This is a genomic window from Pseudomonas sp. NGC7 (genome assembly GCF_047159675.1).
Taxonomy (GTDB): domain Bacteria; phylum Pseudomonadota; class Gammaproteobacteria; order Pseudomonadales; family Pseudomonadaceae; genus Aquipseudomonas; species Aquipseudomonas kermanshahensis.
Genome location: NZ_BAAFZY010000001.1, coordinates 5,585,033 through 5,698,178 on the forward strand (window position 1 = coordinate 5,585,033; position 113,146 = coordinate 5,698,178).

General features: G+C 62.8%; 98 protein-coding genes, 2 tRNA genes, 2 pseudogenes and 1 riboswitch (2 of these 103 cut by a window edge). Of the genes and pseudogenes, 34 read left to right on the plus strand and 68 right to left on the minus strand.

All coding sequences use genetic code 11. The annotated features are described in order from the left end of the window. Together urtE and ACMCNM_RS24980 are read left to right on the plus strand one after the other, a co-directional pair. A protein-coding gene (gene urtE / locus ACMCNM_RS24975; protein WP_027592568.1) for an urea ABC transporter ATP-binding subunit UrtE crosses the window boundary here: on the plus strand, positions 1 to 73 show its final stretch. Its footprint begins 626 nt before the window's first position; only the last 73 of its 699 coding nucleotides appear in the window; its start codon lies beyond the left edge, outside the window; its stop codon occupies positions 71 to 73. A gap of 31 nt (positions 74 to 104) precedes the next feature. Then, positions 105 to 602: pseudogene (locus tag ACMCNM_RS24980) on the plus strand (N-acetyltransferase family protein); the annotation flags it as partial. Between the two features lie 173 nt (positions 603 to 775). Here ACMCNM_RS24980 and ACMCNM_RS24985 read toward each other — a convergent pair. Together ACMCNM_RS24985 and cbpA are read right to left on the minus strand one after the other, a co-directional pair. Beyond that, positions 776 to 1,081, minus strand: coding sequence for a chaperone modulator CbpM (locus ACMCNM_RS24985; RefSeq protein WP_412765621.1), 306 nt, complete (start codon positions 1,079 to 1,081; stop codon positions 776 to 778). Positions 1,082 to 1,083: 2 nt separating this feature from the next. After that, on the minus strand, positions 1,084 to 2,040 hold the full coding sequence (cbpA, locus tag ACMCNM_RS24990) for a curved DNA-binding protein (RefSeq protein ID WP_027592565.1): 957 nt from the start codon (positions 2,038 to 2,040) through the stop codon (positions 1,084 to 1,086). A 164-nt stretch (positions 2,041 to 2,204) separates the two neighbouring features. Here cbpA and ACMCNM_RS24995 point away from each other — a divergent pair, with 164 nt between their 5' ends. Beyond that, positions 2,205 to 3,476, plus strand: coding sequence for an Hsp70 family protein (locus tag ACMCNM_RS24995; RefSeq protein WP_085272321.1), 1,272 nt, complete (start codon positions 2,205 to 2,207; stop codon positions 3,474 to 3,476). A gap of 127 nt (positions 3,477 to 3,603) precedes the next feature. Here ACMCNM_RS24995 and ACMCNM_RS25000 read toward each other — a convergent pair whose 3' ends face one another. From ACMCNM_RS25000 to ACMCNM_RS25010, 3 genes are all read right to left on the minus strand, one after another. Next, entirely contained in the window at positions 3,604 to 4,611 is a 1,008-nt protein-coding gene (locus tag ACMCNM_RS25000; protein WP_099455422.1) for an AI-2E family transporter, read from the minus strand. A 71-nt stretch (positions 4,612 to 4,682) separates the two neighbouring features. Beyond that, complete coding sequence (locus tag ACMCNM_RS25005) at positions 4,683 to 4,967, minus strand: PsiF family protein (RefSeq protein WP_027592562.1); 285 nt, start codon at positions 4,965 to 4,967, stop codon at positions 4,683 to 4,685. Positions 4,968 to 5,030: 63 nt separating this feature from the next. Continuing rightward, positions 5,031 to 5,819 carry an AraC family transcriptional regulator gene (locus ACMCNM_RS25010; RefSeq protein WP_412765622.1) on the minus strand — a complete coding sequence of 263 codons (789 nt, stop codon included), beginning with the start codon at positions 5,817 to 5,819 and terminating at the stop codon, positions 5,031 to 5,033. Between the two features lie 189 nt (positions 5,820 to 6,008). Between ACMCNM_RS25010 and ACMCNM_RS25015 the strand changes: the two genes are divergently transcribed. Beyond that, positions 6,009 to 6,902 carry a DMT family transporter gene (locus tag ACMCNM_RS25015; RefSeq protein ID WP_186702382.1) on the plus strand — a complete coding sequence of 298 codons (894 nt, stop codon included), beginning with the start codon at positions 6,009 to 6,011 and terminating at the stop codon, positions 6,900 to 6,902. Here the strand turns inward: ACMCNM_RS25015 and ACMCNM_RS25020 are convergent. Further along, on the minus strand, positions 6,883 to 7,773 hold the full coding sequence (locus tag ACMCNM_RS25020; RefSeq protein ID WP_099430567.1) for an esterase/lipase family protein: 891 nt from the start codon (positions 7,771 to 7,773) through the stop codon (positions 6,883 to 6,885). The genes ACMCNM_RS25015 and ACMCNM_RS25020 overlap by 20 nt on opposite strands. Positions 7,774 to 7,896: 123 nt before the next feature. Here ACMCNM_RS25020 and osmE point away from each other — a divergent pair, with 123 nt between their 5' ends. Further along, entirely contained in the window at positions 7,897 to 8,238 is a 342-nt protein-coding gene (gene osmE, locus ACMCNM_RS25025) for an osmotically-inducible lipoprotein OsmE (RefSeq protein ID WP_027592558.1), read from the plus strand. Between the two features lie 48 nt (positions 8,239 to 8,286). After that, the gene (locus ACMCNM_RS25030; RefSeq protein WP_027592557.1) at positions 8,287 to 8,817 is read left to right on the plus strand and encodes a ferritin-like domain-containing protein; all 531 of its coding nucleotides are present in this window, start codon (positions 8,287 to 8,289) and stop codon (positions 8,815 to 8,817) included. A 286-nt stretch (positions 8,818 to 9,103) separates the two neighbouring features. On the opposite strand, the gene ACMCNM_RS25035 is transcribed toward ACMCNM_RS25030, so the two are convergent. Continuing rightward, positions 9,104 to 11,170 carry an AsmA family protein gene (locus ACMCNM_RS25035; protein WP_186702384.1) on the minus strand — a complete coding sequence of 689 codons (2,067 nt, stop codon included), beginning with the start codon at positions 11,168 to 11,170 and terminating at the stop codon, positions 9,104 to 9,106. Positions 11,171 to 11,509: 339 nt separating this feature from the next. Between ACMCNM_RS25035 and ACMCNM_RS25040 the strand changes: the two genes are divergently transcribed. The 4 genes from ACMCNM_RS25040 (at position 11,510) to ACMCNM_RS25055 (ending at position 14,337) form a co-directional block, all read left to right on the plus strand. Next, positions 11,510 to 11,917 (plus strand): phage infection protein, encoded by a 408-nt coding sequence (locus ACMCNM_RS25040; protein ID WP_412765623.1) that lies wholly within the window; start codon positions 11,510 to 11,512, stop codon positions 11,915 to 11,917. 124 nt (positions 11,918 to 12,041) lie between these two features. Beyond that, entirely contained in the window at positions 12,042 to 12,674 is a 633-nt protein-coding gene (locus tag ACMCNM_RS25045; RefSeq protein WP_339550918.1) for a TetR family transcriptional regulator, read from the plus strand. Positions 12,675 to 12,850: 176 nt separating this feature from the next. Next, a complete protein-coding gene (locus ACMCNM_RS25050) occupies positions 12,851 to 13,948 on the plus strand; it encodes an AGE family epimerase/isomerase (RefSeq protein WP_412765624.1) in 1,098 nt (365 codons plus the stop codon). A gap of 74 nt (positions 13,949 to 14,022) precedes the next feature. Next, positions 14,023 to 14,337 (plus strand): hypothetical protein, encoded by a 315-nt coding sequence (locus ACMCNM_RS25055; protein WP_412765625.1) that lies wholly within the window; start codon positions 14,023 to 14,025, stop codon positions 14,335 to 14,337. Here the strand turns inward: ACMCNM_RS25055 and ACMCNM_RS25060 are convergent. The 6 genes from ACMCNM_RS25060 to ACMCNM_RS25085 form a co-directional block, all read right to left on the minus strand. Beyond that, complete coding sequence (locus ACMCNM_RS25060; RefSeq protein WP_186677379.1) at positions 14,292 to 15,059, minus strand: SDR family oxidoreductase; 768 nt, start codon at positions 15,057 to 15,059, stop codon at positions 14,292 to 14,294. The genes ACMCNM_RS25055 and ACMCNM_RS25060 overlap by 46 nt on opposite strands. Before the next feature lie 604 nt (positions 15,060 to 15,663). After that, positions 15,664 to 16,380 carry an ABC transporter ATP-binding protein gene (locus ACMCNM_RS25065; RefSeq protein ID WP_027592551.1) on the minus strand — a complete coding sequence of 239 codons (717 nt, stop codon included), beginning with the start codon at positions 16,378 to 16,380 and terminating at the stop codon, positions 15,664 to 15,666. Continuing rightward, the gene (locus tag ACMCNM_RS25070; RefSeq protein ID WP_027592550.1) at positions 16,377 to 17,252 is read right to left on the minus strand and encodes an ABC transporter ATP-binding protein; all 876 of its coding nucleotides are present in this window, start codon (positions 17,250 to 17,252) and stop codon (positions 16,377 to 16,379) included. Before ACMCNM_RS25070 ends, ACMCNM_RS25065 begins: the two co-directional genes overlap by 4 nt. After that, positions 17,249 to 18,550: a high-affinity branched-chain amino acid ABC transporter permease LivM gene (gene livM / locus ACMCNM_RS25075; protein WP_099430571.1), complete on the minus strand. Its 1,302-nt coding sequence runs from the start codon at positions 18,548 to 18,550 to the stop codon at positions 17,249 to 17,251. The genes ACMCNM_RS25070 and livM overlap by 4 nt, the downstream gene beginning before the upstream one ends. 2 nt (positions 18,551 to 18,552) lie before the next feature. Continuing rightward, positions 18,553 to 19,467, minus strand: a complete 915-nt coding sequence (locus tag ACMCNM_RS25080) for an ABC transporter permease subunit (RefSeq protein ID WP_016489422.1) — start codon at positions 19,465 to 19,467, stop codon at positions 18,553 to 18,555. Positions 19,468 to 19,624: 157 nt separating this feature from the next. Then, a complete protein-coding gene (locus ACMCNM_RS25085) occupies positions 19,625 to 20,761 on the minus strand; it encodes a branched-chain amino acid ABC transporter substrate-binding protein (RefSeq protein ID WP_027592548.1) in 1,137 nt (378 codons plus the stop codon). Positions 20,762 to 21,233: 472 nt separating this feature from the next. Between ACMCNM_RS25085 and pncB the strand changes: the two genes are divergently transcribed. Then, a complete protein-coding gene (gene pncB, locus ACMCNM_RS25090; protein WP_085272316.1) occupies positions 21,234 to 22,439 on the plus strand; it encodes a nicotinate phosphoribosyltransferase in 1,206 nt (401 codons plus the stop codon). A gap of 3 nt (positions 22,440 to 22,442) precedes the next feature. Beyond that, entirely contained in the window at positions 22,443 to 23,270 is an 828-nt protein-coding gene (gene nadE / locus ACMCNM_RS25095) for an ammonia-dependent NAD(+) synthetase (RefSeq protein WP_186702388.1), read from the plus strand. Between the two features lie 119 nt (positions 23,271 to 23,389). On the opposite strand, the gene azu is transcribed toward nadE, so the two are convergent. Continuing rightward, a complete protein-coding gene (azu, locus tag ACMCNM_RS25100) occupies positions 23,390 to 23,836 on the minus strand; it encodes an azurin (RefSeq protein WP_412765626.1) in 447 nt (148 codons plus the stop codon). Between the two features lie 349 nt (positions 23,837 to 24,185). Between azu and ACMCNM_RS25105 the strand changes: the two genes are divergently transcribed. Next, a complete protein-coding gene (locus ACMCNM_RS25105) occupies positions 24,186 to 24,773 on the plus strand; it encodes a TIGR00730 family Rossman fold protein (protein ID WP_085272314.1) in 588 nt (195 codons plus the stop codon). Positions 24,774 to 24,850: 77 nt separating this feature from the next. On the opposite strand, the gene ACMCNM_RS25110 is transcribed toward ACMCNM_RS25105, so the two are convergent. From ACMCNM_RS25110 to rnr, 8 genes are all read right to left on the minus strand, one after another. Beyond that, positions 24,851 to 27,151 (minus strand): YgiQ family radical SAM protein, encoded by a 2,301-nt coding sequence (locus ACMCNM_RS25110; RefSeq protein WP_412765627.1) that lies wholly within the window; start codon positions 27,149 to 27,151, stop codon positions 24,851 to 24,853. A gap of 112 nt (positions 27,152 to 27,263) precedes the next feature. Continuing rightward, entirely contained in the window at positions 27,264 to 28,661 is a 1,398-nt protein-coding gene (gene dnaB, locus ACMCNM_RS25115; protein ID WP_027592542.1) for a replicative DNA helicase, read from the minus strand. A gap of 113 nt (positions 28,662 to 28,774) precedes the next feature. After that, a complete protein-coding gene (gene rplI / locus ACMCNM_RS25120) occupies positions 28,775 to 29,221 on the minus strand; it encodes a 50S ribosomal protein L9 (RefSeq protein WP_012316464.1) in 447 nt (148 codons plus the stop codon). Between the two features lie 20 nt (positions 29,222 to 29,241). Then, positions 29,242 to 30,105, minus strand: coding sequence for a hypothetical protein (locus ACMCNM_RS25125; protein WP_412765628.1), 864 nt, complete (start codon positions 30,103 to 30,105; stop codon positions 29,242 to 29,244). Between the two features lie 33 nt (positions 30,106 to 30,138). Then, the gene (rpsR, locus tag ACMCNM_RS25130; protein WP_003249563.1) at positions 30,139 to 30,369 is read right to left on the minus strand and encodes a 30S ribosomal protein S18; all 231 of its coding nucleotides are present in this window, start codon (positions 30,367 to 30,369) and stop codon (positions 30,139 to 30,141) included. Between the two features lie 28 nt (positions 30,370 to 30,397). Then, on the minus strand, positions 30,398 to 30,823 hold the full coding sequence (gene rpsF, locus ACMCNM_RS25135) for a 30S ribosomal protein S6 (protein ID WP_003249557.1): 426 nt from the start codon (positions 30,821 to 30,823) through the stop codon (positions 30,398 to 30,400). 287 nt (positions 30,824 to 31,110) lie between these two features. Beyond that, positions 31,111 to 31,857, minus strand: coding sequence for a 23S rRNA (guanosine(2251)-2'-O)-methyltransferase RlmB (gene rlmB, locus ACMCNM_RS25140; protein ID WP_027592540.1), 747 nt, complete (start codon positions 31,855 to 31,857; stop codon positions 31,111 to 31,113). Continuing rightward, on the minus strand, positions 31,854 to 34,433 hold the full coding sequence (gene rnr / locus ACMCNM_RS25145; protein WP_085272311.1) for a ribonuclease R: 2,580 nt from the start codon (positions 34,431 to 34,433) through the stop codon (positions 31,854 to 31,856). Before rnr ends, rlmB begins: the two co-directional genes overlap by 4 nt. 275 nt (positions 34,434 to 34,708) lie before the next feature. Between rnr and ACMCNM_RS25150 the strand changes: the two genes are divergently transcribed. The 4 genes from ACMCNM_RS25150 to ACMCNM_RS25165 all read left to right on the plus strand — a co-directional run bounded on the left by ACMCNM_RS25150 (position 34,709) and on the right by ACMCNM_RS25165 (position 37,749). Then, positions 34,709 to 34,795: transfer RNA gene (locus ACMCNM_RS25150), tRNA-Leu, on the plus strand. 88 nt (positions 34,796 to 34,883) lie between these two features. After that, positions 34,884 to 34,970: transfer RNA gene (locus ACMCNM_RS25155), tRNA-Leu, on the plus strand. 200 nt (positions 34,971 to 35,170) lie between these two features. Further along, entirely contained in the window at positions 35,171 to 36,184 is a 1,014-nt protein-coding gene (locus ACMCNM_RS25160) for an extracellular solute-binding protein (protein ID WP_085272310.1), read from the plus strand. Continuing rightward, the gene (locus tag ACMCNM_RS25165) at positions 36,184 to 37,749 is read left to right on the plus strand and encodes an ABC transporter permease (protein WP_027592537.1); all 1,566 of its coding nucleotides are present in this window, start codon (positions 36,184 to 36,186) and stop codon (positions 37,747 to 37,749) included. The genes ACMCNM_RS25160 and ACMCNM_RS25165 overlap by 1 nt, the downstream gene beginning before the upstream one ends. 32 nt (positions 37,750 to 37,781) lie before the next feature. Here the strand turns inward: ACMCNM_RS25165 and ACMCNM_RS25170 are convergent, their stop codons facing one another. From ACMCNM_RS25170 to ACMCNM_RS25230, 13 genes and pseudogenes are all read right to left on the minus strand, one after another. Beyond that, positions 37,782 to 38,666, minus strand: a complete 885-nt coding sequence (locus ACMCNM_RS25170) for a methyl-accepting chemotaxis protein (protein ID WP_412765959.1) — start codon at positions 38,664 to 38,666, stop codon at positions 37,782 to 37,784. A gap of 21 nt (positions 38,667 to 38,687) precedes the next feature. Next, a pseudogene (locus ACMCNM_RS25175) lies at positions 38,688 to 39,380 on the minus strand (methyl-accepting chemotaxis protein); the annotation flags it as partial. A gap of 602 nt (positions 39,381 to 39,982) precedes the next feature. Beyond that, positions 39,983 to 41,275, minus strand: coding sequence for an adenylosuccinate synthase (locus ACMCNM_RS25180; RefSeq protein ID WP_027592535.1), 1,293 nt, complete (start codon positions 41,273 to 41,275; stop codon positions 39,983 to 39,985). Positions 41,276 to 41,331: 56 nt separating this feature from the next. Then, on the minus strand, positions 41,332 to 42,519 hold the full coding sequence (locus ACMCNM_RS25185) for an ATP phosphoribosyltransferase regulatory subunit (protein ID WP_027592534.1): 1,188 nt from the start codon (positions 42,517 to 42,519) through the stop codon (positions 41,332 to 41,334). Positions 42,520 to 42,819: 300 nt separating this feature from the next. Continuing rightward, positions 42,820 to 43,689, minus strand: coding sequence for a protease modulator HflC (hflC, locus tag ACMCNM_RS25190; protein WP_186677364.1), 870 nt, complete (start codon positions 43,687 to 43,689; stop codon positions 42,820 to 42,822). Next, entirely contained in the window at positions 43,689 to 44,870 is a 1,182-nt protein-coding gene (gene hflK / locus ACMCNM_RS25195; protein WP_186677361.1) for an FtsH protease activity modulator HflK, read from the minus strand. The genes hflC and hflK overlap by 1 nt, the downstream gene beginning before the upstream one ends. 96 nt (positions 44,871 to 44,966) lie before the next feature. Next, complete coding sequence (gene hflX / locus ACMCNM_RS25200) at positions 44,967 to 46,268, minus strand: ribosome rescue GTPase HflX (RefSeq protein WP_027592531.1); 1,302 nt, start codon at positions 46,266 to 46,268, stop codon at positions 44,967 to 44,969. A 12-nt stretch (positions 46,269 to 46,280) separates the two neighbouring features. Beyond that, positions 46,281 to 46,541 carry an RNA chaperone Hfq gene (gene hfq, locus ACMCNM_RS25205; protein ID WP_003258160.1) on the minus strand — a complete coding sequence of 87 codons (261 nt, stop codon included), beginning with the start codon at positions 46,539 to 46,541 and terminating at the stop codon, positions 46,281 to 46,283. Positions 46,542 to 46,635: 94 nt separating this feature from the next. Next, positions 46,636 to 47,607: a tRNA (adenosine(37)-N6)-dimethylallyltransferase MiaA gene (gene miaA / locus ACMCNM_RS25210; RefSeq protein ID WP_099430581.1), complete on the minus strand. Its 972-nt coding sequence runs from the start codon at positions 47,605 to 47,607 to the stop codon at positions 46,636 to 46,638. 1 nt (position 47,608) lies between these two features. Continuing rightward, positions 47,609 to 49,507 carry a DNA mismatch repair endonuclease MutL gene (gene mutL / locus ACMCNM_RS25215; protein ID WP_412765629.1) on the minus strand — a complete coding sequence of 633 codons (1,899 nt, stop codon included), beginning with the start codon at positions 49,505 to 49,507 and terminating at the stop codon, positions 47,609 to 47,611. After that, a complete protein-coding gene (locus ACMCNM_RS25220; RefSeq protein WP_027592528.1) occupies positions 49,504 to 50,937 on the minus strand; it encodes an N-acetylmuramoyl-L-alanine amidase in 1,434 nt (477 codons plus the stop codon). Before ACMCNM_RS25220 ends, mutL begins: the two co-directional genes overlap by 4 nt. A 19-nt stretch (positions 50,938 to 50,956) precedes the next feature. Further along, on the minus strand, positions 50,957 to 51,421 hold the full coding sequence (gene tsaE, locus ACMCNM_RS25225) for a tRNA (adenosine(37)-N6)-threonylcarbamoyltransferase complex ATPase subunit type 1 TsaE (protein WP_027592527.1): 465 nt from the start codon (positions 51,419 to 51,421) through the stop codon (positions 50,957 to 50,959). Continuing rightward, positions 51,409 to 52,269, minus strand: a complete 861-nt coding sequence (locus ACMCNM_RS25230; protein ID WP_412765630.1) for an NAD(P)H-hydrate dehydratase — start codon at positions 52,267 to 52,269, stop codon at positions 51,409 to 51,411. The genes tsaE and ACMCNM_RS25230 overlap by 13 nt, the downstream gene beginning before the upstream one ends. Positions 52,270 to 52,333: 64 nt before the next feature. Between ACMCNM_RS25230 and queG the strand changes: the two genes are divergently transcribed. Further along, entirely contained in the window at positions 52,334 to 53,398 is a 1,065-nt protein-coding gene (gene queG / locus ACMCNM_RS25235; RefSeq protein WP_412765631.1) for a tRNA epoxyqueuosine(34) reductase QueG, read from the plus strand. Positions 53,399 to 53,663: 265 nt separating this feature from the next. Here the strand turns inward: queG and ACMCNM_RS25240 are convergent, their stop codons facing one another. Both ACMCNM_RS25240 and orn read right to left on the minus strand, forming a co-directional pair. Beyond that, the gene (locus ACMCNM_RS25240) at positions 53,664 to 54,275 is read right to left on the minus strand and encodes a trimeric intracellular cation channel family protein (RefSeq protein ID WP_027592524.1); all 612 of its coding nucleotides are present in this window, start codon (positions 54,273 to 54,275) and stop codon (positions 53,664 to 53,666) included. A gap of 91 nt (positions 54,276 to 54,366) precedes the next feature. Next, the gene (gene orn / locus ACMCNM_RS25245; protein WP_085272301.1) at positions 54,367 to 54,909 is read right to left on the minus strand and encodes an oligoribonuclease; all 543 of its coding nucleotides are present in this window, start codon (positions 54,907 to 54,909) and stop codon (positions 54,367 to 54,369) included. A 148-nt stretch (positions 54,910 to 55,057) separates the two neighbouring features. On the opposite strand from orn, the gene rsgA reads away from it, so the two are divergent. Together rsgA and ACMCNM_RS25255 are read left to right on the plus strand one after the other, a co-directional pair. After that, positions 55,058 to 56,089, plus strand: a complete 1,032-nt coding sequence (gene rsgA / locus ACMCNM_RS25250) for a small ribosomal subunit biogenesis GTPase RsgA (RefSeq protein WP_099455496.1) — start codon at positions 55,058 to 55,060, stop codon at positions 56,087 to 56,089. Positions 56,090 to 56,211: 122 nt separating this feature from the next. Beyond that, positions 56,212 to 56,691, plus strand: coding sequence for a molecular chaperone Tir (locus ACMCNM_RS25255; protein ID WP_085272300.1), 480 nt, complete (start codon positions 56,212 to 56,214; stop codon positions 56,689 to 56,691). Between the two features lie 32 nt (positions 56,692 to 56,723). On the opposite strand, the gene motB is transcribed toward ACMCNM_RS25255, so the two are convergent. Next, positions 56,724 to 57,752 carry a flagellar motor protein MotB gene (gene motB / locus ACMCNM_RS25260; RefSeq protein ID WP_027592520.1) on the minus strand — a complete coding sequence of 343 codons (1,029 nt, stop codon included), beginning with the start codon at positions 57,750 to 57,752 and terminating at the stop codon, positions 56,724 to 56,726. 3 nt (positions 57,753 to 57,755) lie between these two features. Continuing rightward, on the minus strand, positions 57,756 to 58,607 hold the full coding sequence (gene motA, locus ACMCNM_RS25265) for a flagellar motor stator protein MotA (protein ID WP_027592519.1): 852 nt from the start codon (positions 58,605 to 58,607) through the stop codon (positions 57,756 to 57,758). 131 nt (positions 58,608 to 58,738) lie between these two features. On the opposite strand from motA, the gene ACMCNM_RS25270 reads away from it, so the two are divergent. From ACMCNM_RS25270 to asd, 3 genes are read left to right on the plus strand one after another with little or no spacing between them, the layout of a single operon-like run. Next, entirely contained in the window at positions 58,739 to 60,274 is a 1,536-nt protein-coding gene (locus ACMCNM_RS25270) for an HDOD domain-containing protein (protein ID WP_412765632.1), read from the plus strand. Positions 60,275 to 60,318: 44 nt separating this feature from the next. Then, entirely contained in the window at positions 60,319 to 61,128 is an 810-nt protein-coding gene (locus ACMCNM_RS25275; protein WP_412765633.1) for a rhodanese-like domain-containing protein, read from the plus strand. A 9-nt stretch (positions 61,129 to 61,137) separates the two neighbouring features. Next, positions 61,138 to 62,001 carry an archaetidylserine decarboxylase gene (gene asd, locus ACMCNM_RS25280; protein WP_099430587.1) on the plus strand — a complete coding sequence of 288 codons (864 nt, stop codon included), beginning with the start codon at positions 61,138 to 61,140 and terminating at the stop codon, positions 61,999 to 62,001. 151 nt (positions 62,002 to 62,152) lie between these two features. Here the strand turns inward: asd and serB are convergent, their stop codons facing one another. Continuing rightward, positions 62,153 to 63,367, minus strand: coding sequence for a phosphoserine phosphatase SerB (gene serB / locus ACMCNM_RS25285; protein ID WP_172961381.1), 1,215 nt, complete (start codon positions 63,365 to 63,367; stop codon positions 62,153 to 62,155). 135 nt (positions 63,368 to 63,502) lie between these two features. Here serB and ACMCNM_RS25290 point away from each other — a divergent pair, with 135 nt between their 5' ends. Then, complete coding sequence (locus ACMCNM_RS25290) at positions 63,503 to 64,966, plus strand: AhpA/YtjB family protein (RefSeq protein WP_027592514.1); 1,464 nt, start codon at positions 63,503 to 63,505, stop codon at positions 64,964 to 64,966. Positions 64,967 to 65,126: 160 nt separating this feature from the next. On the opposite strand, the gene ACMCNM_RS25295 is transcribed toward ACMCNM_RS25290, so the two are convergent. From ACMCNM_RS25295 to ACMCNM_RS25335, 9 genes are all read right to left on the minus strand, one after another. Continuing rightward, positions 65,127 to 65,837 carry a membrane integrity-associated transporter subunit PqiC gene (locus ACMCNM_RS25295; protein WP_027592513.1) on the minus strand — a complete coding sequence of 237 codons (711 nt, stop codon included), beginning with the start codon at positions 65,835 to 65,837 and terminating at the stop codon, positions 65,127 to 65,129. Between the two features lie 173 nt (positions 65,838 to 66,010). Beyond that, positions 66,011 to 68,269 (minus strand): DNA topoisomerase IV subunit A, encoded by a 2,259-nt coding sequence (parC, locus tag ACMCNM_RS25300; RefSeq protein ID WP_027592512.1) that lies wholly within the window; start codon positions 68,267 to 68,269, stop codon positions 66,011 to 66,013. Positions 68,270 to 68,279: 10 nt separating this feature from the next. Next, complete coding sequence (locus ACMCNM_RS25305; protein WP_027592511.1) at positions 68,280 to 68,798, minus strand: TIGR02281 family clan AA aspartic protease; 519 nt, start codon at positions 68,796 to 68,798, stop codon at positions 68,280 to 68,282. After that, positions 68,795 to 69,781 (minus strand): esterase-like activity of phytase family protein, encoded by a 987-nt coding sequence (locus ACMCNM_RS25310; protein WP_412765634.1) that lies wholly within the window; start codon positions 69,779 to 69,781, stop codon positions 68,795 to 68,797. Before ACMCNM_RS25310 ends, ACMCNM_RS25305 begins: the two co-directional genes overlap by 4 nt. Further along, positions 69,778 to 71,682: a DNA topoisomerase IV subunit B gene (parE, locus tag ACMCNM_RS25315; protein WP_027592509.1), complete on the minus strand. Its 1,905-nt coding sequence runs from the start codon at positions 71,680 to 71,682 to the stop codon at positions 69,778 to 69,780. Before parE ends, ACMCNM_RS25310 begins: the two co-directional genes overlap by 4 nt. 48 nt (positions 71,683 to 71,730) lie before the next feature. Next, positions 71,731 to 72,339 carry a YqiA/YcfP family alpha/beta fold hydrolase gene (locus tag ACMCNM_RS25320; protein WP_412765635.1) on the minus strand — a complete coding sequence of 203 codons (609 nt, stop codon included), beginning with the start codon at positions 72,337 to 72,339 and terminating at the stop codon, positions 71,731 to 71,733. A 262-nt stretch (positions 72,340 to 72,601) separates the two neighbouring features. Further along, on the minus strand, positions 72,602 to 73,402 hold the full coding sequence (cpdA, locus tag ACMCNM_RS25325) for a 3',5'-cyclic-AMP phosphodiesterase (protein WP_412765636.1): 801 nt from the start codon (positions 73,400 to 73,402) through the stop codon (positions 72,602 to 72,604). Between the two features lie 85 nt (positions 73,403 to 73,487). Further along, positions 73,488 to 73,940: a DUF1249 domain-containing protein gene (locus ACMCNM_RS25330; protein ID WP_027592506.1), complete on the minus strand. Its 453-nt coding sequence runs from the start codon at positions 73,938 to 73,940 to the stop codon at positions 73,488 to 73,490. Continuing rightward, complete coding sequence (locus tag ACMCNM_RS25335; RefSeq protein WP_027592505.1) at positions 73,931 to 74,548, minus strand: NUDIX domain-containing protein; 618 nt, start codon at positions 74,546 to 74,548, stop codon at positions 73,931 to 73,933. Before ACMCNM_RS25335 ends, ACMCNM_RS25330 begins: the two co-directional genes overlap by 10 nt. 185 nt (positions 74,549 to 74,733) lie before the next feature. Between ACMCNM_RS25335 and ACMCNM_RS25340 the strand changes: the two genes are divergently transcribed. Then, positions 74,734 to 75,480: an RsiV family protein gene (locus tag ACMCNM_RS25340; RefSeq protein ID WP_186677333.1), complete on the plus strand. Its 747-nt coding sequence runs from the start codon at positions 74,734 to 74,736 to the stop codon at positions 75,478 to 75,480. Here the strand turns inward: ACMCNM_RS25340 and cytX are convergent. Together cytX and thiC are read right to left on the minus strand one after the other, a co-directional pair. Beyond that, a complete protein-coding gene (cytX, locus tag ACMCNM_RS25345) occupies positions 75,449 to 76,732 on the minus strand; it encodes a putative hydroxymethylpyrimidine transporter CytX (RefSeq protein WP_412765637.1) in 1,284 nt (427 codons plus the stop codon). The two genes, ACMCNM_RS25340 and cytX, sit on opposite strands and share 32 nt — an antisense overlap. Before the next feature lie 146 nt (positions 76,733 to 76,878). Beyond that, the gene (thiC, locus tag ACMCNM_RS25350) at positions 76,879 to 78,759 is read right to left on the minus strand and encodes a phosphomethylpyrimidine synthase ThiC (RefSeq protein WP_412765638.1); all 1,881 of its coding nucleotides are present in this window, start codon (positions 78,757 to 78,759) and stop codon (positions 76,879 to 76,881) included. Positions 78,760 to 78,919: 160 nt separating this feature from the next. Further along, a riboswitch (TPP riboswitch) is annotated at positions 78,920 to 79,026 on the minus strand. Between the two features lie 161 nt (positions 79,027 to 79,187). On the opposite strand from thiC, the gene ACMCNM_RS25355 reads away from it, so the two are divergent. Then, positions 79,188 to 80,624: a TolC family outer membrane protein gene (locus ACMCNM_RS25355; RefSeq protein WP_027592501.1), complete on the plus strand. Its 1,437-nt coding sequence runs from the start codon at positions 79,188 to 79,190 to the stop codon at positions 80,622 to 80,624. Between the two features lie 150 nt (positions 80,625 to 80,774). Here ACMCNM_RS25355 and waaA read toward each other — a convergent pair whose 3' ends face one another. Together waaA and ACMCNM_RS25365 are read right to left on the minus strand one after the other, a co-directional pair. Then, positions 80,775 to 82,046, minus strand: a complete 1,272-nt coding sequence (gene waaA / locus ACMCNM_RS25360) for a lipid IV(A) 3-deoxy-D-manno-octulosonic acid transferase (RefSeq protein WP_412765639.1) — start codon at positions 82,044 to 82,046, stop codon at positions 80,775 to 80,777. 11 nt (positions 82,047 to 82,057) lie between these two features. Continuing rightward, the gene (locus ACMCNM_RS25365) at positions 82,058 to 82,948 is read right to left on the minus strand and encodes a LysR family transcriptional regulator (protein WP_027592499.1); all 891 of its coding nucleotides are present in this window, start codon (positions 82,946 to 82,948) and stop codon (positions 82,058 to 82,060) included. Between the two features lie 85 nt (positions 82,949 to 83,033). Here ACMCNM_RS25365 and ACMCNM_RS25370 point away from each other — a divergent pair, with 85 nt between their 5' ends. From ACMCNM_RS25370 to ACMCNM_RS25385, 4 genes are read left to right on the plus strand one after another with little or no spacing between them, the layout of a single operon-like run. Then, entirely contained in the window at positions 83,034 to 83,366 is a 333-nt protein-coding gene (locus tag ACMCNM_RS25370) for a DMT family transporter (RefSeq protein ID WP_008095055.1), read from the plus strand. A 46-nt stretch (positions 83,367 to 83,412) separates the two neighbouring features. Beyond that, positions 83,413 to 84,588 carry an NAD(P)/FAD-dependent oxidoreductase gene (locus ACMCNM_RS25375; protein WP_027592498.1) on the plus strand — a complete coding sequence of 392 codons (1,176 nt, stop codon included), beginning with the start codon at positions 83,413 to 83,415 and terminating at the stop codon, positions 84,586 to 84,588. Further along, the gene (locus ACMCNM_RS25380; protein WP_085272294.1) at positions 84,585 to 85,397 is read left to right on the plus strand and encodes an aldo/keto reductase; all 813 of its coding nucleotides are present in this window, start codon (positions 84,585 to 84,587) and stop codon (positions 85,395 to 85,397) included. The genes ACMCNM_RS25375 and ACMCNM_RS25380 overlap by 4 nt, the downstream gene beginning before the upstream one ends. 37 nt (positions 85,398 to 85,434) lie before the next feature. Next, positions 85,435 to 86,403, plus strand: coding sequence for a hypothetical protein (locus tag ACMCNM_RS25385; protein WP_027592496.1), 969 nt, complete (start codon positions 85,435 to 85,437; stop codon positions 86,401 to 86,403). A 158-nt stretch (positions 86,404 to 86,561) separates the two neighbouring features. Here the strand turns inward: ACMCNM_RS25385 and hldE are convergent, their stop codons facing one another. The 3 genes from hldE to ACMCNM_RS25400 all read right to left on the minus strand — a co-directional run bounded on the left by hldE (position 86,562) and on the right by ACMCNM_RS25400 (position 91,113). Continuing rightward, positions 86,562 to 87,983 (minus strand): bifunctional D-glycero-beta-D-manno-heptose-7-phosphate kinase/D-glycero-beta-D-manno-heptose 1-phosphate adenylyltransferase HldE, encoded by a 1,422-nt coding sequence (hldE, locus tag ACMCNM_RS25390; protein WP_027592495.1) that lies wholly within the window; start codon positions 87,981 to 87,983, stop codon positions 86,562 to 86,564. A gap of 130 nt (positions 87,984 to 88,113) precedes the next feature. After that, the gene (gene msbA, locus ACMCNM_RS25395) at positions 88,114 to 89,922 is read right to left on the minus strand and encodes a lipid A export permease/ATP-binding protein MsbA (protein WP_186677324.1); all 1,809 of its coding nucleotides are present in this window, start codon (positions 89,920 to 89,922) and stop codon (positions 88,114 to 88,116) included. A gap of 15 nt (positions 89,923 to 89,937) precedes the next feature. Beyond that, positions 89,938 to 91,113, minus strand: a complete 1,176-nt coding sequence (locus ACMCNM_RS25400; RefSeq protein ID WP_186677322.1) for an O-antigen ligase family protein — start codon at positions 91,111 to 91,113, stop codon at positions 89,938 to 89,940. A gap of 100 nt (positions 91,114 to 91,213) precedes the next feature. On the opposite strand from ACMCNM_RS25400, the gene ACMCNM_RS25405 reads away from it, so the two are divergent. Beyond that, the gene (locus ACMCNM_RS25405; protein WP_027592492.1) at positions 91,214 to 91,819 is read left to right on the plus strand and encodes a hypothetical protein; all 606 of its coding nucleotides are present in this window, start codon (positions 91,214 to 91,216) and stop codon (positions 91,817 to 91,819) included. 3 nt (positions 91,820 to 91,822) lie between these two features. Here the strand turns inward: ACMCNM_RS25405 and ACMCNM_RS25410 are convergent, their stop codons facing one another. The 9 genes from ACMCNM_RS25410 to putP form a co-directional block, all read right to left on the minus strand. Next, complete coding sequence (locus ACMCNM_RS25410) at positions 91,823 to 92,914, minus strand: glycosyltransferase (protein ID WP_186702408.1); 1,092 nt, start codon at positions 92,912 to 92,914, stop codon at positions 91,823 to 91,825. 45 nt (positions 92,915 to 92,959) lie between these two features. After that, a complete protein-coding gene (locus ACMCNM_RS25415) occupies positions 92,960 to 93,733 on the minus strand; it encodes a glycosyltransferase family 2 protein (RefSeq protein WP_027592490.1) in 774 nt (257 codons plus the stop codon). A 64-nt stretch (positions 93,734 to 93,797) separates the two neighbouring features. Continuing rightward, complete coding sequence (locus ACMCNM_RS25420; protein ID WP_085272293.1) at positions 93,798 to 94,754, minus strand: glycosyltransferase; 957 nt, start codon at positions 94,752 to 94,754, stop codon at positions 93,798 to 93,800. A 48-nt stretch (positions 94,755 to 94,802) separates the two neighbouring features. After that, on the minus strand, positions 94,803 to 96,206 hold the full coding sequence (locus ACMCNM_RS25425) for a PIG-L deacetylase family protein (RefSeq protein WP_412765960.1): 1,404 nt from the start codon (positions 96,204 to 96,206) through the stop codon (positions 94,803 to 94,805). Beyond that, positions 96,203 to 97,099 carry an antimicrobial resistance protein Mig-14 gene (locus ACMCNM_RS25430; RefSeq protein ID WP_027592487.1) on the minus strand — a complete coding sequence of 299 codons (897 nt, stop codon included), beginning with the start codon at positions 97,097 to 97,099 and terminating at the stop codon, positions 96,203 to 96,205. The genes ACMCNM_RS25425 and ACMCNM_RS25430 overlap by 4 nt, the downstream gene beginning before the upstream one ends. Next, positions 97,099 to 98,229, minus strand: coding sequence for a glycosyltransferase (locus ACMCNM_RS25435; protein WP_412765640.1), 1,131 nt, complete (start codon positions 98,227 to 98,229; stop codon positions 97,099 to 97,101). Before ACMCNM_RS25435 ends, ACMCNM_RS25430 begins: the two co-directional genes overlap by 1 nt. After that, positions 98,213 to 99,970 (minus strand): carbamoyltransferase, encoded by a 1,758-nt coding sequence (locus ACMCNM_RS25440; RefSeq protein ID WP_027592485.1) that lies wholly within the window; start codon positions 99,968 to 99,970, stop codon positions 98,213 to 98,215. The genes ACMCNM_RS25435 and ACMCNM_RS25440 overlap by 17 nt, the downstream gene beginning before the upstream one ends. 237 nt (positions 99,971 to 100,207) lie before the next feature. Continuing rightward, entirely contained in the window at positions 100,208 to 101,044 is an 837-nt protein-coding gene (locus ACMCNM_RS25445) for a 23S rRNA (adenine(2030)-N(6))-methyltransferase RlmJ (protein ID WP_027592484.1), read from the minus strand. Positions 101,045 to 101,150: 106 nt separating this feature from the next. Further along, a complete protein-coding gene (gene putP, locus ACMCNM_RS25450; RefSeq protein WP_027592483.1) occupies positions 101,151 to 102,629 on the minus strand; it encodes a sodium/proline symporter PutP in 1,479 nt (492 codons plus the stop codon). A 356-nt stretch (positions 102,630 to 102,985) separates the two neighbouring features. On the opposite strand from putP, the gene putA reads away from it, so the two are divergent. After that, on the plus strand, positions 102,986 to 106,939 hold the full coding sequence (putA, locus tag ACMCNM_RS25455; RefSeq protein ID WP_027592482.1) for a trifunctional transcriptional regulator/proline dehydrogenase/L-glutamate gamma-semialdehyde dehydrogenase: 3,954 nt from the start codon (positions 102,986 to 102,988) through the stop codon (positions 106,937 to 106,939). A gap of 596 nt (positions 106,940 to 107,535) precedes the next feature. Further along, entirely contained in the window at positions 107,536 to 109,338 is a 1,803-nt protein-coding gene (locus ACMCNM_RS25460; RefSeq protein WP_412765641.1) for an acyl-CoA dehydrogenase, read from the plus strand. Between the two features lie 30 nt (positions 109,339 to 109,368). Here the strand turns inward: ACMCNM_RS25460 and ACMCNM_RS25465 are convergent, their stop codons facing one another. Genes ACMCNM_RS25465 through ACMCNM_RS25475 form a run of 3 tightly spaced genes read right to left on the minus strand, consistent with a single transcriptional unit; the run spans position 109,369 to position 112,271 of the window. Further along, positions 109,369 to 110,304: a DMT family transporter gene (locus ACMCNM_RS25465; protein WP_412765642.1), complete on the minus strand. Its 936-nt coding sequence runs from the start codon at positions 110,302 to 110,304 to the stop codon at positions 109,369 to 109,371. Between the two features lie 2 nt (positions 110,305 to 110,306). Continuing rightward, the gene (locus ACMCNM_RS25470) at positions 110,307 to 111,266 is read right to left on the minus strand and encodes a 2OG-Fe(II) oxygenase (protein ID WP_186702412.1); all 960 of its coding nucleotides are present in this window, start codon (positions 111,264 to 111,266) and stop codon (positions 110,307 to 110,309) included. A 24-nt stretch (positions 111,267 to 111,290) separates the two neighbouring features. Beyond that, a complete protein-coding gene (locus tag ACMCNM_RS25475) occupies positions 111,291 to 112,271 on the minus strand; it encodes a hypothetical protein (RefSeq protein WP_412765643.1) in 981 nt (326 codons plus the stop codon). Between the two features lie 124 nt (positions 112,272 to 112,395). Here ACMCNM_RS25475 and ACMCNM_RS25480 point away from each other — a divergent pair, with 124 nt between their 5' ends. Further along, positions 112,396 to 113,146: the 5' portion of a LysR substrate-binding domain-containing protein gene (locus tag ACMCNM_RS25480; protein ID WP_099455523.1), read on the plus strand. It continues 140 nt past the right edge of the window; the window shows 751 of its 891 coding nt (coding positions 1-751); its start codon is at positions 112,396 to 112,398; its stop codon lies beyond the right edge, outside the window.

Here is a 113,146-nt window from a genome sequence, read left to right on the forward strand (position 1 = left end):
TGGCGAGATCATCCAGCGTGGGCGTGGTGAAAACATGCAAGCCGAGGGTGTACGCGGGCTGGTAACCATTTAATCTGCGCCCATCGACCTTGTGAGACGCTGCAATGAGCCACGAAATCCGCGACGCCTTGCCCGCCGACGTGCCGGGTATCCTCGACATCTACAACGACGCCGTGCGCAACACCACGGCGATCTGGAACGAAACCCCGGTGAACCTGGCCAACCGCCAGGCCTGGTTCGAGGCCAGGGCACAACAGGGCTACCCGATCCTGGTGGCAGTGGATGAGACCGGCGTGCTGGGGTATGCATCGTTCGGCGACTGGCGGCCGTTCGAGGGTTTTCGCCATACCGTCGAGCACTCGGTGTATATCCGTGGCGACCAGCGCGGCAAGGGTTTGGGGCCGGTGTTGATGGCCGCGTTGATCGAGCGTGCGCGGGGCTGTGGCAAGCACGTGATGGTGGCAGCGATCGAAAGTGGCAATGCGGCGTCGGTACGCCTGCATGAGCGGCTGGGGTTCGTGGTGACTGGGCAGATGCCGCAGGTGGGGGTGAAGTTTGGGCGGTGGCTGGACCTGACCTTCATGCAACTGGTGCTGAACCCGGGGGCTGAGCCCGCCCGAGAACCCAGGCCTGATGCGATCCCTGTAGGAGCGGCCTTGTGTCGCGAAAGGGCTGCAAAGCAGCCCCGGCAAACTTGAGATGAAACGAAGATCTGGGGCTGCTTTGCAGCCCTTTCGCGACACAAGGCCGCTCCTACAGTGGCCACCCTAGCGATCTAGAGCTGGATAAACCTGCCCAACCGCTGCTTCAGCATGCTGTTCTCACTGCGCAACTGCTGCACTTCCTGCAGCAGCTCCAGCGCCAGCGCCACGCCTTCCCACTCCAGTTCCAACTCTTGGTGCAGCTTCGCCGCACGCTTGGCCAAAAGCGGCGCCTGATCGTCGAACAACCAATCCTCGGGCGTTCGCCCAGAGGGTTCGACGATGCCGTGTTCGACTATTTCGATCACGTAGTCGGCCGTAATATCGGCCTCCTGGCAGAGGGTGCGCATGTCCAGTTGAACGATCAAGGTGCTGCTCATGATCACTTACTCCATTGTGCCCTCGGGTTGAACGCGGCCTTCTCGGAAAGCTTGGCCCACAGTTCACGGGTAGACTCGTCGGATGCCGTCGGCATCACCACTTTCAGCTGCGCGTAGAGGTTGCCGCGCTCGCCCTGCTTGTTGGCCAGGCCTTTGCCCGGTACCCGCAGGCGTTGGCCGCTCTGGCTGTCGGGGCGGATGGTCAGGTTGATCTTGCCGTCCAGGGTCGGCACCGCCACCTTGGTGCCCAGCGCAGCCTCCCACGGTGCCAATGGCACGGTGATGATCAAGTCATGACCTTCGACATCGAACAGCGGATGCGGTGCCATGCGAATGGTCAGGAACAGGTCGCCATTGGGCCCGCCGCCACTGCCCGGCGCACCCTGGCCCTTGAGGCGAATGCGCTCGCCGTCGGTCACCCCGGCAGGGATCTTGACGTTCAGGGTCTTGGTGGTGAACCCGGTGCGCTGCCCGGCAGCATTGGTTTGCGGCACCTGGAAGCTGATCTGCTTGGACTCCTTGCTCAGGGTCTCCTCAAGGAAAACCGCCAGTTCCAGCTCCACGTCCTGCCCTCGCCTGCCTGCACTGCGCTGTTGCCGGGCGCCACCAAAGGGGTTGCCCCCGCGCGCGCCAAAAATCGAGCTGAAGAAGTCGGAGAAGTCGCCACCTTCGAAACCACCACCAGCACCACCGCCCCGGTTTTCCCAGCCCGGCGGCGCCTGGAACGGCCGGCCATGCTGGCCGCCGTACTTGCGGATTTCGTCGAATTCGGCACGTTTCTGCGCGTCGCCCAGCACTTCGTAGGCCTCGTTGGCCTCTTTGAACTTGTCCTCGGCGTCGCGCTCCTTGCTGACATCGGGGTGATACTTGCGCGCCAGCTTGCGGTACGCGGCCTTGATCGCCTTGTCATCCGCCGTGGGCTCTACGCCAAGTATCTTGTAATAGTCTTTGAAGTCCATCTGTGGATCACCAATGTGAAATTGCGTGTTGCAACTGAAGATAGGGGTCAAGCATAGCCTTTCAAGGCCCACTTGGGATTGCTGCATGGCAGACGACTGGTCTTGATTCTCTTGCCAACTGGCATAAACTGCGCGGCCGTTTTGCCTCCGGAAGCCCTTTTCCCATGTCTGACGTATCCCCGGCCCGCGCCCTGGGCATCGACTTTGGCACCTCTAACTCCACGGTCGGCTGGCACCGCCCTGGTACTGAGTCGCTGATCGCCCTGGAAGACGGCAAGATCACCCTGCCTTCGGTGGTCTTCTTCAACATCGAGGAGCGTCGCCCGGTGTATGGTCGCCTGGCGTTGCACGAATACCTGGAAGGCTACGAAGGCCGCCTGATGCGCTCGCTCAAGAGCCTGCTCGGCTCCAAGCTGATCAAGCACGACACCAGCGTGCTGGGCAGCGCCCTGCCGTTCAAGGACCTGCTGGGCATGTTTATCGGCGAGCTGAAAAAGCGCGCTGAAACCGCCGCCGAGCGCAGCTTCGACCAGGTGGTGCTGGGCCGTCCGGTGTTTTTCGTCGATGAAGACCCGGCCGCCGACCAGGAAGCCGAGGACACCTTGGCCGACGTGGCACGCAAGATCGGCTTCAAGGACGTGTCGTTCCAGTACGAACCGATTGCCGCAGCCTTCGACTACGAGTCGAGCATCAGCCGTGAAGAGCTGGTACTGATCGTCGATATCGGCGGTGGTACCTCCGACTTTACCCTGATCCGCCTGTCGCCCGAGCGCCACCTGGTGGCCGAACGCCAAAGCGACATTCTCGCCACCGGCGGCGTGCACATTGGCGGTACCGACTTCGACAAGCAACTGAGCCTGCAGGGCGTGATGCCGCTGTTCGGCTATGGCAGCCGGATGAAGAGCGGTGCGCTGATGCCGACCAGCTATCACCTCAACCTGGCCACCTGGCACACGATCAACGCCCTGTATTCGCAGAAGTCGCAGCTGGCCCTGGGCAACATGCGCTACGACATCGAAGACACCCTGGGCATCGACCGCCTGTTCAAGCTGATCGAACAGCGCGCCGGCCACTGGCTGGCGATGGAAGTGGAAGCCAGCAAGATCGAGCTGACCGAGCACGACAGCCGCCATATCGACCTGCGCCGGGTAGAGCCGGAGCTGACAGCGGAGCTGACCCGTGCCGTGTTCGAAGCGGCAATCGAAGGCCTGCTGGAGCGCGTGCGCGGCAGCGTCAGCGAGCTGCTGAACAAGGCGGGCGTCAGCGAAGGGCAGGTGGATACCGTCTTCTTCACCGGGGGTTCGAGCGGGATTCCGGCGCTGCGTAACAGCGTGGCGGCGATGCTGCCCAATGCCCGGCATGTGGAAGGCAACATCTTCGGCAGCATTGGTAGCGGGTTGGCGATTGAGGCGCGTAAGCGCTACGGCTCGATCTGATAAACCTCTATAGCCTGCGCTGGCCTCTTCGCGGGGCAAGCCCGCTCCCACAGGGTCACCATTGCCGCTGTGCTGTAGGTAATCCTGTGGGAGCGGGCTTGCCCCGCGAAGAGGCCAGCACAGGAGATCAGACCAGCTCCGCCCGCCGCAGCTCACTCTTCAGGTAGGCATAGTAGATCGGCCCCGCCACCACCCCCGGCAAGCCGAAGGCCGCCTCGAACACCAGCATCGCCAGCAACAGCTCCCACGACTTGGCACTGATCTGCCCGCCGACGATCCGCGCGTTGAGGAAGTACTCGACCTTGTGGATGACGATCAGATAACCCAACGCCGCCAGCGCCACCCAGATCGACAACGACAACCCGACAATGGTGATCAGGGTGTTGGACATCAGGTTGCCGATCACCGGCAGCAGCCCGAGCAGGAACGTCAGCACGATCAGCGTCTTGGTCAGCGGCAGGTGCACACCGAACAGCGGCAGCACCACGGCCAGGAAGATGCCGGTGAAGGTGGTGTTGAGCAGCGAAATCTTGATCTGCGCGAAGACAATGTTGCGAAACGCCTGCACCAGCAGGTTCAGGCGTTCGAACAGCGCTGCCGCCAACGGCTTGCGCCGCGAGATGTCAGGGATGCGCTGCAGGGCAACGATGGCGCCGAGGATCATGCCGATCAGCAAGGTGACGAACATGTGCGCCATGCCCTTGCCCACCAATTGCAGCTCACCCAGGTGGCTCTTGAGCCAGTCACCGATGGCCACTTTGAACTCGGCGGCACTGGCCGGCAGGTAGCCTTCGATGAACGGCGGTAACTGCCCACGGGCCCGCTCGACCAGGGCCATGAACTTGTCCAGCGAAGCCCCGGGGTTTTCTGCCTCGTGCAGCAGGAAGCTGAACGCGCCGGCGATCAGCAGGGTCAGGGTGGTAACCACCAATGTGCCGAGCAGGGCCACGGCCAGCCAACGCGCACGTTGCCCGGCGATCAGCGGCTGCAGCCGTGGCGTCAGCATGTTGACCAGTTCGAACACCAGCAAACCGGCAAGCAGGCTCGGCAGCAACTTCAGGGGCAACGCCAGCAGCAGGCCGGCAAACACGATGATCCAGCTGGCCAGGGTGACCTGGCGGGGGGTGAAAGTCATACAGCCTCAGGGGCAGACAACGGAAAAGACCCGCAGTCTGCCAGCCTTCGTCCTACAGGCATAGGCGCAGGTCATTTCTTCTTCAGGCAGTCGCTCATGAACGCTTTGCGCTCGTCACCCTTGAGTGCCTTGGTGCTGGCGTCGGCGTTGCAGGTCTTCATCTTTTCCTGCTGGGTGGCAGGCACGCTCTTCTTCAGGCAGTTGCTCATGAACGCCTTGCGTTCGTCGCCCTTGAGCGCCTTGGCGGTGGCGTCGGCGTTGCACGAGGTCATTTTTTCCTGTTGCGCGGTGGCGGCGAACCCTTGCGCGCTGAACAACACAGCCAACACCAGCAGTGGCATTTGCAACAGCTTCATGGAGTGGTCTCCCTGTTTCCGCGCCCGATGCGCGGTGGTGCCACTGAGTGTAGACAAGAATTTTTACAGCTCAGCCCGCGACTGGCGCCGGTACTGCTCCGGCGTGCAGTGGGCCTGGCGCTGGAACATGGCGATGAAGGCCGAGCCGCTACTGTAGCCAAGGTCGAAGGCAATGGCCTGAATCGGCAAGCCCGCTTCCAGCGCCTCGATGGCGCGTAAAAAGCGCAGGCGCAGGCGCCATTCACCGAAACTGATGCCCAGTTCGCGAAGAAACTGGCGGGCCAGAGTACGTTCGCTGACATGCACCTGCGCGGCCCAGTCGGCCAGCGGGCGGTTGTCACCCGGGGCGTGGCTCAAGGCGTCGAGCACCTGGCCCAGGCCCTCGCTGCGGGCGAAGGGCAGGTAGCAGGTTTGGGTCGGGGCCAGCAGCAACTGGTCGAGCAGTACCTGCACCAGGCGCTGGTCGCGTTCATCTTGCGCTACCTTCAGGTCACGCCGGGCGAAGTCGCCAAGGATGGCCTTGAGGATGTCGCTGATGACCAGGCTGCACGGTTGTTGCGGCAGGTCGGCGCACAGGCTGCGCGCCAGGTAGACCGAGCGGTAGACGATGGCCTGGGGGTTGTAGCAGCCATGCTCGGTGCCCGGCGGCACCCAGACGGCGTAGTGCGGCGGCGAGAGAAAGCGCTGGCCTTCAACGTCCAGGTGCATGACGCCGTGGGCCGCGTAGTTCAGTTGGCCCCAGGTGTGGCGGTGTGGCGCGCTGTGGGTGTCGGCGCCAAATTCGTCATGGCGGAAGTACACCGGCGCCGGGAGTTGGTCGAAGCCGGGGATGTCGAGGTATTTGCGCCGCATGCTGTCTGCTTCAAAGGGTGGGTTGTCTGGATACAAGTATAGGCTTGCGGACAGACAGCGGATAATAGCGGGCTATCGGGGCCTGATGTGCAGGCCTTCGCGGGCAAGCCCGCTCCTACAGGTACAGCGCTGCCTGCAAACTGCGCGCTGCAAAGCAGGCCCAACCTTGCCAAACCGAGTAACCGCGACATGAACTACACCTTCCCCCTGCTCGCCATCCTCATCTGGGCTGGCAACACCGTCGTCACCAAGCTGTCGGCCGGTGCCATCCACCCTGCCGAGATCGGCTTCTATCGCTGGCTGCTGGCCGGCCTGCTGTTCACCCCCTTCCTGTTACCGGCCGTGTGGCGCAACCGCGCCGCCATCCGCCCGCACCTGGGCAAGGTCTTCGTCCTCGGTGTGCTGGGCATGGCCCTGTACCAGAGCCTGGCGTACTTCGCCGCCAGCATCACCAGCGCCACCAACATGGGCATCATCCTCTCGCTGATGCCGTTGATGTCGCTGGCCCTGTCCATCGCCTGGCTCGGCCAGCGCCTGACCTTCGGCGCCTTGATCGGCGCCCTGGTGTCGTTTTTCGGCGTGCTCGAGGTGGTCTCCGCCGGCCATCCCGGGGCGCTGCTGGAGCAGGGCCTGAACAGCGGCGACCTGCTGATGCTGGTGGCCACCCTGGCCTACGCGCTGTACAGCTTCCTGCTGAAAAAATGGCAATTGCGCCTGCCGCCCTTGCAGCTGCTGTACTTGCAGGTGCTGGTGGCTATCGTCGTGCTGCTGCCGTTGTTCCTGCTGTCGGACAAGACCGGCCTGAACGCCCACAACGTCGGCCTGGTGCTGTACGCCTGCGTGCTGGCTTCGATGATCGCGCCGCTGGTATGGATGCAGGCCGTGCACCGCCTGGGGCCAAGCCGTACCACGCTGTTCTTCAACCTGCTGCCGCTGGTCACCGCGCTGATCGCCGCCGTGGTGCTGGATGAACAACTGGCCCGCTATCACCTGATCGGCGGCCTGCTGACCCTGGCCGGGGTGATCCTTGCCGAACGCTGGACCACACCGGTGCGCCGCCGCGTCATAGCCCCGCAGCTTTGAGCCGGGCGGCGTGTTCGGTGAACAGCCGCACCGGTTCGGCGCCCTTGCCGACTGCCCCCAGCGACTGGTTGACGATGTCCAGGTGATCGAGCGGGTAGTCATCGCCGATCACCTGCCCCAGGTGCGAGCTGAAGCGCCCGACCATGCCGTCGCAATGGCCCTTTTCCTTGACGAAGCTGCGGGCGAACAAGCGGCAGAAGCGGTTGCTGCCGTCAAAGCGGTTTCGCCCTTGGTCAGTCAGGCCAGGCTGCAAGGTGCCTGACCAGGAGTAGTAGCGCACGCCGTTGACCTGCGCGGGCCCTTCACCGCCCCAGGTATCGGGCAGGCCCTGTGGATAAGCCTGGTTGAACAGCGCCACCCCGTCGCTGGTCAGCGACTGGTGCGAGGCGTGCACGTCGATGGGCAGCGGGTCGCGCCGCCAGCCGGTTTCCAGCCACACCAGCAGCACGGCCACGCCATGCAGCACCGCCTTGAGCATGCGCCCTTGGGGTGAATCGCCAGGCGCAGTGCGTTCCAGGTGGTCAGCCAGTTCGGAGCCATGGTTGGGCCCCGCCACCGACGTCACCGAAGCCACCCGGTCGGGCCGTTTGGCGGCCGCATAGCGCGCATCCAAGGCGCCTTGGCTGTGGCCGATAAGGTTGACCTTGGCCGCGCCGCTGCGCTGGCAGATGCCTTCGATGATCGCCAGCAACTGCTCGCCGCGCACTTCGCTGGAATGCAACGGCGATACCTGCACGGCATGCACCTGCGCGCCGCCCTTGCGCAAAGCCGGCACGATCCCGAACCAGTAGGGATAAAGCAGTACCCGCACGAAGCCGAGCATGCCCGGCACCAGCACCACAGGGTATCGCGTAGCCAGTTCCTGCCCCATTGCCCTGCCCCTCTCCGTGGACGACGGCCCACACTACAGCGGCTTCGATGACCATCGCAATCGAACTCCTGGCGCGCCGTGCGGTTCCAAACCAGAACAGACCCTTGAGCAAGGAGCGGGACCATGTACAAGCAGACCCTGGCAATCCTTCTGGCCAGTGCAACCCTGGCCGCCTGCGGCAGCCGCCCGGAAAACCCGGTGGATTACGTCACCTACCGTGACGAACCGTTGGTCAAGCAGGTCGAGCACGGCATGACCATGCAGAAGGTCATTGCCATCGGCGGCAGCCCGTCGAACGTGATCGACCTGCCGCACGGGGGCACCTGCAACGACTACATCCTCAACCGCGACGGCAAGCAGCAGCCCTACTACGTGCGTTTCGACGCCACCGGGCATGTCGACGCCAAGGGCTTCAAGACGTGCAAACAACGACAAGAGGACAGCGACGCCGTCCACGGCGCGTGAGCCTTCGTTACCACTTGACCCCCCGTCCTGATTCGTTTGGAGATAACCATGAGCAACGTTGAACTGACCGATGTGAAAACCCTGCGCGAACGTGCCCGCCAGCACGTGGAGCAAGGCGCGGTGACCGAGGGTTACCACGCCGACCGTACCGAGATCCTGCGCCTGCTCAACGAGTCGCTGGCCACCGAATTGGTCTGCGTGCTGCGTTACAAGCGTCACTACTTCATGGCCAGCGGTATCAAGGCCAGCGTGGCAGCCGAAGAGTTTCTGGAGCATGCCAACCAGGAAGCCGAGCATGCCGACAAGTTGGCCGAGCGGATTGTCCAGCTAGGTGGCGAGCCGGACTTCAACCCGGACAACCTGACCAAGAATTCCCATGCCCAGTACGTGGCAGGTAGCAACTTGAAAGAAATGGTGCTTGAAGACCTGGTGGCCGAGCGAATTGCGATCGACAGCTACCGCGAGATCATTCAGTACATTGGTGATAGCGACCCGACCACGCGCCGTATTTTTGAAGACATCCTGGCGCAGGAAGAAGAGCACGCGGACGATATGTCCGATCTGTTGCAAGGGTTGTAATTGTACGGGGCTGCGTTGCAGCCCATTCGCGGCACAAGGCCGCTCCTACAGGGGAATGCGATCTCCTGTAGGAGCGGCCTTGAACTGGCCTAATGATCCCGGACACCTCTTAAGGGCGATATGATTCGCCCATTCAGGAGGTTCCATGCAAGAGCGTAAGCTACAACAACTACCTGTCGCCAATAGCCATGGAGCAGCAAGCGGCTTGATCACCGTAATCGGTGTCCGGAAAAACTTGACCAGAACACCTTGTGCCGCGAATGGGCCGCAAAGCGGCCCCCTTCACTCATTTCTTGCCTTTCACCTCAGTCGGCGCCTTGCCCGCCCTCATCTGCTGCAACAACGGTGTGCACTGATTAGGCTCATCCCCACTGCTCGGCGCGATCAATGCCAGCAACCCCGCCGCCGGCCCCGCGACCACCCCTAACGCCACCATCCCCGCGCCACGCAACGCCAATGGCACAGCCTGCACCCCGGCACTGGGCTTGGCAAACGGCCCGCGCACGTACAACGGCGAACGCAGCGAGAACAGCCGCAGCCCTTTCGACTCTGGGGTGATTTTCAGGTCAAGCTGCTCGCTGGCAAAGTTCGCCGTGCCGTTGATGTAGATGATCGCGTTCTCGGTATCGAAGATGAACAGGCGTGTCGTCGCCAGCCCATCCTTGATGCCGACATCGGCCGCCGCGCAGTTGATCTGCACGTCCTCGTCACCGAACAACTTGCCAATCACGTAGTTGCCCACGTTCAGCCCGGCGATTTCCATCAGGCTGCGGCTGACCGCACCATCGTTGATCAACATGCGCAAGTCGCCATTGGCCGTGCCCAGCAGTGCCGCCACCGAGTTGCCGCGGCCGGTGATGTCGGCATCGCCGTTCAACTCGCCAAAGCTGGTCTGCATCGGCGCGAAGGTGGGGAACAGTTGCTTGAGCTTGAAGCCCCGCGCAGTCAGCTGTGCCCGGCCCTGCAAAGGGACGCTGCGGCCATCCAGGCGGATCCTGGAAGCCAGGTTGCCGCCGGCTACGCCAAAGCGCAGCGGTGCCATGCGCAGCAGGCCGTCTTCGAGAATCACGTGGGCAGACAGGTCGTTGAACGGCAATTGCTCACTGTGGACGATGCGCTTGCCGGCAAATTCGACGTCGGCGTCCATGGCGCGCCAGCGGTCGGTGCGAAACTCCTCCACCGGCAGCACTTTGCCCGTCGGCTGCTTGCTGGCCCCGCCGCGGGCTTTCTGCTCGGCGTTGGAATCGGCACCGATCAGCGGCGCCAGGTCCTTGAACAACAGCTGGTTGGAGACCAGCTTGCCGGAGAGTTTGGGCCGTGGCTGGCTGGCCACGAAGGCCAGGTCGCCGTGGATGTCGCTGTCGCCGATCTTGCCATTGAACCCTTGGTAATTGAACGTGGCGCCTTGCTCGGCATGCAGGTTGGCGCTGAGGTGGCCGTCGGTGGCATAAGCCGGGGTGTCCGGCAAGGTCACGCCGGTCAACGGGTAGAGGTTGCCCAAGCTATTGCCGGACAAGCGCAGGCGCAGGTCGAGCGCGCCGAGGTTGCGCGGGTCGGTCAGGGTACCGGCAAGCACCACGTGAGTATCCGCAATGCGCACATCGGCCTGCAACGGGAACGGTTGGCTGGCGTCCTGCAGCGCCAGCAGGCCACCGATCTTGCCGGTGCCGGACACTGGCTGGCCCTTGTAGCGGCCTTGGGCCTTGAAGCCAAACGCGTAGTCCTGGGCGCCGCCGGTTTTCTCGGCACGCGCCTTGCCGACGATGTCGCTGAACGGGATCGGCTTGCCCAGCGGGTCGACCTGCACCTTCATGCTGGTCTTCAGGGTCTGGTCATCGAGGCTGACGTTGCCTTGGTCAAAACCGATGGCCCCGATGTCCAACGCCCATTTCGAGGGTTCCGCGTTTTCGTCTTTGGGGCCGAAGTCAAAGGTCCAGTTAGCGCGTCCGTCGGCCAGGCGAGTGAGGCTGGCCGTCGGTTTGGTCAGGTTGATGCGCGGGATGACAATCTGCTGGAACACCAGCGGCAGCGGCGCCAGGCGGAACTCCACCCGCTCGAGGCCAACCATTTTCGGCTCCTTAAGCCAATCGGGGTTGCCCAAGGTCAGGTCCTCGGCAATGAAGTGCGGCCAGGGCACCCACGCGCGCCAACCACCTTCTTCAGGTTCGGTGCGCCACTTCACGGCAAGGTTGCCATTGATCGCGAACGGCCGGTGCAGGGCTTCGGATACCTTCTCGTTGAGCAACGGCTTGACGCGGTTCCAGTCGAAGGTGGCGATTACCACCACCAGTATCGCCACGAGGGTCAACAGGGTGGCAAGGGTCCAGACGAGGATTCTGGCGGGTCGCGTCATTGCGTGATTCTCCTGACGGCATGGCACAAAGCGGGCGCCGATGGCACTCATTAACTCGGACTGATGAAAACCCGCTGGGTTTTATCCGTGGCGCCATGATAGCGAAGTTTTTCCTGGCTTCTTGTTCAGCATTTGCGCTGGGCAAAGGCGTTACCCTGGCCCTAAAGTATGAAGTCAAAAAGCCATCACCCACCTCAAGACACTTGCACTAGAGCCATCAGCAGCCTCTATCAATGCTGTCGATTGTTACCATTATCCTTATGAACTTTTCTCTGGCGCTCCCGGGCGTAGCATTGGCTCCGTACCCACTTTCCAGCCCCCCAGAGGAGCACCGAAATCATGAAACGCCACCTGCTGACCCTGACCCTGTCCCTGCTTGCTGCCAACGCATTCGCCCTGCCGGCCGCTGAACAGCACCTGACCGCCGAATCGCGTTCCAGCGCCGCAGAAATCGCCCAGCCGCTGAAAACCGTTGCCGAAGGTGGTTCGGATCGCTTGATCGAACGCACTGGCCGTGTAGCCGAAGGTGGCTCCGATCGCCTGATCGAACGCACTGGCCGTGTAGCCGAAGGTGGCTCCGATCGCCTGATCGAACGCACTGGCCGGGTTGCCGAAGGTGGCTCCGATCGCCTGATCGAGCGTGCTGGCCAAGTCGCCGAAGGCGGTGCCGACCGTTTGATCGAACGCGCTGGCCGTGTAGCTGAAGGTGGCTCGGATCGCCTGGTTGAACTCAGCCGTGTGAGCTGATCGCCATGGTCGAAAAGAACAACCTGCAGCACATTGCCTGCTCACCTCCAAGCCCGGTCCATTGACCGGGCTTCGTTTTTTTAACTAGAGTGCCCAGCCTCGACCGACATAGAATCCTGCCCCCATGCTGCCGCGCGCCGAACAGAAGCTACAGACCCGCCAGGCCCTGCTCGATGCCGCCTGCCAGCTCATGGAGAGTGGCCGTGGTTTCGGCAGCATCAGCCTGCGCGAAGTGGCGAAAACGGCGGGTATCGTACCGACCGGTTTCTACCGGCATTTCCCCGACATGGACGCACTGGGCCTGGCCCTGGTGGCCGAGGTCGATACCACCTTCCGCCAGACCATCCGCCTGGTGCGCCAGAACGAATTCGAGTTTGGTGGCATTACCGACGCCTCGGTACGCATCTTCCTCGACGTGGTCGCCGCCCACCGCGCCCAGTTCCTGTTCCTGGCTCGTGAGCAATACGGGGGCTCGCAGGCGGTCCGCCAGGCGATTGCCCGCCTGCGCCAGGACATCAGCGACGACCTGGCCACCGACCTGGCACGCATGAAGCGCTGGCAGCACCTGGACGCTGCGGCACTGGCGGTGATGGCCGACCTGGTGGTGAAGACCGTATTCGCCACCCTGCCGGAGCTGATCGACAGCCCCGACGCGGGTTATCCACAGGCCCTGACCGCGCAGGAAAAAATCACCCAGCAGTTGCGCTTCATCTTCGTCGGCGCACGCCATTGGCAAGGCTTGGGTAACCCGGGCTGATCTGTTGGCTACACGGGCCTCTTCGCGGGCAAGCCCGCTCCCACACGAACTGTGTAGCCTCAAAGGCTAGCGCCGCACCTGTGGGAGCGGGCTTGCCCGCGAAGAGGCCCGTGTAAACAACCCAAAACCCCAGTTCTGCTACCATGGCGCACTGCCCGATTGTGACGAGCGCTTTCATGTCCGACCCCCGCCCCACTCCGCCCGAACTGGCCCGCTTCAACCAGCACTTCGCCGAGCGTATCGTGCCGCTGTGGCAAGGCCCGGGCTGGAACGACGAAATGGCCCTGCCCTTCGAAGCCTTGGACGCCCAGCACCGCCCATTGCCCGTGCAACGCTACCGGGCGATGGCCTGCGCTCGCCAGCTGTACCTGTTCAGCAGCCGCATCGAGCAACCCGGCGCGGCAGCGCGAGCGGCGGCGTTGTTCCGTTCGTTGCAGCGGCATTTTCACGATGCCGAGCACGGTGGCTGGTTCTACAGCATCGATGCCGAAGGCAAGCCGCTGGACCGCCGCAAAGACCTCTACACCCATGCGTTCATCGTGTTTGCCTGCGCCCATTACTGGGGCAAGGTTCGCGAGAGCCTGGTGGAGTCTGCACTGAACGCTGCCCTGGAAATCATCAGCGAGCAGTTCGCCCGCGACGACGGCCTGTACGAGGCCAGCCTGGGTGAAGACTGGTCCGACCTGGGCAGCGGCCCGCTGCAGAATCCGCAGATGCACCTGGCCGAAGCGTTCCTGCAGGTGCTTGCCGTGCGTGAGGATGAAGGCGTGCAGCAGGCCCTGCTGCACCTGTGCGAGGCCCTGCAGGCGCAGTTCATCGAACCGCAGCATGGCCTGATGCTGGAAAAGCCAAACGGCGCTGTGGATAACTGGTTCGAACCGGGTCATCAGTTCGAGTGGTTCTACCTACTCGATACCTCGCCCCTGCTACGTGGCACGCCACTGCATGGCTCCATTGCCCGCGCCTTCGAATACGCCGAGCAGTACGGGGTTAAAGATTCGGCCGTGCTGGCGATGCTCGCGGTGGACGGCAAGGTGCTCGACGCCACCCAGCGGATCTGGGCCCAGGCGGAGTACCTGCGGGCGCTGGCGTTGCGGTCGGGGAACGAGGCGAAACTGGCTGCGCAGTTGCAGGCGATGGAGCAGCGATTCCTGCATGACGGCGGCTGGTATGAGTGCCGAGATGGCGAGGGTGCGGTTAGCCGGCATGACATGCCTTCGACTACGCCTTATCACTTGGCGACTTGCCTTCAGGGACTGCAGAATGCCGGATGACCTAGCATTTTTACCAGTATCGACAACCGCAAAGCGTTGATAGATTCAAGGCTCCAGCAACCGGGAGCCTCATCATGGAAAGAACCGCTTTCAAGGGCTTTATTGAAGACCAGATCAAAATAGCCGCCAAGCAGATCACCGACACCAAGATGGCAAATACGCATCACTTTGCCCACGGTAAGCTCAGCTTTCTACTGAGCCTGCACCGTATGGTTGACGGCACTGCAACCCGCGAGGACCGCGGGTTACATGATGCCATCAATGATGTGCTACAGCTGCTGGGCCTGGTTAAGGAAAAAACCACCTACTTCCCTAAGTACCCAAGTAGCAAGCAGCCGAGCGGTCAGCCCTTAACAGACCGATCGATCGAGAACCCCGCCCAGTCCTGACTCACCGGCATCAGCTCCAGGCTGTTGATGTTGATGTGCGCCGGCTGGTTGAGAATCCAGAAGATGGTCTCGGCAATATCCTGCGGCTGGATCGGCTCGGCACCTGCGTAGGTGGCGTCGTACTTGGCCTGGTCGCCACCGAAACGCACCAGCGAGAACTCGCTCTCGCACAGCCCCGGCTCGATGTTGCTGACGCGCACGCCCGTGCCGCGCAGGTCGCAACGCAGGCTCAGCGAGAACTGCCCGACGAACGCCTTGGTGCCGCCATACACGTTGCTGCCCGGGTACGGGTAATTGCCCGCCACCGAGCCGACGTTGAGGATCGACGCGCCACGCCCGTGGGCGATCAACCGAGGCAGCAGCAGGCGCGTGGTGTACATCATGCCCTTGATGTTGGTGTCGACCATGGTTTCCCAGTCGTCCAGGCTGCAGTTCTGCGCCGCATCCACGCCCAGGGCCAGGCCGGCGTTGTTGACCAGGCCACGCAGTTTATCGAACCCAGGCGGCAGGTTGCCGATGGCCGCCTCCATGGCTTTGCGGTCGCGTACATCGAGCACCAGCCCGTGCACCTCGGTCTGGGCTGACAGTTCTGCGCACAGCGCATCCAAGCGCTCCTTGCGGCGACCGGTGAGGATCAGCTTCCAGCCGGCCTGTGCAAAACGTCGGGCGGTGGCCTCGCCGAAACCGGAAGTCGCGCCAGTGATGAATACGGTGGACGTCATGCTGTGTTCCTCGCTGTGGATTATTTTCGGCAGGGTTTGCAGCATGCCTTCGTACCACGCAGGCAGCAAGCCATTGAAGCCATTGGTCAAAAAATGATCATACCTGCAAAAGCCGCGTAGCAGAGGGCTTCGCGCCAGCTATGCGCACGTTATCCACAAGGCTTTCCCCACGGATTGGGGGCAACTTATCGTGCTCGCGGAACCCTTTCAGCGATCCACGGTCGGTGGATATCTCTGAGGTGATGGCGCAAGGCTTTCAACCATGCCGCTTGCAGCGGTCTGTCCAAGGTTTTTGCACAGACTTACCCACAGGTTTTACGAGGCATCGGACGCAGCAGCCTGTGAGTAAAAAACCGTGAAAAATCATCCACAAGGGCAAAGCGATCAAAAAATGATCAACGCCCTACAAGGCATGTAAACAAAGGGCTGTAGCGAGGTGCACCCATGTTTTCCACAGGCGGCTCCACATTAACCGTGGGTAAAACAAGGCTGTGGAAACAATGGCTTGCGAAGGGTTTTTGGAGAGGCTAAAGAAGGCTGTGCGACAAGTTGTCCACATTCGGCTTGAAGCACTGAGGCCGCTGTGCGGCCCCAGTGTGACTACTCAGTGCCCGCCCAAATAGGCGCTGCGCACTTCCTCGTTCACCAACAACTCCTGGCCGGTGCCCGTCATGCGGATCTGCCCATTGACCATCACATACGCCCGGTCCGACAACTTCAGCGCATGGTTGGCATTCTGCTCAACCAGGAAGATGGTCATCCCAGTCTTGGCCAACTCACGCAAGGTGGCGAAGATCTGCTTGACCACAATCGGCGCCAGCCCCAGCGATGGCTCATCGAGCAGCAACAGCTTCGGCCGGCTCATCAGCGCGCGGGCAATGGCGAGCATCTGCTGCTCGCCCCCCGACATGGTCATGGCCCGCTGGGTGCGCCGCTCCTTCAACCGCGGGAACAGCTCGTACATCCGCTCCATGTCCTCCTTGGCGTATTTGTCGCCAATCGGGATGGTGCCCATCATCAGGTTTTCCTCGACGGTCATGTCGGGGAACACCCGCCGCCCCTCAGGTGACTGCGCAATACCGTTGGAAGCGATGTAATGCGACGACTTGCGGGTGATGTCTGTGCCCCGGTAAACGATGTGCCCCGAAGACGCGCGCGGCTGGCCGAAAATCGACATCAGCAAGGTCGATTTGCCGGCACCGTTGGCACCGATCAGGCTCACCGTCTCGCCTTCGTTGATGTGCATCGACACCTTCTTCAGGGCCTGGATCGGCCCGTAGAACACATCCAGCTCCTTCAGCTCGAGAATGGGTGCACTCATACCAGTTCCTCTTCGTCTGCACCCAGGTAGGCGGCAATCACCGTCGGGTTGTTGCGGATTTCCTGTGGCGCGCCTTCGGCGATCACGTTGCCATGGTCAAGCACGACGATATGGTCGGAAATGCTCATGACCATGCCCATGTCGTGTTCGATCAGCACCACGGTGATGTCGTGCTCGTCACGCAGCACGCGGATCATGCCACTGAGCGCCTCGGTTTCCTGCGGGTTGAGGCCGGCAGCCGGTTCGTCCAGGCAGATGATCTTCGGCCGCGTGCACATGGCCCGGGCGATTTCCAGGCGACGCTGCTGGCCATAAGACAACTCACCGGCCAAGCGGTTGGCGCAATCGACCAGGTCGACCACCTCCAGCCAATAGAACGCATGGTCGAGGGCATCGCTCTCGGCCTTGCGGTAGGCCTTGGTGTTGAGCACCCCGGCCAGCAGGTTGCGGTTGACCCACATGTGCTGGGCCACCAACAGGTTCTCCACCACCGACATTTCCTTGAACAGGCGAATGTTCTGGAAGGTCCGGGCGAGGCCGGCGCGGTTCACCAGGTGGGTGCCGCCGAACATCTTGTAGTACAGGCGGTTGGCAAAGCGCGCGGGCGAAACGAAGTCCGTCGCCTGGAAGCGCTCGCCGAGCAACTGGATGACGTTGGTCTGGCTGCCGCGCACGTTCAGTTCGATACGCCCGCCGCTGGCTTTGTAGAAGCCGGTCAGGCAGTTGAACACCGTGGTCTTGCCCGCACCGTTGGGGCCGATCAGCGCGAAGATCTGGTTGCGCCGGACCTTGAGGCTTACGTCACTCAGCGCCTTGATGCCGCCAAACTGCATCATCAGGTTGTCGACCGACAGAATGATATCGTCGTTCATGGCGCCACTCCTTTACGCGGGACCACACCGGTACGGCTGATGCGGATCAGCCCACGCGGTCGCCAGATCATCATCAACACCATCAATACGCCAAACAGCAGCACGCGGTACTCGGAGAAGCTACGCAGCAGCTCTGGCGCAACGGTCAGCACGAACGCTGCGATCACCACACCGACGGTCGAGCCCATGCCACCCAACACGACGATGGCGAGGATCAGCGCCGACTCGAAGAAGGTGAACGACGACGGGTTGACGAAGCCCTGGTACGTGGCGAAGAACACGCCCGCCAGGCCCGCGGTGGAAGCCCCCAGGGTGAACGCCGAAAGCTTGACCAACACGTGGTTCAGGCCCATCGAGCGGCAGGCGATCTCGTCTTCACGCAGGGCTTCCCAGGCGCGGCCGACCGGCATGCGGGTCAACCGGTGCTTGATGTACAGCACTGCCAGCACCACCAGGAACAGCACGGCGTAGATGAACACGAACTTCAGGTTGGCGTTGTAATCGATGCCAAGAAACTCATGGATCGGCACCCCACCGTCCTTGGCCCGGCGGCCGAATTCCAGGCCAAAGAAGGTCGGCGACGGTGCCGGCATGCCGTTCGGGCCACCGGTGAACGACAGCCAGTTGTTCAGCACCAGGCGGATGATCTCGCCAAAGCCCAGGGTCACGATCGCCAGGTAGTCACCGTGCATGCGTAGCACCGGGAAGCCGAGTATGCACCCCGCCAGCGCCGCCGCGATGGCCGCCAGCGGCAGCACGCTCCAAAAGCCCAGGCCCAGGTACTGGTAGCCCAACGCCAGGCCGTAGGCGCCGATGGCGTAGAACGCCACGTAACCCAGGTCGAGCAGGCCCGCCAGGCCGACCACGATGTTCAGGCCAAGGCCCAGCAACACATAGATCAGGCCGAGGATGACCACGGTCAGCAGGTACTTGTTAGCAAAGATTGGGAAGACGATGGCAATCACCACCAGCGCCGGGATGATGTAGCGCAGCCGCGACTTGTAGTCCGGCGCGTTCACATGCACGCCCGAGCCACCGTTGTCGAAGCCTTGGAGCATGCGCCGCCCGGCGCCCGTCTGCAGGTACAGGCTGAGCAGGAAGCGCCCGACCATCACCCCGCCAACCAGCCACGCCACGCGGCGGGGTTCGGCATTGAAGCTGTAGCCGTCGAGCACCACGCCGACGACCGGGCCAAAGACAATGAGCGCCAGCAGGCCGGCGACGAAGGTCTCCAGCAGGCTGCGTTTGAGGTCGAAACCATTGGTTTCGGAAACAGGGGCAGTTTTGGCAGTGGACATGTTCACACCTTAGCCACAAGCGGGCGACCCAGCAGGCCTTGGGGACGGAAGATGAGGATCATCACCAGCAGCGAGAAGCTGAATACGTCCTTGTAGTCGGAGTTGATCAGGCCAGAGAACAGCGACTCGGAGATGCCGAGGATGATGCCGCCAAGCATGGCCCCCGGTAGCGAGCCGATGCCGCCCAATACCGCCGCCGTGAACGCCTTGATGCCGATGATGAAGCCGGCATAGAAGTCGAAGGTGCCGTAGTTCATGGTGATCAGCACACCCGCCAGTGCGGCCATGACTGCACCGATGACGAATACGTAGGAAATCACCCGATCGGTGTTGATGCCCAGGATCGAGGCCATCTTGCGATCTTGCTGCGTGGCGCGGCACATGCGGCCGAGCTTGGTGTACTTGATCACATAGGTAAGCAGGCCCATGCCGACGAATGCGGCAATCAGGATGAAGATCTTGGTGTAGGTCAATTGCACGAAGCCGGTGCCGACTTCTACCCGCAAGGCGCCTTCAAGCAGGGTTGGCACGCCTTGCTGGCGGGCGCCCTGGCTGATCTGTGCATAGTTTTGCAGGATCAGCGAGATGCCGATGGCACTGATCAGCGGTGCCAGACGGGTGGAGTTGCGCAGGGGTTTGTAGGCGATGCGTTCGATGGTGAAGCCATAGACGCCCGTGACGACGACGGTGAACAACAGCGTGCCCAGCATCAGAAGCGGGAACGATTCGACGCCGAAATAGGCCAGCAATGCCAGGCTGATTGCCGCGAGGTACGCGGAAATCATATACACCTCGCCGTGCGCGAAGTTGATCATGCCGATGATGCCATAGACCATTGTGTAGCCGATGGCGATCAGGCCATAGACCGACCCGAGGGTCAGGCCGTTGACCAGTTGCTGCAGAAAAATACCATCCATAACGCAATCTCACCTGATTGAGATTGCACGAGCGCCTACCACGGCGGGCCCTGAATGCAGCGGCCCTCGCAGCGCAGAACTGTGCAGATCTACGGATAAAGACAGGTACCGCGGGGCTGCAGCCCGGGGCAGTAAGCACCCGGGCCGGTAGCCGTTATTATTTTTGTTTTTCCAGCTGGTGGTATTTACCGTCTTTGTCCCACTGGTAGACCACGTAGTCGGAGACGGTCAGGTCGCCCTTGCTGTCCCACTTCTTCTCGCCCATGACGGTCTTGACCGGGTTGGCCTTGAGCCATTTGGCGGCGTCTTCGCCTTTGTTCGACTTGGCACCGTTGAACGCGGCGGCAAGCGCCTGCAACGAGGCATAGGCGTACAGGGTGTAGCCTTCAGGCTCGGTGCCGTTCTTGCGGAACTCTTCCACCACGGCCTTGCTGTCCGGCAGCAGGCGCGGGTCGGCGCCGAAGGTCATGTACACGCCATCGACGTACTGTGCACCACCCGCCGTGGACACCAGTTCGTCGGTGACGATGCCATCATCGGACATGAACTTGACGTCCTTCAGGCCTTGTTCACGCAGTTGGCGTACCAGTGGGCCGGCCTCTGGGTGCAGGCCACCGAAATAGACCACGTCGGCGCCGGTGGAGCGGATCTTGGTGACCACGGCGCTGAAGTCTTTCTCGCCGCGGGTCAGGCCTTCGTACAGCACAGGTTTCACGCCACGCTTCTCGAGCTGCGCCTTGGTGGCATCGGCCAGGCCTTGGCCGTAGGTGTCCTTGTCGTGCAGCACGGCCACCTTCTTGCCTTTGAGCACATCGACGATGTAGTCACCGGCAACGATGCCCTGCTGGTCGTCACGGCCACACATGCGGAACATGGCGGAAAGGCCGCGCTCGGTCACCTGCGGGTTGGTCGAGCCTGGGGTGATGGCGATCACACCGGCTTCGTCGTACACCTCGGAAGCAGGGATGGTGTTGGAGGAGCAGAAATGGCCCACCACGCCTGCCACTTTGTCCTGGTCGACCAGGCGGTTGGCCACGGCCACGGCTTGTTTCGGTTCGCAGGCATCATCGCCCTTCACCAGGACGATCTTCTCGCCGTTAACCCCACCTTCGGCGTTGATCTTGTCGGCTGCCGCCTGGGCACCTTTCATGTACTGCTCGCCAAACGCTGCGTTGGCACCGGTCATCGGGCCTGCGACGCCGATCTTGATGTCGGCCTGAACATACGAAGAAATACCCAGTGCCGTAGCGACGGCCAGAGCCAGGAAACCTTTCTTGTAAAACGTCTGCGACATGAGGTGGTGCTCCTAGAGTTTTTTTTTGGTTGGCACTACAACTTCTCAACCCTGTGCTCAGAGCAAGGGCCGTGCCATTGGTTTTGTATTCCGGGAAATCACACAGCCAGGGCGGCTGGCAGGCGACCGACGGCCTTTTCTTTATTGAGCGTGCAACCGTCTGCCGCGCGGCAGGCGCCACCACACGTACAGACAAGGAGCAACCGTGAAGTGCCATCATTGCAACCCTGGCAAGTGTTTACGTGCAACCGCCCTGTAACAGCCGACGTCACCGAAGTGCACACCGCTGGTGCGCGACTGCTACAGGCAGCACTGTTTCAAGGCTAGCGGGTGCACGGAAAAACACCTCAGTTTTGGCCGTTATGCCGGCCAGATGGGAGCGGGCTTGTCCGCGAATGGGCCGCAGCAGAAACATGAAAATGCAAAAGGCTGGCACAATGGCCGCCATTCGCCGCTTCCGGAGCCACCCTTGATGAGCGAGAGCGCATTCGCCGAGCGCATCGTGCACAACCTGCTCGACACCGACTTCTACAAACTCACCATGATGCAGGGTGTGCTGCACAACTACCCGGACGCCGACGTGGAATGGGAGTTTCGCTGCCGCAACGGCGAAGACCTGCGCCCTTACCTCGGCGAGATCCGCAACCAGCTCGAACTGCTCAGCGACCTGACCTTGGATGAAGGCCAACTGGGCTTTCTGGAACGTATCAGCTTTCTCAAGCCAGACTTCCTGCGGTTTCTGCGCCTGTTCCGCTTCAACCTGCGTTACGTGCGCATCGGCATCGAAAACGATCAACTGTTCCTACGCCTGCGTGGCCCCTGGCTGCACGTGATCCTGTTTGAAGTGCCCTTGTTGGCCATCATCAGCGAAGTGCGCAACCGCCACCTGCACCCGCACATGCGCCTGGCCGAAGCCCGCGACCAGCTGTACCGCAAGTTCGACTGGCTGCGCGCGCATGCCAGTGACGACGAGCTGGCCGACCTGCAAGTGGCCGATTTCGGCACCCGCCGGCGGTTTTCCAGCCGTGTTCAGGAAGAGGTGGTACGGGTGCTGCGTGATGACTTCCCGGCCCGTTTCGTGGGCACCAGCAACGTCGACCTGGCATGGAAACTGGATATTAAGCCGCTGGGCACCATGGCCCACGAATGGATCATGGCTCACCAACAGCTCGGCCCGCGCTTGATCGACAGCCAGAGCGCCGCGCTGGACTGCTGGGTACGCGAGTACCGCGGCCTGCTGGGCATCGCCCTGACCGACTGCATCACCATGGACGCCTTCCTCGGCGATTTCGATTTGTACTTCGCCAAGCTGTTCGACGGCCTGCGCCACGATTCGGGCGAGCCAGTGGCCTGGGCGGAAAAGGCCATCGTCCATTACCAGAAGCTGGGTATCGACCCGATGACCAAGACCCTGGTGTTTTCCGACGGCCTCAACCTGACCCGTTCGCTGGAAATCTTCCGTGCCCTGCGCGGCCGCATCAACGTCAGTTTCGGCATCGGCACCAACCTGACCTGCGACATACCGGGTGTGGCGCCGATGAACATCGTGCTTAAAATGACCGACTGCAATGGCTCGCCGGTGGCGAAAATCTCTGACGAGGCGGCCAAGACCCAGTGCCGCGACGAGAACTTCGTTGCCTACATGCGCCACGTTTTCAAAATCCCCAGCAAGGAGTAACCCATGCAAGCCGTTCAGCGAGAGATTGCCCAAGCGCTCAAGGTGCAGCCACCGTTCGCCGATGCCGCCGCGCTCGACAACGAAGTGGCTCGGCGCGTGGCGTTCATCAAGGAGTGCCTGGCCAATGCCCGGCTCAAAACGCTGGTACTGGGCATCAGTGGCGGTGTCGACTCACTGACCGCTGCCCTGCTTGCCCAGCGCGCGATCAACGAGCTGCGTGCCGAAACCGGCGATAAGGCCTACACCTTCATTGCCGTGCGCTTGCCCTATCAGGTGCAGCATGACGAGCATGACGCCCAGGCGTGCCTTGACGTGATCAAGGCCGATGAAGTGCACACCGTCGACATTGCCCCGGCAGTGAAAGCGTTGGCAGCTGAGGTGGTGGAACTGAAAAACGGCTCGCCGACGCTGGTGGACTTCGTTGTCGGCAACGTCAAGGCACGTACCCGCATGGTCGCCCAATACACCATCGCCGGCGCCCGTGCAGGCCTGGTGATCGGCACTGACCATGCCGCCGAAGCGGTGATGGGCTTCTTTACCAAGTTTGGTGATGGTGCCTGCGACCTGGCCCCGCTGAGCGGGCTGGTGAAAAACCAGGTACGGGCCATTGCGCGCCGCTTTGGTGCGCCGGAATCGCTGGTAGAGAAGGTACCGACAGCCGACCTGGAAGACCTTGAGCCGGGCAAGCCGGACGAAGCGTCACATGGCGTGACGTATCAGCAGATCGATGCGTTCCTGCAGGGGCAGCCGGTTGATCAGGCAGCGTTCGATATCATCGTCGCGACCTACCGCAAGACCCAGCACAAGCGCGAACTGCCGTTCGCCCCCTAAAAGCTTCGCGGGGCAAGCCCGCTCCCACAGATGCCCCGCTAGTCTGAGTTCAGTACGGAATCTGTGGGAGCGGGCTTGCCCCGCGAATGGAGGGCAAAGCCCTCCTCTGCATCAAGTGATTATTTGACGACGACTGTGCCTTTCATCATCGAGATGTGGCCAGGGAACGAGCAGAAGAAACCGTAATCTGTGCCAGCAGCCAGCTTGGACACATCAAAAGTCACCGAGTCTTTTTCGCCCGCGCCAATGATCTTGGTGTGAGCGATGACACGCTCATCACCTTCTTTCAAATAGGACTTTTCGATACCGGCGCTCAGGCCTTCGGTAGCAATCGGCTGCATGTCAGCTGCCTTGCTGATGACAATGTTGTGCCCCATGACATTCTTCGGCAGGTTGCCCGAATGTTCCAGGTTCACGGTGAATTGCTTGCAGCTCTTGTCGATGACGATTTCCTTGGTGTTGAAGGACATCTGGTCGGTCGAGTCGACAGTCACCGAGCACTCGGCTGCGAAGACAGAGGCGCTGGCGAGGGTCAGCAGGGATACCGCTACAGCTTTCGCAAACATCATGAATCTCCTTGGCAGGGTTTTATCAATTGCGAGACTGCCTGAAACCGTTCAGCCCCTTTCTGATATGGGTCAAGGGGGTGTCAAGTGGCCAGCCAGTAGAATTGTTCAATGGATTGTATACAACCAATCTAAGGGCACATCATGCCCTTTTATTGGAGGATGGGACAACCTCTCATTTAGGAGCAATACCAAATGCGCATTTCCAGCTTCATGAACAGCCTGCTTGCCGCCTATGCCCAGGGTGCCACGGGTGCTGTCTGCGAATTCTCCCGGCCGGAATGACACCGGCCTTGGAACGGCCATGCATGCGCCGTACCCTGTCATTCTGAATGATTGGAGATGAGCAATGCGTGTACGTTCCGTGTGTGTCTTCTGCGGCGCCAGCATCGGCGCCAACCCTGCTTACCGTGAAGCGGCCGTCGCCCTGGGCCAGGCCATCGCCCGGCGCGGCCTGACCCTGGTTTATGGTGGCGGCGCTGTCGGCTTGATGGGCATCGTGGCCGATGCTGCCATGGCTGCGGGCGGCGAAGTGGTCGGGATCATCCCGCAAAGCCTGCTGGACGCCGAGGTGGGCCACAAGGGCCTGAGCCGCCTGGAGGTGGTCGATGGCATGCACGCGCGCAAGGCGCGCATGGCCGAACTCAGCGATGCCTTCATCGCGCTGCCGGGTGGGCTGGGTACGCTGGAGGAGTTGTTCGAGGTGTGGACCTGGGGGCAACTGGGCTATCACGCCAAGCCGCTGGGCCTGCTCGATGTGAATGGCTTTTATGAAAAGCTGGGCGGGTTCCTTGACCATATCGTCGAGGAAGGCTTCGTGCGGCCGCAGCATCGGGCGATGTTGCTGCTGGGGCAGCAGGCGGATGCATTGCTGGATGGGATGAGTGAATTCGTCGCGCCGGTAGCGCCGAAGTGGGTCGACAAGCAGCCGGATTGAACTGAAAGGGGCTGCTGCGCTGTACCTGTAGGAGCTGGCTTGCCTGCGATGGGCCGCAAAGCGGCCCCCTTCAACCCTCAGCGCGGAATAACGGGCTGACGCGGCTTCTTACCCTTGCCGCCACCCTTGGCCGCTTCCTTGCGCTCCTTGGCCGCCTGCTGGTTGCGGGCAAATGCCTCGGCCTTGGCCTTCTCACGCTTGTCCCACGGCTTGCTGCCATCGCTGCCACGCGGTGGCAGGCCGGTGTGCTGGGTCAGGATCTTCTGCTCCTTGCCTACCTTGTGGCTGCCAGCCGGCGTCGAGTTCTTGCGGCGGGCGCTCTGGTAGCTGTCGGACTGCGGCTGGTGCAGCGGAATCAGCTGGTGCTTGCCTGGCCCGATCAAATCGGCACGGCCCATGCGCTCCAGCGCCTCACGCAGCATCGGCCAGCCCTTCGGATCGTGATAACGCAAGAACGCCTTGTGCAGACGGCGCTGCTCCTCGCTCTTGACGATCTCTACGCCTTCGCTCTTGTAGGTCACCTTGCGCAGCGGGTTCTTGCCTGAGTGGTACATGGCCGTGGCCGACGCCATGGGCGACGGGTAGAAGGCCTGCACCTGGTCAGCGCGGAAGCCGTTGCCCTTGAGCCACAGGGCCAGGTTCATCATGTCTTCGTCGGTGGTGCCTGGGTGCGCGGCGATGAAGTACGGGATCAGGTACTGCTCCTTGCCCGCCTCTTTCGAGAACTTCTCGAACATGCGCTTGAAGCGGTCATAAGTGCCGATGCCCGGCTTCATCATCTTGTCCAGCGGGCCACGCTCGGTGTGCTCCGGGGCAATCTTCAAGTAGCCGCCCACGTGGTGGGTGACCAGCTCCTTGACGTACTCCGGCGACTCGACCGCCAGGTCGTAACGCAGGCCCGAGGCGATCAGGATCTTCTTCACACCCGGCAAAGCACGCGCCTTGCGGTACAGCTCGATCAACGAGCTGTGGTCGGTGTTGAGGTTTTCACAGATACCCGGGAACACGCACGACGGCTTGCGGCAGTGCTTCTCGATCTCGTGGCTCTTGCAGGCGATGCGGTACATGTTGGCGGTCGGGCCGCCAAGGTCGGAAACCACGCCGGTGAAGCCCGGCACCTTGTCACGCATCTCCTCGATCTCGTTCAGGATCGACTCGTGGGAGCGGTTCTGGATGATGCGACCTTCGTGCTCGGTGATCGAGCAGAAGGTGCAGCCACCGAAGCAGCCACGCATGATGTTCACTGAGAAGCGGATCATCTCGTACGCCGGGATGCGCTCTTTGCCATAGGCCGGGTGCGGAACACGTGCGTAAGGCATGCCAAACACGTAGTCCATTTCTTCGGTGGTCATGGGGATGGGTGGCGGGTTGAACCACACGTCCACTTCGCCATGCTTCTGCACCAGGGCGCGGGCGTTGCCTGGGTTGGTTTCCAGGTGCAGCACGCGGTTGGCGTGGGCATACAGCACCGGGTCGTTACGCACCTTCTCGAACGACGGCAGGCGGATCACCGACTTGTCGCGGGTCATGCCCGGGCTGTCGAGAATCTGCACCACCTTGGCTTCGTTCGGGTCTTCCACGTCACCTTTGGCTTGCTCGATGGCACACGCCTGGGTGTCTTGGGTGTTGACGTAGGGGTTGATGATCTTGTCGACGCGGCCAGGGCGGTCGATGCGGGTGGAGTCGATCTCGAACCAGCCCTGCGGCGTGTCACGGCGCACGAACGCGGTGCCGCGCACGTCGGTGATGTGTTCGATGCTCTCACCCTGGGACAGGCGCTGGGCGACTTCGACAATGGCCCGCTCGGCGTTGCCGTACAGCAGGATGTCGGCGCTGGCGTCGATCAGGATCGAATGGCGGACCTTGTCCTGCCAGTAGTCATAATGGGCGATGCGGCGCAGCGAGGCCTCGATGCCACCGAGTACGATCGGCACGTGCTTGTAGGCTTCCTTGCAACGCTGGCTGTACACCAGGCTGGCGCGGTCCGGGCGCTTGCCGGCCATGCCGCCTGGGGTGTAGGCGTCGTCGGAACGGATCTTCTTGTCCGCGGTGTAGCGGTTGATCATCGAGTCCATGTTGCCGGCCGCGACGCCGAAGAACAGGTTCGGCTCGCCCAGCTTCATGAAGTCGTCTTTGGACTGCCAGTTTGGCTGGGCGATGATGCCCACGCGGAAGCCCTGGGCTTCCAGCAGACGGCCGATGATGGCCATGCCGAACGACGCGTGGTCTACGTAGGCGTCTCCGGTCACGATGATGATGTCGCAGGAATCCCAGCCGAGCTGATCCATCTCCTCCCTGCTCATGGGCAGGAACGGTGCTGGCCCGAAGCATTCGGCCCAGTACTTGGGATAGTCGTAGAGTGGTTTGGCTGCTTGCATGTCAGTGACCGGTTCTGGTGTTCAGGGAAATCGCGGGCGCGGAATATAGCACAAATTTTGATCAAATCCGACGGCAGAGGTCGGATTCATCTGCAATACGCAAACCCTGCGTTTATTCGTCGTCGTCGAAGTTGTACATACCCGGCGCGAGGTTCTCGAAGCGGGTGTACTTGCCGATGAAGGCCAGGCGGATGAAGCCGATGGGGCCGTTACGCTGTTTACCGATGATGATCTCGGCAATGCCCTTGTGCTCGGTTTCCGGGTGATACACCTCGTCGCGGTAGACGAACATGATCACGTCGGCGTCCTGCTCGATTGCACCCGATTCACGCAAGTCGGAGTTCACCGGGCGCTTGTTCGGCCGCTGTTCCAGGGAGCGGTTCAGCTGCGACAGGGCGATGACCGGGCAGTTGAATTCCTTGGCCAGGGCCTTGAGCGAGCGGGAGATCTCGGAAATCTCGTTGGTCCGGTTGTCACCGGCAGAACCCGGGATCTGCATCAGCTGCAGGTAGTCGACCATGATCATGCCAATTTCACCGTGCTCACGCGCCAGGCGACGGGTGCGCGCACGCATTTCCGACGGGCTGATGCCGGCGGTATCGTCGATGAACAGCTTGCGGTCGTTGAGCAGGTTGACCGCCGAGGTCAGGCGCGGCCAGTCGTCGTCGTCCAGCTGGCCGGAACGGACTTTGGTCTGGTCGATGCGGCCGAGGGACGAGAGCATACGCATGATCAGCGATTCGCCTGGCATCTCGAGGGAGAACACCAGCACCGCCTTGTCGCTGCGCAGCACGGCGTTTTCCACCAGGTTCATGGCGAAGGTGGTCTTACCCATCGATGGACGGCCGGCGACGATGATCAGGTCGGCTGCCTGCAAGCCACTGGTCTTCTCGTCCAGGTCGGTATACCCGGTGGAGATACCCGTGATATCGCTGTCGGAGTTGAACAGCGTGTCGATCCGGTCGATGGCCTTGGTCAACAGCTCGTTGACCCCTACCGGGCCACCGGTCTTCGGCCGGGCCTCGGCGATCTGGAAGATCTGCCGCTCGGCGTCGTCGAGGATCTCTTCGGCGTTGCGACCTTGCGGGTTGAACGCGTTGTCGGCGATGTCGGTGCTGATGCTGATCAGCTGACGCAACGTGGCCCGCTCGCGAATGATCGCGGCGTAGGCCTTGATGTTGGCCACCGACGGGGTGTTCTTGGCCAGCTCCGCCAGGTAGGCCAGGCCGCCGACTTGCGACGACACGCCCTCCTTGTCCAACTGCTCGTGCAACGTGACCACATCGAACGGATGGTTCAGGTCGACCAGCTTGTGGATGGCGCGGAAGATCAGGCGGTGGTCATGCCGATAGAAATCGCCATCCGACACCTGATCCAGTACCCGCTCCCAGGCGTTGTTGTCCAGCATCAGGCCACCGAGCACAGCCTGTTCGGCCTCGATGGAATGCGGCGGCACCTTCAGGGATGCGGTTTGCAGGTCAAGCTGTTCGGAGGTGGTGATCTCGTTCATGGCCACGAATAAATTCTGGGGGACGAAAAAGACAAAGGGCACGGCCTGTGAAAGACAGGACCGTGCCCGATGTTAACCGGCTGGGCCGCGTGCGGCCAGCCAGTCAGCGCAGCTTAGGCAGCTACGACGACCACACGTACGGTGGCTTCAACGTCGCTGTGCAGGTGCACGGCTACGTCGTATTCGCCAACCTGACGGATGGTGCCGTTCGGCAGACGAACTTCAGCTTTGGCCACTTCAACGCCAGAGGCGGTCAGGGCGTCAGCGATGTCGTGGGTGCCGATCGAACCGAACAGCTTGCCTTCGTCACCAGCGGTGGCAGTGATGGTCACTTCCAGCTCAGCCAGTTGGGCAGCGCGGCTTTCAGCCGACGATTTACGGTCAGCAGCTGCTTTTTCCAGCTCGGCGCGACGCTCTTCGAACGCAGCCAGGTTGGCGGCGTTGGCAACGGTGGCCTTGCCGAATGGCAGCAGGAAGTTACGGCCGTAACCAGCCTTAACTTTTACTTTGTCGCCCAGGTTGCCCAGGTTAGCGACTTTTTCCAGCAGGATCAGTTCCATTTGGTAAAACCTCTTAACTTTTAACCTTCACCGTTCGCGGAGTCATTCCCCTCAGGGGACTTGCGACCGCGAAAATCAATCAGGCTGTCGACAATGGCCAAAACCACGAGCAACGGATAAATCAGCTGCATGATCAGCGGCAGCGTCACGTACATGCCTACCAGCCAGAAACCGGCCAATCGGCCCTTTGCCACCAGCCCATGCATCAAGGCGATGCCGGCCAGGACGAGCACCAGGCTGGACGCAGAGGCCAGGACGATGAACTGCGGCCCGATGAACGGACCCAGCACCATCATGGCCACCAAAGCCAGCATGGCTACCCGCGGCAACTTCAGGGCGCGAAACTCGCGGCCGAAGCCTCCAGGGTTGTACAACGCAGCCTGCCAATAACGCGCCAGCATCAAAGCCAGCACGCTGAACAGCTGCAGCATCACCGCCGTTGAAGCGACCAGCACAGGGCCGATCAGCTCACCGGGGATCACCGGCTTGCCTTCGATTTGTGGCAGGGCTTGTACAAGCGCCTTGGCCAACACTTCGAAGGTTTCACGCAGTACCGTGTCCAGGATGAGGCTGTAAACCAGCCCCAACACAACACTGAACATCAACACCCGGCTCCAGGAATGCCCGGCACGCAACAAGGCGGCCAGCCCCAGCGTCCCCAACAGCACCAGCAAGGTACTGGGGTCGCCAAAGGCCCAGATGGCCACCGCGGGCAAAAGCCCAAACGCGATGACCGTTGAAGCATCCTTGAACCCGCGCCGCAGAAGCACGAGGCTTCCGGCAGCGGCACTCAACCAGAACAACAGCGGTAACACTGCACTGATGACCACCACCAGGGTGGCCTGCACACGACCGCGCATGATGAAATCAGCTAACGCTCGCATGCTTATCCCTTACTGCTTGTCGACGACCCGGTCTCAGCGGCCGTGGCTGTCGGTGTAGGGCAGCAGGGCCAGGAAGCGGGCGCGCTTGATAGCGGTAGCCAGCTGACGCTGATAACGAGCTTTGGTACCGGTGATACGGCTTGGAACGATCTTGCCGGTTTCGGATACGTAAGCTTTCAGGGTGTTGAGATCTTTGAAGTCGATCTCTTTCACGTCTTCAGCAGTGAAGCGGCAGAATTTACGACGACGGAAGAAACGTGCCATGTAATAGGCTCCTCAAAAGGTCCGTGGATTACTCGTCAGCGTTATCGCTGGAGTCGCTGTCATTGCTGTCATCGCCTTCGGCGGAGTCAGCATGCTCAGGACGCTCACGACGCTCACGGCGCTCGCTGCGGTTCTCTTCTGCCTTCAGCATCTCGGACTGACCGGTTACGGCTTCGTCACGACGGATGACCAGGTTACGGATCACGGCATCGTTGTAGCGGAAGTTGTCTTCCAGCTCGGCCAGGGCCTTGCCGGTGCACTCAACGTTCAGCATCACGTAGTGAGCCTTGTGAACATTGTTGATTGCGTAGGCCAGTTGACGACGGCCCCAGTCTTCCAGGCGGTGGATTTTGCCACCATCTTCTTCGATCAGCTTGGTGTAACGCTCAACCATGCCGCCGACTTGCTCGCTCTGGTCCGGGTGAACCAGAAAGATGATTTCGTAATGACGCATGAATGCTCCTTACGGGTTAGTAGTCTGCCAGAACGCTGGTCAGACAAGGAGTGAATGACACTGTATGTCTTGCCATGGAGGGGAGGCACATGAGCGCCTGCCAGCTCGGCAAGGGGCGCAATTGTAGAGAAGGCGGGGCGGACAAGCAAGGTAATTGGCGATTATTTGAACAGCCAGAAACACGTTAGCCTGCACCGCCCTCTTCGCGGGCAAGCCCGCGCCTACAGAGATCTCACCGAACCCTGTGGGAGCGGGCTTGCCCGCGAAGAGGCCCGCACAGGTATGAATCAGCGCTTGGCTTGACGCTGGCGCACTGCCTCGAACAAGCAAACGCCGGTCGCCACCGAAACGTTCAGGCTGCTGACGCTACCGCCCATCGGCAACTTGACCAGGAAATCGCAATGCTCACGGGTCAGGCGGCGCATGCCTTTGCCTTCTGCCCCCATGATCATCACCAGCGGCCCGGTCAGGTCCTGTTGGTAGATTTCCTGCTCGGCCTCACCGGCCGTGCCGACCACCCACAGGCCACGCTGCTGAAGCTTTTCAAGCGTGCGCGCCAGGTTGGTCACGGCCACCAACGGAATCACTTCCGCAGCACCGCAGGCCACCTTGCGCACCACCGGCGTCAGGGTCGCTGACTTGTCCTTGGGCACCACCACCGCCGTTGCGCCGGCGGCATCGGCGGTGCGCAGGCAGGCGCCGAGGTTGTGCGGGTCGGTGACGCCGTCCAGGACCAGAATCAGCGGTGGCGTTTCGGTGCGCTCGAGCAACTCCTCAAGCATCAACTCACCCCACACCTGGCTCGGGCTGACCTCGGCGACCACACCCTGGTGCACACCTTCGACCCAGGCATCCAACTCGCGGCGTTCGGCCTGGCCGACCGCTACGCGGTTTTCTGCGGCCAGCTCCAGCAGCTTCTGCAGGCGCGGCTCACTGCGCCCTTCCGACAGCCAGACCTGCTTGACCCGCTTGGGGTGGTGCTGCAACAACGCCTGCACGGCGTGTACGCCGTAGATCTTTTCCAGCTGACTCATGACTTGCTCTTGCTCTTGCGGGGCGCACCGGACTTCGGCGGGCCTTTGCGATGCTTGGTCGGCTTGCCGGATGGCTTGCCACCCTTCTCCGACTTGCTGCCGGCACTGCTGCGAGCGTCGGTCATCAACGCCTTCTTCATCTCGCGGCTCTTGCGCACTTCAGCGTTGCGCTGCACGGCATCTTTAGGGAAGTAGGCCTCGGACGCCTCGCTCTTGCGGCTGCGCGGCTTGGGCGTGGCTTTCGCCTCGGTGGCCGGTTGCGGCTGCTCGGGCTTGCCGTCTGCGGACGCCGCGGCGCCGCGCTGCTTGCGACCGATCGGCCCGCTGAGGGTCTTCTCGGAGACTTCGAAGTCGATCTTGCGCTCGTCCAGGTCAACGCGCATGACCTTGACTTCGATCGTGTCGCCCAAGCGGAAGCTGCGCCCGGTACGCTCGCCGGACAGGCGATGATGAACCGGGTCGAAGTGGTAGTAGTCGCCCGGCAGCGCACTGACGTGCACCAGGCCTTCTACGTAGATGTCCGTCAGTTCGACGAACAAGCCGAAACCGGTCACCGCGGTAATCACACCCGGGAAGGTCTCGCCCACACGGTCCTTCATGAACTCGCACTTGAGCCAGTTGACCACATCGCGCGTCGCCTCGTCGGCACGGCGTTCGGTCATCGAGCACTGCTCGCCGAGTTGCTCGAGGGTGTTCTCGTCGTACGGGTAGATACGCGCCTTGGGAATGCTCATGGCGCCAGCACGCTTGACGTGCGGGGTATCCACCTTGGAACGGATGATGCTGCGGATGGCACGGTGCACCAGCAGGTCCGGGTAACGACGAATCGGCGAGGTGAAGTGGGTGTAAGCCTCGTAATTCAGGCCGAAGTGGCCGTTGTTGTCGGTGCTGTAAACCGCCTGGCTCAGCGAGCGCAGCATCACGGTCTGGATCAGGTGGAAGTCTGGGCGCTCGGAAATGCTCGCCAGCAGGGCCTGGTAGTCCTTCGGCGACGGGTCCTTGCCCTTGTGCAACGACAAGCCCAGCTCACCGAGGAAGGCGCGCAGTTTTTCCAGGCGCTCCGGCGGCGGGCCATCGTGCACGCGGTACAGGGCCGGCACGCCGTGCTTCTGCAGGAACTCGGCGGTGGCCACGTTGGCCGCCAGCATGCATTCCTCGATCAGCTTGTGGGCATCGTTGCGCACGGTCGGGCGGATTTCGGCGATCTTGCGTTGATCGCCAAAGATGATGCGGGTTTCTTGGGTCTCGAAGTCGATCGCGCCGCGGGTGTGGCGCGCGTCCAGCAGCACCTTGTAGAGCGCGTAGAGGCTCTTCAGGTCCGGCAGGACTTCCTTGTACTCCTCGCGCAGCGCCTTCCCTTCACGGGTGCGGGCATGCTCGAGCATGCTGCTGACCTTGTTGTAGGTCAGGCGGGCATGGGAGTGGATTACGCCTTCGTAGAACTGGTAGTCGACCATCTGGCCGGCTTTGTTGATGGTCATTTCGCAGACCATGGCCAGGCGATCGACGTGCGGGTTCAGCGAGCACAGGCCGTTGGACAGCTCTTCGGGGAGCATCGGCACCACGCGCTCGGGGAAGTACACCGAGTTGCCACGCTGCTGGGCTTCGACGTCCAGGGCAGAACCCAGGCGCACGTAGCTGGAAACGTCGGCAATCGCCACGTACAGGCGCCAGCCACCGGAGAACAGGCGCAGCTTGCCCAGCGGCTCGCAATACACCGCATCGTCGAAGTCGCGGGCATCTTCGCCGTCGATGGTGACGAAAGGCAGGTGGCGCAGGTCGATGCGCTTTTCCTTGTCCTTCTCTTCCACTTCGGAGCGGAACTTGCGCGCCTCCTTGACCACGTCATCGGGCCAGACGTGCGGAATGTCATAGCTGCGCAGGGCAACGTCGATTTCCATGCCCGGCGCCATGTAGTTGCCGATCACTTCGATCACATCGCCTTGCGGCTGGAAGCGCGGGGTGGGCCAGTGCGTGATCTTGATCTCGACGAACTGGCCAATCTTGGCGCCGCCATTGCGACCGGCGGTCACCAGCACTTCTTGCTGGATCTTCGGGTTGTCCGGCGTCACGTAGCCGATACCGCCCTCTTCGAAGTAACGCCCGACCACGCTTTCATGCGCGCGGGAGATGACTTCTACCAAGACACCTTCACGGCGGCCACGGCGGTCGGTGCCGGACACACGCGCCAGGGCGCGGTCGCCATCGAATACCAGGCGCATCTGCGAAGGGCTGAGGAACAGGTCGTCGCTCTTGTCATCAGGGATGAGGAAGCCAAAACCGTCGCGGTGGCCGGAAATGCGGCCACAGATAAGGTCCAGCTTGTCTACCGGGGCATAGGTGCCACGCCGGGTATAGATAAGCTGGCCGTCGCGCTCCATGGCACGCAGGCGGCGGCGCAGGGCTTCAATCTGGTCTTCCTCGTACAGACCGAATTCTGCCGCCAGCTCCTCGCGGGCGGCCGGCTCGCCACGATCGGCAAGACGCTGGAGGATCAGCTCACGGCTGGGGATAGGGTTGTCGTATTTTTCCGCTTCGCGAGCGGCCTCGGGATCGAGGGATTGCCAATCGGCCATCAGAAGGGGTTCACCTTGGGGTATATAGATAGGAATTCTGGCATAGGCGTATTGAAACCGGAAATGACAGCCTTGGACAGCCCCCCGGCGATGAGCCGAGGAAGGTGTAATAGGGCTGAAGAATCAACAAGTTGAAAATTTTGAAATTTTTTTTGATCAGGGGGTTTACAGCCCTCAGGACCGTCCGTATAGTGCGCACCACAACGACGGACAGACGACGTTGTAGTTGAGATGAAACGCGATGTAAAGCATCATGTGACCTCGACGAAATGTGTGCCCAGGTGGCGGAATTGGTAGACGCGCTGGTTTCAGGTATCAGTGACTTAACGGTCGTGGAAGTTCGAGTCTTCTCCTGGGCACCAAGTATTATCAAGTAATAGATGACCAAGGATCTATTACTACTGTGTGAAAGCGAACGATAGTCGCCTTCATCAGCTGATGTAAAGCTTTGCCCAGGTGGCGGAATTGGTAGACGCGCTGGTTTCAGGTATCAGTGACTTAACGGTCGTGGAAGTTCGAGTCTTCTCCTGGGCACCATATAAAAACCCACTAGCTTGCTAGTGGGTTTTTTCTTGCCTGCGTTTTTTGCCCCACACGCTACGCCCTCCCCTCCGGCCAAAAAAATTCAGCTGCCCGACGATCGTCTGCCCATGAATTTCTTGTCACACGGCCACTTGAGAAACGATTTCGTTTACCATTGTTTCCAAATATGTAGCCGTAAGCGAGGAAGTACCCGCATGACGATCCGTCCGCAACCGCTGATGCGCACCCTGGCCGCCGCTGTATTGAGCCTGGTGATCGGCGCCCCGGCCGCCATGGCAGACGCCCCGGTCACACTGACCATGTACAACGGCCAGCACAAGGAAATCGGCGAGGCCATCGCCAAGGCCTACGAGGCCAAGACTGGCATTCATATCAATATCCGCAAGGGCAGTAGCAACCAGCTGGCCAGCCAGATCATCGAAGAAGGCGAGCGCTCGCCGGCCGACATCATCTATACCGAAGAGTCGCCCCCCCTGAACAACCTGGGTGAGCTGGGCTTGCTGGCAAAAATCGACGACGCCACCTTGAACATGCTGCCCAAGGAATACGTAGCCGCCAACGGCACGTGGATGGGCGTCACCGCGCGCACCCGCGTGGTGGTGTTCAACCCGAAGAAAATCGACGAGAAAGACCTGCCGCAATCGGTCATGGACTTCGCCGACCCTGAATGGGATGGCCGTGTCGGTTTCGTGCCGACCAGTGGCGCCTTCCAGGAACAGGCTGTAGCCATCCTCAAGATGCACGGGCGTGATGCGGCCGAAGAGTGGCTGACCGGCCTGAAGGCTTTCGGCAAGACCTACACCAACAACATGGTCGCCCTGAAGGCTGTGGAAAAAGGCGAAGTCGCCGCCGTGCTGGTGAACAACTACTACTGGTACGCCCTGGAGCGTGAGCGCGGCAAGCTGGACTCCAAGCTGTATTACCTGGCCGACGGCGATGCCGGTGGCCTGGTGACCATCTCCGGCGCCGCTGCGGTCAAGGCCAGCAAGCACCCGAAAGAAGCTCAGGCCCTGCTCAACTGGATGGCCAGCGAAGAAGGCCAGCGTGTGATCACTCAGACCACCGCCGAGTATCCACTGCACAAGGGCATGGTTTCTGACCGTGGCCTGAAGCCTTTTGAAGACCTGCGCCCACCGAAGATCTCCCCGGCCGACCTTGGCAATGCCGAAGAAGCCCTGGAACTTGAACGTGAGGTCGGTCTGCTCTGATGACTGCCGCCCTGTCCGAGCCGGCGCCGGTACGTTTCGTGCCGCGCCGCAAGCGCCCCTCGATCTGGGTGGTGCTGCCTGTGCTGTTCCTGGTGGCGATGAGTTTGCTGCCACTGGCGTATGTCGCCCTCAAAGCCTGGGAAGCAGGCTGGCGAGAAGCCCTGCACCTGCTGTGGCGCCCATTCGTCTGGGGCCTGATGCGCAACACCCTGATGCTGATGTTCGGGGTGACGCTGGTGTGCATGGTGGTCGGCCTGGCCCTGGCCTGGCTGCTCGAACGCAGCAACCTGGCGGGGCGTCGCCTGTGGGGCGTGGTGCTGTGCCTGCCGTTTGCGGTGCCGTCATTCGTCAGCAGCTTCACCTGGGTGTCGCTGAGCTCGGACTTCGAAGGCCTCGGCGGGGCCATTCTGGTCATGGCCTTGTCCAAGTATCCGCTGGTGTTCCTGCCGGTGGCAGCCACCCTGCGCAACGTCGACACCTCGCTTGAAGAGTCGGCGCGTACGCTGGGATGCAGCCGTTGGGGCGTGTTCATCAAGGTGACCCTGCCGCTGCTGTGGCCCTCGATGCTGGGCGGCGCCCTGCTGATTGCCCTGCACATGCTGGTGGAATTTGGCGCACTGTCGATCCTCGGCCTGCAGACCTTCACCACGGCGATCTACCAGCAGTTCGAGCTGGAATTCAGCAACGCCAACGCAGCCATGCTCTCGGCTGTGCTGCTGGCACTGTGCATGATCATGTTGTGGCTGGAACTGCGCGTGCGTGGCAAGGCCCGCCACGTACGCATCGGCCAAGGCGTGGCACGCCGGGCACAGCCTGTGCGCTTGCGCGGCTGGGCGCCCTTGGCGCAGCTGTTCTGCGTGGGCCTGGCGGTACTGGGCAGCGGCATTCCGCTGGCCATGCTCGGTTACTGGCTGAGTGTTGGCTCGTCGGCGGCGTTCCCGGTCGCCGAAATCTCCAAGGCGCTGCTCACCTCGTTGTCGGTGTCGCTTGGCGGCGCAGGGTTCTGTGTGTTGCTGGCATTGCCGATCAGCTTCCTGGTGGTGCGCTACAAGGGCCGCCTGGCGATCTGGGCTGAACGCCTGCCGTACCTGCTGCATGCCCTGCCGGGCCTGGTGATCGCGCTGACGCTGGTGTTCTTCGCGTTGCACTACGTGCCTGCGATGTACCAGACCACTGCCCTGTTGCTGCTGGCCTACGCACTGCTGTTCCTGCCGCTGGCCCAGGCGCCGGTACGCACCGCCTTGAACAAGGCTTCGCCGACGCTCGAAGAGGCTGCCCGCACCCTGGGCGCGAGCAGCTTCACAGCGTTCTGCCGGGTGACCTTGCCGATCATCTTCCCGGCCCTGGCCGCAGCCTTCGCCCTGGTGTTCCTCGATGCCATGAAAGAGCTGACGGCCACACTGCTGCTGAGCCCGACCGGCATGACCACCCTGGCCACTGAGGTCTGGGCGCATACCGCCAACGTCGAGTTCGCGGCGGCAGCGCCTTACGCCGCACTGCTGATCGTGGTTTCGGGGTTGCCGGTGTACCTGCTGACCACACGGATGTACCTCAACAAGGCGTGAGTTGTGTAGGAGCGCCCCCTCAAAGGGGGGCGTTACGCCCTGAACTGCCCCAGGCTGGCCCGCAGCTGCGCTGCCAGGTCATCCAGTACCTTGCTGCTGGCCGTGGTCTGCATCACCACTTCAGCCGAGCGTTCGGCTTGGGCGTGGATGGTCTCCACCCGGCCGCGCACCGCTTGCGCGCCATGCGCCTGCTGTTCGGCCGCGCGGGTAGCCAGCCCGATCGCCGCATGCACTTGCTCGACCGCCGCCTGCACCGACTGCTGGCGGCGCTCGTTCTCGCGCAACACCAACAACCCTTCGCTGGCCTTGAGCCCTGCCTGGCTGATGGTGGCCACAGCTTCTTTAGCGCCTTTCTGCAGCGCAGCAATATGCGCCTGGATATCCCCGGTCGAGCTTTGCGTCTTGCTCGCCAACGCGCGCACTTCATCAGCCACCACGGCAAAGCCGCGCCCCGTCTCGCCAGCACGCGCCGCCTCGATGGCCGCATTCAATGCCAACAGGTTGGTCTGTTCGGCAATGCCGTGGATCACTGTCAGCACCACCTCGATCTGCTCACTCTGCTTGGCCAGCCGTTCGATCACATGCGAGCCGGTCTCCACCTGCCCTGCCAAGCTTTCAATCAGGCCGGCGAGCTGGGTCGAAGTCCGGCTGTTCTCATCTGTAGCCTGGCGAATATCCACCACCTGCTGCAAGGCGGACTGCATGGCATGGCTCTCGGCTTGGGCTTCGTCGGCCATGCTCGACAGGTCACGCAGGCTGGCAGCCACTTCATCGCGCTGCAGCGCAGCAGCGGCGTCAGCACCGGCATTGCGCTGGGCCATGGCGCCAATCTCGACACCCGTACGCTGCGCCACCTCACCGGCCTCGCGGACGATGGGCTGCAACTTGTCGACGAAACGGTTGACCGCCGAGGCCATGTCACCAATCTCGTCGCGACTGTCGAGGGTCACGCGTTTGGTCAGGTCACCCTCACCGGCAGCCAGGTCGTTCAGGGCGGTGATCAACAGGCGCAGCTTGCTGAGCACCCGTCGACCAAGCACCACCGCGACTACCAGCAACACGCCAAGGCCCACCAACACCAGGCCTAGACCAATACGCCAGCGCAGCTCGGCAGCAGCTTCACGCACCGTCTGCGCGGTATTGGCCTGCATCGCGGTGGCACTGCTCTGGGCAGTCTGCAGACGTTCGCGCAGGGTCTTGCCACTGTCGGCAGCGGCGGCCCCGAGGCTGTCACCCACCAGCTGCTCCCCACTGGCGATCAAGGCGGTAAAGCGCTGGTCAAGGGCTGCGAGCTCCTGATCGACGCCGGCCGTGGAAACCCCCATCAACACCTTGCCGATCTCCGCACCATTGGGGTTGATCGACGCTTCGACAAAATACACCGCCGGGTCGCGGCGCGCCGCATCGATCACCTTGTCCAGCGCCCGCTCGCCCTGCCCCTTTTCCATCAACGCCTGGTTGATCGGGTTTTGCCGGTTGAGGTAGCGGGTCAGGTGCTGGCCCTGGGCGTCGTCGTAGACCACGAACAGCACATTGGGGTTGCGCTGAGCGCGACGGGCGAAGTCAGAGAGCACCGGCACATCGTTGTCCCAGATAGCCCGCGGGGCGACCGAAGCCAGCAGTTCGGCCATGTCGTTGGCAGAATCCTTGAGGTTCTTTTCCAGCGTGGTGCGCAGTTGCTGCTGCTCGTTTTGCAGGCGTGTCGACAACCCTGCGCTCAAACGCTGACGAGTGCTGCTGGACAGGCTATCGAGCCCCGAACGCACGTCCTGCCCAGCTTGCTCCAGCTCGTTGGCCAGCTTGCGGCTGTCATTGCCCAAGCGCTCGCCCAGGTCGGCCTCCAAGGCGGTGACCGTGCTTCGGGTCAGCGCAACGGCAACCAGCACCTGCACCAAAAGAGCGATACCAAGGGCAACAAACACAGGCCGCAAAAGGCGGCTTCGTAACAGTGAGAGGATGGCAGACACGGTGTAACCCTCGTGTTTTCTGGCGCCACTATTTTGATGGCATCTACAGAAACTTCTTACAGCAAGGGTTATGCCGGGAACAGCAGGGATATGCGCCAAGGTCTAGCAAGGTGATTGCCTGCACGGGCCTTTTCGCGGGACAAGCCCGCTCCCACAGTGATCTCCACGGACCCTACATCCACTGCAGAGATCCGGTTCAGGCCTACAAATGAAAACGCCGCGGTCCCCTTTCGGGACCGCGGCGTCAGATCAGCCGTAAAAGCGGATCAGGCGAACGGATGACGCAGCACGATGGTCTCGTTGCGGTCCGGGCCGGTGGAGATGATGTCGATCGGCGCGCCGACCAGCTCCTCGATACGCTTGATGTAAGCGCGAGCAGCTTCTGGCAGCGCTTCCAGGGTCTTGGCACCCAGGGTCGACTCGCTCCAACCTGGCATCTCTTCGTACACCGGCTCCAGACCGATGTAGCTGTCGGCGTCGGAAGGGGCGTCGATGACAGCACCGTTCTCGTTCTTGTAGCCAACGCAAATGTTGATGGTTTCCAGGCCGTCCAGTACGTCCAGCTTGGTCAGGCAGATGCCCGAGATGCTGTTGACGTCGATGGCGCGACGCAAGATGACGGCATCGAACCAGCCGCAACGACGGGCACGGCCGGTGGTCGAACCGAACTCGTGGCCACGCTTGGCCAGGGTAGCGCCGGTTTCATCGAACAGTTCGGTCGGGAACGGGCCGGAACCTACGCGCGTGGTGTAGGCCTTGGTGATACCCAGGATGTAGTCCAGGTACATCGGGCCAACGCCGGAACCGGTGGAGATACCGCCGGCAGTGGTGTTGGAGCTGGTGACGTACGGGTAGGTACCGTGGTCGATGTCCAGCAGCGAGCCCTGAGCACCTTCGAACATGATGTCCTTGCCGGCGCGACGCAGGTTATGCAGTTCGGCGGTGACGTCGAGCATCATCGGCTTGAGCTGCTCGGCGTAGGCCATGCACTCGTCCAGGGTCTGCTGGAAGTCGATGGCCGGCTCTTTGTAATAGTTCACCAGCTGGAAGTTGTGGTAGTCCAGCAGCTCACCGAGCTTGGCAGCGAAACGCTCACGGTGGAACAGGTCGCCAACGCGCAGGCCGCGGCGTGCGACTTTGTCTTCGTACGCTGGGCCGATACCACGGCCGGTGGTGCCGATCTTGGCTTCGCCACGGGCTTTCTCGCGGGCCTGGTCCAGGGCCACGTGGTACGACAGGATCAGCGGAGCAGCCGGGCTGATGCGCAGGCGCTCACGCACCGGTACGCCCTTCTCTTCCAGCTTGGTGATTTCACGCATCAGGGCATCTGGAGCAACGACCACGCCGTTGCCGATCAGGCACTGAACGCCTTCACGCAGGATGCCGGACGGAATCAGGTGCAGAACGGTTTTTTCACCGTTGATCACCAGGGTGTGGCCCGCGTTGTGGCCACCCTGGTAGCGCACTACGGCGGCAGCATGTTCGGTCAGCAGATCGACGATCTTGCCTTTGCCCTCATCACCCCATTGGGTGCCCAGGACGACGACATTCTTACCCATTACATTGGTCCTCATTCACGCAAACTTGGTTGCCGGCCTTTTGCCGACGCAGAAACTCAATGGGTCAGCGGCAGTACCTGCCAGCGCCCGTCTTGCTGAATCAATTGCCGATCACAATCCGCCTCGAGAGCAGCACTCAACGGCTGGCCAGGCAAAGCCTGAACCACACGCTGGCCCTCGCTGCGCAACTGGCAGACCTGCTGCCAGAGGGCCGCGTCACCACTGTCGGGCATCCAGATGCCGCCAGTTGGCAATACGACCTCCGCTCGCCCCAGTGTGACCAGGGTCTTCAAATCCGTGGAGAAACCAGTGGCCGGGCGTGCCCGGCCGAAATCAGCGCCGATGTCGTCATAACGGCCGCCCTGGGCGATCGATTGACCTTCTCCCGGCACGAACACGGCGAACACCACGCCGGTGTGGTAGTGGTAGCCACGCAGCTCGCCGAGGTCGAAGTACAACGGCAGGTCTGGGTAGCGCGACGCCAGGCGATCGGCGATCGCCAAAAGGTCGTCCAGCGCCGCCAGCACGCTGGCCGGGGCACGGCCCAGGCGCACGCGGGCTTCGGCCAGCACTTCACGGCCACCGCACAGCTCGACCAGGGCGCGCAGCATGTTGCCCAGGTCTTTCGGCAGGTCGGCGGTCAGTGCCTGTACTTCGTCGACCGACTTGCGCTGCAGGGCGTCGAACAGCTGCTGCTCGACCGCGCCCGACAGGCCAGCGGCACGCGCCAGGCCACGGTAGATGCCGACATGGCCGAGGTCCATGTGCACGTCCGCGACATCCGTCAGTTGCAGCGTGGCGAGCATCAGGCTGATGACTTCGACATCGCTGGTGGGGCTGGCATCGCCGTACAACTCGGCACCGAGCTGGATCGGGCTGCGCGAGGTGGACAGAGCACGCGGCTGAGCATGCAGCACGCTGCCGGCATAGCACAGGCGGCTCGGGCCTTCACGGCGCAAGGTGTGGGCGTCGATACGCGCCACCTGCGGGGTGAAGTCGGCGCGGAAGCCCATCAGGCGACCGGACTGCGGGTCGACCACCTTGAAGGTGCGCTGATCCAGGTCCTGGCCGGCGCCGGTCAACAGCGACTCCAGGTACTCGATATGCGGGGTGACGACCAGTTCGTAGCCCCAACTCTGGAACAGGTCCAACACCTGGCGACGCGCGATCTCGATGCGCGCAGCCTCAGGTGGCAGTACTTCCTCGATGCCATCTGGCAGCAGCCAGCGGTCTACCGTTGCCATTACGCCATTTCCCCTCTGGTCCGGGCGGCCTGCCTGTGGCGAGCCGTCAGTAAAGCAGGTATCGCGCACAGCAGCGGGCAGCACTGATCCCAGCGCAGCCACCGTACCCAATACCCTCGAATTGCCTTGCGCGCTGACCAAACCGTCAACTGGCGGCTTGCCAATCAACCTTGCAGACGCAAAAAAGCCGGGAAATTTCCCGGCTGCCTCATCATACACCCCTTTTCATTCAGGATGCACCCCGCCTGGTGTTTTAGCTGCCAGGCGGGGCGTCGCCCCAATGAAAACGGGCTCAGAGCATCAAGGCTTGCTCTTGTCCAGGAAGCGGAAGAACTCGTTCTTCGGGTCCAGGACCAGCACGTCGCTCTTGCTCGAGAAGCTCTCGCGGTACGCCTGCAGGCTACGGTGGAACGCATAGAAATCAGCGTCCTGGCTGTAGGCCTTGGCGTAGATGGCAGCCGCCTGGGCGTCGCCGTCACCGCGGGTTTCTTCAGCTTCACGGTAGGCTTCGGCCAGCAGTACACGGCGCTGACGATCGGCATCCGCACGGATACCTTCGGCCAGCTCGTTACCTTTGGCACGATGCTCGCGGGCTTCACGCTCACGCTCGGTGCTCATACGATCGAACACGCTGCGGTTGACTTCCTTCGGCAGGTCGATGGCCTTGACGCGCACATCGATGACCTCGATACCCAGCTCTTTGTTAGCCATGCGGTTCAGCGAAGCGGTGATGTCAGCCATCAGCGCGTCACGTTCACCGGAAACCACCTCGTGCAGGGTACGCTTACCGAACTGGTCACGCAGGCCGCTTTCCAGACGACGCGACAGACGCTCATCGGCGATCTGCTTGAGGCCGGAAGTGGCGGTGTAGAAGCGCTCGGCATCCTTGACGCGCCACTTGGCGTAGGCGTCGACCATGACCGCTTTCTTCTCCAGGGTCAGGAACCGCTGGGTCGGCGCATCAAGGGTCATCAGGCGGGCGTCGAACTTGCGCACCTGGTTCACGTAAGGAACCTTCACATGCAGGCCTGGCTGAACATCAGCCTGAACCACACGGCCGAATTGCAGCAGTACGGCACGTTCGGTCTGCGACACGATGTAGAAGCAGTTCCAGGCCACGACGGCCAGCACCACAGCGGCGATCAGGGCGATCAGCGATCTATTGCTCATCAGCGGCTCTCCCTAGTGCGCGGCGGCTGTTGTTGCTGTTGCAGGTCCTGCGCCGCACGCGCGGCCGCATCGTTGGCCGACGCAGATACACCGCTGGCCGGTACGGACGTGTTGCGGCTGCCTTCGACCATCTTGTCCAGTGGCAGGTAGAGCAGGTTGTTCTGCCCGTCCTTGGTAGCCACCATGACCTTGCTCGAGTTGCTGTAGACCTCTTGCATGGTTTCCAGGTACAGACGCTGACGGGTGATGTCCGGCGCCTTGCGATACTCGGTCACCAGCTTGCTGAAGCGGTCTGCCTCACCCTTGGCGCGAGCGATCACTTCATCGCGGTAACCGTTGGCGTCCTCGATGATGCGCTGGGCCTGACCACGGGCTTCTGGCACCACGCCATTGGCGTAGGACTCGGCCTGGTTGCGGGCACGCTGTTCATCTTCGCGCGCACGGATCACGTCGTCGAAGGCTTCCTGCACTTCACGCGGGGCTGCCGCGCTCTGTACGTTGACCTGGGTGACGGTGATACCGGTACGGTAGTTGTCGAGGAAGCGCTGCAGGCGTTCGCGGATATCCACGGCCATCTGCTCACGGCCTTCGGTAAGCACCTGGTCCATGGAGGTGGAACCCACCACATGGCGCAGGGCACTGTCGGTCGCATGCTGCAGGCTCACCTCTGGCTGGTCGACGTTGAGCACGAAGTCCTGCAGGTTGGTGATCTTGTACTGGACGGTCAGCGGTACCTCGACGATGTTCTCGTCTTCGGTCAGCATCTGCCCCTGCTTGGTGTAGGCACGCTCACGCGTGACGTTTTCCATGTACTTGCGATCGATGGGCGGGAAGTAGATGTTCAGGCCGGGACCGACCGTCTCATAGTACTTGCCGAAGCGCAGCACTACGGCCTGCTCCTGCTCGTCGACCACGTACACGGCGCTGTACAGCCAGATGGCAGCCAACACCGCCAGGCCGATGCCCAGCAGGCCGTAGCCGCCACCCTTGCCGACATTGCGGTCACCGCCGCCACGTTTCTTGCCGCTGCCGAACATGCCGTTCAGGCTGTCCTGCAGTTTGCGGAAGGCCTCGTCCAGATCCGGCGGGCCTTTTTTATCGCCACCACCGCCGCCGCCACCACGGCGACCGCCCCAGGGATCCTGATTGTTCGAGTTGCCACCCGGCTCGTTCCAAGCCATAGCGCTCTCCATCTGATAAAGCAAAGACGCGCCCACGGCGCGCCGTCCAATGCTACAGAATGCCTGTCACTGCTGCCCGGCGACCTCGTCGAGCATTTATTGCAAAGTGTGTTGCTCGACAAACATTTGCGGCTCCATGCCTTCGCGGCTGACCAGACGATTCAACTCGACCTTGGGCAGTCGCACGCTCAGCAGGCTGCGCCCTTCTTCATCATGCTCTTCACTCTGCACGGCACCCAGGGCAAAGAATTGCGCGCGCAAGCGGGCAAAACGCTGCTCCAGGCACAGGGTACCGACAAACAGATCATCCCCCAGCAACTCGGCAATCGCCTGGCCAACCAGCTCCAGGCCACGCCCATCGCGTGCCGATACCCAGACCCGCTCCGGCTTGCCATCGGCATCGCGCTGGATCTGCGGCTCGACATCTTCGAGCAGGTCGAGTTTGTTATAGACCTCAAGGATCGGCAAGCCTTCGGCACCGATCTCGCCCAATACCGCCAACACCTGCTCGATCTGCTCCATGCGGTCGGGCTCATGCGCGTCGATCACATGCAGCAGCAGGTCAGAGTTGCTCGACTCTTCGAGCGTAGCCCGAAAAGCCTCGACCAGCTTGTGCGGCAGGTGACGAATGAAGCCGACAGTGTCGGCCAGCACGATCGGCCCAAGGTCGTTCAGCTCGAGCCGGCGCAAGGTCGGGTCGAGGGTGGCGAAGAGCTGGTCGGCGGCGTAGACCTCGGATTGGGTCAGGGCGTTGAACAGGGTGGACTTGCCGGCGTTGGTGTAACCCACCAGCGAAACCGACGGGATATCGGCGCGGCGCCGGCCGCGACGGGCCTGCTCGCGCTGGCTGCGCACCTTCTCAAGGCGTGCCTTGATCTGACGCAGGCGTACCCGCAGCAGGCGGCGGTCGGTTTCAAGCTGTGTTTCACCCGGGCCGCGCAGGCCGATACCGCCTTTTTGCCGCTCAAGGTGAGTCCAGCCGCGTACCAGTCGCGTGCTCATGTGCTCGAGCTGGGCCAGTTCGACCTGCAGCTTGCCTTCATGGGTACGCGCCCGCTGGGCGAAGATATCGAGAATCAGCCCGGTGCGATCAAGCACGCGACACTCGAAGACACGTTCGAGGTTGCGTTCCTGGCTGGGCGTGAGGGTGTGATTGAAAATCACCAGATCGACCTCATCGGCTTTGACTTGGTCGCGTAGTTCTTCGACCTTGCCGCTACCAATCAGGTATTTGGCCGTAGGCTGATGCCGTGTAATGGTCACCAGCGAGACGATGTCCGCCCCGGCCGACAATGCCAACTCCTGAAACTCCTGCGGGTCTTCGCGCGCCTCAGGGTTCTGACCTTCCAAGTGAACGAGCAACGCCCGTTCACCACCACCGTGGCGCTCAAAGAACAATGCAGGCTCCTATCAGGCGTTGCCTGGCTCGCTGTCACCGTGTTCGGAATCGGACGGGCTTGGCAGGCGAACCGGACGCGCAGGAACCACGGTCGAAATAGCGTGCTTGTAGACCATCTGGCTGACAGTGTTCTTCAGCAGCACGACGAACTGGTCAAAAGATTCGATCGAGCCCTGCAGCTTGATCCCGTTGACCAGGTAGATGGAAACCGGAACCTTTTCTTTTCTCAAAGTGTTCAAGTAAGGGTCTTGTAGCGAATGCCCTTTTGACATATGCCGCACTCCTGTAAGGATAAATAATAGAAAATCAAGAAAATCGATAAATTAGGCCGCCCCTTCGCAAGAATAGACGGCAATTAGCAGGGACTCAGCTCAATATGGAGACGCTTCCCAGGTATTTCAAGGTGCGGGACAGATTGTCGCAGGCGAGGCTGTCAAGCCAGTGCACGTCAGACCAACCGCGCAACCAGGTGAACTGCCGCTTGGCCAGCTGGCGAGTGGCAATGATACCGCGTTCTCGCATCTCATTCTCACTAAGCCTGCCGTCGAGGTAGTCCCAGACTTGCCTGTACCCCACTGCCCGTATAGACGGCAACCCGGCGTGCAAGTCACTTCTGGCTCGCAGCGATCGGACCTCGTCGATGAAGCCCTGTTCCAACATCTGCGAAAATCGTAACGCAATTCGCTGATGCAAAATGTGACGATCTGTAGGAGCGATCGCCAAACTCGCGACAGTATAGGGCAAATGTCCGCCAGCGCCTGCGTCTGCGCCGCGACTTTCCGCGAATTGACGCTGGCGATGAGCCGTCATGCTCTCGCCGCTCACCCGGTAAACCTCAAGTGCACGGATCAGCCGCTGGGGGTCATTCGGATGGATGCGCGCCGCCGACTCAGGGTCCACTTCGGCCAACTGGCGGTGCAGCTCGACCAGGCCTAGCGCGCGGGCCTGTGCTTCGAGTTCGGCACGCACGCTGGCGTCGGCCGGCGGCATGTCAGCCAAGCCATCGATCAAGGCCTTGTAATACAGCATGGTGCCACCCACCAGCAGCGGGATCTTGCCCCGTGCGGTGATTTCCGCCATGGCTTGCAAGGCATCGGTGCAAAAGTGCGCGGCAGAATAGCTTTCGGCCGGGTCGAGAATGTCGATCAGCCGGTGCGGGTGCGCTGCCAGCAGTTCCTTGGAAGGCTTGGCGGTACCGATGTCCATGCCACGGTAGACCAGCGCCGAGTCGACACTGATCAACTCGCACGGCAGGACCTTGGTCAGCTCGATGGCAAGGTCAGTCTTGCCAGCCGCCGTCGGGCCCATGAGAAATATCGCTGGGGGCTTGCCGCTCATGTCATCGACCGCGCAGGAAAAGTTTGTCCAGGTCGTCCAGGCCCATTTGGGTCCAGGTCGGTCGGCCGTGGTTGCACTGGCCGCTGCGCTCGGTGTTTTCCATGTCGCGCAGCAGTGCGTTCATTTCGGGGATGGCCAGGCGCCGGTTGGCGCGCACGGCGCCGTGGCAGGCCATGGTGCCGAGCAGTTCGTTGAGGTGCGCCTGAATGCGGTCGCTGGTGCCGTATTCCATCAGGTCGGCTAGCACATCCTGCACCAGGCGGTTGGCCTCGGCTTGCTTGAGCAACGCCGGGATCTGCCGGATCGCCAGGGTCTCGGGGCCCAGCCGTTGCAACTCGAAGCCCAGGCGCTGGAACCATTGGGCGTGCTCTTCGGCACAGTCGGCTTCGCGCTGGCTCAAGGCCAACGACTCAGGCACCAGCAGCGGCTGACCGCTCAGGCCTTCGCTGGCCATGGCCACCTTGAGCCGCTCGTACATGATCCGCTCATGCGCGGCGTGCATGTCCACCAACACCAGGCCGACAGCGTTCTCGGCCAAGATGTAGATGCCCTTGAGCTGAGCCAGGGCATAACCCAGCGGTGGAATGTCACCCTGGCTTTCCGGCAGCGACGAAGGTGCAGCCGCGACATCGCTCAGCGGCTTGTAGAACTCGCGATACACCGCCTGCGACTCAGCCGCCGGCAACGGCTGCGACGGACGCGGGCTGTACTGGGACTGATAGCCCGAGCCACTGCCGCCATTGGAAATCGAGAACTGCGGTGCACGAGGCTGCTCAAGCACCGGCGAGGCCAGGCGCATCTCGCCTTGAGGGCCAAACTCACCGGCCTGCTGGCCACTGGGGCGGACGATGTCGGCAGCCGCCGCGGGCGCAGCCAGTTGATCCTCGGGGCGCACGTCGGCCAGGGCGCGGTGCAAGGTGCCATACAGGAAGTCATGCACCGAACGCCCTTCACGGAAGCGCACTTCGTGCTTGGTCGGGTGCACGTTGACGTCCACGCCGTTGGGCTCGAGTTCGAGGAACAGCACAAAGGTCGGGTGCCGGCCATTGAACAGCACGTCTCGGTACGCCTGGCGCACAGCGTGGGCGACCAGCTTGTCGCGCACTGCCCGGCCATTGACGAAGAAGTACTGCAGGTCGGCCTGGCTCCGCGAGAAGGTCGGCAGCCCCACCCAGCCCCACAAACGCAGGCCGTTGCGCTCGACATCGATGGGCAGCGCTTGCTCCATGAAGCCCGGCCCGCAGATGGCGCCGACGCGCCGCGCACGTGCGGTTTCATCGTGGGCCTCGTGCAGGCTGAGGATGCTCTTGCCGTTATGGCGCAGGTGGAAGCCGACATCGAAGCGGGCCAGGGCCAGGCGACGGATGACTTCCTGCAGGTGATCGAATTCGGTTTTCTCGGCCTTGAGGAATTTGCGCCGGGCCGGGGTATTGAAGAACAGGTCACGCACTTCGACCGAGGTACCCACCGGGTGAGCTGCCGGTTGCACGCGCGGGGTCATGTCGCGGCCTTCGGTCTCGACCTGCCAGGCTTCGCTGGCATTGGCCGTGCGCGACGTCAGGGTCAGGCGCGCCACCGAGCTGATCGAGGCCAGGGCCTCACCGCGGAAACCCAGGCTCAGTACACCCTCGAGGTCTTCCAGTTCACGGATCTTGCTGGTGGCGTGACGGGCCAGCGCCAGCGGCAGGTCATCGGCAGAAATCCCGCCGCCATCGTCGCGTACCCGCAGCAGCTTGACACCACCTTGCTCGACTTCGACATCGATGCGCCGGGCACCGGAGTCGAGGCTGTTTTCCAGCAACTCCTTGGCCACGGAGGCCGGGCGCTCGACCACCTCCCCCGCGGCAATCTGGTTAGCCAGCCGCGGGCTGAGCAGCTGGATGCGTGAACCACCACTCATTGCTGCGAAGCCAGGGTAGTGGCCGGCACGTCCAGACGCTGGCCGACTTTCAGCTCATCGGTCTTGAGGCTGTTAGTGCTGCGCAGGCTGGCCACGCTGACCTGATAGCGCACCGCGAGCATGGCCAGGGTCTCACCTGGGCGCACGGTGTGTTCACGTGGGCCGGCTGCGATCTTGCCGGTGTCGCGCAGCCAGGCAATGTAAGTGCCCGGCGGTGGGTTTTGCTGGAAGAACTGGCGCACGCCGGTATGGATCGAGCGGGCCAGGGCCTGCTGATGGCTGCGGGTAGCCAGCTTGGCGGCTTCGTTGGCGTTGGAGATAAACCCGGTTTCAACGAGAATCGACGGGATATCCGGCGACTTGAGCACCATGAAGCCTGCCTGCTCCACACGCTGCTTGTGCAGCGAGGTGATGCGGCCCATGTTGCCCAGTACCTTCTGGCCCACATTGAGGCTGGAGCTGAGCGTGGCGGTCATCGACAGGTCGAGCAACACGCCCGCGAGCATGCGGTCCTTGTCGTCGAGGCTGACGTTGCCGGCGCCGCCGATCAGGTCGGAGCGGTTTTCCGTGTCGGCCAGCCAGCGTGCGGTCTCGGACGTGGCGCCACGGTCGGACAATGCAAAGACCGAGGCACCAAAGGCGGCCTTGGACGGCGCGGCGTCGGCGTGGATCGAGACGAACAGGTCGGCACCCTTCTTACGGGCGATTTCGGTGCGTTTGCGCAGCGGGATGAAGTAGTCACCGGTGCGGGTCAGCTCGGCGCGGAAGCCTTTCTCGCTGTTGATCTGGCGCTGCAACTCCTGAGCGATCTGCAGGACGATGTCTTTTTCATGCTGGCCGCGCGAGCCGGAAGCGCCCGGGTCCTCGCCGCCGTGGCCGGCGTCGATGGCGACCACGATGTCACGTTTGCCGCTGGGCACCGGTGGCAGCTTGATGGCCGGCTGGGCCGGGCTCACCGGCACCGCAGGCGTGGTCACCGGCGTTTGCACGGGCGTCGGCGGCGGGGGCGGTGTACTGGCAGCGACGGCGTCGGCTTCCTGGTCGTACAGGTCGACCACCAGGCGGTTGCCGTACTGGGCATTGGGCGCCAAGGTGAAGCTCTTGGGCGTGACCGACTTTTTCAGGTCGACCACCACGCGCAGGTCGGTAGGCGTACGCTGGGCCGAACGCACGCTGCTGATCGGCGTGTTGGACGTCGCTACGTTCAACGGCGCGGCCAGGGTCGCACCATTGATGTCGATGACCAGGCGGTCTGGCGCGCTGAGGGTGAAGACGCTGTGCTGCACGGGGCCAGACAGGTCGAAGACCAGCCGCGTGTTGTCCGGCGCGCGCCACAGGCGCATGCTCTTGACTTGAGTGACGGCCAGAGCGTCAACGGTCACCGTTGTCAGCAGCAGCCCAACGATGGCGACCAGTGCGCGTATGCGCATACCTACCCCACTTACAGTTTTAGTGTTTGCCCAGTGCAACGCACCAAGCCTCGCCGCGAGCCCCCTGCGGCGAAAGGTTCAGCGAGCGTCCGCTCGCTTGGGGGCTTATGGTAATGGTCAGGTCAGGCTTTGGCAAAACGCCCGCACCCTTTTGTGGCCACTCGAACAGGCACAGCGCATCGCCCTCGAAGTAGTCACGTATACCCATGTACTCCAGCTCCTCCGGATCGACCAGGCGATACAGGTCGAAATGGAACGCACGCACCTCACCCATCTCGTACGGTTCGACCACGGTAAAGGTCGGGCTCTTGACTGCACCAGTATGGCCCAAGCCACGGATCAGGCCACGTGAGAGCGTGGTCTTGCCCGCCCCCAGGTCACCTTCGAGAAAAATCACGCCATGACCACCGGTCACTTCGGCAAGCCGCGCACCAAACGCGACCATGGCCGCTTCATCGGCCAGAAACAGGGTTAAGCCAGACACGCAGAATGCTCCTCCAACAACTCACGAATGACCGGCGCCAGATCACTGGCTGCCAGGCCTCTACCTTTGATGCCCAGGCGCTCGCCCGCACAAGCATGCAGCCACGCCCCCAAGCAGGCGGCCTCCCAGGCCCCCAAGCCTTGAGCCAGCAGCGCCGCCAGCACGCCGGTCAACACATCGCCCAGGCCGGCGCCGGCCATGGCCGGGTGCCCACGGTCACACCGCGCCAACTGCCCGCTCGGGTCGGCCACCAGGGTACCGGCGCCCTTCAGCACGCAGACGCTGGCATAGCGGCGGGCAAGCTTGCGCGCAGCCCCTGGGCGGTCGGCTTGCACGGCCTCGGTGGAAATCCCCAGCAACCGCGCCGCCTCCCCCGGGTGCGGGGTGAGGATGCTACCGCTGGGCAGGGCCAGGGGCGTGCGCGCCAGCAGGTTCAAGGCATCGGCATCCCAGACCTGCGGTTGCTCAGCGTTGGCCACTGCCGACAACAGGCTACGGCCCCACGCCGCCTGCCCCAACCCCGGGCCGACCACCAGCACCGAGGCACGCTCCAGCACGCCCATCAGCTGATTGGCCGAACTCACGCCCAGGCACATGGCTTCCGGCAGGCGGGCCAGGCATGCGCCGACATGTTCAGGACGCGTCGCCACGCTGACCAACCCGGCACCACAGCGCAGCGCGGCTTCGGCACTCAGTAGCACCGCACCGCCCGTACCGAGGTCGCCGCCAACCACCAGCACATGGCCGAAGTCACTTTTATGGGCATGCGCAGGCCTTGCCGGCAGGTGCGCGACGGTCACGCTGCTGAGCAGTTGCGGGGCATGCGCGGGTTGTTTGGTCTGGGGCATGGGGTCAAAGGCTCCAATGTCTGGCAGAATTATACGCACCTGAGCCCGTATTGCCTGCCCATCCATGTCCGCTTGCACACTTGACCTCCCCGCCCTGGCCCAATCCATCAAGATCTGGGGCCAAGAACTCGGTTTTGCCCATGTCGGCATCGCCGGGGTGGACCTTGGCGAGCACGAAAAGCACCTGCAGCGCTGGCTAGAAGCCGGCTATCAGGGCGAGATGGAATACCTGGCCGCTCACGATGGCAAACGCGCACACCCCGACCAGTTGATCCCCGGCACGGTAAGGGTGGTCTCGCTGCGCATGGATTACTTGCCCGGCGACACGCAGATGGCGCAACGCTTGGCCCAGCCGGAAAAGGCCTACGTATCGCGTTACGCCCTTGGCCGCGACTACCACAAGCTGGTGCGCAAGCGCGTGCAGCACCTGGCCGATCGCATCCAGGAAGCCATCGGCCCGTTTGGCTACCGGGCCTTCGTCGACAGCGCCCCGGTGCTGGAAAAGGCGATTGCCGAGCAAGCCGGGTTGGGCTGGATCGGCAAGAACACCCTGCTGCTCAACCGCAAGGCCGGCAGCTACTTCTTTTTGGCCGAGCTGTTCGTCGACCTGCCGTTGCCGGTTGACGACGCGCACACCAGCGAGCACTGCGGGCGTTGCGAGGCGTGCCTGGACATCTGCCCGACCAAGGCCTTCGTCGGGCCTTATGTGCTGGATGCCCGACGCTGTATTTCCTACCTGACCATCGAACTCAAGGGGGCGATCCCCGTCGAGTTGCGCTCGATGATGGGCAATCGGGTGTTTGGTTGCGACGACTGCCAGATCGTCTGCCCATGGAACCGCTTTGCCCGGCCCACGCAGGAGCAGGACTTCCAGCCACGCCATGGGTTGGAAAATGCCGAGCTGGCCGAGATGTTCTTGTGGGACGAAAAGACCTTCCTGCGCAAGACCGAAGGCGGGCCATTGCGGCGCGCGGGTTATGAGCGCTGGTTGCGCAACCTGGCCGTGGGGTTGGGCAATGCGCCTTCGACGATCCCGGTGATCGAGGCCCTGAAGGCACGCCGCGAGGATGCCTCGGCGCTGGTGCGCGAGCATGTGGAGTGGGCGCTGGCGCGACACAGGCAGGCATAGGCAGTGTTGAGTCTGGCAGGGTTCGCCGTGCGATGTTCAGCGCCTGTGAAATCGAGCGCCGCCCGCGCGGCGCTTCGCGGGGCAAGCCCGCTCCCACATTTATTTTCGGGTTTGTACAACACGATATTGAGGTGGGCACCAAGGGGGCGCGCGCCAATGCCTCAGGAATAACTGGCCCGAAACAAATGTGGGAGCGGGCTTGCCCCGCGAAGCGCCGCGCGGGCGGCGCTCGATCTCATAGGCGCAAAAAGGCTCGAGGCGAATACTACTGCTGGTCGTTGTAGTGGAACTTGGGCATTTCCCAGTGGAACCGGATCGCCAGCAAGCGCAGCAGAAACCCGCCGAACAAGGTCAGCAACATGGCCTGCTCCGCTGGCAACTGGAAGTGCACACAACCTAGATAGAACCACGCCGCCGCGAACGACACACTGGCATACAGCTCGCGACGGAACACCAGCGGGATGTCGTTACAGAAGATATCGCGCAAGATCCCCCCAAATACCCCGGTGATCACGCCGCTGATCGACGCCACCAGCATGCCCTGCCCCATCTCCAGCGCCGTCATGCAACCGATCAAGGTAAAGGCCACCAACCCCAGGGCGTCTAGCACCAGGAACATCGAGCGCAAGCGGCGCATCATGGGGGCGATGAAAATCGTCAGCAGTGCCGCGCAACTGGTCAGCACCAGGTACTCAGGGTGCTTGACCCAGGTCAGCGGGTAATGCCCGAGCAGCACGTCGCGCACCGAGCCGCCACCCAGGGCCGTGACGCAGGCAATCAGCACCACGCCGAACCAGTCCATGCCGCGGCGGCCGGCAGACAACGCGCCGGTCATGGCTTCAGCGGTGATGGCAATGAGGTAGAGCATCAACAACATGGTGCGAGTCCGTGCGAGAAAGGCGCGCAGTCTAACCAGTTGCCCAGGGCACCAAAAGAGGGCACAGACACAATATCTGCGCCCTCACGCTTCACACCTTGATGAAGTGCTCGCGGTAATGGCGCAGTTCGGCAATCGACTCGCGGATATCGTCCAGCGCCAGGTGGGTGCCGCCCTTCTTGAAACTGTCGCGCACATTCGGCGCCCAGCGTGCGGCCAGCTCTTTAAGGGTCGAGACGTCGAGGTTGCGGTAGTGGAAGTAGTTTTCCAGGTTGCGCATGTGGCGATACAGGAACCGGCGGTCCTGGCAGATGCTGTTGCCGCAGATCGGCGACTTGCCCTTGGGCACCCATTGCTCGAGGAAGGCGATGGTCTGGGCCTCGGCCTCGGCCATGCTGACTTTGCTCTCGCGCACACGCTGGGTCAGGCCCGAGCCGCCGTGGGTACGGGTATTCCATTCGTCCATGCGCGCCAGCACTTCGTCACTGTGGTGAATGGCGATCACCGGGCCTTCGGCCAGGGTGTTCAGATCGCTGTCGGTGACAATCGTGGCCATCTCGATGATGACGTCGCTGTCCGGATCCAGGCCGGTCATTTCCAGGTCGATCCAGATCAGGTTCTGTGGGTTTTGCATGCAGGGGCTCCTCGTATAGGCCGTCATAGTAGCCTAGCGAGTGCGGCGGGCGCATGTGCGGCGCACCGTGCAAAGGTAAGCAGAATGGTCGGGCGCCCGGCGTGCTAAACTGCCTGCCGTTTTCAATCTGTCCCAGCACGGAATCTTCATGGCCAAACGCCAGCTCAATCGTCGCCAAAACTGGCGTATCGAAAAAATCCAGAACGAGCGCGCCGCTCGCGCCGCCAAACGCGAGCAGCACACGCTGCAGGAGCTGGAAGGCGGCGACCTGGGGCCAGAGCAACTGGGCCTGGTGATCGCGCACTTTGGCGTGCAGGTCGAAGTCGAGGCCCAGGACGGCGACGTGGCTGGGCAGATCTTCCGCTGCCACCTGCGGGCCAACCTGCCTGCGCTGGTCACCGGCGACCGCGTGGTCTGGCGGGCGGGCAACCAGGGCATCGGCGTTATCGTCGCGCAGATGCCGCGCAGCACCGAGCTGTGCCGGCCAAACAACCACGGCCAGCTCAAGCCGGTGGCGGCCAACGTCGACCTGATCGTGATCGTCTTCGCGCCAGCCCCCGAGCCCCACCCGAACCTGATCGACCGCTACCTGGTAGCCGCCGAACACGCCGGCATCCGCCCGTTGCTGCTGCTGAACAAGGCCGACCTGATCAACGACGAGAACGCCCCGGCGTTGCAGGCGCTGCTCGAGGTCTACCGCGAACTCGGCTACCCGCTGCTGGAGGTTTCGGCCCACCAGGGTGACGGCATGCAACGCCTGCAGCAGATGCTGGACGGGCACATCAGCGTGTTCGTCGGCCAGTCGGGCGTGGGCAAGTCGTCGCTGGTCAACAGCCTGCTGCCCGCTGCCGACACCCGCGTCGGCGACCTGTCCGAATGGTCGGGCCAAGGCACGCACACCACCACCACCGCGCGCCTGTACCATTTCCCCAACGGCGGCGACTTGATCGACTCGCCGGGTATTCGCGAGTTCGGCCTGGGCCATGTCAGCCGCGATGACGTGGAAGGGGGCTTCATCGAGTTCCGCGACCTGTTCGGCACCTGCCGCTTCCGCGACTGCAAGCATGACCGCGAGCCGGGCTGTGCGTTGCTCAAGGCGCTGGACGAAGGCCGGATCAAGCAGCAACGCATGAACAGCTACCGCTCGATCATCGCCAGCCTGCCGGAAGACAGCTACTAACCCGCCTGATTTGTAGGAAATATTACCGGAGCGCGTAAGACCGCTCCGGTTTTAGCGTCATCTATTGCCCCTTCTCCTGCTTTCGCTGATGGTCATGGCTTCTATCAGGGAGGGCAACCGCCATGCCGGTTCTTATCAGCTACCGCCACGAAGAGCGGCTCGACGCGTTCATCCTCAATGAGCGCCTGCTGCTCGAAGGCATCCCCACCCAGCTGGTGCAATACGACAGCGATGGTCAGACCCGCGATGACCTCTATGGCAGTTTCTGCCAGCAGATGAGCGATGCCACCCATTGGGTCGGCGTGTTGCCGGCCAGCGTCGGTGAACAATGGTGGACTGCCTGGCTGCTGGGGGCCGCGGCAATGGGCTGCCGCCGGGTGAGTTTCTATTGCAAAGTGCCAGGCACACTGCCTGAGTGCCTAGGCAGATGGCCGATCATGCGCGAGCGCCCGCACATCGACCTGTTCGTGCGTGCGTATCACGATGAGCGCACGTTCGAGCGGGCCATGTCATTGCCGCCAGGGCGAGGGTTAGGGGCTGACCGGGATAATGCCGACTACTTTCATGCCGACCTCAAGGCCAAGATCCGCCGGGGGTTCTGAATGCATTGGGGCCGCTCTGCGGCCCCAGTCACTTACTGCTCCTTGGCTTCATCCATCTTCAACGTGCCATCCTCGAAGATGTTCAGCTTCTGACGCAGCTCGCGTGGCTGCATCGGCGCTTGCTCAGCGCCCGGCACAGCGGGGGCCGAAGAAGCCCCTGGCGCTGCGCCGGCAGGCGGTGCTGGCTGGGCCGGAGGCGTTTCGGGCGCAGCCTGCTCACCTTCGATGTCACGCTGGGCCTTCTTGGTCAGCACGATGATGTCGATACGCCGATTGACCGGGTTGAACGGGTTCTTGCGGTCGAACAACGACGACGACGCATAACCCACCACCCGGGCCACTTGCCCATCCGGATAGCCCCCGGCAACCAGCGCACGCCGCGCCGCGTTGGCACGGTTGGCCGACAACTCCCAGTTGCCGAACTCACCAGTGCCGGCGAACGGCTTGGCATCGGTGTGGCCGCTGACGCTGATCTTGTTCGGCACCGCCTTGATGGTGTCGGCCATGGCCAGCAGGATGTCTTCGAAATACGGCTGCAAACGCGCACTGCCGAGGTCGAACATCGGCCGGTTCTCGGCATCCATGATCTGGATACGCAAGCCGTCCTGGGTGATCTCGAACAGGATCTGGTCCTTGAACTTCTGCAGTTGCGGGTTTTCTTCGACCTTGTTCTGCAGTTCCTGCAGCAACAGCTCAAGGCGCTCGCGCTCGACCTGTTCGGCCATGGTCTCGACCTGGTCCTTGTTCAGCTGAACCGTGGACTCCTGCGTCGGCTCGGTCTTCACCTCAGGGTTGATGGTCTTTTCCGGCGCCATCTCGGGCGAGCCGCCCAGGTCGATCACGTAGGGCGTGCCACTCTCGGAGAAGCCGATCGGGTCCTGGAAGTAACCGGCAATGGCGATTTTCTGCTCGGGGGTGGCTGTGGATAACAGCCACAGCACCAGGAAAAACGCCATCATCGCCGTGGCGAAGTCGGCAAAGGCGATTTTCCAGGCGCCGCCATGATGGCCGCCGCCGAAGCGCTTGACGCGCTTGATGATGATCGGCTGATTGTTTTCCATGACTCAGCGACCGCGAACCGCTTGTTCCAGCTCGGCAAAACTTGGGCGGTGTTTCGGGTAGAGCACCTTGCGCCCGAACTCCACAGCCAGGGACGGCGGCATGCCCGAGGCCGACGCGACCAGCGAGGCCTTGATCGACTCATAAAGGTTGAGCTCTTCCTTGGCATCGTGCTCGAGGCACTTGGCCAAGGGGCCGAAGAAGCCATAGGCCGCCAAGATACCGAAGAACGTACCGACCAGCGCCGCACCGACGTGCATGCCGATGGCCGCCTGGTCGCCGTCGCCCAGCGAGGCCATGGTCACCACGATACCCAGTACCGCCGCAACGATACCGAAGCCGGGCATGCCGTCGGCAATGCCGGTCACCGCATGGGAGGGGTGTTCGAGCTCTTCCTTCATGCTCAGCAGCTCCATGTCGAACAAGCCTTCGAGCTCGTGCGGGGCCATGTTGCCGGTGGACATGATGCGCAAGTAGTCGCAGACGAACGCCGTCATGCGCTCATCCGCCAGCACGGTGGGGTACTTGGCGAAGATCGGGCTGGCTGCGGCGTCCTCGATATCACTCTCGATGGCCATCATGCCTTCACGACGGCTCTTGTTGAGGATCTCGTACACCAGGCCCAGCACTTCCAGGTAGAAGGCATGGGAGAAGCGCGACCCGAACATCTTCATCGACTTCTTGATGACGTGCATGGTCATGTGGCCAGGGTTGGCCTGCAAGAATGCACCGAAGGCCGCACCGCCGATGATCAGTACTTCGAACGGCTGGATCAGCGCCGCAATCTTGCCGTGGGAGAGCACGTATCCGCCGAGCACGCTCGCGAATACGACGATGATGCCGATAATTTTAGCCATAGGTTCAAAGCACTTGCTGTCGTGGTCGGGGTATGAGACTGGGAGCTTTAAAACTCTTCTTCTACTTATCGGCAGAACTGCGCCAGACTATAGCCACTCAAAGCGAAAAGCCAGTTCGGACTGATGTCAAAATGCCAATTGAAACCAAGGTGCCCGCTCAGCCGCCGCGTACGTTAGAGGCTTGGGTAAAGCTGCTGGAGAGTGTCCGCATCCCCGTGCCGAAGCACAGTCACGACCGGGTAATCGCTGCCATCAATGACAGCCGCCGCTCGCTGCGCGATATCGCCGAACTGATGCAGGACAGCCCGGCATTGGTGCTTTCCGTGCTGCGTGAGGCCAATCACCCGACCAACGCCAGCCAGGCCGAGCCTGCCGAGAGCCTGGAAATCGCCCTTAACCGGCTGGGCCTTGCCCGCACCGAGCAGTTGCTCAAGCGCCTGCCCTCCGTGCCCGTCGAAGAAATCCCGCCAGTGCTCAGCCAGTTCCAGCTGATCAGCCAGCACGCTTCGCAGCAGGCCAGCGGCCTGTTCGCCAGCCGACTGGCACGGCTGTGGCAGGAAATTCACTGGGGCAGCCTGCTGTTCCTGTCACCCCTGTGGCCGCTGGCACTGGCCTACCCCAAGCTGCTCGACACCTGGGAGCTGCGGGTTATCCACAAGGGCGAGGACGCCGCCCAGGTAGAAGAAGAGCTGTTTGGCGTGCGCATCATGGCGCTGTGCCGGACCATGGCGGAATACTGGCGCCTGCCGCAGTGGGTAACCCAGGGTTACCGCCTGCTGCTGGAAGAACGCGAACAACTGGCCCAGGTGCTGAGTATCGCCCGAGACGAAGACCTGCTCAGCCAGCAACACCGCCTGGATGCCGAGCCGGGCCTGCGCCGCTGGTTCAACCAGCCGGCCAACACCGTGCTGCTGGCCAACAACCTTGCGCTGGCGGCGCAGGTGGGCTGGGACAACCCGCACCTGCTGCGTTGGCAGCTGCTGACTGCGCTCTACCTGCAAACCTCGCTGGAAGACGTGCAGCAGCAAGTGCACCAGCAGGCCGCGGCCAGCGCCCGCCGCCACGCCAGGCATGCCCTGTTCCACCCGGCGGAAGCACTGATCTGGCCCTGGCACCAGCGCCGCCCGCACCCGGACATGCTGGCCCCACCGCCGCCCAGTAGCGACGACCTGGCGCGCTGGCGCAAGCTGTGCCAGGACCTGTTGGCCCAGCCCAGCCCGTTCACCAATACCGTGCACCTGGCCACCCAGGCCCGCGAAGCCCTACTGGCCTGCGGCATGCAACGCATCCTGCTGCTGAGCCTGGACAAGGCCAGCGACTACCTGCGCGTGCAACAGACCGCCGGCTTGCCTAAAGAAGCCGGAGCCCTGGCCCTGCAGGTGCCGCAAAACAAACTGCTGCAAAAGCTGATGGCCCAGGCCGGACAGTTGCGCATCACGCCGGAAAACCACAGCCAGTTCTCGGCCCTGCTGCCCGCCCCGCTGCGTGCCCTGTTCCGCAGCGAGCACGTGCTGCTGCGCTCGCTGGCGGTAAACGATCAGGTGCTGATGCTGATGGTGGCCGACCAGGGCTGCCGGCCATTGGCTGATATCAGCGTGCAAGCCTTTGGTAAAACCGCGCAATGCATCGAGCGCGCGCTGTCGGTGTTTGCCAACCGCAAGGGCTGAGCCTTGCGCTACAATCGCCCCTCTTTCCACACTGGAGACCGTGGATGACTGACTTTTCCGGCCTGCCCCTGGTGATCGAAGCCGCAGACCTGCTGCCGCGCCTGGATTCGCCACAGCTGATCCTGGTCGACCTGAGCAGCGCCAACCGCTATGTCAGCGGCCATATCCCCGGCGCACGCTTCGTCGAGGGCAAGCGCACCCAGCTGGGCCAGCCTCCTGCGCCCGGCCTGCTGCCGGCCTTGGGCGATCTGGAAAAACTGTTCAGCGAACTCGGCCACCGCGACGACGCCGTGTATGTGGTGTATGACGATGAAGGCGGCGGCTGGGCCGGGCGCTTCATCTGGTTGCTCGACGTGATCGGCCACAAGGCTTACCACTACCTCAATGGTGGTATCCAGGCCTGGCCGGCCGACACGCTGGTGACCGACGTACCGGCACCGGCCAACACGCCCGTACGCTTGCACGTGCATGTCGAGCCAACCGCCACCCGCGAATACCTGCAAAGCCGCCTGGGCGCCGATGACCTGGTCATCTGGGACGCCCGCGGCCCGCAGGAATACAGCGGCGAGAAGGTTCTGGCGGCCAAAGGCGGTCATATTCCCGGCGCGATCAACTTCGAGTGGACCGCCGGCATGGACCTCAATGACCACCTGCGCATCCGCCAGGACATCGCCGACGTCCTCGAAAAGCTGGGCATCACCCCCGACAAGGAAGTGATCACCCACTGCCAGACCCACCGCCGCTCCGGTTTCACCTACCTGGTGGCCAAATCCCTCGGCTACCCACGCGTCAAGGCCTACGCCGGCTCGTGGAGCGAATGGGGCAACCACCCGGACACGCCTGTAGAAGTCTAAGGAACCTGCATGAAATCCCGTTTGTTCATCATCAGCCAGTACCTGCTGCCGCACCACCTGCTGTCGCGGCTGGCCGGCTGCATTGCCGAGTGCCGTGCACGCTGGTTCAAAAATGCCTTCACCGCCTGGTTTGCCAAGCGCTACCAGGTGAACATGTCCGAGGCCCTGGTCGAAGACCTGAGCGCTTACGAACACTTCAACGCCTTCTTCACCCGTGCCCTGAAGCCCGGCGCCCGTCCGCTGGACGAAACGCCCGGTGCCATCCTGTGCCCGGCCGACGGCGCGGTCAGCCAGCTTGGCCCGATCGAACACGGCCGCATCTTCCAGGCCAAGGGCCACGGCTTCAGCGCGCAAGAGCTGCTGGGCGGCGATCCAGCCATGGCTGCGCCGTTCATGGGCGGTGAGTTTGCCACCATCTACCTGTCGCCGAAGGACTACCACCGTGTGCACATGCCGCTGGCCGGCACCCTGCGCGAGATGGTGTACGTGCCGGGCCGCCTGTTCTCGGTGAACCAGACCACTGCAGAAAACGTCCCCGAGCTGTTTGCCCGTAACGAGCGTGTGGTGTGCCTGTTCGACACCGAGCGTGGGCCGATGGCCGTGGTGCTGGTAGGTGCGATGATCGTCGCCTCGATCGAGACGGTCTGGGCCGGTTTGGTAACCCCGCCCAAGCGTGAGCTGAAGACCTTCCGTTACGACGAAGGCAGCCGCGCGCCGATCCACTTGGAAAAAGGCGCCGAGCTGGGCCGCTTCAAACTGGGTTCGACCGCCATCGTGCTGTTCGGGCCAGAGCAGGTGAAGTGGGCAGAAAGCCTGGGTGCCGGTTCGGCGGTGCGCATGGGGCAGCTACTGGCAGCGCCTGCCGAAGCCTGAGGCCAGCAAGTACACATGCCCCTGTAGGAGCAGCCTTGTGCTGCGAAGAGGCCAGCGAAGACAGCTAAATCTTCGCCGCTTCACCGGCCTCTTCGCAGCGCAAGGCTGCTCCTACAGGGATCAGGGCTGCAAAGCAGCCCCAAAACTCGAATCAGCCGCGCGCGTCGCGGTCACGCAGCCCCAGCAGGTACAGCACACCGTCCAGCCCCAGGGTCGAAATCGCCTGCTTGGCCGATTGACGTACCAGCGGCTTGGCACGGAACGCCACGCCCAGGCCTGCCAACGACAGCATCGGCAGGTCATTGGCACCATCACCCACGGCGATGGTCTGGTCCAGTTGCAAGCCCTCTTCGCTGGCCAACTGCTGCAGCAGCTCAGCCTTGCGCTGCGCATCGACGATAGGTTCAACGGCCACGCCAGTTACCTTGCCGTCGACCACTTCCAGCTCGTTGGCGAACACGTAATCGATGCCCAGGCGCGCCTGCACCTGTCGGGCGAAGTACGTAAAGCCACCCGACAGAATCGCAGTCTTGTAGCCCAGGCGCTTGAGCTCGGCGAACAGGTTCTCGGCACCTTCAGTCAGGCGCAGCGAGGCACCGATCTCATCCAACACGCCCACGTCCAGGCCCTTGAGCAACGCCATGCGCTCTTTGAAGCTGGCGCGGAAGTCCAGCTCGCCGCGCATGGCCCGCTCAGTGATTGCAGCCACTTGCTCGCCGACTCCGGCAGCCTTGGCCAGTTCGTCAATGACCTCGGCCTCGATCAGGGTCGAGTCCATGTCGAACACCGCCAGGCGGCGGTTGCGACGGAACAAGTCGTCCTTCTGGAAGGCGATGTCGATGCTCAACGCTTCAGCCAGGGCGAAGAAGTCTGCACGCAGGGCCTGGGCATCGCTCGGCTCGCCGCGCACGGAAATCTCGACAGCCGCCTTGCCCTTCTCGGTGTCGGCATCCAGGCCCACACGGGCAGACAGTCGCTCGATGCGCTCGATGGTCAGGCCGTACTGGCTGATGACCGCGCTGACCCGTTGCAGCTGCTCTGGGGTAATCTTGCGACTGAGCAGGGTGACGATATGACGCGCCTCACCGTGGCCATCGGCCCAATGCTGGTAATCAGCCTCGGAAATCGGCGTGTAACGTGCCTGCAGATTCAGCTCATGGGCCTTGGCCTGCACGCTTTGCAGCAGGTTGGTGGCCACTTCGTTGTCCGGGATATCGACCAGAATGCCGAACGACAAGGTGCCGTGCATGACCGCCAGGCCGATGTCGAGGATGTTCACACCACCCTGCAGCAGGACGCCGGTGATGGCCGCGGTGAGACCGGGACGGTCTTCACCTGTGATGTTGATCAGGACGATTTCGCGCAAGACCGGACTCCGACTTCGATGAAAAATGCGCATTCTACCGATTTTCCGTGACCATCGGGCGCGAACGATACTTTGCCGAAAAAACCGGGGTCGCTATACTGCCCCTCACTTTTATGCCATTAAGAGCCGAGCGCTGTGAACCGGCCCACCCCCGTCAAGCCAGACAACTTCTTCCTGATGATCTATCGTGCCCTGAGTCAACGTCGCGTCCCTCTGGCGCTGCGCATCGCCTTCACCAACATTTTCCTGGTGGCGCTGGCACTGGTCATCTATGCCTGCGTGATGGGCCTGCAGTTCAAGCAGGCCATGCACGAGCAGGCGGATGCGCTCGGCCAAAGCCTGACCACGCAGACGGCCACGTCGGCCACGGAGCTGTTGGTGTCCAACGACATCCTCAGCCTCAACGTGCTGCTGGGTAACCTGGTGAAAAACCCATTGGTGGCCCATGCGGCGATCTACAGCGTGGACAACCGCATCCTTGCCGAAGCTGGCCAGCGCCCGCGCAACAGCCTGCTGGGCGAGGCCGAAGGCCTGTACCAGACCAAGATCACCTTCCAGGACGTCACCGCCGGGCAGCTGCGCATCAGCCTGGACATGGGCCAGTTCCAGCAGCCGATGCTGATCAGCCTTCAGAGCATGGGCATCCTCGCCGCCATCCTGCTGGCCCTGGCGCTGAGCCTGAGCCTGCGCCAGGCGCGCCATATCACCCTGCCGCTGCTGCAGCTGCGTGTCTGGCTACGCGACCCGCACCCCTACACCCCGGCCACCGACCGTCAGGACGAGATCGGTGACATCGCCCGCCAGTTGCACACTCGCCTGGCCCCGCCGCCGCCGCCAGAGCCAGAGCCAGAAGACGAGGACGACGAAGACACTTTCGAGCACCTGCACGAAGCCCCACCGGCCCCCAAGGCTGCCCCGCGCGCCAAGGTTGTCGCCCAGGCAGACGACGAGGACGATGAAGCCTTCGCCGGGTTGCTCGACAACGAGGACAGCGCCCCGAAGGCGGTGCCGTTCGAGTCTGACGAGCCGCAAAACAGTGCAGTGCTGGCCGTGCAGCTCGGCTCGCAAGAGCAATTGCGCCGCCTGCCGCGCACGCGCCTGACCGAGTTGCTGGAGCGCTACCGCGACTGCCTGGAGCATGCCGCCTCACTGTATGAGGGCGAAACCCACACGCTCAACGACGGCAGTACTCTGGTGCTGTTCCACAGCCGCGACTGTGGCGAGGACTACCTGACCAATGCGATCTGCTGTGGCGAGCTGCTGCGCGCACTGGGCCATGCCTTGCAGATCGAAGTCGCGGACAGCGGCATTACCCTGCAACTGCAGCTGGGCCTGGCCCTGGGTAACGACCTGCACGGGCTGGAGCTGGTCGACCTGCTGATGGCTGAAAAAGCCCAGGATGCCCTGGCACTGTCGCAGCACAGCCGCAACCTGTTGCTGGTGGAGCGTCAGATCAGCGACGACGCACTGATTCGTCAGCGCGCGCGGATCCGCCCGATTGCCAGCCCCGAAGGCGCGTGCTGCGTGGAACGGCTGATGGAGCCTTACCCGTCGATGCTGGAACGGCAACTGGCGCGGATGCACGAGCGTCGAGCCTGATTGTAGGAGCAGCCTTGTGCTGCGAAGGGACCGGCCCTAACAACAGAGATGCATTGCCAGCCCCGGCCTCTTCGCAGCGCAAGGCTGCTCCTACAGCGATCACCTAGCAGATACGAAAAAGCCCGCACATGTGCGGGCTTTTTCGTATCTGGCGGAACCATCAGAACCGATAGACTTCCATATCGGTACGGATCGGCGAAGCCATCGGGATCTTGGATTTCTCCGGCGCCTTCTTCACCTGTACCGGTGCAGCTGGCTTTTTCGGCGCTTCTTCGGCAATGGCAGGCTGATTGGCCAACGGTTTGACCGCCGTGCTCAATTGTTCAGCCAGCTTTTGCAGCAATTGCCCTTGCGCCTGCACCTGCGACGCCTCGCTGCCCTCGTGCTGCTGCTCGAGGTGAACGATGCGGTTGTCGCGCACATGGCCACGACGGTCGAGCAGACGCCATTGGGCATCGAGAATCGCCGGCTGGTCCTTGCCAGAATCCAGGCGGGTAATCGACAGCAAGACTTGCACGTCCGGGCTGAAGCCAGCGGTTGCCGGTGCCAGGACCACGCGCTGGCTGTCCAGGCGCCAGGCCAGCTGGCGAACCAGCAACTGGTCAATGTCCGACGAGAGGCTGCCCGCCCAACGACCGTCGGTCGCCGAACTCAGGCTGCCATCGGCCTGACGCTGCAGGAACGTCTCGCGTTGCAGGTAATCGGCCACCGACACCGGGCCGAGCACCACGGCCATGCCCGCGCTTTGCGACGGCTGGCCAGGATCACCGCTGTCGAGCTGGTACAAGGCAACCGGCTGATGCATGCTGCATCCGCCCAGCCCCAAAAGGCCCGTCATCAACAGCGCAAATGGAAGGCGCAGAAGTTTCATCATCCCATCCAGGCGGTCGCCACAGGCAGACCGCAGTGATACTCATGTAGATTCAATCGGGCACACGGCTACGCCGGCACCGCAGGGGCCATATCATCCGCGAAATAGCTGTCCGACTCCAGCATTTCTGCCTGGAACGGCGCTGAAATTGCCGTTCCAGACATTTCACCGGGTTACGCCGGACCTTCCACCTGCAACCCATCGACACGCTGGAAGCCGCGTGGCAGCTTGCTGCCGCGCCGGCCCCGTTCGCCCTTGTAGTGCTCCAGGTCGTCCGCTTTCAGAGATAGCGTACGCTTGCCGGCTTGCAATACAAGGGTCGCCCCTTCGGCCATCACCGCCAGGTCGGTGACAAATTCTTCACGGCTGGCCACCCGATCACCGGGCACGCCGATGATCTTGTTGCCCTTGCCTTTACCCAGTTGCGGCAAGTCGCTGACCTTGAACACCAGCAGCCGGCCCTCGGTGGTCACCGCTGCCAGCCAATCCTGCTCGCGGTTGGCCACCGGGCGTGGCGTCATCACTTTTGCCCCGTTGGGCAGGCTGAGCAGGCCCTTGCCGGCCTTGTTCTTGGCCTGCAGGTCTTCGCCCTTGACCACGAACCCGTAGCCGGCGTCCGACGCCACCACATACAGGGCGTCATCGTCAGGCAACAGCACACACTCGAAGGTTGCCCCAGGTGGCGGTGTCAGGCGGCCGGTCAGCGGCTCGCCCTGCCCCCGCGCCGACGGCAGGGTATGCGCGGCCACCGAATAGCTGCGGCCCGTAGAGTCGATCAGCACGGCAAACTGGTTGGAGCGCCCGGCAGCGGCGGCCTTGAAGCCATCGCCCGCCTTGTACGAGAGGCCGGTGGCATCGATGTCGTGGCCCTTGGCGCAACGCACCCAGCCCTTTTCCGACAGTACGACGGTGACCGGTTCGGTCGGCATCAGCTCGTTTTCCGACAGCGCCTTGGCCTCGGCACGCTCGACGATTGGCGAACGGCGGTCATCGCCATAGGTTTCGGCGTCCTTGATCAGCTCGGTGCGCACCAGCTTGCGCAGCTTGGCGTCGCTGCCGAGCAAGGCCAGCAGCTTGGCCTGCTCTTTGAGCAGTTCGTCCTGCTCGCCGCGAATCTTCATTTCTTCAAGGCGCGCCAGCTGCCGCAGGCGGGTCTCGAGGATGTAGTCGGCCTGGATTTCAGTCAGTTGGAAGCGGTCGATCAACGCCTGCTTGGGATGCTCCTCGGTGCGGATGATGTGAATCACTTCATCCAGGTTGAGGAAGGCCGTCAACAAGCCCTCAAGCAGGTGCAGGCGACGCTCAACCTTGTCCAGACGGTGTTGCAGCCGGCGACGGACGGTAGTGGTTCGGAACTCCAGCCACTCCAGCAACAGGGCGCGCAGGTTCTTCAGCTGCGGCCGGCCGTCGAGGCCGATGATGTTGACGTTGACCCGGTAGCTGCTTTCCAGGTCGGTGGTGGCGAACAAATGCTGCATCAGTTCGTCGGCATCCACGCGGTTGGAGCGCGGGATGATGACAATGCGGCACGGGTTCTCGTGGTCCGACTCATCACGCAGGTCGGCCACCATCGGCAGCTTCTTGGCCTGCATCTGGGCGGCGATCTGCTCCAGTACCTTGGCCCCGGAGACCTGGTGCGGCAGTGCGGTGACCACCACATCGCCATCTTCGACGCGATAAACGGCGCGCATGCGGATCGAACCGCGGCCGGTTTCGTAGATCTTCAGGATCTCGGCGCGCGGCGTGATGATCTCAGCTTCGGTCGGGTAGTCCGGGCCCTGAATGTGCTCGCACAGTTGCTCGATCGTGGCCTTGGGCTCGTCGAGCAAACGGACGCAGGCACTGGCCACTTCACGCAGGTTATGCGGCGGCACGTCGGTGGCCATGCCCACGGCGATACCGGTGGTGCCGTTGAGCAGGATGTTGGGCAGGCGCGCTGGCAATACCGCGGGCTCCTGCAGGGTACCGTCGAAGTTCGGCACCCAGTCCACGGTGCCTTGGCCCACTTCGTTGAGCAGCACTTCGGCGTAGCGCGACAGCCTTGCTTCGGTGTAACGCATAGCGGCGAACGACTTCGGATCGTCGGGCGCACCCCAGTTGCCCTGGCCATCGACCAGGGTGTAGCGGTAGCTGAACGGCTGCGCCATCAACACCATGGCTTCGTAGCAGGCCGAGTCGCCGTGGGGGTGGAACTTGCCGAGCACGTCGCCGACGGTACGCGCCGACTTCTTGTGCTTGGCATCGGCATCGAGCCCCAACTCGCTCATGGCGTAGACGATGCGTCGCTGCACCGGCTTCAGGCCGTCGCCGATATGCGGCAGGGCCCGGTCCATGATCACGTACATGGAGTAGTTGAGGTAGGCCTGTTCGGTGAAGTCCGCCAGCGAGCGGCGTTCGACGCCGTCGAGGCTGAGTTCCAGTGAGTCGCTCATGCGGGCCTCGTCATTTCAGGTTCTGGCGCAGCAGCATGGTGCCGCCGCGCTGGGTAAATTCAAGTTGTTTCAGGGCGCTCATGCCGAGCAGCACAGTCTGCCCGTCCAGGCCTGGCACCACGGTGGCTCGCACGTCCTGCAGGCGGATATCACCCAGCTGCAGGGTATTCAGCCGCGTGCGGTAGCCTTCGGTGCGGCCGTTTGCGGTGCTGAGCAGCACCGGGCTGCCGCGCGCAAGCGCCAGCGTGTGTGCCAAGGCCTCAGGTATCGCCACGTCGGTCGCCCCGGTGTCGAGCATGAAATGCACGGCCTGGCCATTGATCGCGCCATCCACCACGAAGTGCCCCTGGCCATTGCTCAGCAGGCGCACCTCGATAAAGCCTTCGCCACGTGAAGACTGCACCTGGGCATTAGGGTTGCGCTGGCTGTCTTCCCATTGGCCGAAGAAACGCGTAGCAAGGAACAACGCCGCCGCCCAGGCGACGATCATCAGTAGCTTGCCGGCACGCTTGCCCGGAGCCTGGCTCATGGCTTGGCGCTCCAGCCGCCGGCGGGTGCGTCAAAGCGCCAGACGATCGGGCGTGCCTCGCCATCGGCGCGCACGCCATTGTTGTTGTCCAGGCCAATCCAGGCGCCTTTGGCATCGATTACCAGGGCTTCTGCCAGGCCGTACGGCTGATCGTACCGGCGCGATTCCACCAACGCATCGGCGGCGAACGACCAGCAACGCTCGACCACGCCGCTGTCTGCGTCGCGGCGACAAATGCGGTAGGCGTTACGCTCAAGGGTGTACAGCTTGCCCTCGAACCAGGCCAGGTCGGAAAAATCACGCGACAGCGCCCGTGGGTTGGGCATCTGCGGCGGCTGCATCTCGACGCCAGCCTCGCTCAGCAGCACGCAACTGCGCCCGCAGGTCCACACCGACTGCTGACGCTCGATCGCCACCAACCCCCGGCGCTCGCGCTCGGCGGCCAGCCAGATGCGGTCACCCGCCGGGTTGATCGCCAAGCCTTCGAACAAGGCATTGAAGTTAAGCAGCATGCCACTGGCCCGCGCCTGCCGAACCATGGCCGGGTCGATCTTCAACCAGTCCGGCTCACCCTTGAGCGGGATGCGCAACACGCCAGCATGCGCCTCGCTGACCAGGTAGAGGCTACCGGCCTGGTCACAGGTGATGCCTTCGAAGTCCAGCTCGCCACCGCGCACATAGGACGCCGCCCAGTTGCGCGACTTCAGCCCCCACGGCAAGCCGCTCTCGGGTACGGGCGGCGGGGTGAAGGTCAACGGTTGTGCACGCCACACCGCGTTTTGCTGATCGAAACGATAGACCCGGTCATCGTCACGGTCGGATACACCCCACAACGCACCCCGGCACTGCACCAACCCAGACAAGTTGCCGCCGCGCATACCCTCGACGGGGTATTCGGCAGTCATCTTCAACTGCGGCCAGTCGCCCGCCACACTCGGCAAGGTAACCAGGGCAAGGCAAGCGGCGAGAAACAGCCGAATCAAACCATGACCTCGGCAAGGTTACCTTTGGTTTCCAGCCAGCTCTTGCGGTCGCCGGCGCGCTTCTTGGCCAGCAGTTTGTCCATCAGCTCGCAGGTGGCCTGCACATCGTCCAGCGTCAGCTGCACCAGGCGCCGGGTGTTCGGGTCCATGGTGGTTTCGCGCAGCTGTGGCGGGTTCATTTCACCCAGCCCCTTGAATCGCGTGACTTGCGGCTTGCCGCGCTTCTTCTCGGCTACGAGGCGATCGAGGATGCCGTCGCGTTCGGCTTCGTCCAGGGCGTAGTAAATTTCCTTGCCGAGGTCGATGCGGTACAGCGGCGGCATGGCCACGTAGACATGGCCGGCCTCCACCAGTGGGCGGAAATGCTGCACGAACAGTGCGCACAGCAGCGTGGCAATGTGCAAGCCGTCGGAGTCGGCGTCGGCGAGAATGCAGATTTTGCCGTAGCGCAGCTGCGAGAGGTCGGCAGCACCCGGGTCGACACCGATGGCCACAGCAATGTTGTGCACTTCCTGGCTGGCCAGGACTTCGCCACCGTCCACTTCCCAGGTGTTGAGGATCTTCCCGCGTAGCGGCAGGATCGCCTGGAACTCTTTATCCCGCGCCTGCTTGGCCGATCCACCGGCAGAGTCACCCTCGACCAGGAACAGCTCGGCGCGCATCGGGTCCTGGCCTGCGCAATCCGCCAGTTTGCCCGGCAGCGCCGGGCCTTGGGTGATGCGCTTGCGTTCGACCTTCTTGCTGGCCTTGAGACGACGGCCGGCGTTGCTGATGGCCAGTTCAGCCAGTTGCATGCCCAGCTCGGGGTGGGCGTTGAGCCACAGGCTGAATGCGTCCTTGACCACGCCGGAAACGAAGGCGGCCGCCTCACGGGACGACAGGCGCTCTTTGGTCTGCCCGGAGAACTGCGGCTCCTGCATCTTCATCGACAGCACGAAGGTGATGCGTTCCCAGACGTCTTCGGGCGCCAGCTTGACCCCACGGGGCAGCAAGTTGCGGAACTCGCAGAACTCGCGCATGGCATCCAGCAGGCCTTGGCGCAGGCCGTTGACATGGGTGCCGCCCTGGGCGGTGGGGATCAGGTTGACGTAGCTTTCCTGAACGCTGTCGCCGCCTTCAGGCAGCCACAGCAAGGCCCAGTCCACGGCCTCCTTGTTACCGGCCAGGCTGCCGCAGAACGGCTCGTCGGGCAGACGCAGGTACTCGCTGACCGAGTCGACCAGGTAGGAACGCAGGCCATCTTCGTAGTGCCACTCGACCTTCTCGCCGCTGCCTTTGTCCTCGAAGCTGACCAGCAGGCCCGGGCACAGCACGGCCTTGGCCTTGAGCACGTGCTTGAGGCGGCTGATGGAGAATTTCGGCGAATCGAAGTACTTCGGGTCGGGGCTGAAGTACACGCTGGTGCCGGTGTTGCGCTTGCCGACCGAGCCCACCACTTCCAGTTCGCTGGCCTTGAAGCCATCGGCGAAGGTCATCTGGTACTCGTTGCCGTCACGCTTGACGCGCACGCGCACCTGGGTCGACAGGGCGTTGACCACCGAAATACCCACGCCGTGCAGGCCACCGGAGAACTGGTAGTTCTTGTTGGAGAACTTGCCGCCGGCGTGCAGCTTGGTCAGGATCAGCTCGACCCCGGACACGCCTTCTTCGGGGTGGATGTCCACCGGCATGCCGCGGCCATCGTCGCTGACTTCCAGCGAGTGGTCGGCGTGAAGGATGACCTGCACCGAACGGGCGTGACCGGCCAGGGCTTCGTCGACACTGTTGTCGATGACTTCCTGGGCCAAGTGGTTCGGTCGGCTGGTGTCGGTGTACATGCCCGGTCGCTTGCGGACCGGATCAAGGCCCGAGAGGACTTCGATGGCGTCTGCGTTATAGGCGCTAGCGCTGGGATTGGCCATGGGGTCTCGTCGTCAGTCAGGTGAATGCAAAAGTGCTGGGTACAAAGCTCAGAGCACGGAAAAGTCGAGTGCCGCATAAGCGCCCGGGGCAATCCCGGCAAAGGCCAGCAGTGCCGGCAGGCGCTCGACAAAGCCCTGGAAGCTGTGGTCGCCACCGGCCTGGATGCGCAATGCGCACGCTCGGTAATAGCGCTCGGCGTGGCGATAATCCAAGGTTTCGTCAACGGTCTGCAACCACACTTGGTAGCGGTTGGCATCCTCGGGGGCTGGCACTTCCAGCTCGGCCAGGGCCTGCACGTGATCGTGGGTCAGCTCCCAGGCCTCATCGGTGTAGAGGTTGCGCTGGGTGCCCAGGTAGCCATCGAACAACCGGTGGGGTGCCACCGCTGGGTTGATCAGCAAGGCCTTGAGGCCGTGGCGCTCTGCCAGATAGGTGGCATAGTAGCCGCCGAGCGAACTGCCGACCAGCAAGGGCGCACCCAGTTCGGCGATGGCGCCCTGCAATTGGGCGATGGCCTGGCGTGGGTGATGGTGCAACGCCGGCACACGCAATTGGTCGGACAAGCCCAACTGCTGCATGACTGCCTCGAGCTGGCGCGCCTTCTTGGACAGCGGCGAGCTGTTGAAGCCATGGATATAGAGGATGGAACCCGACATGCTGCCCCCGGAATCTGCGGCTTCGCGCCCTTGTTGCGGGCGCAGGGACGCGCAGTGTAGCGCGTTCGCCGGGTTTTGACGCAGTGAGGGGGATTTCGCAACACTTTCTTCAGGCACTTGCGGGCATTCAAGGGGCGCTTTCCGTGTAGGAGCAGCCTTGTGCTGCGAAGAGGCCGGTGGCAAGAATCAAGATCGGCGTTTTTGCAGCTGGCCTCTTCGCAGCACAAGGCTGCTCCTACAAGAAAGATGTATTGCCTGAACCTCAATACCCCGGGCTGTCGAAGTCCAGCTTCACCTCAAAGTCCCGCGCCCGCTCCACGCCCGTTTCCAACCGCCCGTCGACATGCAAACGCATCCAGCGGTAACCCGGCTGCTCTTCGCTCACCTTGAAGTCCTCACTTTGCGCCGCGAACTGAATGCAGGTCGACGGCGTGGCCATCAAGCGCAACCCCTCGCGCAGTTCATCCCACGTCTGGTGGATATGCCCCCAGAGCAACGCCCGCACCTGTGGATAACGTTCAACGATGGCAAACAACGCCTGGGCATTGCGCAGCCCGATGGGCGCGATCCAGGCGCAGCCGATGTCCACCGGCTGATGGTGGAAGCACACCAGGCAATGGCGCTCACCGGCCTGTTTCAAGGCAGATTCCAGCGCGGCCAGTTGGTCGTCTTCCAGAAAACCGTGGGTAGCACCGTGCACGGCCGTGTTGAGCATGACAACGCGCCATGCGCCAATGTCGGTTACCGCCTGCACCAGCTCCGGCGCCACCTGCGCCATTACCTGCGCCTCGTCATGGTTACCCGGCAACCAGCGAGTGGGCACGGCAAACGGTGCGGTCAGCTCACGGAACGCCTCATAGGAGGCCACGCTGGCATCTTGGGACAGATCGCCGGTGCACAGCAGCAAATCGATGGGCGGCTGCTCGCGGCGCACTTGGGCGACCACATGGCGCAGGCTGTCACGGGTGTTCAGGCCAAGCAGGGTGCCGGCCGGGTCGGCGAACAGGTGGGCATCGGTAAGTTGCACCACATGCACGGGGCGGGTTGGGTCTAGGTGCGGCAACGGCCGTCTCCTCGAACGGATTCAGCACGAATTATGGCTGCGCAACGGTTGTGAGCAAACACCCGAAACCGACGCACATCACATTTCAGCGAACACTTGCCAGTTCATGACCGCAGGCCAGGCAGTGGCTCAGCCATTCGCCGAGGAACAGGTTGAGCTGCGCTTTTTCGTCCGGCTGGTGCATACCCGCATTCGGATAAGGGTAAATGCTGCGCAAGCGCCGGGCATGCTCAGCGCTGACCACCTCGGCCATGCGTGCATCGTGGTACACCTGCACCTCAAGGTGCGGCACCGGCAGCCACGGCAAGCTGTGCTCCTGGCGCACGTGCAGGGTGGTGGTATAAGGGCAGGCCAGCACGACATCGAGCACCAGCACACCGAGCATCTGGTCGCCCTGGGTCATGCCGATGCGACGCGAGCTCTGGGTAGTGCGCATGTCTGGTAACAAACGCATCAGCCGGGCGTAATTGGCCTCGCAGGCTGCTTGCAGCCCGACCAGGTCAACCCGATATCGCTCGCGCAGCAGGTTCACTTCCACATACCTCGAACTTCGTCTCTGTTAAGCGCCAGCCATTGCAGGCCGATGATCGTCGCGGCGTTGCAGATACGGCCATCACGCACGGCCTGCAAGGCATCCTCGAATGACCACACGCGCACGCGAATGTCTTCGCCCTCTTCTTCCAGGCCATGCAGGCCGCCCGCACCTTCGCTGGTGCAGCGCCCCAGAAACAGGTGGACGAATTCGTCACTGCCACCGGGCGATGGGAAGTAGCGGGTCATTGGCCACAAAGCGCTGAACGTAAGCCCGGCCTCTTCTTCTGCCTCGCGGTGTGCGACCTCTTCAGGTTGCTCGTCCTTGTCGATCAGCCCGGCGACCATCTCGATCAGCCAAGGGTTGGCGACCTTGTCGAGGGCACCGACACGAAACTGCTCGATCAGCACCACCTCGTCACGCAGTGGATCGTAGGGCAATACACAAACCGCATCGTGGCGCACGAACAGTTCGCGGCTGATCTCGCGGCCCATGCCCCCGGCGAACAGTTCATGGCGCAGGCGAAGCTTGTCGAGCTTATAAAAGCCCTGGAAGCAATTGGCCCGCTCGATGATCTCGAAGCCCTTGGGCACTGAATTCAACGCGTCTGACATGGAAATCCTCATGACCTCAAATACTGCATCGCGCCATCCTACTCCGCACTTTGGCGCGTTTCACCCCTTTCCGGCAACCGTTCGCGCAGTCGGGACAGCGCGCCTTCTGTCTGTTAGCTTAGTGGCGAACTGACAGTCGCGCCGACGGTCAAAGGCCGACTTTTCCCTGTTCTGCAAGGATCATCATGACACTTGTCAAACTGACTTCCGTGGCTGTGCTGGCACTGGCCCTGGGTGCCTGCCAGAGCCTGTTCACGCCCAATTACCGGGCCCCGCTCGAGGTCAAGCGTGACGCCTGGGAGCACGTCAAACCCGGCTGCAGCGAAAGCGACTGCCCGCTGGTAAACATCGACACCATTCACTTCCCGGCCCAGCCCAAGCTCGACGCCATCGTCGAACAGCGCCTGCTGCAGCTGACCGAAGACAACCAGCACGGCGCCGCGCCAACCACCCTGCAGGCTTATGAGCAGCAGTACCTGGCCAACGCCGACAAGCGCAACAGCAGCTATTTGCAAGCCAAGGTACGCGAACAGCATGACGGGCTGGTGATCATCGAACTGTCCAGCTACCTGGACAGCGGTGGCGCCCATGGCATGCCAGGGCGCGGCTTCATCAACTATTCGCGCAAGCTGGATAAGGTACTGACCCTGCAGGACATGCTGGTGCCCGGCCAGGAAGAGACCTTCTGGAAAACCGTCGAAGAGTCGCACCGCGCGTGGATGATCAGCGTCGGCATGGACAAGGACGCCGACTTCGTCAAGACCTGGCCCTTCAAGCGGTCGCCGCACATCGCCCTGACGTACGGCGCGGTGGTGGTCAAGTATGAGGTCTATGCCATCGCGCCCTACTCCATGGGCCACGTCGAGCTGAAGATCCCCTACCCGCGCCTGAACGGCGTGATCAAGCCCGAGCTGTTTCCCGGCCGCGGCTGAAGCTCAGTAACGCATGCAGCACACCTGCCAGCACTAGCGCCGGCAGGGTTGCGCCCAGGTCCGGTGCTTGCGCGGCAATCAGGTGATACGCCGCCACACCCACGGCCCAGGCCAGCAACGCCTGCCAGTGCAAGCCATCGACCTGTGACGGCAGGCGGCGGTGACGGATCACGTAGTGGTCCATCAGCACCACGCCGAACAGCGGCGCAAATACCGAACCAATCAGCAGCAAGAAGTTTTCGTACTGGGCCAGTGGCGCGAACAGCGCGATCAGGGTGCACAGCACACCAATGGCCAGCGCCAGGTGCTCGACTTTCAGGCGTACCAGCACGCCTGTGGAAACGGCGGCCGAATGAATGTCGGCAAAGGCTTTTTCCGACTCGTCCAGCAGAATCAACAGCAACGGGATACCCAGCCCAGCACCTGCCAGGGCCAGCAGCAAGGCATTGGCTTCGCCGCTGGGGGCAAAGGCCAGGGTGTAAGCGACGCCCAGGCTCATCAGCCAGGTATTGCCGATGAAGTAGCCCAGCACGGTACCGCCGAACACACGCTTGCCGCTGCGGGCGAACCGCGAGTAGTCGGCGATCAGCGGCAACCACGACAGCGGCATGGCGATGACGATGTCGAAGCCCACAGCCAGCGACATCGAGCCGTCACCGGCGCGCTGCCACAGGTCGGCCAGGTCGGCTTTGGCGAACAGGTTCCAGGTCAGCCACAGGCACGCGCCCAACAGCACCCAGATGCCCCACGTGCGCAACACCTTGCGCACGAACGCCAGCGGCCCGCTGACTGCAAGCAGGGTCGCCAGGGCGCCGAAGCACAGGGTCCAAAGCATGGGGCTGTTCCACGCACTGCCTTCACCGAAGGTACGCGCGCCGAGCAGGCTGGCCGCGTCGCGCATGACGATGATCTCGAACGCCCCCCAACCCACCAGCTGCAACAGGTTGAGCACTGCTGGCAAGCGGGCGCCATGGCTGCCCAGGCTGAGCCGCAGGGTGCCCATGGCAGACAGGCCGGTGTCGCTGCCGATGACACCCGCCGCCCCGAGTAACAGCACGCCCACACCGGTGCCAAGGGCGATGGCCAGCACCGCGCTGGCAAGGCCCATGCCTGGGGCGAGCATGGCGCCGACCTGCAGCACCATCAAGCCGATGCCGAGGGAGAACCACAGCGAGAACAGGTCGCCGAAGCCGAAGATGCGTTGGCTGGTGGGGACCGGGTGGTCCGGGGAAAAATGGCTGGGTGATGTCATGTTGGCGCTCGCCGGCAATGTTGTTGGTGTTCTTGGCGAGGACTTCGTCCTCGAATCGCGGCACAAGGCCGCTCCTACAGGGGAATGCGATCTCCTGTGGGAGCGGCCTTGTGCCGCGAAAGGGCCGCAAAGCGGCCCCGGCTTTCTTACACTTTTTTGTACAACTGGCTGCCTTCCTGGCGGAACCGCTCGGCCTGCTCGCGCATGCCTTCTTCAACCGTCACGTCCACGGCTTCGATCTTGGCGGCGTACTCACGCACTTCCTGGGTGATTTTCATCGAGCAGAACTTCGGCCCACACATCGAGCAGAAGTGCGCGACCTTGGCCGATTCCTTGGGCAGGGTTTCGTCGTGGTACGCGCGGGCGGTGTCCGGGTCGAGGCCAAGGTTGAACTGGTCTTCCCAACGGAACTCGAAACGCGCCTTGGACAAGGCGTTGTCACGAATCTGCGCGCCCGGGTGGCCTTTGGCAAGGTCGGCGGCATGGGCGGCGATCTTGTAGGTGATGATGCCGGTCTTGACGTCATCCTTGTTCGGCAGGCCCAGGTGTTCCTTGGGCGTCACGTAGCACAGCATGGCGCACCCGAACCAGCCGATCATCGCCGCGCCGATACCGGAGGTGATGTGGTCGTAACCCGGCGCAATGTCGGTGGTCAGCGGGCCAAGGGTGTAGAACGGCGCCTCGTCGCAGCATTCGAGCTGCTTGTCCATGTTCTCCTTGATCAACTGCATCGGCACATGGCCCGGGCCTTCGATCATGCACTGCACGTCGTGCTTCCAGGCGATCTTGGTCAGCTCGCCGAGGGTTTCCAGCTCACCGAACTGCGCAGCATCGTTGGCGTCGGCAATCGAGCCCGGACGCAGGCCGTCGCCCAGCGAGAAGCTGACGTCGTAGGCCTTCATGATTTCGCAGATTTCGTCGAAGTGGGTGTACAGGAAGTTTTCCTGGTGATGCGCCAGGCACCACTTGGCCATGATCGAACCGCCCCGGCTGACGATGCCGGTAACGCGCTTGGCGGTCAGCGGCACATAGCGCAGCAGCACACCGGCGTGGATGGTGAAGTAGTCCACGCCCTGCTCGGCCTGCTCGATCAGGGTGTCGCGGAACAGCTCCCAGGTCAGGTCTTCAGCGACACCGCCGACTTTTTCCAGGGCCTGGTAGATCGGCACGGTACCGATCGGCACGGGCGAGTTACGGATGATCCACTCGCGGGTTTCATGAATGTGCTTGCCGGTGGACAGGTCCATGACCGTGTCCGAACCCCAGCGAATCCCCCAGGTCAGCTTGGCCACTTCTTCCTCGATCGAGGAGCCCAGGGCGCTGTTGCCGATGTTGCCGTTGATCTTCACCAGGAAGTTGCGGCCGATGATCATCGGCTCCAACTCGGTGTGGTTGATGTTGGCCGGGATGATCGCGCGGCCGCGGGCGATTTCTTCGCGGACGAACTCGGGGGTGATTTCTTTCGGGATGTTGGCGCCGAAGCTGTGGCCCGCGTGCTGCTGGTCAAGCAGGCCGGCGGCGCGGGCTTCCTGCAGCTTCATGTTCTCGCGGATGGCAACGTATTCCATCTCGGCGGTGATGATGCCCTGGCGGGCATAGTGCATCTGCGAGACGTTGACGCCCGCCTTGGCGCGGCGCGGGTTGCGCACGTGGTTGAAGCGCAGCTTGGCCAGCTCTGAATCGTTCAGGCGCTGTTGGCCGAAGTCGGAACTCAAGCCGCCCAGGCGCTCGGTGTCGCCACGCGCGTCGATCCAGGCCGAACGCACGTCGGCCAGGCCTTTGCGCACGTCGATGATGACGTTAGGGTCGGTGTAGGGGCCGGAAGTGTCGTAGACCAGCACCGGGGCGTTGGTCTCGCCGCCGAAATCGGTAGGGGTGTCGTGCAGGCTGATTTCACGCATGGGCACGCGGATGTCCGGGCGGGAGCCTTCGACATAGACCTTGCGCGAACGGGGGAACGGTTGCACGGACTGCTGATCGACTTGTGCCGATTCGCTGAGGTTGATCGTTTTTTCTTGTTTGCTCATCACGGGCTCTCCAGACAGCTTCCTAGCGGATGGAATGTCGGGGAGAACCTGAAAGACGCGGACGCACCCCTTTACGGGTGTGCAGTGCCGGATACATGGGGGTGCCGTAAGCTGCTTGCAGCTGAGACATTCCCGGACCTGGCACAAGAGGCTCCCCGGGAAGGCGAGCAATCTTGTTCCCTACGCAGGCGCTAACCTGATCAGGTTCAACGGGATCCGCAACTTTGCGATCTCAGCCTTTGCTTCAAGGCACCCCGACAAGAACACGCGCAGTCTAGACTGGAGTGGTCGGCAAAGCCAAGCGGGTAAATGCGGGTGATGATGAAAGGCGCACTGGGCGATTGTTGCCGGGGTCGCATGGCACTACACTGGCGCATCGCTCGATACTCAACAGTTCAGTAATTATATTTCGTACAAGGATTGCCTCTATGCTGCGCAAACTCTCACTGGCGATAGCCGTGTCTTGTGCGTCCAACGGAATGGCCTGGGCAGCAGAAATGCCCATGACGGTTAAAACCGACCTGGTCAGCGTCTACCAGGAAGCGGTCGACAACAACGCCGATCTTGCGGCAGCCCGCGCCGATTACGGCGCCCGCCGCGAAGTCGTCCCACAGGCCCGCGCCGGCCTGCTGCCGAACCTGTCGGCGGGTGCCGAGATGATGAACACCCGCACCAAGCTCGACGAGCCGTCCCTCACCGCCAACCGCAGCGGCAACTCCTGGAGCGCCACCCTGGCGCAGCCGGTGTTCCGTGCCGACCGCTGGTTCCAGTTGCAAGCGGCCGAAGCGGTCAACGAACAGGCGGCGCTGGAATTGTCTGCCACTGAGCAGAACCTGATTCTGCAGACCGCGCAAAACTACTTTGCGGTGCTCCGGGCCCAGGACAACCTGGCCGCGACCAAGGCCGAGGAATCCGCCTTCAAGCGCCAGCTCGACCAGTCCAACGAACGTTTCGACGTGGGCCTTTCCGACAAGACCGACGTCTTGCAGTCCCAGGCCAGCTACGACACGGCCCGGGCCAACCGGATCATCGCCGAACGCCAGGTGCAGGATGCCTTCGAGGCGCTGGTGACGTTGACCAACCGCGAGTACTCGTCGATCCAGGGTGTGGTCCACACCTTGCCGATTCAGGTGCCTACGCCCAATGACGCGAAGTCCTGGGTAGAAACCGCCGCCCGCCAGAACCTCAACCTGCTGGCGACCAACTACGCCGTCGATGCCGCCGAAGAAACCCTGCGCCAGCGCAAGGCCGGGCATGCCCCAACCGTGGATGCGGTCGCCAAATACCAGAAAGGCGATAACGACAGCCTGGGCTTCACCAACTCGCCCGCGCAGCCAAACGTGCGTTATGGCAGTGATGTCGAACAGACCAGTATCGGCCTGCAACTGAACATCCCGATCTACAGCGGCGGCCTGACCAGCTCGCAAGTGCGCGAGGCCTACCAGCGCTTGAGCCAGAGCGAGCAACAGCGCGAAAGCCTGCGCCGCCAGGTGGTGGAAAACACCCGCAACCTGCACCGCGCGGTGAACACCGATGTGGAACAGGTGCAGGCACGCAAACAGTCGATCATTTCCAACCAGAGCGCGCTCGAAGCCACCGAAATCGGCTACCAGGTCGGTACCCGCAACATCGTCGACGTGCTCGACGCCCAGCGCCAGCTGTACACCTCGGTGCGTGATTACAACAACAGCCGCTATGACTACATTCTCGACAACCTGAGCCTGAAGCAGGCGGCGGGAACCTTGAGCCCGCAAGACCTGCAAGACCTGGGGCGCTACCTGAAGCCGGACTACAACCCGGACAAGGACTTCCTGCCACCGGACCTGGCGGCGGCGGCGGCGAAGAACTTCGAGCGCAGGCCTTGAGATAGGGGGACACTTCACAGGCCGGGTTGTTTTTGATGGCCCTATCGCTGGCAAGCCAGCTCCCACAGGCTCTTCACTGGCCTCAAGCCATGTGCAGTCCCTGTGGGAGCTGGCTTGCCAGCGATAGGGCCAGGAAAACCAATGCAGGCGTCAGCGAATAAGCGCGCCCAGCCCATCCAGTAAGCGCTGCAGTGCCCCCTGGTTTGCCCGCATCACCACCCTGCCCGCCTCGCCCATGCGCTGGCGATCCTGCGGCAACTCGATCAACCGCCGCACCGCCTCGGCCAGCCCGTCGGCATCTTCGATCTGCTGCAACGCCCCGGCGTCCTTCAGCATCGCGCTGATCTCCAGGAAGTTGAACACATGCGGCCCCATGAGCACCGGCAATGCCAGTGCTGCGGGCTCGAGCGGGTTATGCCCGCCAGTGGCGACCAGGCTGCCGCCGACGAAGGCGATGTCGGCCAGGGCGTAGAGGAACAGCAACTCGCCCATGGTGTCGCCAAGCAGCACGCGGGCCTGGTCATCGACCGGGGTGCCGGCAGAGCGGCGCACGGTGGTGAACTGTTCGCTGCACTGGGCATGCACGGCATCGAACCGCTCGGGGTGGCGTGGTACCAGGATCAGCAACGCATCACCGTGCACCTGCAGCAGCTTCTGATGTGCCTGCAGGATCAGCGCGTCTTCACCTTCATGGGTGCTGGCGGCAATCCATACCGGGCGCTGGCTGGCGCCCCATTGCTCGCGCAGCGCCTTGGCGCGCGGCAGCAACTGGTCATCGACCTTCAGGTCGAACTTGATCGAACCGGTCACCTGCACGCATTCAGGGCGCGCGCCCAGGTCGCGAAAGCGCTGCGCTTCGGTTTCGGTCTGTACCGCGATCAGGTTCATCTCGGCGAGCATCGGCCGGGTCAACGTGGCAAAACGCCCATAACCACGGGCCGAGCGCTCGGACAACCGCGCATTGGCCAGCGCCACCGGAATGCCACGCTTGGCACACTGGTGAATGTGGTTAGGCCACAGTTCGGTTTCCATGATGATGCCCAGCTTCGGCTGCACATGGTCGAGAAAACGCCCAGCCGCCCACGGCAGATCGTAGGGCAGGTAGCAATGCTGCACACGCGGTTCATCGCCGAACATCGCACGAATGCGCTCCGACCCGGTCGGGGTCATGCAGGTAAGCGTGATCGGCAGGCCTGGGTAGGCCTTCAGCAGCGCCCGCACCATGGGCGCGGCGGCAATGCTTTCGCCCACCGACACCGCATGCACCCAGATGCCGCCCTGGCGCATGGGCGGCAGGCCGAAGGCAAAGCGCTCGCCGATGCGCTGGCCGTAGGCCGGTGCCTTGCGCGCCCGCAGGAACAGGCGCAGCGCAACCAGCGGCAGGCCCAGGTGAAACAGCAAGGTATAAAGAGTTCTGTTCATGGCGGCGAAGTTTACCCGATCGCGCGCAGGTGCACCGCAAAGCGCTCGGCCAGCCATTGCGCGGCAGGCCCCAATGGCTCGTCACGGCGCCAAGCCAGTTCTACGACCAGTGCCGGTGGCCGCCACTCGCTGGCGAGCTCGACCATGTGCGCCTGGTAAGTGGGGTACTGCACCACGTGCCGGGGCAACCACGCCCAGCCCAGGCCACGCATCAGCAGCTCGGCCATGGCGTAGAAGCTGTCGGCACGCCAGATCTGCGGGCTGATCGCCTCGCCGCCGGGGTAGCCACTCTGTTGCGGGGCGATCAATAGCTGGCGATGGCGCGCCAACTGCTGGCGGTTGACCTTGGCCTGCTGCGCCAGTGGATGGCCGACTGCGCACACCGTGACCATTTCCACACTGCCCAAGGCACGACGCTCCAGCGATGCCGGCATGCTTTCGTGATGAAAGAACAGGCCAAGGTCGGCACGCCGCTCCACCAGCTTGCGCGCCACATCGCCCTGGGCGCCGCTGGCCAGTTGCACTTCCAGGTACGGGTAACGGCTGGCCAGTTCATCGAGGCTGTCGATCACCGGTTGATAGGGCATGGCCTCGTCCTGGGCGACACGCAGCAGGGCTTCCTGCCCGCGCATCAGGGCCAGCGCACGGCCGTCGAGGCGCTCGCATTGGCGCAGCAGCTCGCGGGCGTCCTCCAACAGCGCGGTACCGTTTTCGGTCAACTTAGGCTGGCGGCCACTGCTGCGGTCGAACAGGGTCACGCCCAGGTCGGCTTCAAGCATGGCGATTGCAGTGCTGATTGCCGACTGCGCCTTGCGCTGCTCACGGGCAACGGCGGAGAACGAGCGCAGCTCGACGACGCGGACGAAGGTCCGCAGTTGGTCGAGGTTCCAGTGTTCCGCCATCAACCTATCTCCCATGGTGATAGGTAATGACTTTACCGCATCCAGGTGGCGTCTAGAATGCCCGACCAGTCACCGGAGAATTGCCATGAACGCCTACACCTACCTCGCTATTGCCATCTGCGCCGAAGTCATCGCCACTGCCTCCATGAAAGCAGTGAAGGGCCTGAGCACGCCGTTGCCATTGCTGTTGATGGTGGTCGGTTATGGCATTGCCTTCTGGATGCTGACCCTGGTGGTGCGCAGCATTCCGGTGGGTATCGCTTATGCCATCTGGTCGGGGCTGGGGATTGTGCTGATCAGTGTGGCAGCGCTGGTGATCTACGGGCAGAAGCTGGATGTGCCGGCAATGCTGGGCATGGCGATGATCGTTGGCGGGGTGGTTGTGATTCAGCTGTTTTCGAAAACTGCCGGGCATTGATGCGGGCTGTATACTTGCCAGCTGTCCCAGTCTTCGAGGTACCGCCATGCCAACCGCCATTTCCACTGACGTGCTGATCGTCGGCGCCGGGGTCGCAGGCCTCTGGCTCAATGCCCGGTTGCGCCGCCAGGGCTATTCGACCGTGCTGGTGGAACGCGCCAGCCTGGGTGGCGAGCAGACCATCAAGTCCCAGGGCATCATCCACGGCGGCACCAAGTACGCCCTGCACGGCGCCCTGACCGGCGCCTCGGAAGCGATCGCCGACATGCCGCGACGCTGGCGCGAGGCCTTGGCGGGCGACGGTGAGCTGCCGCTAGGCAAGACCCGCCTGCTGTCCGACGCGCACTACCTCTGGTCCCCCGGCACCCTGGCCGGCAACCTCACCAGCTTCTTCGCCAGCAAGGCCGTGCGCGGCCGCGTCGATCAGGTCAAGGGTGAGCAACTGCCGCCTGCCCTGCAGGACCGCGACTTCAAGGGCAAGGTCTATCGCCTGGCCGAGCTGGTCATCGACGTGCCTAGCCTGCTGGCCAACCTGGCCGAGCTGGCCGGCGACAGCCTGCTCGCCGGCGAACGCATCGAACCCCTGCGTGATGGCGACGAGCTGGTTGGCCTGCGCGTGGACGACCGTGAAATCCGTGCGCAACGTATCGTGCTCAGCGCCGGCGCTGGCACCGAAGACGTGCTGCACGCCTTGGGCCTGAGCCAGCCGGCCATGCAACGTCGCCCGTTGCACATGGTCATGGCCAAGGGGCCGAACCTCAAGCCACTGTATGCACACTGCCTGGGCGGTGGGCCCAAGCCACGGGTCACCATCACCACCCACCCGGCGGCGGATGGCCAGTGGGTCTGGTACCTCGGCGGCGACCTGGCCGAGGCCGATGGCGTGGCGCGTGAGCCTGCCGCGCAGATTGCCGCAGCGCAAAAGGAAATCGGCAACCTGCTGCCGTGGGTCGACCAAAGCCAGATTCGCTGGGCCACCCTGCGCGTCGACCGTGCCGAACCGGCACAGTCGGGCCTGGTACGCCCGGACAACGCGTTTATTGCCGACCAGCAACGCCTGCTGGTGGGCTGGCCGACCAAGTTGGCGCTGGCCCCGGACTTCAGTGACCGGGTAATCGCCAAGCTTGAGCGCGACGGCATACGCCCCAGTGCCCAAGCCGATCTCTCTGGCCTGCCACGCCCTGCCCTGGGCGTACCTGCTTGGGAGCAATTGCTGCCATGAGCCTGCCGACCCTGCACGATTTCCATCGCCCCCTGGGCAGCACCGGCCTCACGGTTTCGCCCCTGGGCCTGGGCACGGTCAAGTTGGGCCGCGACCAAGGCGTGAAGTACCCGACCGGTTTCACCATCCCCGGCGATGACGAGGCCCGCATGCTGCTGGCCCAGGCGCGCGAACTGGGTATCAACCTGATCGACACCGCCCCGGCCTATGGCCGCAGCGAAGAGCGCCTTGGCCCACTGCTGCGCGGCCAGCGTGATGAGTGGGTGATCGTCAGCAAGGTCGGCGAAGAATTCGACAACGGGCTCTCCCACTTCGACTTCAGCGCCGCCCATACCCGCCGCTCGGTCGAACGCAGCCTGCGCCTGCTGGAAACCGACCACATCGAACTGGTGTTGGTGCATTCCGACGGCAATGACTTGGCCATCCTCGAACAGCAAGAGGTCTACCAGACACTGGCCGCCCTCAAGCAGGAAGGCAAGATCCTCGGCTACGGGCTGTCCGGCAAGACCGTCGCTGGCGGCCTCAAAGCCCTGGAACAGGGCGACTGCGCAATGGTCACCTACAACCTGAACGAGCAGGCAGAACGCCCAGTGCTGGACTACGCTGCCGAGCACGGCAAGGCGATTCTGGTTAAAAAAGCCTTGGCCAGCGGGCACATCTGCCTGGCGCCTGGGGTTGACCCGGTGCAGGCCAGTTTCGAGCTGCTGTTCTCCCACCCGGGGGTCAGCAGTGCTATCGTCGGCACCATCAATCCCTTGCACCTGGCCCATAACGTGGCCACCGTGGCCCGAATTCTGGGCCAGCATTGAGCCGCCCTCGCGGGCGTCCGACAGGAGGAGGAACCTCGTGCCGCGTACGCTGATCCGCAAGAACCCGAGCAACTTCAAGACACTGCCGCTGCATGTCGAGGCAACTGCCGAAGGCCTGGTCTACCAGAGCATCGGCATGCCGCTGAACTTCGCCCAGACCCAACAGCGGCGCAGGGCCATCCAGTTGCCCGACACTCAGCGTTTCGTGGCCGAGCTGGCCAACCTGGGCGTTTCGGTACGCCTGACCCTGCATTGGCAAAACCGTGATTACTGGGTACTGGTGCGCCAGCGGCGCCAGGACCGTGGCGACGTGGTGCTGAAGCTGATTTCAGGCTACGTCCCCGCTCAAGAGCTCAACTTGCCGCTGCACACCGCCGTCCAGGAAGTGGCCGAGGAGTGTTTGCTGGAAACGCCGGAAGGCTGGCTGGGCGGGCGCTTCAACGACACCTGGCTACCGGCGCCCTACGCCGCCGCACTGCACTACCGCGAAGCGCTGCCTTTTGTGCTGACGCCGGAGTCTGGCGCGGCACGGCCGGTGCATTGCGGCAAGCTGATGCTGCTGGAGCGGCCACGGGCTTACGTGCACCTGCCAACCGCCTCGTTGCAGCTGATCTATGACATGCGCCTGCAGGTACCCAAGGACGCCAAAAAGCTCAGCTTGTTCCATGTCGACGAACGCCTGGAAGGTGACCAGTTGGTGGCCCGGCTGAATCGCAAGCGCCCAGACCTGTACCTGATGCCACTGGAAGAAGGCCGACCGTTGGCCGAGCTCTATACGCTGAAAAAGGACGAGCTGGTGCCGGCGAGCACACGCGGGCTTTACCTGGCAGAGAGCTTTGCCCGGCAAGAAGGCTGGGTGGTCACCGATGAGCGGATTCGCTGGCGGGATTGGGTGAAGCAGCAGGGCTTGGTGGAGGCCAAGCCAGGGCGGGCTTCACACCTGCAGCGCTTTGGCGACAAGGCACGGGCGCTGCTAGCGCGGGCGCGGACGTCGCTGAACAAATAAATTCACGCGCGCGCCCTGTAGGAGCAGCCTTGTGCTGCGAAGAGGCCGGTGACAGCACCCTCAATCTATGGTGCTTTCACCGGCCTCTTCGCAGCACAAGGCTGCTCCTACAGGGCGCGCAGTGTGCAAGTACAAGGACCGCGCTGTGCGCAGGCACATCAATGCTTGCGGATTTTCTCGACAATCGCCGTGGTCGAGCTGTTTTCAACCAGCCCGAGCACTTTCACGGTCCCGCCATAGGCCTTGACGATGTCGGCGCCGACCACCTGGTCGATACCATAGTCGCCGCCTTTGACCAGCACATCCGGCTTCACCTGGCTCAGCAGGTTTTCCGGCGTACCTTCCGGGAAGCTGATCACCCAATCCACCGCCCCTAGCCCCGCCAGTACCGCCATGCGGCGGTCGACGCTGTTGATCGGGCGGCCCGGGCCTTTAAGGCGGCTGACCGACGCATCGTCGTTGACCGCGACGATCAGCCGATCGCCCTGGGCCCGCGCCTGCTCCAGGTAGGTGACGTGGCCGGCATGCAGAATATCGAAGCAGCCGTTGGTGAAGACGATTTTCTCGTTGTGCGCACGCGCATCATCAATCGCCAGCAGCAGTTGCTCCAGGCCCAGCACACCGCGCTCGGAACCTTCTTCGCGCTGGATCGCCCGGCGCAGCTCAGGCGCGCTGATTGCCGCCGTGCCCAGTTTGCCCACCACGATGCCCGCAGCCAGATTGGCCAAGGCAACCGCGTGGGGCAGTTCTTCACCGGCCGCGATGGCTGCCGCCAGGGTAGAGATCACGGTATCGCCGGCACCGGTCACATCGAACACTTCACGCGCACGGGCCGGCAAGTGCAATGCGGGTTGGCCGGTACGCAGCAGGGTCATGCCATGCTCGCCACGGGTGACCAGCAAGGCGCCCAGGTCGAGGTCCAGCAGCAGCTGCAGGCCCTTGGCGACCAGCTCCGCCTCATCGGCGCAACGGCCAACGATGGCTTCGAACTCGCTGAGGTTCGGGGTAATCAGGCTGGCACCGCGGTAGATGGAAAAATCCTTGCCCTTGGGGTCGGCCAACACCGGAATGCCCTTGGCGCGTGCAGCCTGGATCAGGCTCTGGTGGTTTTTCAACGCACCTTTGCCGTAGTCGGACAACACCAGCACCTTGACGCCATCGAGCAGGCTGTCGACCTCCGCGCCCAACGACAGCGGGTCGGTGGCGAACGGTTCTTCGAAGTCGATACGCAGCAGTTGCTGGTGGCGGCTCATCACCCGCAACTTGACGATGGTCGGCTGGTGCGCGATGCGTTGGAACACCGAGCGCACGCCTGCAGCTTGCAGGCTGTTGGCCAGGCTGTCGGCGGCCTCGTCCTGGCCGGTAACACCGATCAGCGACGCCGGCGCGCCCAGGGCGGCGATGTTCAAGGCAACGTTGGCCGCGCCGCCGGGGCGATCCTCGATCTGATCGACCTTGACCACCGGGACTGGCGCTTCAGGCGAGATACGCGAAGTACCGCCATGCCAGTAGCGGTCGAGCATGACATCGCCGACCACCAGTACCGGGGCTTGATCGAAACGCGGCATGGACAACTTCATGGGCAACCCATATGAAAATAATGAACAGGGGCAGGATATTAGCACAGGGCAAGCGACGGCTTTATGGCCAGATCGGGCCCTTGAAAATTCCGGTGACAATCGGGGCCGGCGAGGCCCCGATCAACGAGGTTCAGGTGATATCGGCCTTGGCCGGCTCATCCAGGCCCATCGCATGCAGGCGGGCATAATGGCCATTCGCCTCAAGCAGCTCGGCATGGGTACCGCGCTCTACTAAGCGGCCCTGGTCCATCACCAGAATCAGGTCGGCCTTCTCGATGGTCGACAGGCGGTGGGCGATGACCAAGGTGGTCCGCCCTTCCATCACGTGATCCAGTGCGGCCTGGATATGCCGCTCGGACTCGGTATCCAGCGCCGAGGTCGCCTCGTCGAGGATCAGCAGTGGCGCGTCCTTGAGCAATGCACGTGCAATCGCCAGGCGCTGGCGCTGGCCGCCGGACAGCAACACGCCGTTCTCGCCAACCTCGGTATCGAAGCCCTTTGGCAGCTTGTCGACGAACTCCTTGGCATAGGCATCGGCAGCCGCCGCCTCGATGTCCTCGCGCGGTGCACCGGCCAGGTCGCCGTAGGCGATGTTGTTGGCCACCGTGTCGTTGAACAAGGTGACGTGCTGGGTGACCTGGGACACATGGCGACGCAAATTGCGCAGGCGATAGTTCTCGATCTCCTCGCCATCGAGCAAAATCTGCCCTTTGTCGTGGTGATAGAAGCGCGGAATCAACGCCGCCAGGGTCGACTTGCCGCTGCCGGAGCGGCCTACCAAGGCAATCATCTGCCCCGGTTCAGCAACAAAGCTGATATCGCTCAGCACCTCACGGTCGGTGCCGGGGTAGGTGAAGCTGAGGTTACGCACTTCCAGACGGCCTTCTACCTGCGCCTTCTCAAGGGTGCCCGTGTCTACCTCGGGCTCTTCGTCGAGCTGTTCGAAGATGCTTTCTGCGCCGGCGAGGCCCTTCTGGATGGTCGAGCTGACTTCGGACAGCTGGCGGATCGGTTTCGGCAGCAGGCCAGCCGCGGTGATGTAGGCCACCAGGTCACCGGCGGTCGAGTCACCACGGAGGTACAGCACCAGGAACATCAAGGCCGCCATGGCGGTGTAGATCACCAACTGCAGCATCGGCGTGTACAGCGAGCCGGTCTTGGTCATGCGCAGTTGCTTGTCGGTATTGCTTTGGCTCGCGCGGCCAAAACGCTGCTGTTCGTAAGCCTCGCCGCCGAAGCTGCGCACCACGCGATAGCCCTGGATGGTCTCGGACGCAACGTGGGTCACGTCGCCCATGGCCACCTGGATCTTCTTGCTCTGCTTGCGGAATTTCTTGCTGGCAACGCTGACCATCACCGCAATCACCGGCAAGATGGCAACCATCACCAAGGTCAGGTGCCAGTTCATCCAGAGCAGGTAGGCGAACAGGAAGACCACCGTCAGGCCTTCGCGGATCACGACCTTGATCGCGTCGGTCGCGGCGCCGGTGACCATGGTCACGTTGAAGGTGATGCGCGAGATCAGGTGCCCCGAGTTGTGGTTGTCGAAGTAGCGGTTGGGCAACACCAGCAACTTGTTGAACAACTCGACACGCAGGTCATGCACCAGGCACAAGGAAACCTTGGCCAGGAAGTAGTTGCCCAGAAACGAGCCCAACCCCTGCCAGGCCGCGATCAGGATGATCAGCAGCGGCACCGCCTGCAGCAGCTGCAGGTCGCGCAGGTAAGGCACGGTAGGGAACAACACCGCTTGCGGATTGCTCAGGCCATCGACGAAATACTTGAGGATCCCGGCCAGCATCGGCTGGGTCGAGGCGAAGATCACGAAACCGACGATGCTCAGCAGGAAAATGCCGGCATAGGGTTTCACGTAGCTCAGCAGCCGGAAGTAGATCTTCAGGCTGGAGGTATGCTCCGCGGTTCGCGGTGTTTCGGCCATCATCGAGCTCGCTGTTCAGGTTGAACCGGAAATTTTACCACAGGCGTCATTTTCGGCACGCCCCCAAGGCAACATCATGGCCAGGCCGACCGGCAGCCAGCTGATGAACCACTCTGCACGCGGCGTACCGGTAAGGCTGGCGGCATCGAACTGCATGGCCAGGGTCGAGTAAACCCAGAAGCACAGCAGGATCTTGCCGAACAGCGTGCCACGTGCCCGGACAATTTCAGCCAGGGTGTACAGCCACACGGCCACCCACAGCAGCATGCCGGGCAGGCCCATTTCCACGGCAACGTGGGTGAACATGTTGTGGGTATGGTCGAAGTGCAGGCCAACGGCGTTCACATCGTACGCCGCGCCCAGCCCCAGCCCAGTCCAAGGGTGGGCGGCGATCATGTTCAGCACCGCATGGAAAATCTCCGGGCGGTACGATGAGCCGCGCTCGGCGATCAGGCTGAACAGGGTGTAGAAGGCCGCAGCGGTGGCGATCATGGCGAGGATGGCGAACAGCCGGCTGTGGCGGTCGCGGAACCACAGCGGCGCCAGCACCACGGTGATGACCAGGGCCAGCACCGCGCCACGGCTCTGGCTAAGCACCGCGAAGGCCCCCAGGCAGGCCAGCGCCACCAGCCAGGCCAACTGCAGGCCGCGATGACGCGGCGGTTGGTAAAGCAGCAGCAGCGCGGCAGCGCCAATCACATAAGCGCCCAGGATCGGGTGCGAAATCTCGCCGATCCCCCCCAGCCGTACCGGCAGCGGGTTGCCCTGCACACCATAGAAGTTGATGATCGAGATCAGCGCGGCGAGGCCCAGCAAGCCGCTGCCAAACGCCAACAAGTGGCGAATTCGCCGCTGACCACGCTGCGCCAACAGCGGGAATGCCATCAGAAACACCAGGATATAAATCAGCCGCTTGATTTCGCGCCCGGGGTCCTCGGACGGCGACCAGGCCAAACTGATCCCGCTCCAGGCTAGCAACAGCAGCACGCTCGCCCACAAGGCCGGCTGGCGCCGCCAAGCCTCGGCCAGCACCTGCCGGGCAGACCACGCCAACAGCAACGTCGGCAACCACAAGAACAGCACCAGCCCTTGCTGGTACAGCTTATTGCTGGGCGCCAGCGCAATCGCCGCCAAGAACCAGACCAGACCCAATCCTAACCAGGCGCGCGCCCAGTTTTTTTCATACAACATCCTTTCCCCCGATGAATCAAAGACACCATCCATGGTGCTACCGCATTATTTTCGGCATTATTGCCGGTCATTTTGCTCGCCAGACGACAAGGCCCTATTCATGCAATGCTCCCGGCTCACCCAGGTCGAATTCGATCAGCTGACACTAGGCGCACAGGTGCTAGAGGCAGACAGCCATGGCGCCAAAGTCTACCTGCTCGAGAATGGTAATTTCCTCAAGGTTTTTCGTCGCAAGCGACTGATTTCATCTGCGCTGCTGCGCCCCTATTCCCAGCGCTTCGTCGACAACGCCGCGCGCCTGGCGCAATTGGGCATTCCTACCCTCGAGGTGATCAGCCAGCACAAGCTTGACTTGCCCGGCAGAACGGCGGTGCTGTACCGCCCGCTGCCTGGGCGCACGCTGCTGCAGATGTCGCGCGACGCTGACTTCAGCTGGGACACTTACCTGCCGCGGTTGATCGAGTTGATCCGCCAACTGCACCGCAGCGGTGTCTACTTCCGCTCGTTGCACCTGGGAAATGTCGTGGTCACCCCCGACCAGCGCCTGGGCCTGATCGACGTGGCCGACATGCGCTTCCTGCGCCCGCCGCTGTCTGCACGCATGATTCGGCGCAACGTGCAGCACATGGTGAACTACATTCAGCGGGAGAACCTGGGTGACCGGTTCCCTCTCGCCGACTTCGAGGCCGCCCTGCTGGCCCGCTGACACTCAACCGCGCAGCAGGCTTTGCGACCCGTTCTGGAAAGCCTGCCAGGCCTGCTCCGGCGCCAATGCCTGGCGTTGCCGGGCAGCCAGCGCTGTGGCGCCGGGCACGCTGCAGCGCTCTATCGCCGCGGCCCAGGCTGATTGGTCAGCAATTGGCAGGTAGCCACCGGTGTCCAGCAACTGCTCACGGAAGACCAACAGGTCGCTACAGACCACCGGCACATCGGCCATCACCGCCTCTTGCACGACCAACCCCAAGCCTTCTGACCGCGAAGGCACCAGTAGCCAGTCAAACGCGCGGTAGAGCTGCTGTAGGTCTTCACGGTGACCGCACAGGTGCACACGCCCGGCCAGGCCCAACTCGTCGATGCGCGCTTGCAGCACGGCATGCAAGGGGCCTTCCCCGATGATTGCCAGTTGCAGATCAGGCTTGTGGATAGCGGCCTTGGCAAACGCCTCGATCAGCATTTCAAAGCCTTTGCTTTCGACCAGCCGCCCCACTGCACCCAACACCTGCCCATTGCCGGGCTGCAACGCCAGCGCTTGCCGGGCCTGCTCGCGGCTCAACAGCGGCTCGACGAACGCCCGTGGGTCTAGTGCCATGCGCAGGGTTTGTACGGGCCTGCCGAGATCACGTTCAAGGGCTTCGGCAAGCGTATGGGAAACCGCCGCGATGCTCAGGCGCTCGGCGGGCAGCGTACGCAACAAGCGGATGTCACTTGCCGTCAGCCGTGTCTTGCCATGAAACAGCACCTTGGCGCGTACGTTGGGAATCTGCTGCAACAGCGGCAGCACCAGCCGGGCGACGCCGACACCATCGAGCAGCACGACTTCGGCCTGGGCCTCGGCCAGCGCCTTGCGCAGCCGCATGCGCAGCCACGGGCGCAGCAAGCGCCACAGGTGCCGGCCCTTGAGCGCACGCGGTGGCATGTGCCACTCCCGGGTCGAACCGAGCCCACAGCAAAGCCCGCTGCCTAAAAGCAGCCAGTTGCTGATCCTGGCATCGGGGCCCGCATGAGACAGCACCTGTCGATGAACCTTGTGGATGGACATGTACGGCGAACCGCCTGCCCACATCATATTGACGATGTTCATGGGGTTAGCGCCCCTCTCCCGCTCAAGTCAGGTGGGACTGCGACTTCATTGAACAAAAATGGTGATACCCATGCCGATTACGGCACCCGCCACCAGCGTCAATGCCAGCTTTATTCGATCACGTTGACGACGTTTGGCCTTGCGCTCTACTTCTACCGGCAAGGTCACGTGATTACCAAATCCTGTGTGCAATACTGCATCACCCTCCAAGGTGACCGCTGTCAGATTTAACTCTGAATAGCGACGGGAAAGCGCCTTTTCTCCAGCATAGGCGGCAAATGGTGCACAGCGCTGATAATCGCTCAAACGACGCAGGCCGGGGTTGAGCGAAAACGCTTGCCAGTCGGCCTTCTCGGACAGCAACGGATAGCACGGCACGCCCGCGATCACCTGGCGATCGCCCAGGTGGATGTAGGGGCTGTGCACGGCCAGGTCGTGGGCATGGCTGCGCAGCCAGACCTGCAGCAGGTTGGGGCTGACCTCCAGGATGGCCCGGGAATCTTCGACAAAGCCCTGCCGATAAAAATGCCAGTCATCCTCGCAGTGGAAGATGTAGGGCGTCTTGACGTGGCTGTAGGCCAGGTCGATCGACGGCAGCTGGCCCAGTTTTGGCCGGTTGACGAACACCGTGCAGTGCGGTTTCCAGTGCTCCGGCACTGCCCCATGCACGGCCTCGTCACCTGAATCTTCGGTGATGAAGACTTCGCGAATGGGCGCGGTGTTGTAGCGATCGAAACTCTCAAGGGTATCTTTGAGCAGATCGAACCGCCCACAACTTGTCACGACCAGCGTGACGTCACTCTCATTTGAAAAGCGCACCGGACTCCCTCCGCATTGCGACAATCGACTTCCAGCGCCCGCTCCGTAGGCACGAAAGCTCTTTTTAAATACCCAGCTTCAGGCGTAGCCGCTGCCAGGCAGACAACGGCGGATGAGGCCTGAGCGCAGGGCGCATGTGGTCGACGATGCTACGTCCAACTTCACCGAAACTGAAACGGGAAACCGCCAGATGGCGGCCATTTTCTGCAATCCGCTGTGCCAGCGCAGGGTCGGCCCGCAAACGGCCAAGTTTTTCCTGGAGGGTCGGAATGCTGTCGTAGAACACCACGTTGTGCATGTCTTGCAGGCCCAGGGCGCGGTTTTCTTCCTCGCCTTGGTCGAACGCCAGCAACACACAGCCACAGGCCATGGCTTCGAAGTTTTTGATCATGTACTCGCCCATGCCGACGTCGGCACTGACGAAGAAACGAATACGGTTGAGCGTGTTGCAGTAGTCCTCACCCGACTTGGTACGGGTCACTACCAGGTTCTCGACCCGCCCCAGCTCGTCCAGCAGCGCCTTGCGCCCACTGTAGGCAACGCTGTTGGTGCTGCCCACGAACGCCAGTTCGATGTCGCGCTCACGCCCTTGGTCGGTCAGCAGGTGCTCATCGTAGCCTTTGGGCACGAATACCGCGTCAAAGCCTTCCTGGCGCAGGCGCTCACTGACCATGTAGCCCGAACTGATCACCCGCGCCCACGGCAGCTTGCGGTAATGCGCGCTGAACTTGCCGGTGTACTTGCAGGGGATGTAGTTCTGGTAGGCGTCGTGCTCGAGGATGACCAGGTTAGGCACCGTCTGGATGAACGCCACCTGGCGGATCTCCTGCTTGAAGCGCAGGAAGAACACGATGCGGTCATAACGCTCCACCTGCACTTCACGCTTGAAGTAGCGGCGCAGGTTACGCTGGTCTTCGCTGGTCAGCCAGCGCAGGTCACATTCGCAGTTGGCCGCGACGCCATCGTACAGGCGGTCGAGAATCGCCCGCTGTTCCTTCTGCACCAGAAATAAGACTTTCATTGCGTTCCTTGGGCGCTCAGCGCCATCGCGGTCAACCAGGGGGCGCGCCTACAACTCACGCCGCCAGAACAGTTCATGTCGGCGCACGGCCTTGCGGAAGAATTCGTTCTCGCCATAGGGCGATGGCCGGCGCCCGGCCAGCCAGCGTTGCAACAGGCGGCGCAGGCGGCGCTTGAACGGCGCCGGGGGCTGTAGGTCGTGCATCATGCCCAGGGCCATGGCCTTGTCGTGTTGGGTCGACAGGCCCAGCACCAGCGCGCACGGCGCCCATGGCTGGTCGGCACTGAGTTGCGGCGGCAACGCCACACCATCGCCACTGTCACCCATCGGCCAGCGGTCGTTGTCATGCAGGTGGTTGGCATAGCACAGCAGCGTTTGCGGCTGCCACTCCAAGCCCTGCAAGGCTTCCAGCACGGCCGCCTGGGCACAGATATGGTCAGGGTGCGGGTCGAGTTGCGGGTGCGGCATGACCAGCACTTCGGGCTTGGCCATGGCCAGCAACGCGCGCAGGTCGGCCAACAGGTTGTGCCAGGTCGGCGCACCATCACTGTCGGCGGGCAGCGCGAATGGGTTGAACTGGCGGAACGGGCGGATATCGGCCATGTCAGCTTCGCGTGAAGCCGCCGGCACATCCGGCGCGGCCTGCATGGCCGGCAGTTGCAGGCAGAAGTAGCCCAACTGCACGCAACGCGATTCCGGCACGCCCGCCCAGCGCGGCACGGCAATGCTGTCCCAGGCACGCAAACGCCCTTTGAGGCGCGCCGCCTCGGCCTTGCCCAGGCCCATCTGTTGATAGTGCTCGGCTTCGATTTCGCCGGCAGTCAGGGTCACCACCCAGGTTTCGTCGGCTTGGCTGTACAGGCCATAAGCTGCTAGCTCAGCGTCATCGGCATGGGGCGCAATGACCATCACGCGACGGCGCTGCAACTCGACGCTGGGGGTTATCCACAGGCGCGGTTCGCCCTGCAGCCGACAATGGCGGCCACGCAGACGCAGCGTACCGGCCTGGAGCGGCGCGGCCAAGCCGGTTAGGTTGAGGAAGCGAACCCCGTCGACACCGCGCTCGAACGCCTGCCGATCCGTCAGCTCATCCGCCAACAGCTCCACCCGCGGGTCGAGAAACCGCCCCAACCAGGTGCTCTTTACCCGCAGCTCCAAGACCAGGGTTTCGTCGCCTTGCAGCGCTGCACCGGCCTTCAACAGGCCGTTCTGCAGGCTGGCCGAGGCTGCACGGGCCTGCTCACCGAAGTTGTAGGCATAGTCCTCGGTGGGCGCGTAGAACAGGTGGTCCGCGAACCAGGCCTCGTGGGCGGCCCACACCAGCGGCAGCAACAACAGCGGCAGCCACCACCAGGTGAATACACCCAGCCCGATCAGCGCGAGCAGGCCTGCAAGCAGGCCCAGGCGCTTGTTGCGCCGGTGGCGCTTGAGCAACTGCTGCTTGCGGCTCACGCCTGGAACACCGGCACGGGGTTGCACCAGCGGTCCTTGTACTCGCGGTCGGCGCGACCGAACGAGAACCGCAGGGGTTTGTTACGCGCCCGGGCGTCTTCCCAGGCCGCCTGGGTATTCAGGAAGCTCAGCACGCTACCGGGGCTGAACGCCTTGGTTTCCGGGTCGACACCGCCATTGACGTACTCGACGCTGATCCACTCGGGCGCCTCGACGCGATACACCAACTGAATCGCGATGGGCTTGTCGTCGAGCAGCAGCACCGAACCGATCAACAGCTCGCGCAAACGCTCGAGCACCTCGTCAATGCGCTCGGCACCGGTGGCCGGAAAGCCCCAGCGACGCTGGAACAGGTCACGGTACATGGCGGCAATCTGGCCGGCGTCAAAGTCACTGATCGGCCGCACCACCCCGCCCGCCTCTTCCAGCAAACGCAACTCGCGGCGCTGGTTGTAGCGAAACTTCTTCGACAGGTCCTCGTGGGCACGGGCCATGGCCAACTGCTCGGTCTGCGCCTTGAGCCCAGTGAAGCGGCCCTGGTTCAGCTCGGACAGGTAACGCGCGGCATGGCGCAGTGGCGCGCCAGCATCGGCGGCGGCCGGCAGGATGATCTCGGCGTTGCCGAGGTCGAACAGGCCTTTCTTGCCCGCACGCTTGAGCACGTCCTTGGACAGCGCCAGGTGGCGCCCCCACGTCGGGATCGCTGCCTTCAGCTCGCCGCCTTGCAGCCACCCCAGGTAGCGCACAGGAATTTGCGCCAGCTCGGCCAACTGCTCGACCACCAGCGGGTGCGTAGCCACGCTGCCGCCAAACCGTGCCCAGGCTTCGGCATACGCGTTGGCGTCGATGACTTGCCAGCCGCGTTCGCGGAAGGCTTGAATATGATTGAGCATCACGCCTGCGCCACCAGGGCACGCACCTGCGGCAACTGCCAGAAGGCCTCGCGCACCGCCGGGTCAGAAAAGCGCTGGTACAGGCGTTGCAGCATGTGCTCGGCGCACGCTTCGCGCTGCTGCTCATCCAGCGTGGCCATGTGCTTCAGGCATTGGGCCAGCTGCCCAGCGTCACCGAGCGGGAACAGCACACCTACACCTTCGACCACTTCACGGGCACCGCCGCAGGCCGTGGCCAGCACTGGTACGCCCGCCACCATGGCTTCAAGCAGGACCATGCCGAACGGCTCGTGGTCCGAACTCAAGGCGAACACATCGAACGCGGTGAAATAACGGCGGGCATCCGGCACCTGGCCGAGGAAGTCCACTTGCCCGGCGATACCCAGCTCGGCAGCCAGTGCCTTGAGCTCGGCTTCCAGGCGGCCTTTGCCCAATATCGCCAGGCGCGCGCCAGCAGGCAGCCCTGGCAGCGCCTGGGCAAAACCGCGCAACAGCGTGGCCTGGTCCTTGTCCGGGTGCAGGCGGCCGACGTTGCCGACGATCCACGCCTGAGGGTCGAGGCCAAGTGCCTCGCGCGCTGCGTCCCGAGGCACCAGTGCCGCCTGCAGGGCCTCGATGTCGATACGGTTGTACAGGGTCTGGATACGTTCAGCCGGCCATGCGGGCAGGCAGCGGCGCATGTCGTCCCGCACCGCGTCGGAAACGCCGAGCAGGCTCAGGCGCTTGCTGAACAGGTTGGCAAACAGCCGCCGCCCTTTGCGCTGATAGTCGCCAAAGGCGTGGTGCACACCGATCACCGGCAGGCCGGTGCCCAACAAGGCGACATAGATCGGCTTGAACCGGTGGGCGATGCAGAAACTGAAATGGCGCTCAGCCGCAATCCGCCGCAAAGCACGGATGGCGCCAAGCTTCAGCCCACGCACGGCCTTGGAGCTGAACTCCAGGAACAGCACCTCGTCCGACGCGCAGCCGGCCGCGACCTGCGGGTCGGCGGCGCCGGTGAGAAACACCGTGGTGACCTGGTAGCCACGCCCCTGAAACAGGCTGGCGTACTGACGGGCACAGTCCAGAAACGGCCCGTCATAGCCATGGCAGAACTGCAGGATGCGCGGTTCAGAGCGGCTGGTCATACGCGGCCGCGCCGTCCTTCACTACCAGGATGTCTTCCATGATCAGGTACTGCAGGTCCGAGCCGAAGAACATGTTCAGCGCATCGGTCGGCGAGCAGATCATCGGTTCACCCCGGCGGTTCAGCGAGGTGTTCAGCGACACGCCGTTGCCGGTCAGGTTTTCCAGCGCCTTCATCATGTCGTAGTAACGCGGGTTGTATTCGCGCTTGAGCACCTGGGCACGCGAAGTGCCGTCCTCGTGGACCACCTCCGGTACGCGGGTTTTCCACTCTTCAGCCACTTCGAAGGTGAAGGTCATGAACGGCGCCGGGTGATCGACCTTGATCATCTGCGGGGCGACGGTGTCGAGCATCGACGGGCAGAAAGGTCTCCAGCGCTCGCGGAACTTGATCTGGTGGTTGATGCGGTCAGCCACGCCTTCGACGCTCGGGCAGCCGATGATCGAACGACCACCCAGGGCGCGCGGGCCGAACTCCATGCGGCCCTGGAACCAGGCCACCGGGTTGCCGTCGACCATGATCTTGGCGATCTGCTCGGGCATGTTGTCGAGCTTGCGCCACTTCGGCTGGTCCGGATGACGGGCACAGGCGGCGATCACGTCCTCGTTGGAGTACGACGGGCCGAGGTAGACGTGTTCCATCTTCTCGACCGGCACGCCGCGGGCATGGGACACATAGGCCGCGGCACCCACCGCAGTACCGGCATCACCGGAAGCAGGCTGAACGAACAGCTCCTTCACATCCGGGCGAGCGATGATCTTCTGGTTGAGCTTGACGTTCAGCGCGCAGCCGCCGGCGAAGGCCAGCTTGCCGGTCTGCTTCAAGGTATCGCCCAGGTAATGGTCGATCATCTGCAGGGCCAGCTTCTCGAACAGCGCCTGCATGCTGGCGGCGTAGTGGATGTACGGCTCGTCGGCGATGTCGCCTTCGCGCTTAGGGCCCAGCCACTCGATCAGCTTCGGCGAGAAGTAGAAACCCTTGCCCTTCTCTTTATAGCGGCGCAAGCCGATGACGTTGGCGTATTCGGTGTTGATCACCAGTTCGCCGTTCTCGAAGCTGGCCAGGCGCGAGAAGTCATATTTGCTGGCGTCGCCGTACGGCGCCATGCCCATGACCTTGAACTCGCCGTCGAGCATTTCGAAACCGAGGAACTCAGTGATCGCGCCATACAGGCCACCCAGGGAGTCCGGGTCGAAGAATTCCTTGATCTTGTGGATCTTGCCGTTTTCGCCATAGCCGAAGAAGGTCGTGGCGTACTCGCCCTTACCGTCGATACCCAGGATCGCGGTCTTTTCCTTGAAACCCGAGCAGTGGTAGGCGCTGGAAGCGTGAGCCAGGTGGTGCTCAACCGGTTCGATCTTGACCTTTTTCGGGTCGAAGCCCAGTTGCTCCAGGCACCAGACGATCTTCTTGCGGTAGCGCTTGTAGCGACGGTTGCCCATCAGGATCGCGTCGAGGGCGCGGTCCGGGGCATACCAGTAGCGCTTGGCATAGTGCCAGCGGGCCTTGCCGAACAGGCTGATCGGGGCGAACGGAATGGCTACCACGTCGACGTCGGATGGCTTGATGCCTGCCTGCTCCAGGCAGAACTTCGCCGACTCGTAGGGCATGCGGTTCTTCGCATGCTTGTCACGCACGAAGCGCTCTTCTTCGGCGGCGGCAATCAGCTTGCCGTCAATGTACAGGGCCGCGGAAGGGTCATGGCTAAGGGCGCCGGACAGGCCAAGAATCGTCAATGCCAAGGGATTAGCCTCTTCTTTCGGTAGAGATGCGCCAACGGCCTCGTGGGCGGATGGCGGCTAAAGGGCGAGATTATAACGCAAACAAGAAGGACACACCGCCCCCTTGTAGGAGCGGCCTTGCGTCGCGAAAGGGCTGCGCAGCGGCCCCAGGTTTTGCAGTGTGGCAGAAATTGCTGGGGCCGCTACGCGCCCCTTTCGCGACGCAAGGCCGCTCCTACAGGGGCTTGCGGTGAATGCTTATTCGGCGATCAGCCAGTCCATCCGGTAGCTGCCCGCCGTCTGCGCCAGCTCTTTGGCGAGCCAGGGCAGCAGTTCCTTCAGCTCTTCCTCCAGCCCCCACGGCGGGTTGGCAATGGCCAGGCCAGAGCCGTTGAGCCCCTGCGGGCTGTCCTGATGGTGCACATACAACTCCACGCGCAGCAACTTGGGCGCGCCAGTGCTGGTGAGGTCCTGATAGAAGCGGGTCAGCGAGCGCTGGTCCTTGATCGGGTACCAGATGGCCGCGACGGTTTGGCGCATGCGGCCGATCGCCTCTTTCATCGAGGTGGTACAGCGTTTGAGCTCATCAGCCTGCTCAAACGGCGGGTCGATCAGCATGATCGCGCGTTTTTCCTGCACCGGCAGCAAGGCGCGCGGCACATGCCAGCCCTCGCCCAGGTGAACGAAGACGCGTGGGTCTTTCTTCATGTTCTCTTTGAGCAGCGGCCCGTCTTCGGGGTGCTTCTCGTTGAGCAGGGCGCGGTCTTGCTGACGCATCAGGCGGCGGGCCAGCTCTGGCGAACCTGGGTAGTAACGCAACTCGCCATCGGCATTGAGGCGTTTGATGATGCGCAGGTAATCGCCTGCCATGGCCGGCAGGTCGTCGCGGTTCCACAACCGGGCAACGCCTTCGAGGTATTCACCGGTGCGGGTCGCCTGGTCGCCCTGCAAGTCATACAGGCCAAGGCCTGCGTGGGTATCGATATAGGCGAACGGCTGCTCCTTGCGCGACATCAGGGCGATGAGGCGGGTCAGCACGATGTGCTTGAGGACGTCGGCGTGGTTGCCGGCGTGGAAGGCGTGACGATAGTTCATGGCAACTCCTGCGGGGGTGGCAAGTTTACCTTGCCTTGCAGGCGGAGTCAGGCCTGGCTGTCGATCGGCGGCGCCTGCTTCGCGGGCGCCGCCTGTTCAACGGGTATTACTTGTCAGCGTGGTACGCCGCATCAGCCGTTTCGAAGCGCTGAACCATCGCCGTCGACGGGCTACCCAGCTTGCTCACCACGACGATGGCGATGCTGGCGAAGAGGAAGCCTGGGATGATTTCGTACAGCCCAAGGGTGTCGAACTGCTTCCACAGGATCACGGTCAACGCACCCACCACGATACCGGCAAGGGCGCCGTTACGGGTCATGCCTTTCCACAGTACCGAGATCAGCACCACCGGACCAAAGGCCGCACCGAAGCCCGCCCAGGCGTAGGCCACCAGGCCCAGCACGCGGTTTTCCGGGTTGGCTGCCATGGCGATGGCAATCAGGGCAACCGCCAACACCATCAGGCGGCCGACCCACACCAGTTCACGCTGCGAAGCACCCTTGCGCAGGAAGGCTTTGTAGAAGTCTTCGGTCAGGGCACTGGAGCACACCAGCAGCTGGCAGCTCAGGGTGCTCATCACCGCCGCCAGGATGGCCGACAGCAACACGCCCGCAATCCATGGGTTGAACAGGATCTTCGCCAGCTCGATGAACACACGCTCGTGGTTCTCGGTCACCGGGCCCGCAAGATCAGGGTTGGCCGAGAAGTAGGCGATGCCGAAGAAGCCCACGGCACAGGTACCGGCCAGGCACAGGATCATCCACGTCATGGAAATGCGACGGGCCTTGGCGATCGACTTGACCGAGTCAGCGGCCATGAAGCGCGCCAGGATGTGCGGCTGGCCGAAGTAGCCCAGACCCCAACCCATCAGCGAGATGATGCCGATGAAAGTTGCACCCTTGAACATGTCGAAGTTGGCCGGGTTCTGCGCTTCGATGGCCAGGAAGGTGGTGTCGAAGCCACCGGTCGAGATCAGCACGATCACCGGGGTGAGGATCAGCGCGAAAATCATCAGCGAAGCCTGCACGGTGTCGGTCCAGCTCACCGCCAGGAAGCCACCGACGAAGGTGTAGGCGATGGTGGCGGCAGCGCCAGCCCACAGCGCCGTCTCGTACGGCATGCCGAAGGTGCTTTCGAACAGACGCGCACCGGCGACGATGCCAGACGCGCAATAGATGGTGAAGAACACCAGGATGACGATGGCCGAGATGATCCGCAGCAGGCCGCTCTGGTCTTCGAAGCGGCTGGAGAAGTAGTCCGGCAGCGTCAAGGCATCACCGTTGTGCTCGGTCTGCACCCGCAGGCGACCCGCAACGAACAGCCAGTTCAGGTAGGCGCCGACGGTCAGGCCGATGGCGATCCAGGCTTCGGAAAGGCCGGAGAAGTAGATGGCGCCCGGCAGGCCCATCAGCAGCCAGCCGCTCATGTCGGAAGCACCGGCAGAGAGCGCAGTGACCACGCTACCCAGGCTTCGACCGCCCAGGATGTAGTCGGAAAGGTTATTGGTGGCGCGATACGCGGCGAAGCCGATCAGTACCATTGCCGCGATATAGACCACAAAGGTGATCGTTAGTGGATTGCCCATGCGTGTGCCCTGGCGTTTGTTGTTATTTCATGCACAACCACAACGTGGCGGTTGCACCCAGGTGGCGAATGCTATGCAACATCGCAAACAGGGTGCAACCCTTTTTCCGTTTCAAGTTGCACCTACTCATGCATTTTCAGTTAAAGCCTCGTTCTTGCTCCTTTTTGGAGCAAAAACGGGATTTTTCAGACTAAATTGCCCCAGAAACAACCTTTAATTAAGTGTAGGAATGTTCGTCGGACGAGTTGCACCTTTTCCGTTAAAAAATCGGGTTGCACCTGGTTGCACCTGAATTGCCCTACAGCTACTCTTTGCGTCAGCTTAGGCCACAACCGTGGCAATAATGAGGATAAGAAATGGCGACGACCACCCTTGGGGTCAAACTCGATGACCCTACCCGTGAGCGACTCAAAGCAGCTGCGCAGTCCATCGACCGCACGCCGCATTGGTTGATCAAGCAAGCGATCTTCAATTACCTGGAGAAGCTCGAGGGTGGTGCCACCCTGACCGAACTCAACGGTCATGCCAGCAACCTGGTCGACGATGCTGGCGAAGTCCAGCCGGACCATGCTCACCAATGCTTCCTCGAATTCGCCGAGAGCATCCTGCCGCAATCGGTACTGCGCTCGGCCATCACCGCCGCTTACCGCCGCCCCGAGCAGGAAGTCATTCCGATGCTGCTGGAGCAGGCTCGCCTGAGCGCACCACTGGCAGAGGCCACCAACAAACTGGCGGCCGGCATCGCCGAAAAACTGCGCAACCAGAAGAGCGCTGGCGGCCGCGCAGGTATCGTCCAGGGCCTGCTGCAAGAGTTCTCGCTGTCGTCCCAGGAAGGCGTGGCACTGATGTGCCTGGCAGAAGCCTTGCTGCGCATCCCAGACAAGGGCACCCGCGATGCGCTGATCCGCGACAAGATCAGCACCGGCAACTGGCAGCCGCACCTGGGCAACAGCCCATCGCTGTTCGTCAACGCCGCCACCTGGGGCCTGCTGCTGACCGGCAAGCTGGTGTCCACCCATAACGAATCCGGCCTCACCTCGTCGCTCACCCGTATCATCGGCAAAAGCGGCGAGCCGATGATCCGCAAGGGCGTCGACATGGCCATGCGCCTGATGGGCGAGCAGTTCGTCACCGGTGAAACCATCGCCGAAGCCCTGGCCAACGCCAGCCGTTTCGAGGCCAAGGGCTTCCGTTATTCCTACGACATGCTCGGTGAAGCCGCACTGACCGAGCACGACGCACAGAAGTACCTGGCATCCTACGAGCAAGCGATCCACTCGATCGGCAAAGCCTCGCATGGCCGCGGCATCTATGAAGGCCCGGGCATCTCGATCAAACTGTCGGCCCTGCACCCGCGCTACAGCCGCGCCCAGTATGAGCGCGTGATGGAAGAGCTGTACCCGCGCCTGCTGTCGCTGACCCTGCTGGCCAAGCAATACGATATCGGCCTAAACATCGACGCCGAAGAAGCCGACCGCCTGGAGCTGTCGCTCGACCTGCTCGAGCGCCTGTGCTTCGAACCCTCGCTGGCAGGCTGGAACGGTATTGGCTTCGTCATCCAGGCCTACCAGAAGCGCTGCCCGTATGTGATCGACTATGTCATCGACCTGGCCAAGCGCAGCCGCCACCGCCTGATGATCCGCCTGGTGAAAGGCGCCTACTGGGACAGCGAAATCAAGCGCGCCCAGGTCGAAGGCCTGGAAGGCTACCCGGTCTACACCCGCAAGGTGTACACCGATGTGTCCTACGTTGCCTGCGCACGCAAACTGCTGGCCGTGCCCGAAGCCATCTACCCGCAGTTCGCCACCCACAACGCCCACACCCTGTCGGCCATCTACCACATCGCCGGCCAAAACTACTACCCCGGCCAGTACGAGTTCCAGTGCCTGCACGGCATGGGTGAGCCGCTGTACGAGCAAGTGGTCGGCAAGATTTCCGACGGCAAGCTGAACCGTCCGTGCCGCGTCTATGCCCCGGTCGGCACCCACGAAACCCTGCTTGCGTACCTGGTTCGCCGCCTGTTGGAAAACGGCGCCAACACCTCGTTCGTCAACCGCATCGCCGACCACTCGATCTCCATCCAGGAACTGGTTGCCGACCCGGTCGCCAGCATCGAGCGCATGGCCACCCAGGAAGGCGGCATCGGCCTGCCACACCCGCGCATCCCGCTGCCGCGTGACCTGTACGGCACTGAGCGGGCCAACTCGGCCGGTATCGACATGGCCAACGAACACCGCTTGGCCTCGCTGTCCTGCGCCATGCTGGCCACTGCCCACAACGACTGGAAAGCCACCCCGCTGCTGGCCTGCGCCGCCAGCGAATCGGCTGCTGTGCCGGTGCTGAACCCAGCGGACCACCGCGATGTAGTCGGCCACGTCCAGGAAGCCACGGTTGCCGACGTCGACAACGCCATCCAGTGCGCCCTCAACGCCGCACCGATCTGGCAGGCCACCCCGCCCGCCGAGCGCGCTGCGATCCTTGAGCGCACCGCCGACCTGATGGAAGCCGAGATCCAGCCGCTGATGGGCCTGCTCATCCGCGAGGCCGGTAAAACCTTCGCCAACGCCATCGCCGAAGTGCGCGAGGCCGTGGACTTCCTGCGCTACTACGCGGTGCAGGCTCGCAACGACTTCAGCAACGACGCCCACCGCCCATTGGGCCCAGTGGTGTGCATCAGCCCGTGGAACTTCCCGCTGGCAATCTTCAGCGGCCAGGTCGCCGCTGCACTCGCCGCGGGCAACCCGGTACTGGCCAAGCCCGCCGAGCAAACCCCGCTGATTGCCGCCCAGGCCGTGCGCCTGCTGCTGGAAGCCGGCATTCCGGAAGGCGTCCTGCAACTGCTGCCAGGCCGCGGCGAGACGGTCGGTGCCGGCCTGGTCGGTGACGAGCGCGTCAAAGGCGTGATGTTCACCGGTTCCACCGAAGTGGCCCGCCTGCTGCAACGTAACGTCGCCGGCCGCCTGGACAACCAGGGCCGCCCGATCCCGCTGATCGCCGAAACCGGCGGCCAGAACGCGATGATCGTCGACTCCTCGGCCCTGACCGAGCAGGTGGTGATCGACGTGGTGTCCTCGGCCTTCGACAGCGCCGGCCAGCGCTGCTCGGCACTGCGCGTGCTGTGCCTGCAGGAAGACTCCGCCGACCGTGTGATCGAGATGCTCAAGGGTGCCATGGCCGAAAGCCGCCTGGGCAACCCGGACCGCCTGGCCGTGGACATCGGCCCGGTGATCGACGCCGAAGCCAAGGCCGGCATCGAGAAGCACATCCAGGGCATGCGTGAAAAAGGCCGTTCGGTCTACCAGGTTGCCATCGCCGATGCGGCCGAGGTCAAACGCGGCACCTTCGTCATGCCAACCCTGATCGAGCTGGACAGCTTCGACGAACTCAAGCGCGAGATCTTCGGCCCAGTGCTGCACGTGGTGCGCTACAACCGCCGCAACCTCGACCAACTGATCGAGCAGATCAACAACTCCGGTTACGGCCTGACCCTCGGCGTGCACACCCGCATCGACGAGACCATCGCCAAAGTCGTGGAAACCGCCAACGCTGGCAACATGTACGTCAACCGCAACATCGTTGGCGCGGTGGTCGGCGTGCAGCCGTTCGGTGGTGAAGGCCTGTCCGGTACCGGCCCGAAAGCCGGCGGCCCGCTGTACCTGTACCGCCTGCTGTCGACCCGCCCGGCCGACGCCATTGGCCGTCACTTCCAGCAGCAGGATGGCGAAGGCAAGCCTGACCGCACCCTGCACGAGCAGCTGATCAAGCCGCTGCACAGCCTCAAGGCCTGGGCCGAGAGCAACCAGCAGGCCGACCTGGCTGCGCTGTGCACCCAGTTTGCCGGCCAGTCGCAGAGCGGCATCGCCCGCCTGCTGCCAGGCCCGACCGGCGAGCGCAACAGCTACACCATCCTGCCGCGCGAGCACGTGCTGTGCCTGGCGGACAACGAAGCCGACCTGCTGGCGCAGTTTGCTGCCGTCCTGGCGGTTGGCAGCTCGGCGGTATGGGCTGACAGCGAACCGGGCAAAGCCCTGCGCGCCCGCCTGCCGAAAGAGCTGCAGGCCAAGGTCAAGCTGGTAGCGGATTGGAACAAGGATGAAGTGGCGTTCGACGCCGTGATCCACCATGGCGATTCGGACCAGCTGCGTAGCGTGTGCCAGCAAGTGGCCAAGCGTGCCGGGGCGATCGTCGGTGTGCACGGGCTGTCCAGCGGCGACCACCAGATTGCGCTGGAGCGCTTGGTGATCGAGCGGGCGGTGAGTGTGAACACTGCTGCTGCGGGGGGTAATGCGAGCCTGATGACCATCGGTTGATGGCTGTTGATAAAAAAGGAGAGCTTCGGCTCTCCTTTTTTATGGGCGCATGTCTTGAGATGTTTGGCGCCTATGAGATCGAGCGCCGCCCGCGCGGCGCATCGCGAGCTGCGCTCGCTCCTACGTTTGTTTCGGGCCAATTATTCCTGCGCGATTTGTGCGCGAACGCTCTGATGCATGACACGATATCGCGTCGTACAAACCAGGCGGCCGCGCGTCTCTGGCACAGGCATGCCTGGCCCGAAACAAACGTAGGAGCGAGCGCAGCTCGCGAAGCGCCGCGCGGGCGGCGCTCGCTTTCATAGGCGCTGTAAGCATCAAGGCAAGCACCTTTATGCCCTAAGTCCTTCACGTGCGCCTTAGCCAGAGCCACCAAAGACTCCAGACTTTAGCCCCTTCAGATGCAACGACAAGGGTCAACCAAACCCACGTGCTGGTATGGATTTCCCTGTTTTGCGTGGGAAATAAGATCTCAACGGATGCCAGACCGCTAGGTCTCATTGCACTTTCTAAACCCATATCACCCAAACCTATTAACCTCCCCCCACCCCACCCGATTCCCTACACTCGCAGCATCCCGCTCAAGGACCGCCCCCATGCCCGAGACCCTGCTCAGCCCTCGCAACCTCGCCTTCGAGCTCTACGAAGTCCTCGACGCCGAAGCCCTCACCCAGCGCCCGCGCTTCGCCGAGCACAGCCGCGAAACCTTCGACGCGGCGCTGACCACCGCCCGTACCATTGCCGAGAAGTACTTTGCGCCGCACAACCGCAAGGCCGATGAAAACGAGCCGCGCTACGTGGACGGCCGCGCCGAGCTGATCCCCGAGGTGAAACCAGCCGTGGATGCCTTCCTTGAGGCGGGCTTCCTCAACGCCAACCGCGACTTCGAGGTCGGCGGCATGCAGTTGCCCAGCCTGGTCTCGCAGGCCTGCTTTGCGCACTTCCAGGCCGCCAACGCTGGCACCACGGCCTACCCGTTCCTGACCATGGGTGCGGCCAACCTGATCGAAAGCTTCGGCACCGACGAACAAAAACGCCTGTTCCTGCAGCCGATGATCGACGGCCGCTACTTCGGCACCATGGCGTTGACCGAGCCGCATGCGGGCTCGTCCCTGGCCGATATCCGCACCCGCGCCGAACCCGCCGGCGATGGCAGCTACAGGCTCAAGGGCAACAAGATCTTCATCTCTGGCGGCGACCACGAGCTGTCGGAAAACATCGTACACATGGTGCTGGCCAAGCTGCCGGATGCGCCTCCCGGGGTGAAGGGCATCTCGCTGTTCATCGTGCCCAAGTACCGGGTGAACCCGGATGGCAGCCGTGGCGAGCGTAACGATGTGCTGCTGGCTGGCCTGTTCCACAAGATGGGTTGGCGCGGCACCACCTCGACGGCGTTGAACTTCGGCGACAACGGCCAGTGCATCGGCTACCTGGTAGGCCAGCCGCACCAGGGCCTGGCCTGCATGTTCCAGATGATGAACGAGGCGCGCATCGGCGTTGGCATGGGCGCGGTGATGCTCGGTTATGCCGGCTACCTGTACTCGCTGGACTACGCGCGCCAGCGGCCACAAGGGCGGTTGCCGGACAACAAGGACCCGCACAGCCCTGCCGTGCCAATCATCGGGCATACCGACGTCAAGCGCATGCTGCTGACGCAGAAGGCTTACGTTGAAGGCGCCTTCGACCTTGGCCTGTACGCCGCACGCCTGTTCGACGACACCCAGACAGCCGACGATGAGAGCACCCGGCAGCACGCCCAGGCACTGCTCGACCTGTTGACCCCGATCGTCAAATCCTGGCCATCGGCCTTCTGCCTCAAAGCCAACGAGTTAGCGATCCAGGTCCTCGGCGGCCATGGCTACACCCGCGAATACCCCGTTGAGCAGTATTACCGCGACAACCGCCTGAACCCGATTCACGAGGGCACTGAAGGCATCCAGTCGCTCGACCTGCTCGGCCGCAAGCTTGCGCAAAACGGCGGCGCCGGGCTCAAGCAACTGATCCGCCTGATCGCCAGCACAGCCGAGCGCGCCAGCCACCACCCTGGCCTCGACACCCTGCGCCAGCCGCTGGAGCAGTTGGTCAATCGCCTGCAAGCCGTCACCCTTGCCCTGCTGGGTGACATGGCCCAGGGCAACATCAGCACCGCCCTGGCCAACTCGGCCCTGTACCTCAAGGCCTTCGGCCACTGCGTGGTCGGCTGGCGCTGGCTGGAACAGGCGATCCACGCCGAACTCGGCCTGCTCAAAGGCAACGCCGACGACCGTGACTTCTACCTCGGCAAGCTCCAGGCCGCGCGCTACTTCCTGACCTGGGAAGTGCCGGGCTGCCACAATGAGCTGGCATTGCTCGAGGTACGCGACGACACCTGTATCACCATGCAAGACGGGTGGTTCTAGCGACCAGCGCAGTGCCGCGCTCACGCGCCTCTATCTGTCACCCGTGTCGCTCAGCGCATTGGCAGGCGTGGCCGACCTGCGCGGCTGGCGGGTGATGGCGATACCTGCCGCGACCACCGCAATGCCCACGTAGGTTGTCCAATGGATCACGTCCCCGAACATCATCGCCGCCCATAACAACGTCACCGGAGGCTCGAGGTAGACCAGTGCCGAGACGCGGGTCGCCGAGAGCTTTGTCAGCAATATCCACAGGCTCAGGTAGGCAATGAACGTGGAGAACAGGGTCAGCCATGCGACCGCCGCCCAGACCTGTGTGCTGGCAGGCACGTCGATCAACCCCAGCGGCAAGCCTGCAGCCGTGAGCAGCAGCAGTGTCGCAGTCGATTGCAGAAACAACGGCATCAGCAGACCGTCCTTGCTGTGGTCCGTCGCCATGATCGATTGCCGACGCTGATACAGCGTGGCAATGGACAACGTGATGGCGGCGATCAGCGGCAGGGCGTAAAGCCAGAGGCTAAGCTGGTTCGCAGACAGGCTGTACTCTGCAAAAATGATCATGCTGACGCCCGCGAACCCCACCCCAAGCCCGAGCCATTCCTGCCGTCCACTGCGCTCATGCTGGTTGTTGTTGCTCATCGATGCCGTGATCAATGGCTGCAGCGCACAAATGATGGCGGCAATCCCCGCCGGTAGCCCGCCCCGGATGGCGATGTAGACACTGACCAGATAGGCAAACTGCGCCAGGAAACCAATGACGGCGTTGTAGCATATCTGCGCCCACGTAAGCGTACGCAGCCGATGCACGACAAAAGGCAGCAGGCAGATGCTGACCAGCAGAAACCGCCAGAACAGCAGGTTGATGGCACCCGCGTCTTCCGTGCCCAGCCGGGCACCAATAAAGCCCGAACTCCAGGAAAGGACAAAGATGACTTGCAGCAGGATCAGGTACGGCGCACTGCTTGGCATGTTCACGCCCCTGTGTGATGCAATTGCGCGAACGTAATCGGCTCGATGCCTATTCTTGAAAACTGGCGGGCTGCTGATCGCTGCAAGGCCCAGCGTAACCCCAACCATTTAGGGATCGTCGCAGGGATGCCATCGTCGGAGGCCAAGTGCCAAAACCGGTTGGAGTCGTCACCAAAGTAGGGACAATGAAAGGACAGCACCAACGACATGCGTCGCCCGCTGACCACCGGGCGCACACCGTGGAACAATCGGCTGCCATAGATGAACAAGGCATCGCCAGGTGCGTCCAGGCGCGCATTTTCGAAGGTACGGTGGTCCAACGCATCAAAGCTGTCGACAGTGCCGTTATGGAACAGGAATTCGCCCCCGCTGTATTCGCAGGCCCCCGACAGCACGATGTTCAGCACGTAATTGGTGCCGTCTGTGTGCCACATGCCGAGTTGCTGCTGTTGCTCGACAGGCTTGGGGTAGAAATAGTTGACCTGCGAGCGCGCATTGACCATGGGGTAAGGCACCAGCGGCACGCCTGCAATGCGCGAGACAGCTAAGAGGAATGAGCGGCTGCACATCATGTCGTTGATGAACGATGATAAAGCCGTCACCCCTCGCGTACGCCGCGAAATGATCCAGTCGCTGTCAGCCGCCCCCTCCTCCAGACGGCTGCAGATGCCTTGCAAGGCCGCAACGCCCTCGGGCGTGAACAGCCGATGCACAACCGCCACCCCGGTGATGCTGTCCGCTGCGATTTTGGCGTGCGGGCTGTCGGCATACCCAAGCTGCCCAAGTGTTCGGGTGTCGCTGAGGACGGGCCCGTGCTGGCAAAGCAAATCGTCCGACCAGGGCAACTGCTCACTGAGGCAGATAGGCGATGGCCGCGGCGTGCGCTTCAATGTCGACTTGAGCGCCAGCTTCACGCGCCCTACGCCGCGTTCGAACAGGGGTAAGGTGTCTGAAGGATTCATGATGTGTCTGTCCCCGTAGAGTCACTACTGAAGGTACTTCGCGATCTGATAGCGCACCGAGCCATCACCGCTGGCGAACTCGTCCACCACACTGCAGTTGCAATGCCGGGCCCTGATGCGACGGAACTGTTCGGGCGTGTACTTGAGGCAGATGTTGGTCAGCAGGTACCCACGTTGCTGCAGACGCTGCACAGGTTGCAGGGTTACCGCGACATGGATGGGTTCATCCTGAATGCGTAGCGGTACGAGCATGGCTTCATGCTCGCCCGAAGGGATGAAGCCTTGTTGAAGCGCGACCATTTGGGAGAACTGGAGCATGCAGGGGTTGGCGTAGAACTTGAGGATGGTACTTTCCAGGCCTTCGTCGTAGACCTGCATTTCCGAAAGGATGTAGGTGGTGTTACCTGCAAGGCTACGAATCAGCCGCCCAGTGCTCACTGGCAGCTCGTTACCTTCCTGAAACCCAAGCAGGGTGATCAGTGTGAGTTCCTGATCGTGACGCAAATCCTCATGGGTTACGGTGCGGTAATCAGCGGCGATGTAATTGAAACTGCCATCCTCGCGCACGATGGGCCCCACGGCATCGCTCATCGCGGCTTCTGAAGTCTGGTTGATATCGATGGCGGTGTAGCGGATGGAGCTGGACGTCTCGACCATTCGCTTCAGCAAGCAGGCGCTCTTGATCGGCTCCGGGCCCAGCTCCACATAGTGCACACGGCGCCCACTACTCAGTGCTGCCAACCGCTCGGCAACGTCGCCGATGACGGCCTTGAGCGCCCCCTGCCCCTCTGCATCAGCACAGAGCCCGCTCTGACCCACGCCTTGCTCATTCAAGGCGCGCATAAGCAGAAATATCTCGTGGTTGAAACGGTGGTCGCTTGCAGGTCCCGGCTCAGGCTGGGCCAAGGTCGAGTACTTCTCGTGGTTCTCGACAGTCCATAGTCGTGCGTGCTGGTAAGCCGGGTTGCGCACGAGTGCATCTACCACGAAGTCATTCAGGCTCATCCGTATCATTCCATTGCAATTCAGGGGGCATGCGGGCTTCGACCCCACAGTAAGAGTGGGTATAAAGGCTGTACAGTTGATTAAATCGAAGCGCTGGTTCGATCCGACCAAATCAGGTGGCTCCATGGGCAAAGGCCTCGACATCGATGTACTGAGAACCTTCCAGGCAGTGGCCCGGCTAGGCCGTTTCAAGGCGGCGGCCGACTACGTCCACCGCAGCCCATCGGCGGTGACGACGCAGATCCAGAAGCTGGAGGGAAAGATCGGGCAACAATTGTTCACACGCAGTAACCAGTCGGTGGAGCTAACCCCTGCGGGCCGTCAGCTGATGGGCGAAGCGACACGTTTCTTGATGGCTCACGACAGGCTACTGGCCACGCTGTCGCCACAGCAGATGACCGGCAAGGTGCGCATAGGCGTACCCGACGGTTATGCCGCCAACCTCATGAGCGACTTTCTGCCGGTGTTCGTCGCCAATAACCCGAAGCTGGAGTTGGAGGCTGTAGCGCGATCCAGCGCAGAGCTCATCGACCTGTTTGCGCGACAGCGGCTGGACCTGGCTGTAGCGGTCAGCAGTGACGACTGGCAGCAAGGCGAGTGGCTTCGCTCGACGCAGCCGCGCTGGGCCGCAGCGCCTGGATTCAGCCATGACCCCAATCGCCCCTTGCCGCTGGCACTGCAGTTGAAGGGTTGCCCGTACCGGGAGGCGGCGTTGCAGGCTCTGAAAGCCCACGGCATTGCGTACCGTGTGCTGTTGGAAAGCGCCAACTGGCACGCGGTACTGGCCTGCATGAGAAGTGGCCTGGCCGTGGGCATTGTCGAAGGGCTGGATAGCGCCGATACATCACTCGCGTACGTGGAAGGGCTGGGCTTGC

What these genes read in the sequence shown, in the direction of transcription:
- msbA (WP_186677324.1), bottom strand. Translation starts at nt 89,922, where the DNA reads ATGGCCGAAACACCGCGAACCGCGGAGCATACCTCCAGCCTGAAGATC.
- ACMCNM_RS25435 (WP_412765640.1), bottom strand. Translation starts at nt 98,229, where the DNA reads ATGACCAGCCGCTCTGAACCGCGCATCCTGCAGTTCTGCCATGGCTAT.
- rlmB (WP_027592540.1), bottom strand. Translation starts at nt 31,857, where the DNA reads ATGAGTCAGCTGGAAAAGATCTACGGCGTACACGCCGTGCAGGCGTTG.
- ACMCNM_RS25460 (WP_412765641.1), top strand. Translation starts at nt 107,536, where the DNA reads ATGCCCGAGACCCTGCTCAGCCCTCGCAACCTCGCCTTCGAGCTCTAC.
- rplI (WP_012316464.1), bottom strand. Translation starts at nt 29,221, where the DNA reads ATGGAACTGATCCTGCTGGAAAAAGTCGCTAACCTGGGCAACCTGGGC.
- ACMCNM_RS25035 (WP_186702384.1), bottom strand. Translation starts at nt 11,170, where the DNA reads ATGACGCGACCCGCCAGAATCCTCGTCTGGACCCTTGCCACCCTGTTG.
- ACMCNM_RS25040 (WP_412765623.1), top strand. Translation starts at nt 11,510, where the DNA reads ATGAAACGCCACCTGCTGACCCTGACCCTGTCCCTGCTTGCTGCCAAC.
- ACMCNM_RS25185 (WP_027592534.1), bottom strand. Translation starts at nt 42,519, where the DNA reads ATGGCAACGGTAGACCGCTGGCTGCTGCCAGATGGCATCGAGGAAGTA.
- ACMCNM_RS25445 (WP_027592484.1), bottom strand. Translation starts at nt 101,044, where the DNA reads ATGAACTATCGTCACGCCTTCCACGCCGGCAACCACGCCGACGTCCTC.
- ACMCNM_RS25410 (WP_186702408.1), bottom strand. Translation starts at nt 92,914, where the DNA reads ATGAACATCGTCAATATGATGTGGGCAGGCGGTTCGCCGTACATGTCC.
- ACMCNM_RS25005 (WP_027592562.1), bottom strand. Translation starts at nt 4,967, where the DNA reads ATGAAGCTGTTGCAAATGCCACTGCTGGTGTTGGCTGTGTTGTTCAGC.
- ACMCNM_RS25470 (WP_186702412.1), bottom strand. Translation starts at nt 111,266, where the DNA reads ATGAATCCTTCAGACACCTTACCCCTGTTCGAACGCGGCGTAGGGCGC.
- rsgA (WP_099455496.1), top strand. Translation starts at nt 55,058, where the DNA reads ATGGCCAAACGCCAGCTCAATCGTCGCCAAAACTGGCGTATCGAAAAA.
- ACMCNM_RS25275 (WP_412765633.1), top strand. Translation starts at nt 60,319, where the DNA reads ATGACTGACTTTTCCGGCCTGCCCCTGGTGATCGAAGCCGCAGACCTG.
- ACMCNM_RS25055 (WP_412765625.1), top strand. Translation starts at nt 14,023, where the DNA reads ATGGAAAGAACCGCTTTCAAGGGCTTTATTGAAGACCAGATCAAAATA.
- ACMCNM_RS25085 (WP_027592548.1), bottom strand. Translation starts at nt 20,761, where the DNA reads ATGTCGCAGACGTTTTACAAGAAAGGTTTCCTGGCTCTGGCCGTCGCT.
- ACMCNM_RS25365 (WP_027592499.1), bottom strand. Translation starts at nt 82,948, where the DNA reads ATGGCGGAACACTGGAACCTCGACCAACTGCGGACCTTCGTCCGCGTC.
- cytX (WP_412765637.1), bottom strand. Translation starts at nt 76,732, where the DNA reads ATGACATCACCCAGCCATTTTTCCCCGGACCACCCGGTCCCCACCAGC.
- miaA (WP_099430581.1), bottom strand. Translation starts at nt 47,607, where the DNA reads ATGAGCGGCAAGCCCCCAGCGATATTTCTCATGGGCCCGACGGCGGCT.
- pncB (WP_085272316.1), top strand. Translation starts at nt 21,234, where the DNA reads ATGAGCGAGAGCGCATTCGCCGAGCGCATCGTGCACAACCTGCTCGAC.
- ACMCNM_RS25420 (WP_085272293.1), bottom strand. Translation starts at nt 94,754, where the DNA reads ATGAAAGTCTTATTTCTGGTGCAGAAGGAACAGCGGGCGATTCTCGAC.
- hflC (WP_186677364.1), bottom strand. Translation starts at nt 43,689, where the DNA reads ATGAGCAATAGATCGCTGATCGCCCTGATCGCCGCTGTGGTGCTGGCC.
- ACMCNM_RS25475 (WP_412765643.1), bottom strand. Translation starts at nt 112,271, where the DNA reads ATGAGCCTGAATGACTTCGTGGTAGATGCACTCGTGCGCAACCCGGCT.
- mutL (WP_412765629.1), bottom strand. Translation starts at nt 49,507, where the DNA reads ATGAGTGGTGGTTCACGCATCCAGCTGCTCAGCCCGCGGCTGGCTAAC.
- ACMCNM_RS25165 (WP_027592537.1), top strand. Translation starts at nt 36,184, where the DNA reads ATGACTGCCGCCCTGTCCGAGCCGGCGCCGGTACGTTTCGTGCCGCGC.
- ACMCNM_RS25340 (WP_186677333.1), top strand. Translation starts at nt 74,734, where the DNA reads ATGACACTTGTCAAACTGACTTCCGTGGCTGTGCTGGCACTGGCCCTG.
- motB (WP_027592520.1), bottom strand. Translation starts at nt 57,752, where the DNA reads ATGGAAAACAATCAGCCGATCATCATCAAGCGCGTCAAGCGCTTCGGC.
- putP (WP_027592483.1), bottom strand. Translation starts at nt 102,629, where the DNA reads ATGGGCAATCCACTAACGATCACCTTTGTGGTCTATATCGCGGCAATG.
- ACMCNM_RS25030 (WP_027592557.1), top strand. Translation starts at nt 8,287, where the DNA reads ATGAGCAACGTTGAACTGACCGATGTGAAAACCCTGCGCGAACGTGCC.
- ACMCNM_RS25270 (WP_412765632.1), top strand. Translation starts at nt 58,739, where the DNA reads ATGCCAATTGAAACCAAGGTGCCCGCTCAGCCGCCGCGTACGTTAGAG.
- thiC (WP_412765638.1), bottom strand. Translation starts at nt 78,759, where the DNA reads ATGAGCAAACAAGAAAAAACGATCAACCTCAGCGAATCGGCACAAGTC.
- ACMCNM_RS25370 (WP_008095055.1), top strand. Translation starts at nt 83,034, where the DNA reads ATGAACGCCTACACCTACCTCGCTATTGCCATCTGCGCCGAAGTCATC.
- ACMCNM_RS25080 (WP_016489422.1), bottom strand. Translation starts at nt 19,467, where the DNA reads ATGGATGGTATTTTTCTGCAGCAACTGGTCAACGGCCTGACCCTCGGG.
- ACMCNM_RS24985 (WP_412765621.1), bottom strand. Translation starts at nt 1,081, where the DNA reads ATGAGCAGCACCTTGATCGTTCAACTGGACATGCGCACCCTCTGCCAG.
- motA (WP_027592519.1), bottom strand. Translation starts at nt 58,607, where the DNA reads ATGGCTAAAATTATCGGCATCATCGTCGTATTCGCGAGCGTGCTCGGC.
- livM (WP_099430571.1), bottom strand. Translation starts at nt 18,550, where the DNA reads ATGTCCACTGCCAAAACTGCCCCTGTTTCCGAAACCAATGGTTTCGAC.
- ACMCNM_RS25230 (WP_412765630.1), bottom strand. Translation starts at nt 52,269, where the DNA reads ATGCCCCAGACCAAACAACCCGCGCATGCCCCGCAACTGCTCAGCAGC.
- ACMCNM_RS25070 (WP_027592550.1), bottom strand. Translation starts at nt 17,252, where the DNA reads ATGAACGACGATATCATTCTGTCGGTCGACAACCTGATGATGCAGTTT.
- ACMCNM_RS25020 (WP_099430567.1), bottom strand. Translation starts at nt 7,773, where the DNA reads ATGGGGCAGGAACTGGCTACGCGATACCCTGTGGTGCTGGTGCCGGGC.
- rpsR (WP_003249563.1), bottom strand. Translation starts at nt 30,369, where the DNA reads ATGGCACGTTTCTTCCGTCGTCGTAAATTCTGCCGCTTCACTGCTGAA.
- osmE (WP_027592558.1), top strand. Translation starts at nt 7,897, where the DNA reads ATGTACAAGCAGACCCTGGCAATCCTTCTGGCCAGTGCAACCCTGGCC.
- nadE (WP_186702388.1), top strand. Translation starts at nt 22,443, where the DNA reads ATGCAAGCCGTTCAGCGAGAGATTGCCCAAGCGCTCAAGGTGCAGCCA.
- orn (WP_085272301.1), bottom strand. Translation starts at nt 54,909, where the DNA reads ATGCAAAACCCACAGAACCTGATCTGGATCGACCTGGAAATGACCGGC.
- ACMCNM_RS25355 (WP_027592501.1), top strand. Translation starts at nt 79,188, where the DNA reads ATGCTGCGCAAACTCTCACTGGCGATAGCCGTGTCTTGTGCGTCCAAC.
- asd (WP_099430587.1), top strand. Translation starts at nt 61,138, where the DNA reads ATGAAATCCCGTTTGTTCATCATCAGCCAGTACCTGCTGCCGCACCAC.
- ACMCNM_RS25105 (WP_085272314.1), top strand. Translation starts at nt 24,186, where the DNA reads ATGCGTGTACGTTCCGTGTGTGTCTTCTGCGGCGCCAGCATCGGCGCC.
- hfq (WP_003258160.1), bottom strand. Translation starts at nt 46,541, where the DNA reads ATGTCAAAAGGGCATTCGCTACAAGACCCTTACTTGAACACTTTGAGA.
- ACMCNM_RS25065 (WP_027592551.1), bottom strand. Translation starts at nt 16,380, where the DNA reads ATGAGTGCACCCATTCTCGAGCTGAAGGAGCTGGATGTGTTCTACGGG.
- ACMCNM_RS25400 (WP_186677322.1), bottom strand. Translation starts at nt 91,113, where the DNA reads ATGTTGTATGAAAAAAACTGGGCGCGCGCCTGGTTAGGATTGGGTCTG.
- ACMCNM_RS25180 (WP_027592535.1), bottom strand. Translation starts at nt 41,275, where the DNA reads ATGGGTAAGAATGTCGTCGTCCTGGGCACCCAATGGGGTGATGAGGGC.
- ACMCNM_RS25255 (WP_085272300.1), top strand. Translation starts at nt 56,212, where the DNA reads ATGCCGGTTCTTATCAGCTACCGCCACGAAGAGCGGCTCGACGCGTTC.
- ACMCNM_RS25170 (WP_412765959.1), bottom strand. Translation starts at nt 38,666, where the DNA reads ATGGCCTCGGCGGTCAACCGTTTCGTCGACAAGTTGCAGCCCATCGTC.
- ACMCNM_RS25010 (WP_412765622.1), bottom strand. Translation starts at nt 5,819, where the DNA reads ATGCGGCGCAAATACCTCGACATCCCCGGCTTCGACCAACTCCCGGCG.
- ACMCNM_RS25060 (WP_186677379.1), bottom strand. Translation starts at nt 15,059, where the DNA reads ATGACGTCCACCGTATTCATCACTGGCGCGACTTCCGGTTTCGGCGAG.
- parE (WP_027592509.1), bottom strand. Translation starts at nt 71,682, where the DNA reads ATGGCCAATCCCAGCGCTAGCGCCTATAACGCAGACGCCATCGAAGTC.
- rpsF (WP_003249557.1), bottom strand. Translation starts at nt 30,823, where the DNA reads ATGCGTCATTACGAAATCATCTTTCTGGTTCACCCGGACCAGAGCGAG.
- ACMCNM_RS25305 (WP_027592511.1), bottom strand. Translation starts at nt 68,798, where the DNA reads ATGAGCCAGGCTCCGGGCAAGCGTGCCGGCAAGCTACTGATGATCGTC.
- ACMCNM_RS25015 (WP_186702382.1), top strand. Translation starts at nt 6,009, where the DNA reads ATGAACTACACCTTCCCCCTGCTCGCCATCCTCATCTGGGCTGGCAAC.
- ACMCNM_RS25430 (WP_027592487.1), bottom strand. Translation starts at nt 97,099, where the DNA reads ATGCTCAATCATATTCAAGCCTTCCGCGAACGCGGCTGGCAAGTCATC.
- putA (WP_027592482.1), top strand. Translation starts at nt 102,986, where the DNA reads ATGGCGACGACCACCCTTGGGGTCAAACTCGATGACCCTACCCGTGAG.
- queG (WP_412765631.1), top strand. Translation starts at nt 52,334, where the DNA reads ATGTCCGCTTGCACACTTGACCTCCCCGCCCTGGCCCAATCCATCAAG.
- cbpA (WP_027592565.1), bottom strand. Translation starts at nt 2,040, where the DNA reads ATGGACTTCAAAGACTATTACAAGATACTTGGCGTAGAGCCCACGGCG.
- ACMCNM_RS25220 (WP_027592528.1), bottom strand. Translation starts at nt 50,937, where the DNA reads ATGCGCATACGCGCACTGGTCGCCATCGTTGGGCTGCTGCTGACAACG.
- ACMCNM_RS25295 (WP_027592513.1), bottom strand. Translation starts at nt 65,837, where the DNA reads ATGAAACTTCTGCGCCTTCCATTTGCGCTGTTGATGACGGGCCTTTTG.
- azu (WP_412765626.1), bottom strand. Translation starts at nt 23,836, where the DNA reads ATGTTTGCGAAAGCTGTAGCGGTATCCCTGCTGACCCTCGCCAGCGCC.
- ACMCNM_RS25375 (WP_027592498.1), top strand. Translation starts at nt 83,413, where the DNA reads ATGCCAACCGCCATTTCCACTGACGTGCTGATCGTCGGCGCCGGGGTC.
- ACMCNM_RS25465 (WP_412765642.1), bottom strand. Translation starts at nt 110,304, where the DNA reads ATGCCAAGCAGTGCGCCGTACCTGATCCTGCTGCAAGTCATCTTTGTC.
- ACMCNM_RS25050 (WP_412765624.1), top strand. Translation starts at nt 12,851, where the DNA reads ATGTCCGACCCCCGCCCCACTCCGCCCGAACTGGCCCGCTTCAACCAG.
- hldE (WP_027592495.1), bottom strand. Translation starts at nt 87,983, where the DNA reads ATGAAGTTGTCCATGCCGCGTTTCGATCAAGCCCCGGTACTGGTGGTC.
- rnr (WP_085272311.1), bottom strand. Translation starts at nt 34,433, where the DNA reads ATGGCCGATTGGCAATCCCTCGATCCCGAGGCCGCTCGCGAAGCGGAA.
- dnaB (WP_027592542.1), bottom strand. Translation starts at nt 28,661, where the DNA reads ATGAACGAGATCACCACCTCCGAACAGCTTGACCTGCAAACCGCATCC.
- ACMCNM_RS25320 (WP_412765635.1), bottom strand. Translation starts at nt 72,339, where the DNA reads ATGTCGGGTTCCATCCTCTATATCCATGGCTTCAACAGCTCGCCGCTG.
- ACMCNM_RS25045 (WP_339550918.1), top strand. Translation starts at nt 12,042, where the DNA reads ATGCTGCCGCGCGCCGAACAGAAGCTACAGACCCGCCAGGCCCTGCTC.
- ACMCNM_RS25160 (WP_085272310.1), top strand. Translation starts at nt 35,171, where the DNA reads ATGACGATCCGTCCGCAACCGCTGATGCGCACCCTGGCCGCCGCTGTA.
- ACMCNM_RS25110 (WP_412765627.1), bottom strand. Translation starts at nt 27,151, where the DNA reads ATGCAAGCAGCCAAACCACTCTACGACTATCCCAAGTACTGGGCCGAA.
- ACMCNM_RS24995 (WP_085272321.1), top strand. Translation starts at nt 2,205, where the DNA reads ATGTCTGACGTATCCCCGGCCCGCGCCCTGGGCATCGACTTTGGCACC.
- ACMCNM_RS25335 (WP_027592505.1), bottom strand. Translation starts at nt 74,548, where the DNA reads ATGTCAGACGCGTTGAATTCAGTGCCCAAGGGCTTCGAGATCATCGAG.
- ACMCNM_RS25125 (WP_412765628.1), bottom strand. Translation starts at nt 30,105, where the DNA reads ATGCGAGCGTTAGCTGATTTCATCATGCGCGGTCGTGTGCAGGCCACC.
- ACMCNM_RS25405 (WP_027592492.1), top strand. Translation starts at nt 91,214, where the DNA reads ATGCAATGCTCCCGGCTCACCCAGGTCGAATTCGATCAGCTGACACTA.
- ACMCNM_RS25000 (WP_099455422.1), bottom strand. Translation starts at nt 4,611, where the DNA reads ATGACTTTCACCCCCCGCCAGGTCACCCTGGCCAGCTGGATCATCGTG.
- ACMCNM_RS25380 (WP_085272294.1), top strand. Translation starts at nt 84,585, where the DNA reads ATGAGCCTGCCGACCCTGCACGATTTCCATCGCCCCCTGGGCAGCACC.
- waaA (WP_412765639.1), bottom strand. Translation starts at nt 82,046, where the DNA reads ATGAACAGAACTCTTTATACCTTGCTGTTTCACCTGGGCCTGCCGCTG.
- ACMCNM_RS25240 (WP_027592524.1), bottom strand. Translation starts at nt 54,275, where the DNA reads ATGTTGTTGATGCTCTACCTCATTGCCATCACCGCTGAAGCCATGACC.
- parC (WP_027592512.1), bottom strand. Translation starts at nt 68,269, where the DNA reads ATGAGCGACTCACTGGAACTCAGCCTCGACGGCGTCGAACGCCGCTCG.
- hflK (WP_186677361.1), bottom strand. Translation starts at nt 44,870, where the DNA reads ATGGCTTGGAACGAGCCGGGTGGCAACTCGAACAATCAGGATCCCTGG.